This is a genomic window from Streptomyces sp. NPDC003284 (genome assembly GCF_053589675.1).
This window is the reverse complement of sequence record NZ_JBSFSI010000002.1, coordinates 288,110-399,737: the sequence shown is the minus strand read 5'-3', so window position 1 is coordinate 399,737 and position 111,628 is coordinate 288,110. Positions and strand designations below refer to the sequence as shown.

The following is a 111,628-nucleotide window of genomic DNA, read 5'->3' as shown; positions in this document are numbered from 1 at the left end:
TGGCCTCCGGAGCGGTGCGCGCTTCGGGGACGAGTCCCTGGGGCGTACTCGGCAGGTCCTGCGGATCCGTCGGCCCTCGAACATCGGGGGCATTGTGCATCTGGACCAGTCCTTCCCGTAGCGCGGCCGACCGAGCGGCCGGCGACCGGCGGTTGGGGGCTTCTCACTCACTTGTGCCGTGCGGGGGAGGCCGGTGGGGTGCGTTTCGGTCTCCGCGACTTTCCGTGACTTCGAGCGACGGCCAGGGACGGAGTCCCCGGCCCCGCCCCTCAGTTCAGGAGCTGATGCACGAACAGGGCGACCCCGACGCCCACGAGCAGCGCGGTGCCGAGCAGTGGATCGAGGAACGCCACATAGGTGACGAGCCCCGCGACGATCAGGATCAGCAGGATGCGGTGGAGCTTCTGAAGAGGGTCCATTCGGCGTGCTCCCGGGGGCGGCGACCGACGACACGTCGGCGGGAAGGGCACCGGTACGACTTACCGGTTCACTCCAGACGCCGCCCCGGACACCTCCCCCGGGCGCACCTCCGGACGGTGTCCGTCATCACGCCACCGGACGCACCCGGCGCACCATCGGGGGTACGGACGGCCTCCCTGCGCCGGGAACACCGGATCGCCCGACCCACTACGCTCCGGACATGGACGACGAACCGCTCTCCCGGTGGGCCGAGCGCCGTGACGCGAGGATCGGGCAGCTCCGCGCCGTGCCCCTCGTGACCGGCGACGGCCCGAGGGCATCGCATCTGAACCCCGAAGCGCCCCGGGCGATCCAGCGGTGGAACGGCCATCTGTGGGAGCCGCACGGCTTCGCGGCGAACCTCGCGGAAGCACGGCGCGTCCTGTTCCCCCGCACCGAGGCCGACCCCGCACCCTCACCCGCCCCCACGGCCACACCGAGGCTCGGCCCCGGGACCGGCAGGCACCGGAAGCCGCCTACGCCGCCACCGCCGCGAGCCAGGCCGCGGCCACCGCCGGTTCCGCCGCCGCAACGCTATGAGCTGCGCAAACGTTCGGGTTTGGTGCTTTCGTGGCTACTTTGACGGCTACTCAACAAGGCGCCCCCGTCCGGATCGGCCCCGGACAGAGACGTCGTCGCTCCTGAGGTCAGACGGTCTGCTCGATACGTTCGAAGATGTCCGTGTCCGTCTCCTGCTGCCAGGTCGGCAGGTCGGCCCAGTCGGCGACGTATCCGGGCTTGGGGTCCTCGAAGTGCTTGAACATCTGGGCGGTCCAGCAGATCGCGACGAATCGCCCCTTCTGCTCGCGGGTGAGCCGGGCCGCATTCCCGTTGCTGACCTCGATGAAGTCGCGCACCTGCCCGTACACAGCGGCGGCGGCTTCGCGCTCCCACTCGGGCGTCTCGTCCCACGGCGTGATGTAGCCGGGCTTCGGCTCGCCGGGATAGTGCTTGTTCACACCGTCGATCCACGCCTCGCGGAAGATCCGGCCGTCGTTCATGCGCGTGTCCCTCTCGTCATGCGGTGCGCGGAAGCGCCGCGATTCGGTGATCAAGAGTCGAGACTCGGTCATCGGACATGAGCGGGGCAAGACGCCCCCGAAGCCCGTCCAGCTTCTTGCCGATGAATCCCGAATTCGACCGGTCGGCCAGTCCGAGTGCTTGCTCCGCGTAGTGCACGACCTGGTCGATGTCCCGCCTGTGCGCACCGAGCACGGCGAGGTCGCTCAGAACAGCAGCGCGGCGACGCAGGGACAGAGGCTGGGCAAGGGCTGTAGTGAGCGCTGCCTCGGCGAGATCGGGGCGGCCCAGTTGGAGGTAGCAGGCCCCTCTCTCCTCGGCCAGGCGGGAGCCGTCGAAGCGGAGCCAGCCGCCGTTGTGGGAGTGAGCACCGTCGAGGGCGTGCACTTTCTCGGCTTCGTCCAGAGCCCGGTTGCACGCGTCGAGATCGCCCACGCCCGCGTACGCCTGCGCCTGGACGGCCGCGACCCAGTGACGGGTGGCGAGAGTGCCGTCGCCCCTTCGGGCGATGCGGAAAGCTGCCGCGAGCAGGGGTTGGGCCGCGTGCGCGCGGCGCGCGTACAACTCGACGTACGCGTGGCGGGTCATGGCACAGGCCCACAGGTCGTGGTCGCCACCGGCATGGGCCGCGTTGGCGGCCAGTGTGTAGCACTGCGCGGCGTCGGTGTACCGGTTGGCGTCGAAGAACAGCTCACCGACGAGCTGGTAGAGGTCGGCCGTCATCCGACACAATCGGGACCGATCCGCAGCAGTACGGGGCCCGGCCAGTCCCTTCGCCATCACATCGAGCTGTGCGCGCACCGCGGGGAAGACGACCTGCTTGGTGTCCGACAGCGCGTAGACCTGCCAGAGGCTGCGATGGAGGGCGCCCCCCGTCTCCAAGAGCGTCGACGCTGCCCGCCCTCGGGTGGCCTCACCGGAATCGGGAAGAGCGACCAGAGCACCCGTAACGGCGAGCAGACCCAGGACTTCGCGGCGCTTCATGTCGTCATCATCACCATGGAGGAGGGGTGGAGCAGAGGAGAGCCCGGCTGTCTCGGCCGGCTGTTCGTCTGAGAGAAGGGCTTCCAGCTCGGGGAGGGTCACTCCCAACAGCCCTGCGATCTTCGGCCGTTGGTGGGGACGCGGCGTGGCGCGACCGCTTTCCCAACGGACCACGGTGGACGCGGCCACCGAGAGCGCTTCTGCGAATTCCTCCTGAGAGTAACCCCGGGCCGCGCGCCGTTCCGCAAAGTGCCTACGTCTCGACGTCATAGGTCTCCCCTCACGAGAACCCTTTCACGCACTCATGCCCGCCACGCGCCAACGCCTGGAAAACGCCCGGGTATTGCGCGAGCTTCGCTCTGGGAGAAGGTAACGGATCGTCGTTCACTGGTCACACACCGCTCGGAGGCCGAAGAGCCTTCCGGGCGACTCCCCCACAGAGAGGAGCGATCGCGTGACGACCTCCGGACTGCCCCGCAGGAACCCAGCCGCCGGTGGCCGTACGTACACGCCGCCGGAGCCCCGGCCGTGTGCGCCGAGCCGGGCTCTGCGGGTCCGGGCGGCTGGCGGTCGGGAGAGGTTCATGCGCCGCGTCGAGGCCCGGCAGGAGCCGGAGGAGTGAACCCGGTCGGTTCCGACGGCTACGAGCACCACCCGCTGCTGGACACGCTTGTCCGTGACATCGCCTCACGTGGGGAGGGTGTGCTCATCGCCGTCACACACGAGCTCCACAGCCACGGCACGGTCCGCATCGCGCACATCCGGCCCGCGTCCGGAGTCGAGTGGACGACCGCGGCCGGCAACATCCAGGCCGCTCGCCCCTGAGCCGCGGCCCGCAGATCGCCGTCCGCGCCCCTGGCGCAGGCGGATTCCCGCACCACACCCTTCACCCCAAGGAGTCTCATGACCACCTCTGTCGCACTCCCCTACCCCACGCGGCCGTGGGGTGCGGGTCGGCTCGCGCCCTACCCGACGGTCATCCGCCGACCCCACTCCACTGTCACCATCGACCCCACGACACAGCTCGGGGTGTTCCGCGACCGCGCCGGGCAGATGGTCGAGATGGGCAAGCACGGCACCAGCTCCGGTACCGAGACCTCCACGACGACGAACTCGGACTCCCGGAACGACCAGGGTCACGATCAGGACAGCAATCAGGATTGATGGCCATGACCGAGGAGAGGCCGGTTCTGGTGGCCACCGAGGCGGACGACATCACCGCCGACATGGTGATCACCGAACTCAACCGGCGCGATGTGCCGGTGGTCCGGTTCAACCCCGCTGACATCGGCGAGAACCTCACGGTCTCGGTTCGGTTCGGCACCTGCCCGGCCCCGGTGGTCGGGCAGGTGCGCACCCCGTCGAGAACCGCTGATGTGACCCAGGTCCGGTCGGTGTACTGGCGCCGCCCGGAATGGCCCACGTTTCCCCGCCTGTCCGCTGATGACTCCCGGTTCGCGGCAGCGCAGGTCCGCTACGGACTCGGTGGCACCCTCTACGCCCTGGGCGGCCCGCTCTGGGTCAACCACCCCCTGCGCGTTGCCGCGGCCGACTACAAACCCGCGCAGCTCGTTCTCGCCCAGCAACTCGGCTTCACCATCCCTCCCACCCTTGTCACCAACGACCCGGACGAGGCTCGCCAGTTCGTCCAGGCTCAGAGACAGGCGATCTTCAAGACGCTGCGATGGACGCCCTACACGCGTGATGGCGTGCCGGTGACGGGATGGGCTGCCCCTGTCGCCCCCGAGGAGATCGACGACAGCATCCGGGTCGCGCCCCACCTGTTCCAGGCACGCGTGGACAAGGTCGCCGACGTTCGCGTACTGCTCGTAGGTCGGCATACGTTCGCCGTCCGTATCGACTCCGACCTCCTGGACTGGCGCAAGGACTACGGCGCCCTGACCTACACCGTGGAGCACCTGCCCGACCGGGTGGACCAGGCACTGCATGCCTACCTGGACCGACTGAATCTGGTGTCGGGAAGCTTCGACCTCGCGGTCGACCGGGCGGGTGCCTACTGGTGGCTGGAACTGAATCCCAACGGACAGTGGGGGTGGCTGGAGACCGAGACCGGCCTCCCGATGTCCGCTGCCTTCGCCGACCTACTCGTACAAGGAGATCGCCGATGACCGACCCGGCATCCGAGCGGCGCCGCATGGCGACCGTTCTCATGAAGGAAGGGGTCCTGAAATCCCCCTGGCTGCGTGAGGCCGTCGAGTCCGTCCCCCGAGAGCGGTTCCTCCGCCCGGGAGTCTTCCTGGACGAGGGGCGGACCTGGCGGCCCGTCACCGCCACCGATACACATCCGGACGAGTGGCTGAAGATCGCGTACAGCATCGATACCCTCACCACACAGCTCGACGGCCACCTCACCGCCGACCAGGCCGACGAACCTGTCCTGGGCGTGCCCACGTCCTCATCGACCGACCCGGCCACCGTCGTCGGCATGATCGAGACCCTGGACCTCGTGACAGGCCACCGAGTCCTGGAGATCGGCACAGGCACCGGCTACTCCACAGCCCTGATGTGCCACTACCTCGGCGCGGACAACGTCGCCACGGTCGAGGTGGACGCACAGGTGGCCGCACGCGCCGATGCCGCTCTCGAAGCCGCCGGCTTCTCGACATGGACGGCGACGGGCGACGGGCTCCTCGGTCACCCGTATCGAGCACCGTACGACCGGGTCATCGCCACCTGCGCGGTCCGCCGCATCCCGTACGCGTGGATCAGGCAGACGAGGCCCGGAGGCGTTGTCCTCGGCACGGTCGGCTCGTGGTCGTGGGGAACCGGCCTCGCGAAACTGGCCGTCGGCGATGACGGCACCGCCGAGGGCTCGATCGTCGGGCGCTCCTCCTTCATGCAGGCGCGGGCGCAGGCAGTGACCCCCGTGGCCGGTGATCTGTCCGCCCGGACCGCGTACGCGGATGGTGTGCGGCGTACTCAGGTGTCTCCTCTTGTGCTGGAGGAGTGGATGCCCGCCTTCCTTGCGCAGTTGGCCGCGCCTGGCGCTCAGTTCGTCCGCGCAACGGGCAGTGACGGGGCGCCCTTGCGGTACCTGTTCGATCTGGAGAGGGAGTCGTTCGCCGAGTTTCTCGTCGACGGCGAGAACTGGGCCGTCCGCCAAGGAGGTCCTGTGGCCCTGTGGGATGACGTGGAACGTTCCCTCATCGCCTGGCAGGACGCCGGGGCGCCGGAGATCGACTCCGTACGGCTCCGCGTGACGCCCGCGTCCCACCTGTACTGGATCGACCACGCCCCTTCCCTGCGATGGGAGCACCGGATCACCTGACCTACTACGCTCCGGTCATGGACGACGAGCCGCTCAACGAGTGCGGCAGAGCACCGGCGCACGGCTTCGGGGCGAACCTCGCGGAAGCAAGACCCCTCTCTTTCCCCACACCGAGGCTGCCCCTGCCTCTATCCCTGAGGCAACACCGAAGCTCGGCCTCGGAACCGGCAGACATCGGAAACCTCCGACGCCCCGATAGCTCGGCGGGGGAGCAGCGGCCCATGCCATACCTCTGAAATCTGCTCCCACCCGATAGACCACCGACGGCACAATGACGCCCGTGAGCAACGACATATCCGATGACCCATGGGCCCAGCGGGTGTATCTGATGTGGTTGGCCCGCGACACTCGCTATGCCCTGGCCGCCCTGACCGCCCTGACCGCCTACGCGCGGAACTCTCCGGTCCCGCCAGCCGCCTGGGTCTGCTTCGAGGACTTCCTCTCCTTCCTCGGAAAGGTTTCCCGAACTCTGTGGCCCGCCCCTGGGAAGGGTCCGAACGGGACCGACAGGGGCTTGGAGTGGCGGACGAAGCGAGGTCCGTTTCTACGAAAGGTCCTTGAGGTGGAGGATTCGTCCCCGCTGAAGGCCCGCGAAGTCCGTAACGGAAGCGAGCACTTCGACGAGCGCCTTGACGAGTGGATCGTCAGCCTGCCTCGCCCCGCCGTCGAGGAGTGGCAGGCGGGCACCAAGCCCACATTCCCAGCTCCCCCCATGCGCCTCATCGGCGTAGAGGCGGGAACGATCCAAGTCGCTGGCGCGGACCTGGATCTGCGTTTCATGGCTGAGGAACTTCAGCGACTCCTGGCCAAGATCGAGGAGCTTGAGCCCTCGGTGGCCGCACTCCCCGCTGTCCACCGCGCCCCCGTTTCCGATCATCCCGTTCGACGCACCCGCGCAGAACCCTGGCGGCATTCAAGCCTGGTTTGATGAGCAGAATTCCACCGGCCTCGGGACCGCAACAGAGGACACCGAGGCGTAGACGCATCACGCGGAGGGCCGCGACTCAGCCAACACCCACACCAAGCCGCCCAGCGTGGCTGCCTTCATGGCTACCTTCGCAGCCGCGAGGTCCGGTCAGAGCCGGTACGGAACGGGGTGAGGCGACACCCGCGGCGGCACGCGAAAAGGCCGCTGACCCGCGATGACGCGGTTCAGCGGCCTGAGGGGCAGACGAGTCGGGCTGTACGCCGGATTTTGTCGCCCGGTCGCCTCGCGGCGGCCGGGGAGACGGCCATCCATCTAGGGCCGGCGTTGCCGCCGGCCTCGTGCGGTCCACCCGCGGACTCGGGCGGGCAGCCCTCGAACGTCCGCGCAGAGACACCGGGGTGTCTCCTTTTGACCTTGCTCCGGGTGGGGTTTACCTAGCTGCCCAGGTCACCCTGGGCACTGGTGGTCTCTTACACCGCCGTTTCACCCTTACCGAGGACCGAGGTCCCCGGCGGTCTGTTTTCTGTGGCACTGTCCCGCGGGTCACCCCGGGTGGCCGTTAGCCACCACCCTGCCCTGTGGAGTCCGGACGTTCCTCGGGAAGTCCCTCGCGGGAACTTCACGCGGCCGTCCGCCCGGCTCGTCTGCCGTACGGACCATGATACCGGGCGGCCGGGGGCCCGGTGCGCGCGCCCGGGTCAGGGGGCGGGCGGGGCGAAGGCGCGGTCCAGGGCGTCGAAGGCGGCGGTCAGGCGCAGCCGGTGGTCCTCGGCGAGGGCGTCCTCGGCGGCGGTGTCCTCGCTGGTGGCGTCCGTGTCCGCCAGCAGACGGGCGACCGTGCCGGTGCCGACCGCGCGGTACGCGGCGATCGCGAGGGCGGCCAGGAGCCGGGGGTCGGGGACGTCCGGCGCGGTCTCGGCCAGGGCCTCGGCCAGGGCGTGCTCCACCTCGTCCACCGCCTCGCGGGCGCGGGCGCGCAGCGCCGGGGAGGCGGCGACGACGTACAGGAAGGGGCGGAAGCGGGCGCGGGCGCCGGACAGCGGGTGCCCGGTGCCGAGGAGGCCGAGGGCGAGGCGGCGCAGCGCGATGAGCGGGTGCTCGCCCGGGGCGCGTCCGCGTACGGCCTCCGCGACGAGGTCCACCGCCTCGGGGATGCGGTCGAGGAACAGGTCCTCCTTGCGCGGGAAGTAGTTGAAGACCGTCATCGGGGACACCTCCGCCGCGCGGGCGATCTCCGCGACGGTCACCTCGTCGAAGCCGCGCTCCACGAAGAGCCCGGTCGCCACGTCCGAGATCCGCTGCCGGGTCTCGCGCTTCTTCCGTTCCCTCAGACCCGGTTCGCCGGTGGACCGCTGTGTGTTCATGAAGAAAAATATAGCCGATAGAAACTTTTAGTCGCTACAGTGAACCCATGACTGACTACGACGTGGTGGTGGCCGGCGCCGGTCCGGTGGGGCTGTTCCTCGCCTGTGAGCTGCGGCTCGGCGGAGCGCGGGTGCTGGTGGCGGAGCGGCTGGCCGAGGTGGACGAGACGATCAAGGCGGGGGCGATCAACACGCCCAGCGCGGTGGCGCTGTACCGGCGGGGGCTGCTGCCCGAGGTGACGCGGGTGTGGGAGCAGTCGGCGGCCCGCATCCTCGCCTTCATGCGCGCGAACGCGCCCCAGGGCCAGGAACAGGAAGGCCAGGAAGGCCAGGAAGGCCAGGGCGGGGAGGCGGGACCCCAGGACCGTATGCCGCCCAAGTTCGCCGGGCACTTCGCCGGGATCATGCTGGACGCGGCTCTGTTCGACGAGTCCGACCCGGCCTATGCCGACCTGGGTCCCGCCGCGGACGCCGGGCTCGGTGTCCCGCAGGCGGAACTGGAGCGGATCCTCGCCGCGCGGGCGGCGGAGAGCGGCGTCGAGGTGCGCCGCGGTGTCGCCCTGACCGGGTTCCGGGACCACGGCGACGACGGCGTCACCGTGGAGCTCGCCCCGGTCGACGGCTCCGCGCCCCGGCGCGTCTCCGCCGGGTGGCTGGTGGGCTGCGACGGCGGGCGCAGCACCGTCCGCAAGCTCGCCGGGTTCGACTTCCCGGGCACCGACCCGGAGATCACCGGCTACCAGGCGATCGCCGACCTGACCGGTGCCGAGAAGCTCGGCAAGGGCTGGAACACCACCGAGGTCGGCACCTACGTCCACGGCCCCTTCCCCGGCCGGGTCCTCACCGTCGAGTTCGACGGGCCGCCCGCCGACCGCTCCGCGCCCGTCACCCCCGAGGAGTTGCAGGCCAGCCTGCGCCGGGTCTCCGGTGTCCCCGACGTGTCGGTGACGGGGATCCGCTCGGTGACCCGCTTCACCGACAACGCCCGCCAGGCGAGCACGTACCGCAGGGGCCGCGTACTGCTCGCCGGGGATGCCGCCCATGTGCACTCGCCGTTCGGCGGGCAGGGACTGAACCTCGGCCTCGGCGACGCGATGAACCTCGGCTGGAAGCTGGCGGCCGTGGCGCGCGGCCTGGCGCCCGAGGCGCTGCTGGACACCTACACCGCCGAGCGGCATCCGATCGGCGCCTGGGTGCTGGACTGGACGCGCGCGCAGATCGCCCTCATGCGACCGGACCGGCACGCCCGCGCGCTGCGCCGCGTGGTGACCGACCTGGCGCTGACGACGACCGGGACGACGCACCTGGTCAAGCAGATATCCGGCATCTGGCAGCGCTACGACCTGCCCGGCGGCCACCCGCTCGTCGGCGCCAGCGCCCCCGACCTCGACCTCGCCGGCGGCAGCCGCCTCGGCGACCGGCTGCACGAGGGCCGCGGTCTCCTCCTCGACCTCACCGGCGACCCGTCCCTGCGCGCCCTCGCCGACGCCTACGCCGACCGGGTCACCGTCGTCACCGCCCCCCGCGCCGCCCGCCCCGAACTCGCCGCCCTGCTGGTCCGCCCCGACGGCTTCGTGGCCTGGGCCGCGGACACGGACACGGGCACGGGCACGGCCATCGCCTCGGGTCCGGAGGCACCGAACGGCGGCGAACCGCTGCTCCCGGCCCTGGAACGCTGGTTCGGGAAACCGGCGGCAGCCGCCCGCTCCTGACCTCCGGCCGGGAGCGAGGGCCCGCCCCGCAGCGTGTCGGTGTCCCCGTACGCTGGCCGGGAGCCCTACCCGAAGGAGAATTCCGTGCTCGTCCTGCTGCCGCCCTCCGAAGGCAAGGCCGGTTCCGGTCGTGGTGCCCCGCTGGAGCTGGAGTCGCTGTCGCTGCCGGGGCTCGCCGGGGCGCGGCGGGCCGTGCTCGACGAGCTGGTGGCGCTGTGCTCGGGGGACGGTGACGCGCAGGACAAGGCGCGGGACGTGCTCGGGCTGAGCGAGGGGCTGCGGGGCGAGGTCGCCAAGAACGCGGAGCTGCGCACGGCGGGGGCGCGGCCCGCCGGGGAGATCTACACCGGGGTGCTCTACGACGCCCTCGGCCTGGCCACGCTCGACGCCGCGGCCAAGCGGCGCGCGGCCCGTTCGCTGCTGGTCTTCTCGGGGCTGTGGGGTGCGGTCCGGGTGACCGACAGGATCCCCTCCTACCGCTGCTCGATGGGGGTGAAGCTGCCCGGACTCGGCGCGCTGGGCGCGCACTGGCGCGCCCCGATGGCCGAGGTGCTGCCCGAGGCGGCCGGGAGCGGTCTGGTGCTGGACCTGCGGTCCGCCGCGTACGCCACCGCCTGGAAGCCGAAGGGCGAGGTCGCGGAGCGGACGGCGACCGTACGGGTGCTGCACGCGCCCACCCGGAAGGTGGTCAGCCACTTCAACAAGGCCACCAAGGGGCGGATCGTACGGAGCCTGCTGAGCGCGGGCGCCGCCCCGGCCGGTCCCGCCGAGCTGGTGGAGGCGCTGCGCGACCTCGGTCATGAGGTGGAGGCGCGGGAGCCGGCCGGGGCGGGCCGGGCCTGGTCGCTGGATGTGCTGGTGACCGAGGTGCACTGAGTCCGGACCAGCACGCTATTGCAGCATGCGCAACGTGCTTTGCGCATGCTGGTGCTGACCGGCAGGATGGCGCCATGTCCCCATCGCTGCCATCGCTGCCGTCTCTGCCGTCGCAGCCCTCGCCGTCGTCGTCGCCCTTCCCGCCCGCCGCGCCGTCCGGGGCCGCCTCCGTGCTGGATCTCGCCCCCGTCCTTCCGGTCGTCGTCCTGGAGGACCCGGCCGCCGCGGTGCCCCTCGCCCGCGCGCTGGTCGCCGGGGGGCTGCCCGCGATCGAGGTGACGCTGCGGACCCCGGCCGCGCCGGAGGCGATCGCCGCCATCGGCGCCGAGGTGCCGGGCGCGGTGGTGGGCGCGGGTACGGTCGTCACGCCCGCGCAGGTCGAGCAGTGCGTGGCGGCGGGCGCCCGGTTCCTGGTCAGCCCCGGCTGGACCGACACCCTGCTGTCCGCCATGGCCGCGTCCGGACTGCCGTATCTGCCCGGGGTGTCGACGACCTCCGAGGTCGTGGCGCTGCTGGAGCGCGGGGTGCGCGAGATGAAGTTCTTCCCGGCCGAGGCGGCGGGCGGCACGGCCTACCTCAGGTCGCTGGCCGGTCCGCTCCCCCAGGCGCGTTTCTGCCCGACCGGCGGCATCGGGCCCGGCACCGCGCCCGACTATCTGGCGCTGCCCAACGTCGGCTGTGTGGGCGGCAGTTGGATGGTCCCGGCGGACGCGGTCACGGCCGGGGACTGGGCCCGTATCGAGCGGCTGGCGCGCGAGGCGGCGGGGCTCAGCGCAGGTGGGACGTGTCGTTGAGGAGCCGGACGCTCGCGTTGCCGTCCGCGTAGTACGCCACCGCCGACAGGGAGGCCGCCGACAGCTCCATGCGGAACAGCGACTCCGCCGGGGCGCCCAGGGCCAGCCTGACGAACGTCTTGATCGGCGTCACATGGGTGACCACCAGGACGGTGCGGCCCGCGTGGGCCGCGACCAGCCGGTCCCGGGCCGCGGCGATCCGTACGGCGGTGGCCGCGAAGCTCTCGCCCCCGCCGGTGGGTTCGGCCTCCGGCGAGGCCAGCCAGGCGTTCAGATCGTCCTGGTGGCGTTCGCGCACCTCGCCGAAGGTGAGCCCCTCCCAGGCGCCGAAGTCGGTCTCGCGCAGGCCCTCGTCGACCGTCACGGCGAGACCGAGGCGGTCGGCGACGATCGCGGCGGTCTCCCGGGTGCGGGCCAGCGGGGAGGACACCACGGCCTGGATCGTGCCGCGCCGGGCGAGCGCCGCCGCGGCCCTCTCCGCCTGCTCCCGGCCGACGGCGGAGAGCGAGGGATCGCTGCCGCCGCTGCCGGAGAACCGCTTCTGCGGGGTCAGCGGTGTCTCACCGTGCCGCAGCAGCACCAGCGTGGCCGGCGCCCCGAGATCCGCGGGCGCCCAGCCGGGCGCGGCGACGGTCCGGGCGGCACGCTGATCGGCCGTGCGCTTCGGATCGGGGGTGCCTCCCGCCACGGGGGCTTCTTCCGTCACCGTGGCTTCTTCCGTCGCGGGAGCCTCTTCCGCCGCGACGGCGCTCACGACGGTGCCCTTCGCCGGGGCGGCGGCTGCGGCAGCGGCCGCCGTCGACGCCGACGCGGACCACGTCTCGCCGCGCGCGCCCGCGTCCATCGCCTCGTTGGCCAGACGGTCGGCGTGCTTGTTGCGTGCGCGCGGGATCCACTCGTAGGTGACCCGGCCGGGCGGGAAGACGCGGGCGGCCTCGGCCGCCAGGGGCTGGAGGTCGGGGTGCTTGATCCGCCAGCGCCCCGACATCTGCTCGACGACGAGCTTGGAGTCCATCCGGACATGCACCGCCGCCCCCGGGTCCAGGGCGTGCGCGGCGCGCAGCCCGGCCAGCAGGCCCCGGTACTCGGCGACGTTGTTCGTGACGGTGCCCAGGTACTCGGCGGCCTCCGCGAGGGACTGCCCGTCGGCCGCGTCGAACACGACCGCGCCGTAGCCCGCGGGCCCCGGGTTGCCCCGTGACCCGCCGTCCGCCTCGACGATGAACTCCCGCACGCGCGAAGCCCTTTCCTCAGCCCCTCCGGGATCCCGCCGCTCCGCTACAGACCGGACTCGGCGGTGCGCACCAGGATGCGGCGGCAGTTCTCGCAGCGTACGACCGTGTCGGCGGCGGCGCCGCGGATCTCGTTCAGCTCGGTGATGGCGAGTTCCTGGCGGCAGCCCTGGCAGGTGCGCTGGTACAGCTTGGCCGCGCCGATGCCGCCCTGCTGCTCGCGCAGCTTGTCGTACAGCTTGAGCAGGTCGGCAGGTACGGAGGCGGCGACGACCTCGCGCTCCTTGGTCACCGAGGCGGCCTCGCCGTCCAGTTCCTCGTAGGCGGCGTCGCGGCGGGCGGTGGCGTCGTCGGCCTTGGCCTGGACGGAGGAGACCCGCTCGGTCAGTTCGGCGACCCGCTCCTGCGCGGACTCGCGGCGCTCCATGACCTCCAGGACGACGTCCTCCAGATCGCCCTGGCGCTTGGCGAGCGAGGCGATCTCGCGCTGGAGGCTCTCCAGGTCCTTCGGGGAGGTGACCGCGCCGGAGTCCAGGCGCTGCTGGTCGCGGGTGGCGCGGGTGCGCACCTGGTCGACGTCCTGCTCGGCCTTGGTCTGCTCGCGGGCGCAGTCGCTCTCCTCGGTCTGCGCGGCCACGAGCAGGTCGCGCAGCTGGGTGAGGTCCTTGCCGAGCGCGTCGATCTCGGCGTGCTCGGGCAGCGACCGGCGCCGGTGCGCGAGCTGCTGGAGGCGGACGTCGAGGGCCTGGACGTCGAGGAGTCGGATCTGGTCGGCGGGCGCGGCGTTCAGTTGGGGGCTCCCATGGGGTGTCTTAGTCGTCGGTGGTGGTGGACGCCGCGTGGGCGGTCCAGGGGTCGGTGACCGTCGTGGAGACATGGACCCGCAGGTCCCATCCGTGCCGGTCGGAGATCTCGTCGAGCTGGGCGGCGGCCAGCTCGCACCAGGGCCACTCGGTGGCCCAGTGCGCCGCGTCGAGCAGCGCGAGGGGGCTGTGCGCGCGGGCCTCGGAGGCCGGGTGGTGGCGCAGGTCCGCGGTGAGGAACGCGTCCACGCCCGCGGCGCGCACGGCGTCGAAGAGGCTGTCGCCGCTGCCGCCGCTCACGGCGACCGTGCGCACCTGCTGCTCCGGGTCGCCGGCGACCCGGATGCCCTGCGCGGTCGCGGGCAGCCGCGCGGCGGCGCGCGCGGCCAGTTCGCGCAGGGTCAGCGGGTGGTCGAGCGCGCAGACGCGGCCCAGGCCGCGGCGGCCCGCCGGGTCGTCCGGGTCCGGGACGAGAGGCCGTACGACCCGGAGGTCCAGCGCTCCGGCGAGCGCGTCGCTGACGCCCGGGTCGGCGGTGTCGGCGTTGGTGTGGGCGACGTGCAGGGCGATGTCGTTCTTGATGAGGGTGTGCACGACGCGGCCCTTGGGGGTGGAGGCCGCCACCGTCGTCGTACCGCGCAGATAGAGCGGGTGGTGGGTGACGAGCAGGTCGGCGCCGAGCCGCACCGCCTCGTCGACGGTCTCGCGGACCGGGTCGACGGCGAACAGGACCCGGCCGACCTGCTGGTCCGGGTCACCGGCGACGGTGCCGACCGCGTCCCAGGACTCGGCCCGCTCGGGCGGCCACAGGGCTTCCAGCGCGGCGATGACTTCAGACAGACGGGGCACGGGTGCAAGGCTACCTGGGTGTTCGGCGCGGCTGAACCGGTGCCGTCGCCCCGGGGACGGCCGGCCCGGCGCCGGACTCGTCCGGTGGTGCCTTCGCACAGAGGTTTCGTTTTCCGCCAGCACAAACGTTCCGCTTTTCTCCGGCGAATCGTTCCTGGGCCACCCGTATGTGTGAAGCGTCCGCCCGCCGGGCCACCGCCTGTGCGTACGAAAACTAGCGTCCTCGCAGGAGGTGACCGAATAATGACAGTCTGTGCCTCTCCGGGGCCCTCGGCCGCACGTGAACAGGAGGGCGCCCCAGCCCCGCCGCGGGCGGCCGCCGAGGACGGCGCGACGCCCGCGGCGCCCTGCGCGATCACGGTGGACGGCGCCTACGCGGCCCGGCTCGCCCGCGGCGGGGGCTCCTGGTACCCGGAGCGCTGGACGCTGGACGGCCCCGAGCCGTACGCCGTGCCGCTGCCCGCCGAACGGCCCGAGGAGCCCGGCACCGAGGTGCAGCCGATGGGCGACGGCCGGGTCCTCGTCCGGCGGCTGGTGGCCGGCCGGCACACCTTCTCGCTGCTCTACCCGGCGGGCGCCGGCACCGGAGAGCTGTCCCTGGGTGCGGTCGAGTGCCCCGACCGCACCCGGCTGCGGCTGCTGCCCTGCGCGCCCGGCGGCGAGCGGGCGTACGCCCTCGCCGTGGGCCCGCTCACCTCGGCGGTGTGGCTGGTGGCGGGCGCCGGTATCGGCCCCGAGCTGCTGGCCGAGGTGCCCGGCCGCTGCTCGGGCGGGGTCTGGCTGGACCGCTCCGGGCGGCTGCTGGCCCTGGACCGGTGGGACGGCGGGCGCACCAAGACGGTCGTGGTGGACCTCGTCGGCGGCGAGGTGACCCCGCTGCTCCAGATCGCCCCGCACAGCGACGACCGGCTGCTGCTCGCCGATCCCGGCAGCGGGCTGCTGCTGATCCGCTCGGACGCCCCCTCCCCCGGGCGGGACCGGCTGGGCTGGGGCGTGCTCGGCAGCACCCTGCCGGTGCGCTTCCCGAGCGGCCTGGAGGTGCCGGACTGCGCGGTGACGCCGTTCGCGGTCCAGCCGGGCCAGGTGCTGACCCCGGAGCAGTGCGCGGTGGCGCTGCGCTACGAGGGCGCGTACGGCAGCTGGATCGGCGTGTGGCGGCCCGCCGAGCGGCGCGTGCGGCATCTGCCCGCGCCCGAGGGGTGGCTGCCCGGCGCCGGGGTCTGGACCGGCGACGGCGCCCTGCGGCTGCCCTTCAGCACGGGCGCGGTGCCGTGCGGGGTGGCCCGGTGGACGGCGCCGGGCCGGGACCCGGGGCGCGAGGCGGGCAGTTCCCGGGCGGCGCTCCCGGCGGTCCGCGCGCCCCGCTGGGTACCGGTCCGCCGGGCTCTCGCGCTGCCGTCCCCGGCCGGTGCGCCGGACAGCGGCCCGGTCGCGGGGCCGGGCGCGGGGCCGGGCGCGGGGCCGGGCGCGGGGCCGGGCGCGGAGCCGGGCGCGGAGCGCGTCGCGGTACCGGAGGGCGGGCCGGGCGCGGAACCGGGCGGCGGGCCCGGTGCGGGGAGACCGCGCGTCAGGCCGTACGGACCCTACGGGGGGCCGCCCGGCGCGGGGCTCCAGGAGCGGCCGGTCGCGCGGCCGTACCCCCAGGTGCCGTACCCCCAGCCCGGTCCGGGCCCGGTGCCGTACGCCCCGCCGGGCCCGATGCCGTACGGGCAGCGGGCACCGCGGCCGCAGGGACCGCCCGGCGAGGGGCCGCTCACGGGACCCCGCCAGGGCGGGGAGCCGTACGGAGGGCCCGGCGCCGGACCCCACCGGAGTCCCGCCCGGCCGGACGCCCCGGCCGCCCCCGCCGGTCCCCAGCCCACCCACTCCTCCCCCGGTTTCCTCGTCCCCGCCGCCTTCCGGCTTCTCGCACCCGGCCGCTCGCCGCACCCCGCGGCGCACTCCGCGCCGGACCTCGCCCCGGTCCCCGCACGGGGACCGGGACCGCAGCCCGCACCGGCCGAAGCAGCCGAAGCAGCCGAACCGACGGAAGAACCGGCGGAAGAACCCGCGGCGGCGGAAACGGCGGCCGGTCCGGCGGCGGAACCGGCGGAATCCGACCCTCCGTCACCCGCCGTTCCCCGCCCCGTCACCCTCCAACAAGCCGCGCGTACCGGCCGGATGACAGGGCCGGTCACGGGACGCATGGCGAGCAGGTAACGGAATCGTGCCGGTTGGCGTGGCCGCCTGGATTTCGCCCGAGGTGTGCCGGTTAAACTCGCCCGGCTGTACGAAAGATGATGTTGACGGGGTGAGTTTTTCCGATGACCGACGCCAGCACGACCCAGCCGCGTCCGACCGACGTCCTGGAGGACGAGGGCCACGGCAGGCACCGCGGCCAGACCTCCTCCCACGACGGTGAGACGGCTCCCGCCGGACGGCACCGCAAGCCGGCCGGGGAGCAGACCGAAGTGGCGGCCTGACAGCGGCCCGAACAGCACGGGGAGCACAGCGCGGCCCCGCCCTCCGAGCGGAAGCACCGGGGGGCGGGGCCGTTCCGCGTCCCGGCGGGCTCAGCGGCGGGCCAGGCCCACGGTCGTCTCCGCCAGCACCGGCGCGTCACCGCGCTCGACGGCGCCCACCGCCACCCGGACCGTGTCCGGCCCCGGCCGCCACATGCGGATCCGCAGGGTCTCGCCCGGGTGCACCACCCCGGCGAACCGTGCGGCGCAGGAGCGCACGCGTGCCGCGTCGCCGTCGAGGAGCGTGTCGACGACCGCCTTGAGGGTCATGCCGTAGGTGCACAGCCCGTGCAGGATCGGCCGGTCGAAACCGGCGGCCCGCGCGAAGTCCGGGTCGGCGTGCAGCGGGTTGGCGTCGCCGGTCAGGCGGTAGAGGAGCGCCTGGTCCTCGCGCACCGGCCGCTCCACGGTGCGCTCCGGCTCGCCGACCGGTGCCTCGGCGCGCGCGGAGGGGCCGCGGTCGCCGCCCCAGCCGCCCGCGCCGCGCACGAAGATCCGCGCCTCCTCGGTCCACAGCGGCCCGTCCGCGTCGGCGGCGTCGGTGCGCAGGACGAGGACGGCCGCCGTCCCCTTGTCGTGCACGGCGGTGATCCGGCTGGTGGCGGTGGCGGTGCCCGCGACGGGGAGCGGGCGGTGCACGGTCAGCGCCTGTCCGCCGTGCAGGACGCGGGCGAGGTCGACGTCGACGCCGGGCACGGACAGCGCGTCGATCACACCGGGCGGCCGGCCGCCCGCCACGGTGGCGAAGCCGGGCAGGACCTGTAGCCGGGTCTCCAGGGTGTAGCGCAGCTCGCGCGGGTCGGTCGCGGGGACGCCCGCGCCGAGGGCGAGGTGGTAGAGGCGTACGTCCCGGTCGGTCCAGGAGATCTCACGGGTGCGGGGTCCGGCCGCGAGGGCGCGGGCTGCGTCGAGGGGCATGGGCTCCTCTGTACACCCCGGGCGCCCGGCGGGCACATTTCCTGACGGTACGCCGGTACGCCGGTGCGGTGGGGCCGCCGGTGCGGTGGGGCGGGACATTTGTCCTGCCCAGGGCAGGGCGGACGTCGTGGCGGAGTACGTACAAGCGCCTCTGCCGGGGGCCGCACCCGGATCCGTAGCGTCACTGTCATGACACAGACACGAAGTGCCGTGTCCTTCACGGGGGCGGTCAAGACGTACGGCGCGGTGCGCGCAGCGGACGGTATCGACCTGGAGATCGGGCGCGGCGAGACGGTGGCGCTGCTGGGCCGCAACGGTGCCGGCAAGTCGACGGCGATCTCGCTGCTGCTGGGTCTTGTCGCGCCCGACGCGGGCACGGTGGAGCTGTTCGGCGGGGTGCCGGAGCAGGCGGTGCGCGCCGGTCTCGTGGGGGCGATGCTCCAGGAGGCGCGGGCGGTGCCCCGGGTGACGGTGGGCGAGCTGGTGGGCTTCGTGGCCCGCCGCTATCCGGAGCCGCTGCCCCTGGCCCGGGTGCTGGAGCTGGCCGGGATCGCCGAGCTGGCGGGGCGGCGCGTGGACCGGCTGTCCGGCGGCCAGACACAGCGGGTGCGGTTCGCGATGGCGCTCGCCGGGAATCCGGCGCTGCTGGTCCTGGACGAGCCGACGGCCGCGCTGGACGTGGAGGCGCGGCACGCGTTCTGGGAGGCGATGCGGGCGTATGCGCGCGGCGGGCGCACGGTGCTGTTCTCCACGCACTACCTGGAGGAGGCCGACGCGTACGCCGACCGGATCCTGGTCCTGGACCGGGGGCGGATCGTCGCGGACGGCACCGGCGAGGAGCTGCGGCAGGCGGCGGGCGGCGGCCTGGTCGCGTTCGACCTGGCCGGACGCGGCACGGCCGGTCTTGAGCTGCTGCCGGGGGTGCGGTCCCTGGAGGTGCGCGGGGACCGGGCGCGGCTGCGCACCGACGACGCGGACGCGACGGTGGTCGCGCTGGCCGGTCTGGGCGCGATACGCGGCCTCGAGGTGGCCCCGGCCTCGCTGGACGAGGCGTTCCTGGCCCTGACCGGCGCCGCCGGGCGGGCCTTCGAGAAGGAGACGGTCTGATGTGGGACTACCTGCGCCTGGAGACGCGGCGCATGCTGCGCGACACCGGGTTCGTGATCGGCTCGGTCGCCGTGCCGGTGATGATGTACCTGCTGTTCACCAACATCGGCACGGGCGGCACGGACGGCACCGGCGGCTGGCGGACGGCCGCGATGGTGGGCATGGCCGCCTACGGCGCGGTCGGCGCGGCGCTGAACACGGGCGGCGCGGTCGCCGAGGACCGGTCGCTGGGCTGGCTGCGGCAGCTGCGGGTGACGCCGATGACCCCGCGCCAGGTGGTGACGGGGCGGGCGCTGACCGGCGCGGTGACGGTGCTGCCCGCGATCTGCTCGGTGCTGCTGGCGGGCGGCCTGGTCAACGGCGTACGGCTGGCGGTGTGGCAGTGGGCGCTGACGGCGCTGCTGCTGTGGCTGGGCTCGGTGCCGTTCACGCTGCTGGGGCTGGGCAACGGCTACCGGCTGAACACCCCGCAGACCTCGGCCGTGGCGAACCTGGTGTGCAACCTGGGGCTCGCGGTGGTCGGCGGGCTGTGGTTCCCGGTCGACCTGTTCCCGCACTGGCTGCGGTCGGTGTCCGCGTACACGCCCACGAACCGCTTCTCCCAGGTCGGGCTGGCGGTCACCGAGGGGCATGCTCCGGCCATGGGTGCCATCCTCGTGCTGGCGGGCTGGCTCGCGGCGTTCGGTTCGTACGCTGTGCTGGCGTACCGCCGCAACGCGGCAACCGTCTGATCGGGGGAACGGAACATGAGCCGGACGCGCAGCATCGCCTGCCACTGGTCGCGGGGCATCGCCCACCACAAGCGGTCCTGGCAGGAGGCGGTCCGCGAGGCGCGGGAGGCGCGGCGGTACTGGAAGGACAACAAGGCGCAGCTCAAGGCCGAGTGGAAGGCGGCGCGCAAGGCCGGAGAGGTGCCGGAGAACTCGGGGCCGCCGCCGAGCGGGTTCGCGCTGCTGCCGTGGCTGCTGATGGGTCTCGGCTCGCTCTCCAACATCTTCCAGGGCCGCACGCCCCACGCCTGGGGCGGCGTGCTCGGTCTGCTCGCGTTCAACTCGCTGTACGTCTACGTCGTCTTCAACGCGTTCGACAAGGAGCGGCGGGCGGCGCGGGCCACCCGGACCGCGCTGGGGCTGATGGGGCTGGTCACCACCGCGCTGGGCCTGGGCTACGGCGGGAACTGGCTGCTGTTCTTCCCGCTGCTCGGGCTGGCCGCGGGCTCGATCCTGCGCGGTCCCTGGCTGGGGAGGGCGGGGCTGTCGCTGGCGGTGTTCTCGGGGCTCGTCGCGGGCTTCCGGGAGGGCTGGGACGGGGTCAACATCGCGTACGCGACGTTCCTGTCCACCATGGTGACGGCGGCGATCCTGAGTCTGAGCGAGGCGGTGCGGGAGCTGCGGGCCGCCCGGGAGGAGCTGGCCCGGCGCGCGGTGGAGGAGGAGCGGATGCGCTTCTCCCGCGATCTGCACGATCTGCTGGGGCACACCCTGTCGGTGATCGTGGTGAAGTCGGAGGCGGCGCGGCGGCTGGCGCCGCGGGACCTGGACGCGGCGCTGGCGCAGATCGGCGACATCGAGTCGGTCGGCCGGCAGGCGCTCACCGAGATCCGCGAGGCGGTCACGGGCTACCGCGAGGGCAGCCTGAGCACGGAGCTGGACCGGGCCCGCTCGGCGCTGACCGCCGCCGGCATCGAGCCCGTCGTACGCCGCACGGGGCCGCCGCTGACGCCGCAGACGGAGGCGCTGCTGGGCTGGGTGGTGCGCGAGGCGGTGACCAACGCGGTGCGCCACAGCGGCGCCGGACGCTGCGAGATCGCGGTGACGAGCGGGGCCGAGCGGGTCCGCCTCACGGTCGCCGACAACGGCACCGGCGCCCCGGACCCCGCGGCCCCGCCCCGGACCCCCGGCATCGGCGGCACCGGACTCAAGGGCCTCACCGAACGCCTCGCCGCGGCCGGCGGCTCCCTGCACACCGGCCCGTCCCCGCGCGGCGGCTTCACGGTCACCGCCGAACTCCCCTCCAGCACCGAGGAACTGACCGCCGCGGCCCTGGCCACGGCACTCCCGGGCGGCACGGACCTGGGCACGCGCCCGGCCGGACACCGATGATCACGGCGGCCGGACTCGGGCGTCTTCGGTCCGGGCCCGGGGCGCAGGCCGGTGCTGATCGCAGTCGGTGGTGGTGGGACGCGGGGACCGATGAGCCGGGTGGCGGCTGGGCCCAAGTGGTCGCTGAGGGACGGCCGTTCGGCAGCGGCTCGCTGTCCTGGCCGACCGGGGCGAGCGGCGGCGCGGATCTCGTCCACGGGGCATGAGCGGCACGTCCTGTGCGCCGGGGCCGTGATCCGGCGAGGCGAGCGGACCTAGGCTGTGCCCCGTGAACGAGACGCCGCAGGAGCACCGTCCGGCCGAACGCACCCGGGTCCTTCTCGCCGAGGACCAGGGGATGATGCGGGGCGCGCTCGCGCTGCTGCTCGGGCTGGAGGAGGACATGGAGGTCGTCGCGCAGGTGGCGGCCGGGGACGCCATCGTGGACGCCGCGCTGGCCAACCGTCCCGACGTGGCGCTCCTGGACATCGAACTGCCCGGCCGCAGCGGTCTCGACGCCGCCGCCGAACTGCGCGAGCGGGCCCCCGGCTGCAAGGTGCTGATCCTCACCACCTTCGGCCGCCCCGGCTATCTGCGCCGGGCCATGGAGGCGGGCGCGGCCGGATTCCTCGTCAAGGACGGCCCGGTGGAGGAGCTGGCGGCGGCGATCCGGCGGGTGCTGGCGGGCGAGACGGTGGTCGACCCGGCCCTCGCCGCGGCGGCCCTCAGCGCGGGCCCCAGCCCCCTCACCGCCCGCGAGTGCGACGTCCTCAAGGCGTCCGCCGACGGCGCGACGGTCGCCGACATCGCCGCCAGACTCCACCTCTCCGAGTCCACCGTCCGCAACTACCTCTCCTCCGCCATCGGCAAGACAGGCACCCGCAACCGCATGGAAGCCATGCGCGAGGCCCGCCAGCAGGGGTGGCTGTAGAGGCCGTCCGGTCTCAGGCCGAGGTCCGGTCCCGGGCCGAGGGTCCGGGACCGGACGGCTGCCTGCGGAACAGCGCCGTCCACAGGAAGTCCTCCCCGAAGCGCGGCGACCCGCCGGGTTCGGCGCGCATCCGGCGCAGTTCCACCTCCGTCAGCCCGGAGAAGATCCGGCGCAGCGCCTCGGGCGTGTAGGCGAGCCCGCCGTGCAGCCCGGCGGTGCGGTACAGCTCGGCGTCGGGCAGTTCGCAGCCCATGGCACCGGCGGCGAAGCAGGTGAGGGCGAACCGGCCGCCGGGGGCGAGGACCCGGTCCAGCAGGGCGAGGTAGCTGATCCGGCGGTGCGGCGGCAGGTGGTGGAAGCACCCGGAGTCGTAGACGAGGTCGTACGGACCGGTGAGGCCGGTCCCGGTCGCGGCGAAGGCGTCCCCGCACAGGAAGCGCACCTCGGCGCCGACGGCGCGGGCCCGTTCCCGCGCCCAGTCCACGGCGGCCGGTGAGAGGTCCACGGCGTCCACCGCGTAGCCGCGCGCCGCCAGGTGCAGGGCGTTGCGGCCCGGACCGCAGCCGAGGTCCAGGGCCCGGCGCCCGCGGATCAGCCCCCGGTCCAGCCACTCCACCAGGTTCTCGTCGGGGGCGGCGGCGAAGAACGGCACCGGCCGGTCCCGGTCGGCGTAGAAGCCGTCCCACCAGTCGGCGGCGCCGTCCGTCCAGCGGTCGGCGCCGGGGGCGAACAGCCCGTCCAGCAGCCGGAGCACGTCGTCCACGGTACGGATGTCCCGGTCCATGCGGATCCCCTCCCAGGGCCTTCGGACAGGCCCTGGGCCGGGCCCGTTCCCGGTGCCCCGACGGTAGTGCCGTGGTCACCGAAAGCCCAGGTCAGGCGCGGTTGTCCGGGGTCCTCCGGGAGCCCTGTGCGGGGCGCCGCCGGGCTGGTACGGGCGAGGCAAAGGGATCACCCCGGCACCCGGCGGAAACCGTGCGCCGGGTGGCGCCGCGGCCCCCGAAGGCACCGCCGCCCGCCGGGCCGGGGGGAGTTTTCACGGCCCGGCGCACCCCTGGGGAGTCAGGCCCGCCGCTCCCCGCCCCCCGCCCCCCGGGGCAGCCACGCCGCCATCAGCAGGGCGCCCGCCAGGACGACGGCGGTGCCGGTGCGGAAGACGAGGGCGTAGCCGTCGGTGAGGGCGGCGGGGGTGGTGCGGCCGCCGGTGCGGGCGGCGGCGAGGGTGGACATGACGGCGAGGCCGAGGGAACCGCCCATCGTGCGGGAGGTGTTGATGAGGCCGGAGACGAGTCCGGCGTCGCCGGGGGCGGCACCGGAGGTGGCCAGGGCGGCGAGCGGGGTGCCGGCCAGGCCCGCGCCCAGCATCATCAGGATGCCGGGGAACATGATCGACGTCAGATAGCCGCTGTCCGCCTTCATCAGGGACTGCCAGCCGAACCCGGCGGCCGACACCAGGGTGCCGAGCACGGCGACGTTGCGCGCGCCCGCCGCCCGCATCAGGCGCGGTGCGATCTTGGAGCCGAGGACGACGGCGAGGGAGCTGGGGACCAGGGCGAGTCCGGCGTCCAGCGGGGAGTAGCCGAGCACGTTCTGCGCGTACAGCGTCATGAAGAACCACATGCAGAACATCGCCGAGCCGCAGATCAGCATTGCCGCGTTCGCGGACGCCACCGAGCGCACCCGCAGCAGGCCGAGCGGCATCAGCGGGGCGGCGGTGCGCGCCTCCACGGCGAGGAAGGCGGCGATGAGGACGAGCCCGGCGAGCAGCGGGACCAGGGTGGCCGCCGCGGTCCAGCCCTCGGCCTCGGTCTGCGAGATGCCGTACGCGAGGACGGCGAGCCCGGCGGTGACCAGCAGCGCGCCCGGCAGGTCCAGGCGCCTGCGCTCACCGGCCCGGCTCTCCGTCAGCCGCCGCACGGAGGCGGCCAGCACCACCGCGCCGACCGGCACGTTGATCAGCAGCACCCAGCGCCAGGACAGGCCCTGCACCAGGGCCCCGCCGACCAGGCCGCCCGCCGCGCCGCCGCCCGCGCCGACCGCCGTCCAGGTGGCTATCGCCCGCGCGCGAGCGGCGCCCTCGGGGACGGCGGCGGTGAGCAGGGTCAGGGTGGAGGGGGCGAGCACGGCGGCGCCGAGCCCCTGCACGGCGCGGGCCAGCAGCAGTTGCCAGCCCTCCTGAGCGAGGCCGCCGCCGAGCGAGGCCAGCGTGAACAGGCCGAGGCCGACCAGGAACATGCGCTTGCGGCCGTAGAGGTCGCCGGCCCGGCCGCCGAGCAGCATGAACCCGGCGAAGGCGATGGCGTAGGCGTTCACCACCCATTGCAGTCCCGGGCCGCTGAGCCCGAGGTCGGCACGCATCGAGGGGAGGGCGACGTTGACGACGGACACGTCCAGGACGACCAGGAACTGTCCGGCACAGGCGAGGGCGACGACGAGCCAGGTGGGTGAGGCCGGGACACGGCTGCGGGTGGTCGGGGTGCGACCGGCGGCTTTGAGCATGACTGTCATGGTCTCAAGCGGCCGGTGCCCCTTGCATCGGGATTTCGGGCCGCCTTCACCTGGTCCTCTCGGCCTAGTCCCCCTAGCCCCTCCGGTCCGCGCGCCCCGTCACGCTCTGCCTCGTTGCGACCGGATCATGCCTGACTCCTAGTCAGATTCTTTCGGAACGGTCAAGAATTCGTTAGTACGCCGAAGCATCGGAATAGGTGCCCCGGCGAACGAGGTTTACCCGGCACTTATCCCGCACGGATGATCACCGAACCTTCGTTCTCAAGGCCTGGAGGCCGCCCTCAATGACGCTCACGACGACCAACCGGCCCGCCCGGAGCGCGAGCGGGGCCGTCGTCCCGGTGCTCGCCTTCGCGGGCATCGTTGTCGCGGTGATGCAGACCCTGCTCGTCCCGGTCATCAAGGACCTGCCGCTGCTGCTGGACACCTCCCCCAGCAACGCCACCTGGGTCCTGACCTCCACCCTCCTCTCCGGCGCCGTGGCCACCCCGATCATGGGCCGCCTCGGCGACCTCTACGGCAAGCGCCGGATGCTGACAGCCAGCCTCACCGTGATGGTCGCGGGCGCGCTGGTCAGCGCCTTCACAAGTGCGTTGCTCGCCATGATCGTCGGCCGTACGCTCCAGGGCTTCGCCATGGGCGCGATCCCGCTCGGCATCGGCCTGATGCGCGACATGCTGCCGCGCGAGAAGCTCGGCTCCTCGATGGCGCTGATGAGTTCCTCCATCGGCGTCGGCGGCGGCCTCGCGCTGCCCGCCGCGGCCCTCGTCGCCCAGCACACCGACTGGCACGCCCTCTTCTACGGCGCCGCCGGGCTCGGCGTCCTCGCCATCGTCCTCACCCTGCTGACCGTCCCCGAGTCGCCGATGCGCGCCGCGGGCTCCTTCGACCTGCCGGGCGCGCTCGGCCTGTCCGCCGGACTGGTGCTGTTCCTGCTGCCGATCACCAAGGGCAGCGACTGGGGCTGGTCCTCGCCCACCACGCTCGGCCTGTTCGCCGCCGCCGTCGTCGTCCTGCTGCTGTGGGGCCTGATGGAGCTGCGCAGCAAGGCCCCGCTGGTCGACCTGCGCACCACCGCCCGCCGCGAGGTGCTGCTCACCAACCTCGCCTCGATCATGGTCGGCGTCGCCTTCTACGTCGTCTCCCTGGTCCTGCCGCAACTGCTCCAGCTCCCCACCGCCACCGGCTACGGCCTCGGCCGGTCGATGGTCGTCGCGGGCCTGTGCGTGGCCCCGCTCGGCCTGACGATGATGTTCACCGCGCCCGTCTACGCCCGGCTGTCCGCCCGCTACGGCCCCCGCACCACCCTGGTCATCGGCCTGGTGGTCATCGCGATCGGCTACGGCGGCGGCCTCGGCCTGATGGACGCGGCCTGGCAGACGGTGCTCACCTCGGTGATGCTCGGCGCCGGCATCGGTCTCGCCTACTCCTCGCTGCCCGCGCTGATCGTCGGCGCGGTCCCGGCCGCCGAGACCGGCGCGGCCAACGGCCTGAACACGCTGATGCGCTCCATCGGCACCTCGGTCTCCAGTGCCGTGATCGGCATGGTGCTGGCCAACACCGCCCACCAGGTGAACGGCGTGGCCGTGCCCACCATGCACGGCTTCCGCGTCTCCTTCCTGATCGCCACCGCCGCCGTCGCCGTCGGCCTGGTGCTCGCGCTGTGCCTGCCCCGGCCCGCCCGCTCCACCGCCCCGCAACTGCGCGCCAGCAGCGAGGAGGACGCGAACCTGGCCCGCGCGCAGGAGGCGCTGGGCGGCTTCCGCGGCCGGGTCCTGGACGCCGCCGGTGCCCCGGTCGCCCGCGCCAAGGTCACGCTGATCGACCGGCACGGCCGCCAGGCCGGTGCCACCCTCTCCTCGGCCGACGGCAGCTACGCCCTCGCGGTCCCGGCCCGGGGACCGTACGTCCTGGCCGCCCGCGCCAGCGGCCACGGCCCGCACGCCGCCTCGGCCACCCACACCGGCGACGACCGCCCGGTCGACCTCGACCTGGCCCTGCCGGGCGAGACGGTCAGCGCCTGACGTACCGGCCGGACCGTCCGACCGGGACCGTCCACCGGGACCGTCCGGCGGGTACTGCCCCGGCCGGGACCGCCCGGACCGGACCGCCCGAGCGGCCCGCCGCACGCCCACCGCCGCACCCGCTGTCGCCCGCCCGGCAGCGGGTGCGGCAGCATGGGCGCCCGGCACGCCGTACGTACGACCGGAAGGACCCGCCGCATGACCGCGGTACCGAAGCCCGACATCCTGGCCGCGTTCGAGGCCGCGAAGGGGTTCATGCCCACGGACGAGGGGCTGGCGCTGTACGCGGCGGCGGCGGACGCGGGGCGGCTCGGGCTGCCGCTGCTGGAGGTCGGCACGTACTGCGGGCGCTCCACGGTGCTGCTCGCCGACGCGGCGCGGCAGGCGGGAGTCACCGCGCTCACCGTCGACCACCACCGGGGCAGCGAGGAGCAGCAGCCCGGCTGGGACTACCACGACCCGGAGACGGTCGACCCGGAGATCGGCCTGATGGACACGCTGCCCGCGTTCCGGCGCACGCTGCACCGGGCCGGTCTGGAGGAGCACGTGGTGGCGCTCGTCGGCCGCTCGCCGCAGATCGCCGCGCTGTGGAACACCCCGCTCGGGCTGGTCTTCGTCGACGGCGGGCACACCGACGAGCACGCCGGTGCCGACTACGCGGGCTGGGCCCCGCACGTGGCCGCGGGCGGGCTGCTCGTCCTCCACGACGTGTTCCCGGAACCCGAGGACGAGTTCACCGGGCAGGCGCCGTACCGCGTGTATCTGCGGGCGCTGGAGTCCGGGGAGTTCACCGAGGTCTCGGCGACGGGCTCGCTGCGCGTCCTGCGGCGGACCGGCGCGAGCGCCCCGGCGCGCGGTTAGAGTCGCAGCCGTGTCGTACGCAGACCCAGGCCCCCGGAGCCCGCACCCGGACCGGCCCGAGCCCCCCGGACGCCCCGGCCGTTCGCGCCGTACGCCCATCGTGCTGCTCACCGCGCTGGTGTGCGGCGGGCTGCTGGGCTGGCTCGGGTACGAGGCGGTGGGCGCGCCGGACGACGGCTCCGCCGCCCCTCCCCCGGCCTCCGCCTCCCCCGCCGCCCCGGGTGCGCCGTCCGGCTCCCCCGGTCCGTCGTCCGAGGACGGCAAGGGGTCCGGCGCGGGCACCCTCGCGGGCAAGGTCGTCGTCATCGACCCGGGCCACAATCCCGGCAACTTCCGCCACACGTCGCAGATCAACCGCCCGGTGGACATCGGCACCGACCGCAAGGAGTGCGACACCACGGGCACGTCCACGGACGACGGCTACGCCGAGGCGCGGTTCACGCTGGACGTGGCGCACCGGCTGCGCACGCTGCTCCAGCGGCAGGGCGTCACGGTGAAGCTGACCCACGACGACGGCTCCCCGGACTGGGGGCCGTGCGTGGACGAGCGCGCCCGGATCGGCAACAGCGCGCACGCGGACGCGGCGCTCTCGATCCACGCCGACGGCGCCGCCCCCGGCGACCGCGGCTTCCACGTGATCCTCCCGGCGGCCGTGCACGGCGGCGCCGCCGACACCCGCCCGATCGCGGCCGCCTCCGAGGTCCTGGGGGAACACGTCGCGGACGGCTTCCGGCGGAGCACCGGCGAACCGCCGTCCACCTACCTCGGCGGCGGCACCGGACTCGTCACGCGGAAGGACCTCGGGGGTCTCAATCTGTCAACGGTTCCCAAGGTGTTCATCGAGTGCGGCAACATGCGCAACCGCACCGACGCGGCCCTGCTGACCAGCGGAAGCTGGCGGCAGCGGGCGGCGGAGGGGTTGTCTGAGGGAATCGTGAGTTTCCTGCGCGGGTCGTGATCCGCACCCCGTTCCCGGCGGACAGGCGCGCCGGACGGACGATAGTGTCACCCGTACGATGAGGGGCCACCCCCGCGCTTCACCCCAGGACCCGGTACCGGCGGCCTGCCGAAGCGACGCCTCTGACCCGCGACAAGACGACTGAAGGACCTGAAGTGAATATCCGCTCCCTCACTCGGGGCGACGGCGTGGTGATCGGAGCAGCGGTGTTGCTGTTCATCGCGTCGTTCCTCCACACGTACGACAACTACCTCGCCACCAACGCCTGGGACGGGCTCGGTCTGGGGCTCGGCATCTACATGGGCGGGGTGATCGGTGCGGTCCTGGTCGTCGTGCAGCGCTGCCTGCCCCAGCCCCGCAAGGTGGCCGGTCTGGAACTGGGCACGGTCGGCGCGGGGTTCACGGTGCTCGTGGCGTGGATCCTGTTCTGGGACCTGGTGGACACCCCCAGCACGGTCGGCGCGGGCGCGGGCCTGATCCTCGGCTTCATCGCCTCCCTGGTCATGGCGGGCGCGGTGATCGCCACCCCGCTGGTCCCGGCGCTCCAGGCCCCGCTGGTCTCGGCGCCCAAGCCGGTCGCCCCGGGCCCGTACGGCGGCCAGCCGCAGGCCGGTTACGGCTACCCGGGCGCCCAGCCCCAGCCGTACGGCGGGCAGCCGCAGGGCGGCGGTCCGTCCTTCGGCGGGCAGCCGCAGCCGGGCCAGCCCGCCCCCGCCCCGGCGGCCGCCGGTCAGCAGACTCCGGCCTTCTCGCCGTTCTGGTTCGCGGTGCCCGCGCCGCGTCCGCTGTTCGGCGAGGACGGTTCGTCCGCGCCGATCGCCGAACTGGCGCCGGGCGTCTGGTACCTGGCCGTCGAGCAGCGCGGCCAGGGCCTGCTGACCGAGATGCAGGACGGCCGCCGCGGTGTCCTCCAGGACGCCTCGAACATCCAGCGCGGCTGATCCCGCGCCGCAGCTCTCCACGGCGCCACAGCTCCACGGCCTGTACGGCCCTCCGCCCGGACTCCGGGCGGAGGGCCGTCGCCGTTCGCGCGAGCGTACGGGCGGCTCAGGAGCCGGACTTGGCGCCCTGCCGCAGCTCGGACGGCGTGGGCACCTTGTCCTTGACGGGCGCGCCCGCGCCCTTGCCCGCGTCCTTCACCTTGTTGATGGTGTCGTTGAAGCTGCTCGCGGCCGAGCCGTCGCCCTTGCGGAGCTTGGCCGGGAGGTCCTTGAGCCCGGCGATGGCCGACTCCAGCGGGGCCAGCGCCTTGGAAAGGGTCGGGTCGCCCTTGGCGTTGCGCTCGGCCGCCTTCAGCCGGTTGTAGGTGAACGCACCGGCCAGGGCCGCCTTGACGAGCGTCGTTTTGCGGTGCTTGGCGCCCTTCTTGAACTTGCCTTCCTTGTACGGTTTCACGATCCACTGGTAGGTCGCGCCGGCCGCGAGGCCCGCGTTCGCCACGAACCGGGTCTTGGCGAACTTCTGCCGCTCGGCGGGGGTGCTCGGGCTGGGCGTGGGGGCGGCGACCGCGACGCTGGGGACGGTCTGCCGTCCGTCGCCCTGGCCCGCCGCCCACACGGGGGTGGAACCGGCGAGCAGGGCGCAGCAGAGGGTGAGCGCCACGGTGAGGCGCCGTATCGGTACGGGCACGGTGTCCTCCGAAAGGTGTTGCTCCGGGTCTCGGATACTCCAGAGGTCCGTGTGAACCACGGCATACCCGATGAAACACGCCATACCTGTCGAAACACGGCACGGAGGGTGCGTACGCCGTGACGACGTGTGCGCGCGGGAGGTTTCAAGCGGCCGCGCGCGGCCAGACGCTTGGCATGTCCCCTCGATATCGCACGGGTTCCGGCTCCGCCGGGACGGTCATCGCGGTGGTCGCCGATGTCATGGCCGTCATCCTCGGACTGTGGATCCTGATGTACCTGCTGGACGCGAACCGGGCCAACGACCTGGTGCGGTTCATCCATGGAGCGGCCGACTGGCTCGCCGGCTGGTCGCGTGACCTGTTCACCTTCGACGAGGCGTGGGCCCGGGTGGTCGCGGGCTACGGCCTGGCCGCGGTCGTGTACCTGTTCATCGGGCACGCCGTGGCCAACCGGCTGCACCGCGGCTGACGCGGCCTCGGCGGCCTCGACGGTCCGCCGGGGCGCGTCAGCCGCAGCAGTCGGGTTCCAGTCCCCTGGGCGGGCCGTCCTGCGCGAAGACCGTGCAGGTCGGTTCGTGGCCGCCGAGCGCGGCGACCGCGAGGAGCAGCGAACCGGCCGTCCACGTGGTCAGTTCGCGCGGCCATATGGCGTCGTCCTCGAAGACGTAGCCGGTCCAGTACAGGCCGCTGTCCGCATCGCGCAGATGCTGGATGGACTGGAGGACGTCGAGCGCGCGGTCGGACTCGCCCACCGCCCACAGGGTGAGGGCGAGTTCGGCCGACTCGCCGCCGGTCACCCACGGGTTGGGCACCACGCAGCGCACCCCGAGGCCGGGCACCACGAAACGCTCCCAGCCGGCCTCGATGCGCGCCTTGGCCTCGGCGCCGGTGACCGCGCCGCCGAGCACCGGGTAGTACCAGTCCATCGAGTAGCGGTCCTTGTCCAGGAACCGCTCCGGGTGCCTGCGGATCGCGTGCCGCAGCGCACCGGCCGCCAACTCCCAGTCGGGCTGCGGCTCTTCGCGCTGCTCGGCGATGGCCAGCGCGCAGCACAGCGCGTGGTGGACGGAGGCGGAGCCGGTCAGCAGCGCGTCCGCGGTGGCCGTTCCGTCGTCGTCGCGCTTCCAGCCGATCTGGCCGCCCGGCTGCTGGAGGCGCAGCACGAACTCGACGGCCGCGTACACCACGGGCCACATGCGGTCCAGGAAGGTGTCGTCGCCGGTGGACAGGTAGTGGTGCCAGACGCCGACGGCCACATAGGCGACGAAGTTGGTCTCCCGGTGGCGGCCGGTGACGTCGTCGTGGGCGCCGTCCGCGTAGGCGGCGTACCAGGAGCCGTCGGGGAGCTGGTGGCGGGCCAGCCAGTCGTAGGCCCGCGCGGCGGCCTCGTGCTCGCCCGCCGCGTCCAGCGCCATGGCGGCCTCGGTGTGGTCCCACGGGTCGAGGTGGTGGCCGCGGAACCACGGGATGGCCCCGTCCTCCCGCTGTACGGCGAGGAGCCCGGCCACGGTGGCGGCGGCCTGCCCGGCGGTGAGGACCCCGGGCAGGACGAGGTGTTCTGTCCGGGGCGTGGTCACTTGGCGTCCGCCCGGGGCAGATGGGGCTTGGTCGCGTACGCCACGAAGCTCTTGCCGATCAGCGGGTTCAGCGCCTGCTCGGCGACCCGGGTGGCCAGCGGCTTCTTCATGATGTCCCAGACCAGCAGCTTGTGGTACGCCTTCACCGGGAGCACCTGGTCGTTGTCGACGCCGAAGGCGCACTTGAGCCACCAGTACGGCGAGTGCAGGGCGTGCGCGTGGTGCGTGCCGTACGGCTTGAGCCCGGCCTCGCGGATCTTGCCGAGCAGTTCGTCCGCCTTGTAGATGCGGATGTGGCCGCCCTCGACCTCGTGGTAGGCGTCGGACAGGGTCCAGCAGACCTTCTCGGGGCCGTAGCGCGGCACGGTGACCGCGATCCGGCCGCCCGGCCGCAGGACGCGCACCATCTCGGCGAGGACGCCCTTGTCGTCGTGGATGTGCTCCATCACCTCGGAGATGATGACGACGTCGAAGGACTCGTCGGGGAAGGGCAGCGCGAGGGCGTCGCCCCGCAGGGCGGTGGCGGTGGCCCCGGCGGGTGCCTCGCCGGCCTCCTTCATCGCCGCGAACCACTTGGCGACCTCGCTGATCTCCTCGGCGTTCTGGTCGAGGGCCACCACCCGGGCGCCGCGCCGGTAGCACTCGAACGCGTGCCGTCCGGCGCCGCAGCCGAGGTCGAGGACGCGGTCGCCCGGCGCGAGCGGGAACCGGGAGAAGTCGACGGTCAGCACGTTGCCCTGCTTTCGTATGCGTCTGCTGCTTCTGCGGCTGGTGCGGCTGCGGTCGCGGCGGGTGCGCCCGGCGCGGATGCGTCCGCCGCGGGCACGGCGGCCGCCGGTGCGGGGCGGCGGCGCGCGGCCGTTCCCGCGGGGCGGGCGGCGTCCGCGATGGCCTCGCGGTAGCGGGCGACGGTGCCCTCGGCGGCGCGGGCCCAGGTGAAGTGCCGCAGCACGCGCTCGCGTCCGGCGGCGCCGAGCCGCGCCCGCAGGCCGGGGTCGCCCAGCAGCCGGACCAGCCCGGCGGCCAGGGCCTCCGCGTCGCCCGGCGGCACGGCGAGGCAGGTCTCGCCGTCCCGGCCCGCCACCTCGGGGATCGCGCCGCCGGTCGTGGCCAGCAGCGGGGTCCCGGTGGCCATGGCCTCGGCGGCGGGCAGCGAGAAGCCCTCGTAGAGCGAGGGCACGCAGGCGACCTCGGCCGAGCGGACCAGGTCGACCAGTTCGGCGTCGGAGATGCCCTTGACGAACTCGACGGCGTCCTGGAGGCCGTAGCGCTCCACGGCCCGCGCGACCGGGCCCTCGGACGGCCGCTTGCCGACCACGACCAGATGGGCGCCGGGGTGCTCGGCGCGGACCTTGGCCAGCGCCTCCACCAGGAAGACCAGGCCCTTGAGCGGCACGTCGGCGCTGGAGGTGGTGACGATCCGGCCGCTCACCCGGGCCACGGACGGGTCGGGCGAGAACAGGCCGGTGTCGGCGCCGATGTGCACCACGTGGATGCGGTCGGGGCGGACACCGAGGTGGTCGACGATCTCCTGCCGGGAGGTGCCGGAGACGGTGAGCACGGACGGCAGGCGGCGCGCCACCCGCTTCTGCATCCGGGTGAAGGCGTACCAGCGGCGCACCGACCACTGCCGCTGCCGGGTGGCCGCCGCGTCCAGCTCCAGCCGCCGGTCCACGGTGATGGGGTGGTGGACGGTGGTGACCAGCGGGGCGCCGACGTCGCCGAGGAGTCCGTAGCCGAGGGTCTGGTTGTCGTGGACGACGTCGAACTCGCCGCGCCGGGCGCGCAGATGGCGGCGGGCGCGCAGCGAGAACGTCAGCGGCTCGGGGAAGCCGCCGGTCCACATGGTGGCGACCTCCAGCGCGTCGATCCAGTCGCGGTACTCGCCGCGGCCGGGGGTGCGGAAGGGGTCGGGCTGGCGGTAGAGGTCGAGGCTGGGCAGCTCGGTCAGGCGCAGCGCGCCCGCGTAGTCCTCGTTCTCGTCCAGGACGGGGTAGGGCTGGGAGCCGATCACCTCGACGCGGTGGCCGAGGCGGGCCAGTTCGCGCGAGAGATGGCGGACGTAGACGCCCTGGCCGCCGCAGAACGGGTTCCCCTTGTAGGTGAGGAGCGCGATCCTGAGCGGTCGCCCGCCGTCCGCGGCGAGATCCGCCGGGGAGCCTGCCTGACTGGCCTCAGCGGTCACTCTGGGCCCCCTTCTGACTGCACCGCCGCGAGATTACGCCGGGACGCTAATCTAGAACAAGTTTCAGACTTGATCGTTCCGGAGGCTCCGAATCTACCGGCAGGTAGCCGCGCTGTGAGCGGGGGACCGGGTGATTCGCGCCACGGCTCGCGAACGCCCGCCTCTCGCACACCGGCCGGACGCCCTGCCACGCTGTCCGACCACCGGGCCCGCCGGCTCCACCGGCCCACGGCCCCACCGACTGCCACGGAGTGCGACCCATGCCCGCGCAAGCCCGTACCTCCCGGCCGGCCGCGCCGCCGCTCACCGAGCGGCAGGAGGCGCGCCGCCGCCGCATCCTGCGCGCCAGCGCGCGTCTGGCCTGCCGGGGCGGGTTCGACGCGGTGCAGATGCGGGAGGTCGCGGAGTCCTCCGAGGTGGCGCTCGGCACGCTCTACCGCTACTTCCCGTCCAAGGTGCATCTGCTGGTCGCCACCATGCAGGACCAGTTGGAGCGGCTGCACGGCACGCTGCGCAAGCGGCCACCGGCGGGCGAGCGGGCCGCCGAGCGGGTGGCGGAGACGCTGATGCGGGCGTTCTTCGCGCTCCAGAGCGAGCCCGACCTCGCGGACGCGATGGTGCGCGCGCTGACCTTCGCCGACCGCAGCGTGAGCCCCGAGGTCGACCAGGTCTCCCGGCAGACCACGGCGATCATCCTGGACGCCATGGGCCAGGACGACCCGACGCCCGAGCAGCTCTCCGCCGTGCGCGTCATCGAGCACACCTGGCTCTCGGCGCTGATCACCTGGCTCTCGGGCCGGGCCTCCATCGCGCAGGTGAAGGCGGACATCGACACGGTGTGCCGCCTGATCGACCTGACGGAGGGCACCCCCGGGAGCGGCGGCGGGCGGTAGAAAAGGGGGGATTTTTTCCTTCTGCCCCTTGTGTCGCGCAGCAGCCGTTCTATGCTGAGAAGTGCCTGCGAGACGAGTGAGGGAGTCCCACCGGCGTAGCCGACTCGGGCGAGATGCTGCGGTATCCGCCAAGGCCGACGTCGACGGTAGGGCTGAGAGGCCGAAGGTCCAGTGAGCAGGACGGACCGGACGGCGACCCCCATCACCTGATCCGGACCATACCGGCGAAGGGAACCCGTCTCGTAGGTCTTTTGTCTCTCCGGGGCCCCCGCCGGTGCGGCTCCGTCCCATGGCCGCCCCGCAGCCGCCCCGCAGCCGCTCCGGACGGGGCCGGTAGAGTGGCCCGGTCGTTTCACGCCTGTCCTGGGGGAAGCCGGTGCAATTCCGGCGCTGACCCGCAACCGTGACCCCTCCCCTCCCGGGAGCGGGGAGCCGGACCGCCCCGGACCCGTGCGTGACCGGCTCGCGTGCACCGGCGGTCCGCCGGTGCACGGCACCGTCGAGGGATACGGAGCCGAGCCGCCGGGGTCGCCCGCGCTGTCCGGCTCCCCGCAGGGAGAGGCTTCCGCCGATCATGAACATCCGCCGCAGCGCAGCGGCCCTGGCCGCCGTCGCCGTCGCCGTGATCGGTGCCCCGGTGCAGTCCGCCGCCGCCGACACCGCCCCGCCCGCCTCCGCCGCGCCCAAGCTCCCGTCGGCGCTGTACGGCAAGGCCGATCCGCAGTACGACGGCGTCTGGCGGCAGTCCCTGGCGCTGCTCGCCCAGCACACCGCGGGCGTACGGCCCGCCGCCGAGGCCGTGGACTGGCTGGCCGGGCAGCAGTGCGCCAGCGGCGGCTTCGCGCCCTTCCGCGCCGACACCTCCCGCGCCTGCGACGCCAAGACCGCCGTGGACACCAACGGCACGGCCGCCGCCGTCCAGGCCCTCACCACGCTCGGCGGCCACGAGGCCGTCACCGGCAAGGCGGTGGCCTGGCTGAAGTCCGTGCAGAACAAGGACGGCGGCTGGGGCTACATGCCCGGCGGGGCCAGTGATACCAACTCGACCTCGGTCGTCGTCGGCGCCCTCACCGCCGCCGGTGACCAGCCCGCGTCCGTCCTCAAGGACGGCAACTCCCCCTACGACGCCCTGCTGAAGCTGGTCCTGCCGTGCTCCGGCACGGGCGACGGCGCGGGCGCGTTCGCCTTCCAGCCGGACAAGCAGGGCAAGCTCGCCGCCAACGCGGACGCGACCGCCGCCGGTGTCGTCGGCATCCTCGGCAAGGGCCTGGTCGCGTCCGCCGCCAAGGACGGCGGCGCGGCCCGCTGCTCCGAGGCCGGACCCGCCCCCGAGCGGGCCGCCGCCAACGGCGCCGCCTACCTCACCCGCGCCGTCGCCAAGGACGGCCACCTCACCTCCGCGCTGCCCGGCGCCGACCCGCAGCCCGACTACGGCAACACCGCCGACACGGTCGTGGCGCTGGCCGCGCAGGGCGGCGCCGCGCAGGCCAGCAAGCCGCTGGAGTGGCTGGAGAAGAACGCCGGGACCTGGGCGGCGCAGAGCGGTCCGGCCGCCTACGCCCAGCTGATCTTCGCCGCGCACGCCACCGGCACCGACCCGCGCGCCTTCGGCGGCACCGACCTGGTCAAGGCGCTGAACGCCACCGGCCCGGCGCCGCAGCAGGCCGCCGACGGCAAGGGCCAGGGCACGACGGCACCGGCGGACAAGGGAGATAAGGGAGACAAGGCAGGCAAGGCGGATCAGGACGGCGGCTCTTCGCACACCGTCTGGTGGATCGTCGGCGGTATCGTCGTGGTCCTCGTGATCGCCGCCGTCGCCTGGTCGGTCCTGCGCGGGCGCGGCGGCGCGGGGCAGCGGTCGTGACGTACCGCCTCCCGCGCGTCCTGCCCGTGCTGCTGGCCGCCGTGTTCCTGCTGGCGGCGGGTGTCGCCCCGGCGCAGGCGGCCGGGTACCGCTACTGGTCCTTCTGGGACCGCGAGGGCGGGAAGTGGACGTACGCCACCCAGGGGCCGTCCACGGCGCGCCCCGCCGACGGGGACGTGCAGGGCTTCCGGTTCGCGGTGAGCCAGGACTCCCAGGACGCGGCCCAGCCGCGCGGGACGGCCGGCTTCGCCGCCATCTGCTCGGGCACCGAGGCCCGCGGCGGTGACAAGCGGGTCGCGCTGGTCCTGGACTTCGGTGTCGCGGCGGACGCGCCCTCCGGCGAGCATCCGCCCGCGCCGCGCACGGCCTGCGCCCGGGTGCCGTCCGACGCCACCACGGCCGAGGCCCTGGCGGCCGTCGCCAAGCCGCTGCGCTACAACACCGATGCGCTGCTCTGCGCGATCTCCGGCTATCCGCACCGGGGCTGCGGCGAGCAGGTCGCCGCGGACGGCGGCGGCCGGGCCGGCCAGGGGCAGGGCAAGAGCGAGAACAACGAGAACAACGAGAACAACGACAAGGGCGCGGACAGCTCGGCCGCCGCCAAGGACAGCGACGGCGGCGGCCCCTCGGTGGGTCTGCTCGCGGGCGGCGCCGTGGTCGTGGTCCTCGCCGGGGCGGCCGTGTGGCAGGCCCGGCGGCGCAGGAATGCCTAGCGGCAGCAGCCGTACGGCCGGTGCGCCCGCGCGCCGGTCCGGCCCGCGGGTGCACGCGGGCGCCTGGTGGCTGTGGGCGCTGGCGCTGGGCACCGGCGCCACCCGCACCACCAACCCGCTGCTGCTCGCGCTGCTCCTCACGGTCTCCGGCTACGTCGTCGTGACCTGCCGCCCGCGCACCCCCTCGGCCCGCTCCTACACCGCCTTCCTGCGGCTGGCGCTGGCCGTCCTCGTCATCCGGCTGTTCTTCGCGGTCGTCCTCGGCTCGCCCATCCCCGGCACCCATGTGCTGGTCACCCTGCCCGAGGTGCCGCTGCCGCACTGGGCGCAGGGCATCCGGCTGGGCGGCCGGGTCACGGCCGAGGGGCTGCTGTTCGCGCTGTACGACGGGCTGAAGCTGGCCGCGCTGCTGATCTGCGTGGGCGCGGCCAACGCGCTGGCCGCCCCCGCCCGGCTGCTCAAGTCGCTGCCGGGCGCCCTGTACGAGACGGGTGTGGCCGTCGTCGTGGCGCTCACCTTCGCCCCGCACCTGGTGGCCGACGGGCGCAGGCTGCGGGCCGCGCGGCGGCTGCGCGGGCGTCCCGACCGGGGGGTGCGCGGGCTGCTGCACGTCGGACTGCCGGTGCTGGAGGGGGCGTTGGAGCGTTCGGTGGCGCTGGCCGCCGCGATGGACGCCCGGGGCTACGGCCGTACCGCCGAGGTGGCGCCCACCGTGCGCCGTACCACCGCCGCGCTCACCCTGGGCGGGCTGCTCGGGGTCTGCGCGGGCACGTACGGGCTGCTCACCGCGGCGGGCGGCAGCTACGGCCTCCCGGTGCTGCTGGCCGGGCTCGGCGCCGCGCTCGGCGGGCTCTGGCTGGGCGGGCGGCGCTCGGTGCGCACCCGCTACCGGCCCGACACCTGGAACGCCCGGTCCTGTCTGGTGGCCGCCTCGGGCGTGGCCGTGGCCGCGCTGCTGACGCTGGCCGCCGCCCGCGACCCGGAGGCCCTGCACCCCGGGGTGGTCCCGCTGGTCGCCCCCGGTCTGCCGCTGTGGCCCGCGGCGGCCGTCCTGCTCGGTCTGGTCCCCGCGTTCGTCGCGCCCACCGGCACCGCCGCCCGCGAGGAGCCGGGCCCCCGCGCCCGCGAGGAGTCGCCGTGATCCGTTTCGAGGATGTCTCCGTACGGTACGAGGGGACCGCCGAACCCACCGTCAGCGGTGTGGACTTCGAGGTGCCCGAGGGCGAACTCGTGCTGCTGGCCGGCCCGTCGGGCGTCGGCAAGTCCACCGTGCTGGGCGCGGTGAGCGGTCTGGTGCCGCACTTCACCGGCGGCACCCTGCGCGGCCGGGTCACCGTGGCGGGCCGCGACACCCGCGTCCACAAGCCGCGTGAGCTGGCCGACGTCGTCGGCACGGTCGGCCAGGACCCGCTGTCCCACTTCGTCACCGACACGGTGGAGGACGAACTCGCCTACGGCATGGAGTCGCTGGGCCTCGCCCCGGCCGTGATGCGCCGCCGGGTGGAGGAGACCCTCGACCTGCTGGGCCTGGCCGCGCTGCGGGACCGGCCCATCGCCACGCTCTCCGGCGGCCAGCAGCAGCGGGTCGCGATCGGCTCGGTGCTCACCCCGCACCCGGAGGTCCTGGTCCTGGACGAGCCGACCTCGGCGCTCGACCCGGCCGCCGCCGAGGAGGTGCTGGCCGTCCTCCAGCGGCTCGTGCACGACCTCGGCACCACGGTCCTGATGGCCGAGCACCGCCTCGAACGCGTCGTGCAGTACGCCGACCGGGTCGTCCTGCTGCCCGCGCCGGGCGCCGCCCCGCTGCTGGGCGCCCCGGCCGAGGTGATGGCCGTCTCGCCGGTGGTCCCGCCGGTGGTGGACCTGGGGCGGCTGGCCGGCTGGTCGCCGCTGCCGCTGACCGTGCGCGACGCCCGGCGCCGCGCGGCGGACCTGCGCACCCGGCTGACCGGCCGCGCGCCCGCGCCCGCGCCGCTCCCGGCCACGGCACCGCCCGGCGCGCCCCCGCCCGTACCGCACGCCCCCGCCGGACGGCCGGGGCTGCGCACGCTCCTGCGCGGCCGCGCGGCGGGCAGTGCCACGGCCGCCGCCGCCCCGGGGGCGCCCGGCGGCGCCCCCCTGGTCGCCGAGGTCCGCGCCCTGGGCGTCCGCCGCGACGGCGTGCAGGCGCTGCACCACGTCGACCTGGCCGTCGCCCCCGGCGAGACCGTCGCGCTCATGGGCCGCAACGGCGCCGGGAAGTCCACGCTGCTCGGCTCGCTGGTCGGCCTGGTGGAGCCGCGCACCGGGCAGGTCCGGGTGGGCGGCGCCGTCCCGCACCGCACCGCGCCCCGCGAGCTGGTGCGCCGGGTCGGCCTGGTCCCGCAGGAGCCGCGCGACCTGCTGTACGCGGACACGGTCGCCGCCGAGTGCGCGGCCGCCGACCGGGACGCGCAGGCGGCGCCCGGCACCTGCCGGGCCCTGGTCGAGGAGCTGCTGCCCGGTGTCGGCGACGGCACCCACCCGCGCGATCTGTCCGAGGGCCAGCGCCTCGCGCTCGCCCTCGCGGTGGTGCTGGCCGCGCGCCCGCCGCTGCTGCTCCTGGACGAGCCGACCCGGGGCCTGGACTACGGCGCGAAGGCCCGGCTGGTCGCCGTGCTGCGCGCGCTGGCCGCCGAGGGCCACGCGATCGTGCTGGCCACGCACGACGTGGAGCTGGCCGCGGACCTGGCGCACCGGGTGGTGCTGCTCGCCGAGGGCGAGGTGATCGCGGACGGCCCGATGGCCGAGGTGGTCGTCTCCTCCCCTTCCTACGCCCCGCAGGTCGCCAAGATCCTCGCCCCGCAGCGGTGGCTCACCGTCTCCCAGGTCCGCGAGGCGCTGGCATGACCGCGCCCGCCTCCGCGCCCACGCCCACCGCGCCCGCGCCGGACCCCGCCGCCCGGCCCGCCCGCCGGGTGCGCGCCGTCCGCTTCGGGCCGCGCTCGGTGGCCGCGCTCGTCCTGGTCAGCGCGGTCGGGGTGGCCGCGTTCAGCTGGCCGTTCCTGGCGCCGCCGACCGCCCAGGTGAACGCGCACGCGCAGGACGCGCCCTGGCTGTTCGCGGGACTGCTCGTCCTGCTGGTGGCGGTCGTCGCGGCGACGATCTCCGAGTCGGGCCTCGGCCCCAAGGCGGTCGCGATGCTCGGCGTGCTGGCCGCGACCGGGGCCGCGCTGCGCCCGATCGGCGCCGGGACGGCGGGCCTGGAGCCGATGTTCTTCCTGATGGTGCTGAGCGGGCGCGTGCTCGGGCCGGGCTTCGGGTACGTGCTGGGCTCGGTGACGATGTTCGCGTCCGCGCTGCTCACCGGCGGGGTGGGGCCGTGGATGCCGTTCCAGATGCTGGCGATGGGCTGGTTCACCATGGGCGCGGGCCTGCTGCCGGGCCCGGACCGGCTGCGCGGCCGGGCGGAGCTGCTGGTGCTGGGCCTGTACGGCTTCGTCGCCGCGTTCGCCTACGGCACGGTCATGAACCTCGCGGGCTGGCCCTTCATGGGCACCCTCGCCTCCTCCATCTCCTTCGATCCGCACGCCGCGATCGGCGCGAACCTGGCCCGCTTCATCGCGTACTGCCTGGCCACCTCGCTGGGCTGGGACCTGGGGCGGGCCGTGGTGACCGTGGTGCTGACGCTGGCGGTCGGCCCGGCGGTGCTGCGGGCGCTGCGCCGGGCCACCCGGCGGGCCGCCTTCGAGACGCCGGTCACCTTCGAGGGCCCCGGCCGGTGAACCGTCGGTGAGGCCCGCCGAGCCCACCGTGACCGGACCGGTGAGGCGCCCCACATGACCCAGGTCACCTACGAAGCGGGGCCGTAGCCCGATTCGGCTGTCATGTACCCGGCTTTACGCGCGTCCACCTGGGCTTTGAGACGCCGCTCACACGAGTCCGGATCATCCCTGATGCGACGACCACTAGTAAAAGGGGTGTTTGCGCCCGGTTTTCCGGCCTGCTTCTCTGGACGACGTCGCCAGGAGCCGACGGTCCCCCCGGGGGTCGCGGCACCGGGCAGCCCCTCCCCCGCTTCCGCGGGCTCCGGCCGCCGGCGATTCCTGTCCCCGACGTAAGAGGTTCTCCGTGTCCGTCTCCTTCATCCGCCGCATCGCCACTCCGAAGAAGGCCCTCTCCACCGCCGCCGTGGCCGCCGCCACCGTCGGTATGGCCCTCACCTCGGCCCCCGCGCACGCGGCCACCACCGCTTCGGGTGCCGACGCCAGGTCGATCGCGCGCCAGATGATCCCGGACGCCGCCCAGTTCAACGCTTTCAGCAACATCGTCAACCACGAGAGCAGCTGGAACGTCCACGCCACCAACTCCTCCTCCGGTGCCTACGGCCTGGTCCAGGCGCTCCCGGCCTCGAAGATGTCCTCGGCCGGCGCGGACTGGAAGACCAACCCCAAGACCCAGATCAAGTGGGGTCTGGACTACATGAACTCCCGCTACGGCAGCCCGGCCGCCGCCTGGAACTTCTGGCAGGCCAACGGCTGGTACTGAGCCACAGCCCCCTGATGCGGCGACCGGCCCGGCAGGTGCGATCCACCTGACCCGCGCCCCCGCACGGCAGTCGTGAAGGCGGCGGCCCCGATCCCCGGGCCGCCGCCTTCGCCGTGCCCAGGGGCCGGAGCCAGAGCCGCTCAGCCGGTGGCGGCGGTGGTGGCGGTGGCGGTGGTGAAGGCGAGCAGGGCGTACTGCGCGACGGTCACCTCCGCCGTGACCGCGTCCCCCGTGGCCTGCCAGGGCACCGGGCGCGGGTCGGGCGACGGACCGTCCGGGGAGCTGACCGTGACGGCGGTCACCCGGCGTCCCGCGGGCACGGTGAGCCGGACCGTGCAGGTGGCGGGCCTGGTGGTGAACGCGGCCGGGGCGTCGCCGAAGCAGGTGAAGTTCACCAGCTGCACCAGCGTCTCGTCCCCGAGCCGGCTCAGCTCCAGGTGGATGCGCGGGTCCCCAGTGAGGCCCACCACGGGCGGCGCAGCGGCCCGCACCGGCCCGAGCAGCCGGTCGGCGGTGGCCTGGTCGGTCTTGCCCAGATACCGCAGTCCGGCGAGGTCCTTCACGTAGTGGCAGGTGCCCGCCCCGACGGCGTGCTCGCGGGTCTCGGGCTGCGGGTCGGCGGCGCCGAAGCCGAGCACGTCGGCGAGCGCGTACTCGGTGCGCGCGGTGCCGTACTCGGTCAGCGAGGTGGGCGTGGGCCCGGTGACGACGAGGGTCCCGCCGCCCGTCACATAGTCGCGCAGCACCGCCGCCTCCGCGTCGGAGACGGCCTGGAGGTACGGCAGCAGCAGCACCCGGTAGCGGGCGAGACCGGCGGCGGTGAGGCCGGGGCTGGGCACGGTGTCGAACGGGATCTGGGCGCGCACCAGCGCCTTGACCGTGCCGCGGAACTCCCCGAGCCAGGGGTGGTTCAGACAGCTCTCCTCGGCGTAGTTCTCGCTCCACCACTCCTCGACACCGGCCGGCGGCTTCGTGTTGACGTACATGCCGCTGCCGTCGCGCGGGGCGGTGAAGTCGCGGCCGGCGGAGGAGTGGTAGAGGCCGACCTCGGCGCCGCGCTCCGCGTCGAACAGCCGCTCCCGGTGGGCGGCGGCGAAGCCGTACACGCGGGTGCGGGTGGGCAGGTCGGCGCTGTCCGACTTGAAGGGCGTCTTCACCTCGTACGGGTTGCACCCGGCGGCCAGCACCTCGGCGAGCACCAGGGACGCGTCGTCGGCCTGCCAGCCGTAGGAGAACGCCCAGGCGGGCTTGGTGCCGCTGGCCGCCCGCGCGTACTTGTACATGGAGATCAGGCAGATCCAGTCGTCGGCGGTGGCGTGGCGCATGCCGTCGTAGTTGCCGAGGATGTCCACCTCCCAGACGTGGCTGGCGTTCTCGGCGGTGCGCAGCAGGGCGCCGTCCAGGCCGATGGTGGTGGCGTAGTCGTAGTCCATGGTGACGGTCTCGACGAAGGTGACCAGGTCCGGGTTGGCGGAGCGGCCGGCCGCGGCGATGTCGAGCTGCCACTGGTTGAGGTTGTGGTGGCGCCAGTCGACGTAGCGCCGGAAGACGGGATCCTTGAAGTCGGGCTTGGCCGGCATCGGCAGTCCGGTGTCCCCGGTGAACGCGGCGGTCGCCCAGGAGGAGGTGTCGCACCAGCTCAGCGCCCCGTCGAAGTAGATCGGCACATCCGGCCAGATCGCGTCCACGCCGGTCGCGGCGATCTTCTTGACGCGGCCCAGGTAGTAGTCGCGCCAGGGCGAGTTGGGGCTGAGCCAGCAGCTCTCGTCGCCGGGGTCCACCCAGACGACGAGGCTGCCGTAGAACACGTTGGGCTGACCGGTGAGGTCGCGCTGCACCCAGGAGGCGCCCTCGGCGGTCTTGTAGAACGAGGGGCCCTTCTCGCCGCCCACGCTGATCAGTTCGAGGGACGGGTAGTACATGACGACCCGCATCCCGGCGGTGTGGGCGAGTTCCGCGAAGCTGTGGATCTTGCCCAGGTGCTGGGTGAACTCGGCGTCGGTCAGCCAGTTGGACAGGATCGTGTCGACCTCGATCACGCTGACGTTCTGCTTCTTGAGCGCGTCGATGACCGGCCGCATGTCGCGGGCGGGGTCGGCGTCGTCGTCGAAGGTGGCGTCGGCGATCCGGGCGTGCCGGGCCCACTCGGGGAAGGCCGCGGGCGTGAGCCGGGTGGCGGCCCCGGCGGGCCGCAGCGGTACGCCGGGGCCGCCGGTGCCGCCGGTCGGGTCCGGCTGCCACCCCGCCCGGCCGGGCAGCAGCCGGACCGCGGCCGCCGCCCCGCCCGCCGCGAGCGAGCCGCGCAGCAGCGCTCTTCGTGTCAGTCCCCGTCGTTCGCGCATGGCTGTCCCCTTCCGCCGCACCCGGGTTCGAGGCCGTGGTGGATGGCCGCGCTTCCGCCTCCGGGGCGGCCGAGGCAGCACACTGCCCGAGCGCGGCACGGCGGCGGGAGGGCGTTCACGGACAACGGCGATACGGCGCGAACGCGCGCCCAAAGGGGCGGCTGCCGGCGGCGGTGAGCTGTGTGACGCCCCACCGGCCCCCGGTGCCCCACGAGCACCGCGGCCGGTGTTCCGCTCCGGCGCCCCCGTCCGGTTCCGCACCACGCCGGGGCCCCGGCCGGTGGCCCGAACACCCACCGTCGCACCGCACCCCCCGGTCAGCCGTTATGGCGGGTGCGGGCCGCCTCCAGCGCGCCGAACCACCGGGCGACCTTGGGCAGCGCCGCGAACACCGACCCGTTGTGGTCGACGTCCCCCTGGTCCATGACCGGGGCCGTCACCCCGTGCCCGGCCAGGGCGCGGGCGCAGCTGCGGGCGTTGCCGATGGGGACGTCGGTGTCGGCGTTCCCGGCGTACAGCCGCACCGGCGCGGCCGGTTTCCAGTCGCAGGAGCCGTCGTTGGCGTCGAGCGCCGCGCGCAGGCCGCCGCCGGGGTGGGCGAGCCGGGCCCAGAAGTCGTCGGTGACCAGCTCGCGCACGGTGGGCGCGAGCTGCGGGATGACCTCCTCCTCGGTGTGCCGCCCGTCGAAGAGGGCTTCGACGCGGTTCGCGTAGGGCGCCCGGAAGACCTCGGCGGGGTCCCGGTAGATCGGGTGCAGGCGGTTCTGCGCGACGAGGAAGTAGGCGAGGTAGAACACCCCGCTGACGTCGTTGACCCGGCCGTCGGTGAGGGCGGGGATCTCCTGGCCCGTCAGATCGTACGGGCCGCTGACCGGGGCCAGCGCGCGTACCCTGAAGTGCCGGTCGGCGCCGTTCTGGAGCGCCCGGCCGAGCGCCATCGCGACCTGGCCGCCCTGCGAGAACCCGGTCAGGTACACGTCCCCGGTCAGGGTCCGCCCCAGCCCGGCCGCCGCCGTGCGGGCCGCCCGCAGCATGTCCACCGAGGCGGTGACCGCCGAGCGCGTGTCCATGTACGGGTGGACGCCCGGCCCCTTGCCGAGGCCGAGGTAGTCGGGCGCGGCGACCGCGTGCCCGGCCGAGCCGAACAGATAGGACTGCGCCCGGTTGTCCTCCGCCACGGACGGCGCGTACTCCCTGTCGACCATGGTCCCGTGGGTGTCCGACACCAGACTCAGCCGCCGCCCGCCGCCCTCGGGCAGGGTGAGCAGTCCGGTGGCGGTGGTGGGGCGGCCGTACGGGTCGACGGTGCGGTACGTCAGCCGGTACGCGCGCACACCGTGGCGCACGGTGCCGGTGTCCATCGGCAGCGCGGCCAGATACCGCACGACCCCGGCCCGGCTGTGCGCGGCGACCGGGACGACGGAGAGGAGCGCGCCGCGGGCGTGGGCGTGGTCGGCCGAAGCCGCCGGGGCGCTGCCCGTGGTGGAGGAGGCGGCCGTCGCGGCGGGGGCGGCGGCGAGGGCGGCGAGGAGGAGGGCGGCGGAGGCGGCGAGGGTGCGGCGGGTGCGGTGGGTGCGCGGGGCGCGCCAACGGGACTGCGGGGATCGGCTGTTGCCGGTGTACGTCGTCATGCCCTGGACGCTACGGACACGCGGGGCACCCGGGACATCCGAGACTCCCCCGCCTGCGTGGTGGACTTGGCGACACCCCTGACCGTGCAGGTGACCGGAGGTTTCGATGACAGCGGAGGGCGCGCGGGACGCGGAGCCGGACAACGGCGACGACGGCAGTGGCGGTGGCGGTGGCGGCGAGGACCGTGAGGCGCGGGGGCTGCGGCTCGTACCGGTCCTGCTGGGGGCTGCGGTTCCCCCGTCGTGCGGGAGGTGCTGATCAGCTGGTCAGGTTCGTTCGCCGTTGCCTGGTTGGCGTAGTGCTTCTCCTCGAACTCGACGGGGCCGAGGTAGCCGAGTCGTTTCTGGATGCGACGGGAGTTGTAGAAGTCGTCGATGTACTCGAAGAGCGCGAGGTTCGCCTCGGCCCAGGTGGTGAAGGTGCGGCCGCGGATGCATTCGGTTTTGATGAGCATCCAGAGGTTCTCGGCGAGGGCGTTGTCGTACGAGTCGCCGACTGAGCCCATGGATGCCTGAACCCCAGTTGTCAGCTTCACGGACGTGTACTGGCAGCCGTGATCGGCATAATGGATCAGCTGTCCCGGCTCGACCTCGCGGGAGGCGAGCGCGTGCGCGAGCGCGGTGAGGACCAAGTCGGCGTCCGCGCGGGCAGAGATCTCCTACGCGACCCCCCTGTGGGAGAACGCGTCGCGGATCGCGGAGAGCCACAGAGGGCCCTCACTGGTGGAGACCATGGTGAGGTCGGTGACCCACAGCCGGTTCGGCGCGGGTGCGGTGAAGTCGCGTTCGACCCGGTCCGGAGCCAGGGCGGCCTTGGGGTCGCGGCGCGTGAAGCCGCCCCTGCGCGGGCTGATCCCGGCGATGTCGGCCTGGCGCATCAGGCGTTCGACCCGCTTGCGGCCCACGTGGACGCCCTCCCGCTTGAGGACGGCATGCACGCGTGGGGAGCCGTAGACGCCGCCGGAGTCGGCGTGGATCTCCTTGATCTGCTCGGTGAGCTCGGCGTCGCGGCGGATGCGTGTGCACGGCTCCTTCTGCGCGCGGCGCCACCGGTAGTACGTGGAGGAGGCGATGTGCAGTTCCCGGAGTACGGGCTCGACCCCCAGATGCGGGTGCTCGTCGAGGATCCCTGTCACCTGGGCCGGGTCGGGTCGAGCTAGGCCGCGAAAAAAGCCGAGGCCGTCCGCAGTACCTCGTTGGCCCGCTTGAGCTGGGCGTTCTCCTTGCGCAGTGCGGCGAGCTCGGCCCGCTTGTCGCTGGTCAGCCTGTCATCACACTCGCCGGCATGGGCCTCGGCCTGGCGGATCCAGCCGCGCAGGGCCTCCGGATGCACGCCGAGATCGACAGCCAGCCTCTTGATCTGCGGCTTCAGATCGGCGGTCCGGTACATCCGCACTGCACGCTCACGCAACTCCAGCGAGTACTTCCTGGGGGCAGCCAAGGTCGATGTTCCTCTCATGAGTCCCATCTGCCCCTCTGTCACCACACTCCGCATCTCGGGGGGAGCCTCACTCGCCGACGAAGCCAGGAAGCTGATTCGCCGCTTCGAACGCTACGAGGACATGATCCTTCGCTTCACCACGAACCTCGCGGTCTCTTTCAGCAACAACCTCGCCGAGCGCGGCCAACGGCCCGTCAAGGTCCGGCAGCGGACCTCCGGCGGCTGCTGGCACACCCTCCAGGGCCTGGCCGACTTCGCTGTCGTCCAGTCCTACCTGTCCACCGCCAGCAAGTGGGGCCGCGACAGACTCGACGCGCTCGCGGAGCTCTTCACCACCGGCGCGTGGCTCCCGCCCGCATTGGAACCCACAGCAGCAGCTTGACTCGCCGGCTGCCACCCGTTCAATCCCCGACGACGAGTTCATCGATATCGAGGAACGAAGGCCGGGTCAGTCCCAGAGCGGTTCCCACCTCGCGGATCAGCGCCGCCTCGTCGGCAGTCAGCGGTTCCTCCTCGTCCGACAGGGTGTCGCACAGCTGCTCAAGGCCTACTTCGGCCTCTCCTGCCCGGACATAGACGAGCAGTTCGTCTACCATCCCGGGCGGGACGTGCCGGACGAGCATCGCGGCCAGAGCGAGTAGCTTCTTGTTGATCATCAGCAGCCTCCAGCGTCGGGGAAGCCGGTGATGATTCCTTCGCCGGCGGGCTCGACAACGACTCTGATGCACACACCATCACGCTTTCCGAAGACTCGGAAGCGCGCGGGAGCTCCCTTGCGCGTCAGCATCCCACCACCGGGACCACCGCCTTCCCGTCGCGCTCCGGGATCGGTCGCCACGTCGGAGATGCGCTCCATTATGTCGTCCGCCGACCAGGACTCAGGGAACACAGTCTTCCCTGGGTTGCCGGGCCACTGATGTCCACCGCTCCACGAACCGTCAGCTCGTTGCTCGCCGCGCAGGATGTGATCCGTCCGATCCGCACTGGCAAGGTTGATCCGCCCGCCACCAGCCGACTCAGGCTGAACAGCTGCCTCGGAAGAAGCCTCCGAGAACGCCTTCCCCAGGAGGTCCGCGCCGTTCTGGGCGGTTCCGTAGCCTGCGGCAGCGATGCCGAGTCCGCCGACGATCGAGGGGACTCCGGCGATGCAGAGGACACCGGTTCCGCATTCGATCACGCCGGAGAAGGAAAGGGCCAGGCCGCCCCCTCCGCCGGCTATTCCGCCGCCGAACTGGATCAGCCCGCTCCAGAAGTTGGGGTCATGGGCCAGGGTGTTTCCGTAGTGGAGGACAGGCTCTATCTTCTCCTTGCCCCAGTCGAGGACATCGCTGCCCCAGTCGCTGAGGTCGTCCCACCAGCTACCTCCGCCGCCCCCGCCTCCGTTGTTGCTGCCGCTGTTGTCGTCATCCCAGTGGCAGCTGTAGTAGCAGCCGTCGTCGCCGACCTGCCCCGAGGGCTTGCCAGCGCCGTTGGGGTTGGCGGGGCCGGCCGGGCCTCCGTCGTTGCGGGGTTCGCTGTGGCCGGTGCCGTCGTCGAGCCAGGTTCCGGTGGGGTCGCTGTAGGTGGTGGGGTTGTGGGCGCTGTAGGCGTAGCCGCCGATGGTCTGGGGCTTGTCGAGTTCGAGGAGCGGGTCGACGCTGATGAAACGGCCGGTGGCGGGGTCGTAGTCACGGGCGCCGATGTGGGTGAAGCCGGTGGTGGGATCGGTGTCGCCGCCGATGAAGCCCTTCTGACCGGGCCAGAAGGTGGGCGCGGTGCCGCGGGAAGCTCCGTACGGGAGGGTCTTGCGGCGGTTGGTCGCGAGAGTGGTGGCGGAGATGGAGAGCGTGTTGGTGCCATGGGGGTCCGCGACGAGGATGCGGACCCTTCCGTCGCTGCTGGTGCGCACCGCTGAGCCGCCGGGCACCGTGTAGTAGCGCGTGCCCGCCAGCGCGTTGGTGGCCTTGGTGAGGACGAGTTCCTGACCGCCAGGGAGGTAGAGGGTGGTGGCGGTGGGCTCCCGCTGGAGGATGCGGGTGCCGTCGGCGTCGTAGAGGAATCTGGTGGTGGCGCCGGAGACGCTGGAGGTGGCGAGCCTGCCTTCCTCGTTCCAGGTGAGGTCCTGGGCGGGACCACCGGCAGGCGTCTTCTTGGTCAGGTTCCCGGTCGCGTCGTACTGGTAGGCGTCGGCGCCGGTTGCTCCGCCGGTGGCGGTGACGGTCCGTACGGCGTGCGGCTGGGCCGCACCGGTGGAGGCGGGGTAGCCGTAGGTGCGCGTGGTGTCGGCCGTGACGGGGCCCGCCTTGTGCTGGGTCTCGGTGGCGCGGTCACCGCTGTCGGTGAAGGTCCAGCTGGTCCAGTACGGGTCGGTGCTGCCCAGGCTGGGCGTACCGGAGCCGTTGACGGGCTTGGTGGTGCAGCCGTCCCCCGTGGTCCAGGCTTCGCTGAGGCGGCGGGCCCAGTCGTAGGTGTAGCACTGGTCGTCGACGACGGTGCCGTCGTTCTGGTCGTCGCGGACCCGGGTCAGGTTTCCGACGGTGTCGTAGGAGTACTTGATGTTGGACAGGGTCTTGGGGCCGGCGGCCTGGCGGTCGGTGATCGAGGTGGTCAGCCGCTGGGTGACCTTGTCGTAGCTCAGGGTCTGGGTGACGAGGGTGCCGAGGTTGCCGAGCTGAGCCTGGGCGAGCTGGCCGTAGGGGGTGTAGGTGGCGCCGCGCAGGTATGCCTGGGACAGGGTGCCGTCGACGATGGAGAGCTGGTCCTGGACGTAGTGGTCGGTGACCGTCTCCGCGGGCAGGGCCGTGGTGGCGTTGGTGTTGGTGGTGCTGTACGCGGTGGTGGCGGGCAGGCCGTTGACCGGAGTGGCGGTGGTCGCGACGGTGTAGGTACCGGCGAGCTTCTCCTCCCCGGCCACCGAGGGCACCGTGACCTTGCTGCCGGTCGGGCCGCCGGCGGTGTCGTAGCCGGTGACTTCCGTCTTGTAGGCGGCGGCCGGTGTGACGGATGTGTCGTAGCGGACGGAGGTGGCGGGCAGTCCCTTGCCTCCGGTGACCGTGTCGTAGGTCCACTCGGCGAGCTTGGTGCCCGTGGCGGAGCCGACGCGCAGACTCGTCTCGCGGCCGAGCTCGTCGTACGTGGTGGCCAGAGTGGTGTTGCGGGCGTCCGTGGTCGTGGCGACGCGGCCGTCGTTGCCGTAGACGGTGGTCCCGGCCCCCTTGTCGGGGTCGGTGGAGGCGATCTGACGCCCACGCAGGTCGTAGGTGTACGTCCAGGTGTTGCGGCCGGACGCGTCGGTGACCTTGGTGAGGTTGCCGACCGGGTCGTAGGTGTAGCGCGTCGCTTCGTAGCGGTCGGCGGACGCACCGATGACCGGGGTGCGGTCCTTGTACTCGCGTCGTTCGATCGTGCGGCCGCGGATGTCGCTGACGGCCAGTTCAGCGGTGCCGCCCGCCGGGGGCAGCACAGCGGTCCAGGTGTCGCCGTAGGTGGTGGCGGTGCGCCACTTCTCCACGTTCAGGGAGAGGGTCACCGCTGCGGTGGGGCGGCCCCTGCCGTCGTACTCGGTCACCGTCGACGCGGGTATCTGATTGGGCGTGACGCTGAGCAGCGTCGCCGACACGGGCTGGTCGTTGTAGAACGGCGCGTCCGTCTGGAAGGCGCGGCCGTGGGTGTCGTAGAAGGTGTCGGTGACGGTGCGGCCGGTCACGCCCACGGCGTCGGCCTGGGTCTGGCGCTCGCGCAGCAAGGAGTCGTACAGGGTGACGGAGGTGGCCCAGGTCCCGTCTTCACGGCGCTGCTTGGTCGTCACGGCCGAGGGCACGGTGGCGGAGACGCTGTAGGTGAAGGTGGCGTTGGGGTCCTCGGTGGTGGCCCGGCCCGTGCTCCACGCCTTGGTCAGACGGCCCAGGCTGTCGTACTGGCTGGTCGCCGTTCGTCCGTTCGCGTCGGTTGTGGTGAGGGTGAGGCCGCGCAGTCCGTCGAAGGTGCTGGTGGCCGCCTGGTTCTTGACGTTGGAGACGGTGACGGTGGTGGGCTGCGCGCCGGTGGCCGGTGTGTAGGCGGTGGTGACCGGCTGGTTGTCCTGGCCCCTGCTCGTGGTCACGCGGCCGTACTGGTCGTACGAGGCCTGGCTGGTGGTCTCCCAGACAAGGGCGCCGTCGGCGCCGAGCTTCGGCGCCTGTTCGGTCTTGGTGACGTTCACCTGGCCGGGCTTGGGTGCCGTGCCGGGCGCCTGGCCGTCGTAGGACGTGCGGGAAGAGCTGGTGATTCCGGTGTTGAGGATCCCGCCGTCGCAGCGCGGGGAAGTGACGCTCACCGTTTCGCTGGGGTAGGCGATCAGCCAGTTGGCCGTGTCGGGGGTGACGTAGGTGGTACGGGTGCAGACGGGCTGGACGCCGTGCTCGCTGTCGCCGCTGTCGCCCTGGGAGGTGACCAGGCCGTAGACCGGGTCGTAGGTGCGCGTGGTGGTCAGAGTGCGCCACGTCGTGCCGTCGTCGAGCAGCGTGGAGGCTTTCTCGGTGACCGTTCCGGAGAGACGGGCGACGGCGTCGGGCAGGGCGGGGCCGTCGGTCCCCGGCTTGTCGGGGTCGGTGATCCCGGTGATGTGCTGGGTGGCGGTGGCGTCGGATTCCCAGGGGAGGTAGGTCGTTTTGGCGACGACCTTGCCGTCGGTGCCGTCCTTGTCGTAGGTGCGGGTCTCGGCCGCCCGGCCGGCGAAGTCTTCGCGGTCGGTGATGCCGTTGACCTTGGAGGCGTTTCTGGGGCTGCCGTCGGCGAGGGTGTCGCCCGCCATGCCGAGGAAGTAGCTGGTCTCGGTCTTGGTGCGGTTCGCCGTGCCGGTCAGGGTGCGGACGGTGCCGTATCCGCGGAAGGTGCTCCAACTGCGGTGCTTGTCGAGCGTGAACTCGCTGTCGTCCCGCCGCCAGTTCGGTCCGTCGGCGTACTCGTAGGTCGTGGTCTTCGAGGGTGATCCGGAGCCCGCGGTGGTGTCGTCCTCGGTCACCTGGGTCACGACGTACTTGTGGAACCAGTCCTTGACCGGGTCGACGGCGCCGTCCAGTGTCCACCAGGACGGGTAGCAGCGCTTGGTGTTCTTGTCCGGTGCGGGCAGCTTGCCCGTGGTGCACTCGGTGGGGCTGTACGTGACCAGCGTGTCGGCGCCGGTCTCATTGGTGATGCGGGTGATGCGGTACTTGTTCAGCGGCGGCCGGCCCTCGGAGGAGTCCACCCGGTTGGGCATCAGAGCGGAGCCGAAGGTGATGGCCGGTGTGGACAGGTCGGCGAGAGCACCCGCCTTGGCGGTGTGCTGGACCGAGGCCAGCCACAGGCCCGGGGTGGAGACATCACCGGTGCCCGGGTAGGACTGGGTGAGGCTCCAGGTGTCGACGGGCTGCATCGTGCCGCCCTGCAGCGCGAAGGTGTCGACCGACTTCAGGCGCTTGGTGGACCAGAACGTCGGAGCGGCCTCCAGGCACTGCTTGCCGTCCTTGCAGTCCAGATCGACAGGTACGTCCGGCCAGTTGGTGGCGTGGTCCTTGTCGAAGGTGCAGCCGGACAGGCACCGGTCCGCGACGTCGAACTTCACCTGACCGGCCGGGTTGGCGGTGGTGAGGGCCTCGCCCGCGCGCAGTCCGTAGTCGATCCGGGTCAGGTAGCCGCCGCGGGTGTAGGAGACCGGCTTGTCGATCTTGTTGTTCTGGGCGTAGTAGCCCAATTCCTTGGCGTAGTACAGGGCCATGGCGTCGTTGTGCGGGTCCACGACGTAGTCGAGGTTCCAGCGCCAGCCCTGGGTCTGTGCCGAGGAGGCGAAGTCCGAACCGTGTCCGGGCTCACCGCTGTGGTTGCCGTAGACCGGGACGGTGAACACGGAGTTCGTCTCGCTCTTGCCGCTGCTCCAGCCGGGCAGCCGGTTCTTCCCGAACCAGTACTGGGTGCCGTCGGCGGTGGTGAGCTTCCAGTACTCGTAGTCCTGGTCGCCGTTCACGTCGTCCGGGGAACTGCCCTTGATCAGTTCGACGCGGGAGCCGTCGTCGTCAGCCTGCTTCCACACGTTGTTGCCCGCGTCCCACACCAGCGGTGTGGACCTGCCGTTCAGGGACAGGGTCGCGTTCTGGGACTTCCAGCACAGGTCACCGACCTTCTCGGTGTTGTTGCCGCCCTTCTTGTCGTTCTCGCACGGGGCGTAGGTCCGCTCGACGTATCCGGGCGAGTACTCCCAGCCCTCACCGATCCAGGAAGTCTGGTTATTGGTGGAGGAGGTCCGGCCGTCCACGGCCGAGGAGTTGTAGGAGAGTCCGACCTTGGGCTCAAGGCCGCCCGGTACGGGCGGTACCCCGAAGGGGATGTTCCAGCCGAACCCGCCGGAGTTCCCGCCCGCCGACCACGATCCGGACGCGGTCAGCGAGGTGGCCTTGAAAGAGCCCGCGTCGCCGGAGGCGCCGGCCTCGGCGGCGAGTACCACCGTGCCCTGCGCGGAGGACCTGCCTGCGGCGGGGGAACCCGGTGCCTCGGCAGGGGGAAGCGCGACCGTCGCGGTCAGGGTGTGCGACTTCGTGTCGTTGTCCGTCGCCAGCGGTACGCCCTGGCGGCATCCGACCGCCTCGGGGGTCGTCAGCGCGCAGGCGGGCAGTTGCACGAGACGCAGACGTGAGGCCCAGTCCGCACCGTAGGCCGCGGTGATGCCTGTGTAGTCCACCTGGACATCGGCCGCTCCGGCCGTGCCCGAGGTGTCGGTGGGCCGGAGCGACAGCAGCAGGCCCTCGATCCCCGCCCGTTGGGCGGCGGTGCGGTCGGCCACCTTCACGTGCAGCCGGTCAGGTGCCGTGCTGCCGGTGTCCCGGACCATCTTGCCGCTCCCCCGGACCGGGTGGGAGGCCCTGCCGACGCTGACCGGAAGCGAGCCGGCCCGCACGCGGCGCTCACCGTCGTGCGCCTTCGGCTTCGATCCCGCCGTGACCGCGGGCAGCACGACGTCTGCTTCCCCCGCACCCGGCCAGGCCGCCTTCCCCGGTGGGTGCCAGATGTTCAGATCGGACTGCGAACGCACCGCCGTGTGATGGGTGACCAGGTCCGTGCCCGGCACCGATACGGGCTTGGGCACGGCACGCGGGGAGAAGGGACCAGCGGGCGCGGCCCAGCTCGGCGCCTCCAGCAACGTCATGCACAGGACCACGGCGAGCAGACCGGCCAGGGCGGTCACCAGGCCGCGCACCCGCAACAACCGAGGTGCCGAAAACGGCATGGCAAAGCTGCGGCGGAACGCCATGGAAATCCCCACCCTCAGACCTGCTCGCTACAAAGATCAGACACAGGAAACCCGATTAAGTGCCCCATACACAAGAGGAAAAGTGGCGAATTTAAGACGTCGGCAGAAGCCTCTTGAGTCAAATCGATCTTCACACCACCAACACATCCCAATACGTTTTCACTGGTAGGAATGGGGGGCAAAAATAGACAAATATTTACAATAAGTACACATGTGGAGGTGATGTGAATACTCGCGCGAGTTGCCGGAACGCAAACGCAGCCCACGTGCTCGGAGATCGAATGCTCCACAATTCAGCGACAGGATTCGCGTACTCTCCGGGGCGTACTCCCTGAAAGGAATCTGATGAAATATCCTCGCCTCATACGTCGTGGAAGGAGGCGTCTGGCAACGGCACTCCTCGCCCTCTCTTTCTCGGCGGTGGCAGGTGTCAGCGCGCAGACGCTCCCGGCCGCAGCCGCAGCCACCGCCCCGGAGGAGGACAGTCCGCCCGCCGCGCCGCCGGCCAGTTCCGAGAACAAGGCGGCCGGCCTCGCCGCGAAGAGCGGGCAGCCCGTCGAGATCCTGGACCGGCGCGAGGAGGACGCCGAGACGTTCGCCAACCCTGACGGGACCACCACCCGCCGCCAGTACTCCACCCCCGTGTGGTCGCGCTACGAGGGCGTGTGGAAGAAGGCCGACGCCACCGTGGTCCGTCGGCCGGACGGCACGGTGGGCCCCGCCTCAGCGACCTTCGGGATCACCTTCTCCGGCGGCGGCACCACTCCCTTGGCATCCATGACCAAGGACGACAAGCAACTGTCACTGTCATGGCCCACAGCTCTGCCGCAACCGGTTCTGGAGGGCAACACCGCCCTGTACAAGTCGGTCCTGCCAGGCGTCGACCTGAAGGTCATCGCCGAGGTCGACGGGTTCGCGGAAGACCTGATCATCAACACCCCGCAGGCCGCCGCCGATCCGGCCGTCCGAAGCATCAGACTCGGCGTCGGCACCGTCGGTGTCACCCTCGCCGACGACGGGAGCGGCAACCTGACCGCCGTGGACGCGGACGGCAACGCCGTCTTCAGCGCCCTGCGGCCCAAGATGTGGGAGCAGCCGTCCCTCCCCGGCGCTGCCGCGAAGAGAACGCACATCAGCGCGGCCGACACGGACGGTCAGCCGAGATCCGCTCCGGTGGGCGTCGAGGTCTCCGGCGACACCCTCACCCTGACACCGGATCCCACCCTGCTGGCCACCGCCGATCAGTTCCCGCTGGTGGTGGATCCGCCCTTCTCCGGCGGCAAGCGCAAGAAGTGGGCTGTCGTGTACTCCGCGACCCCGGGCGCCGACTATCCCAACGGCTCGGGATGGAACTCCGACAACCCCAGCGACGAACCCCGGGTCGGCTTCAACGGCACCGGCAGGACCCGCTCGTTCTTCGCGATGGACACCAAAGGGCTGGCGGGCGCGGACATCCTCAAGGCCACCTTCGCCGTCGTCGAGACCCACTCCTGGGGCTGTGACGCCTCGGCCGCCGGGCCGACCGAACTGTGGTCCACCGGCAGCATCGACACCACCCCCACCTGGAACAGCCAGCCGAGCTGGTCGCAGAAACTCGACTCCGCCTCCTACGCCCACGGCAACCCCACGTACTGCCCGGGGAATCTCGGACACGACTACCACTCCGACGCGCTGACCGACTACATCCAGAAGGCCGCCGACAACGGCTGGAGCACGCTCGCCTTCGGTCTGCGGGCCGAGAGCAGCCACGAAGGTGACCACGACAGCTACAAGCGGTTCACCAACAACCCGGCTCTGGAGATCACCTACAACTTCAAGCCCACCGTCGACGAGTACCACGCCTACGAAGGCACCTGGAGCCCCGGCGGAGACGGCAACAAGCAGGTCCCCTGCAAGGGTCTGGTCGGCAACAGCGGGATAGCACTCACGGCGAAGCTCATCGACAAGGACGGAGGGAAGGTCACCGGCGAGTTCTCCGTGGTCAACTCCGTCGGCAAGACGGTCGCTTCCGCCACCGACACGGTTGCCACCGGACAGACCGCCTCGGTCACTGTGGCAGCCGGCAAGATCCCCAACGGGTCGTACACGTGGACGGTCCGCGCCAAGGACGACGAGAGCACCACCAGCAGCACCACCGCACCCTGCGGCTTCACCGTCGACCGCATCGGGCCCGCCGACGCAGTCGTCGTGACCAACACCGACGGCACGGCCGCGGACGAGGCCACCGACATCTACACCGCCCGCAAGGCTCTCCCATTGCAGCTCAGCAACACCGCCGACGACCTGGCGGGCTTCTGCTGGAACACCGACCAGTACATCTCCGTCTCCAGCACCCGCTGCTCCAACGGCAACTGGGTCGACGTCGGCACCGACCACCACAGCGCGCGCATCACCATCACCCCCAGCGGCACCCCGAACAGCACCCTGCACGTGCTCGCCTTCGACAAGGCCGGCAACCACTCCCCCTACGACCGGGCCAGCGACGCCGTCATCCTCAGTACCACTCCCTCCGACTTCGTATACGCCCCCGCCAAGAACCCCGGCACCGGTCTGGCACACACGGATCTCCCGGGCGACCTCACCGGCGACGGCCACACCGACATGGTCGCCATCGACGCGACCAGCAAGCTGCGCCTCTACGCGGGCGACGGCACCGGCAGGGTCTCTCCCGCCGACATCGTCGGCACGGGCGGCTGGAGCAACGCCCTCATCGCCCACCGCGGCGACCTGCGCGGCTTCACCGGCCAGGGCGCCGCACCCGACGGATACGAGGACTTCGTCGTCCGGCTGAGCAACGACAAGCTCTATGTCTACGGAGGCGACGGACTCGGCCGGCCCGCCTACGACACCCGAACCGAACTCGTCCATCCCAATGTCGACACCGCCCCCGACTGGCGCCGCATCCGGCAGATCGTCACCCCCGGTGACATCGACCGGAACAACACGCCGGGCCATGAAGCAGGCAACGACCTCATCACCATCGAGTGCACGACCGACGCCTGCACGGACGCCCAGCTGTACCTCTACACCGGCAACACGATCGGCGGCGGGGGCCAGGACCAGACCGAACCGTTCGACCTCAACAACCGCACCGTCATCGGCACCCGCGGCTGGAAGGACTACACCAACCTCGCCCTCGGTGACCAGAACGGGGACGGCGTCCAGGACCTGGTCGCCCGCAACCCCAGCACCGGCGAGCTCTTCCTCTACCCCGGCCGCATCACCGACGGAACGTACTCTCTCGGCACGCGCGTGCTGTACGGGACGTCGGGCTGGGACCGCCGCCCGCACCTCGCCTCACCGGGCAACGTCCAGGGAACCGTCACCACCGGCACCTACAGCGACCCCGACGCCGGAACCGACATCACCTACCACCAGTTCCAGCCCACCGCCGGTGAGACCTACGGCGACGTCTGGGCCACCACACCCGCAGACGCGAACTACACCGTCAGTTACACCGACGACTCCGGTGCGGAACAGACCACCAAGTGCCCCACGGGGTGCCTGCTCTTCTATCCCGGCACCCCCACCACCCTTCGCAAACCGAAGCTCGTGGGAACGAGCAGCTGGGACACCACCATCACCGACATCTCCTGAGCCGGCCGCTCACGGCTGAGCAGGACCGGCCGGGCCTCGGCGGCGGGGGCGTCCGTGTGTGGGACGCCCCCGCCGCGGCCTGTGCGAGGTGTGCAGCAGCCGCCCTGTCGAGGTCGGCGCAATCCCGCGCGGGTGGCGTTCGAGCAGGCTGGGTCCCAGTTCCCGCTTGAGTCGCTTCACGTGCCGGCTGACGGCCGACTGCATACAGCCCAGGTCACGGGCGGCACCGCTGAGCGAACCGGTTCGGCAGGCGGCGGCAAAGACACGGAGATCGTCAATTAGTGCGGGACCCAAGCTATTGCTTGGGTGTTTCCTAGCAAACCCGTGGATTGACTTAGGTCCCGGCAGGTTTGATCATCGTTCCGGGCCCAGGACGGCAACCCGCCCGCTGTCTCTTCGGCGGTCCGGACGCGGTCCTGAATGCGGGCGCGTGCCGACCCACCACGGGCCCGACCGGCTTCCCGGCCCCGGCCCCGGCCGCCCCACCTCTCGACTCATTGATTTCCCGGACAGGAGCACACATGAGCACAAGCAGGACGACCGTGGCGGTTCTCGGCCCAGGCGGCGTCGGCGGCCTGGTCGGCGCGCTGCTCGCCCGTGCCGGACACCGCGTCGTCTGCCTGGCGGGGGAACAGACCGTTGCCGTGCTGCGCCAGGACGGGTTGCGCGTCGACAGCAACCGGTACGGGGAGTTCACCGTGGCGGTGGAGTCCGACACCGAGTTGCGCGAGCCGGTAGATGCCGTCTTCGTGACGGTCAAGCAGACCGCGCTCGCCGAGGCGCTCGACCGCATCCCGGCCGAGGTGCTCGGCACGGCGGTCGTGGTACCGCTGCTCAACGGCCTCGACCATCTCGCCGTACTCCGCGAGTGCTTCCCCTCTGCCCAGGTCGTCGCGGGCACCATCCGGGTCGAGGCCACCCGCACGGCGCCTGGCCGCATCGCCCACACCAGCCCTTTCGCCGACCTTGAACTCGCCGCCCCCCTGGATGACTTCGTGGAGCTGCTGCGACAGGCCGGTCTGGGCGTGACCGTACGCGAGGACGAGAGCGCGATGCTCTGGGACAAACTGGCCTTCCTCGCTCCGTTCGCCCTGCTGACCACCCGCCACCAGTCCGACGTCGGTGCCGTCCGTGATCGGCACCGGCTCGAGCTGCTCACCGTCCTCGACGAGATCGCGGCCGTAGCCCTCGCCGCCGGCACGCCGGTGAGCGCCGAGGGGCTACTCTCCTTCTTCGACCGCGTCCCTGGGACGATGAGGTCCTCGATGCAGCGCGACGCCGAGGCCGGCCGCCCGCTCGAACTCGACGCCATCGGCGGAGCCGTCCTGCGCGCCGGAGCCGCCCACGGCATCGCCGTCCCGGCCACCGCCCGACTGGTCGCCGAGGTGGCGCAGTCCGCGAAACGGGTGGCCTGATGGGGCGGCCCGCCCCGGCGCGATGGTCCCGGGCCGAGGAGTTCCTGTCCGCCCGCGGCGCCGCCCGGACGGCCCATCCGGGCGGAACGCTCCTGGACCACCTGCACCGCGTCGCGCGCTTGCTCTCCGCCTGGGACGCCGACCCTGACGTCCAGCTCGCGGGGCTGTGCCACGCCGCCTACGGAACAGACGGATTCGACGGGTCACTCCTGGGCATCACCGAGCGCGGGGTGCTCGCCGAACTGATCGGCGATCGCGCGGAGGCCCTGGTGTACCTGTACGCAAGCTGCGACCGGGCGGCCGTCTATCCGCGCCTGGGCAACGTACTTCCGGTGGTCTTCCATGACCGCTTCACGGGCCGGGAACACACTCCGGCCGAGGCGGACGTACGCGCCATCGTGGAGATCACGGCCGCCAACGAGCTCGACGTACTGGCCCACCACGCCGGGCTGGCCGAACGCCACGGCCCGGCCCTGTACCGCCTGTTCGCCCGCTCACGCGATCTGCTGTCCGCACCCGCGTGGAACGCCTGCGCCGAGCATCTGGCCCGGTACGCCCCCGAGCCGGGGATCGTGATCAGCGGCCTGGACCACCTGGTGCTGACCGTCACCGACGTCGAGCGGACCACCGCCTTCTACCAGCGGGTCCTCGGCTTACGGCCCGTCACCTTCGGGGAGGGGCGCCGCGCGCTGGGCTTCGGCAGCAGCAAGATCAACCTCCACCGGGCAGGCCGCGAACGCCTGCCCCACGCCGCCCGACCCACCCCCGGCAGCGCCGACCTCTGCCTGGTCACCGAGACCCCGCAGGAACAAGTGCTGGCCCATCTGGCCGCCTGCGGGGTACCCGTGGAGGAAGGCCCGGTACCGCGCACCGGCGCCCTCGGCCCGATCCTCAGCACCTACCTGCGCGACCCGGACGGCAACCTGATCGAAATCTCCACCTACACCTGACCAAGCCCCTGGGCGGGTGAAGCTGTTGCCCCAAGCCTCCAGCCGAGAGCCGCGCAACGCCGAGCGTCCCACCTTGACCTGGTGACAGAACGATTGCTGATGGAGCGGCCGTGACAAGTAGCCCGCCTCCCAGGTGACATCCAGGCTGCTTCGGCCCGGCTCTTCTGCCGGCCTCTTCGGCTCTGCCGGTGACAACTGTCGAGCCTCGGCACAGTACGGTCGGTCGATCGGGTCACGCAGTGTTCGCCCGGCGCATCTCCATATACCCGGTTCTTCACCACCAGCCCCTGGCCACCGTCGGCTCCCCTGTGTGCTCGTCAAGCCGGCCCTGGCCGCAGTCCGGACACGAGACCAGGCCCACCTCACCCTGCCGGTCGGCCACCTGGCCCAGTACCCGCAGCCATGAACCGCACTCGCCCACGTGGGCAATTCTCGAACATCCAGCTCGCCCGAAATGCACCTACGAAGAACACGCGTCACAGTCGGGCGATCAAGAATCACCGCAAGCCCTTCACTGAGGTCACACCGGCTGGCAGTTTCCATCACTCCGTCCAGTGGATCAGCCCAGCTGATCAGCCTGGTCAGTGCCCCATAAGATTCAGATTCCAACATCACACAACAGCACCTCATTTGAACTTAATGTGAGCGATAGTTCCGTCAGGGAGCCAAGTCGTCTTGTAGGCCAACTCCGTGACATCCTTTACATCGACCCGCTTTCGATAGATGGCAAAGGATCCTGGAACCCTCCCAGGCACCTTGTAGCTGAACTCGGCGCCGCCTTCGGGAAGGCGAATTATGTAGCTGTTCGCATCTAACCGGCGCAGTGTTCGGGGTGTCCAAGCGGCAGGTGTTCGAGGTGGCCCCGCCTCCGCCGCCGACGACCTGCCCGGGTTGCGGGCAGGTCACCGTGGGCACGGCACCGTCGGGGGCAGGTGGTCGAGTGCAGTGGGGCCGGGTGTCAAGGCCGCGCGATGCTCGCGGTGATGGCCCATCACCTGCCCTTCGGCCGCGCGAGGCGGCTTCTGCGTGACCTGGCAGGCGTTGACTGCTCGACCGGACGACGAGTGCACCGCACTGCACACCGGCGGCCGCACCACCGCCGACATCGACGCCGGTCAGATCCTGGACGGCTCCAGCGGGATCCTGGTCCGCGACGGCTACGGCGGCTACGCGCACCTGCTGGACGCCGTCCACGTGTGGTACGGCGCGCACACCCTGCGCGACCTCAAGGCCGTCCACGACGCCGACCCCGACCAGCAGACCGGCGCCGAGGCCATGGCCAGCGGGCGGGCCGGTTCGACAAGTACCGCGACATGATCCTGACCTTCGTCCACGACCTGACGATCCCCTTCACGAACAACCCGGCCGAGTCGGAGGTGAGGAGGCGCGAAGGTCCGCCAGCGGGTCTCCGGCTGTCGGCGGACGCTGGACGGACCCGCCGACCTCGCCGTCTCGACGCGCTCACCCAGCTCTTCACCACCGGCCCCTGGCTGCCACCAGAGCCGTCAGTTCCCCCCGGTCTGAGCCCATCGGCACCGCATCACCACGCGCTCAGGACGGCCTGAGCCGCCGTGAGGGGATCCCGATGGTGCAGCAGAGTGTCAACCACGCTCCGCAGCAGGTCGCCTGCGAGCTTGAACGCCATCTCGGAGGACCCTGCTTCGTCGAAGCCCGCGCGGTCGACCCGCAGCAGCCCGGCCGGCAAAGCTCTGACTGCAGGGTCCCCGGCCAGCCCGTCGAGTACTGCACCGGCGAAGTCGCGCGGCAATCCAGCCACCAGTGGACTGCCGAGCTCGCTGGCACACGTGGCGACCGCGCCAAGCCCCATCGCCTCGCAGAATGGGACCTCGAACACGGTCGACGAACCCTGCGGGTCCGGCGAGAACTCGGCTCCGAGCAACGCCCGCATGGTCATCCCACCAAACGCCCGGCTCAGTTCCACGACCGCCCGTACCGCGCGCTCAGGGCCCGGCGAAGCGGAACGTTCGCAGTGTGCCACGTGCATCGCGACGTACGCAGCAGACGACTCGTCTGTCCGAACCGCGGCACGACGGCCGCCTTCTGCAAGGATGATCACCGTGGCTCCAATCCCCATGCGCGACGCCAGTTGTCGTTGAACATCTCCGGGAACTGGTCGATCACTTCGGGCGTGTAGTTCTTCATCAGAGGGTGCGTCTGTAGCGCCAGCTCGTGGGCATCCTCATACGACATACCGCCATCCATCATCCCGGCCTCGGTGAGCTCGTGTCGCATGAGGTTCTGCTCGCCCTCGGAGAGCAGAGGCCCATCTGCCATGCCCTGACGGATCCCGTCGATCATGGCATCGTCCGCCGGAGAATGATCGGGCTCGGGACGTCCCAGATGATTCGAGACCCGCGTCAGATCCTCGGGTGAATAGCTACGGACGGAGCCTTCGGCTCCTGTACTTGAGCCCGCTGCCTCGGAAGAAGCCTCCGAGAACGCCTTGCCCAGGAGGTCCGCGCCGTTCTGGGCGGTTCCGTAGCCTGCGGCAGCGATGCCGAGTCCGCCGACGATCGAGGGGACTCCGGCGAGGCAGAGGACACCGGTTCCGCATTCGATCACGCCGGAGAAGGCAAGGGCCAGGCCGCCCCCTCCGCCGGCTATTCCGCCGCCGAACTGGATCAGCCCGCTCCAGAAGTTGGGGTCATGGGCCAGGGTGTTTCCGTAGTGGAGGACGGCCTCTATCTTCTCCTTGCCCCAGTCGAGGACATCGCTGCCCCAGTCGCTGAGGTCGTCCCACCAGCTACCTCCGCCGCCCCCGCCTCCGTCGTTGCGGGGTTCGCTGTGGCCGGTGCCGTCGTCGAGCCAGGTTCCGGTGGGGTCGCTGTAGGTGGTGGGGTTGTGGGCGCTGTAGGCGTAGCCGCCGATGGTCTGGGGCTTGTCGAGTTCGAGGAGCGGGTCGACGCTGATGAAACGGCCGGTGGCGGGGTCGTAGTCACGGGCGCCGGGAGGGCCTTGCGGCGGTTGGTCGCGAGAGTGGTGGCGGAGAGGGAGAGCGTGTGGGTGCCATGGGGGTCCGCGACGAGGATGCGGACCCTTCCGTCGCTGCTGGTGCGCACCACTGAACCCCACCACCCTTCGCAAACCGAAGCTCGTGGGAACCAGTAACTGGGACACGACCATCACCAACATGTTCTGACCCGCTCGCTCACAGCCGAACGGGGCTGGGCGGGATCTCGTCGGCGGTGGCGTTCACGCCCCGGACGCCGCCGCCGCGGCCTACGCGCTGATCGCGCTCACGGCCTTGACGATGGGCCTGCGCAACGCCACCGTCCCCCGTCCGCAAACCGGGGGTCGTCCACCACGACCTGGCCGCCCCCCCTGCTGCTCGCCGAGCTGGCGGCGGGGGTGCTGGCGGTCGTTGCTTCGGGACGGGAGTGAGGGCCTGGCCAGACCAATCACGTTGCAGGCAAAAACAGTCTTCGGTCAGCGAACGCCAAGAGGATCCCCGTGACAAGGGTCGCTCCCCAAACATATCTGGGAATAATCCCCGATGGAAAGAAACACAAGAAATCACACGCCGCGATTCTTCACCCTCATGCATCGACGCGGCACCAATAGGCCACAGCCAGCACAGCAAATTTCACATCCAGCGCACTCAAACACAATGCGCCGGAACCGAAGAGTCCAGAAACCGAGACGGATCTATCGCAAACCCAAAATCTTTAGGTATGTCGGATTGGATTCGAACTCTGGATGCTTATCCAGGATGCATGCCAGCCCCCTGTCAACGAAGGCTGACACCTGACTCATGAAGTCACCCAATCGACAACGTCCGACGACAGGGTCCCATGAGCGCACAATATCCAACCCTCCCTCCACCGAAACAACGTCTATCGTCATATCATTCTCCGTAAAGCTAATCTTACCTACACCACCCTCCTGCACCGCCCGAGCGGAAAGGAGAAGGCAAAACATGAAGTCCACGATCGGAACACCGAAGAATGACTCACCCCATTGACCGTCAACGGAGAACGAGATATCCGTCTCGAAATAGCCGTACCTGATGTCCATCTCGCTCGCCGTTACGACCCCCTCAACCTCCCCAGCCGAAAGCTCTCGCATTGTTTCGCAATCAAAGTCGATGCTTATCATTTTCTCCCCCATATGCCGGAAAATGGAAGATATGCCGCAATCAATCGATTCCCGGGATCCCGTCCACATGCGCAAGTCCCGAAGAGACGGTGGATCCCGCCTGAACCTCACTGAACCCAGATGAGTCATCCAGGGTCGCGCCATTGTGAATTGCAGGCCCTACTTCCACCAGGATGCCTTCACCCATGAAGATTCGATGACCGGCATCTGGCCAACTCCACGACCCGATGGCGACTTCTACCAGAGGGGCGACAACGTCCGCGACTCTCGTGTTCTCCACGGAGCCGCCATACCGAACAAATGGGGCATTATAAACAGCCTCCCCCAGTGCGTTATGAACAAGGAACTCGGGCAGAGTCTCCGGGAGTTTCACCCACTCACCGTGCAGGCTGCCTTCGTAAACATCCATGGGGAAGTCCGGATCGTATCCCCAGATCCGAAAGAAAGACTGCCTTGCCCTTTCGCATGCCGATATTTCCCGGCAGGGCGAATCGTTTGACTCCAAGGAGTGGGGTGGAATATTGGGCCGCCAAATCGTACCAGGCATGCAGTGATTCAGGCAGGCCCGTGCAACCGGCTGCTTCTTCGGCAGGCAGGTCCGGCTGTCCATACCAGTCAGCGATGAACCGAGGAAGACTGATAGACGCAAGATCGATCACCGAGTCATTATCACACAGTCAAGAAGTCGCTGCCAATATCCGAGTCAGCCCACTTCTCGCCACTGGTAAGCTTGATCTCTTCGCCGATCAGATACTTGACGATATCTCTCGGGTTTCATTCAAGGCCATCACGGAGAGACCGCAAGAATTCCAAGAATCCACGCGCCACAACTTGTAGTTCTGATTTTCCCACCTCTTAAGCGGCATCCAGAATGGGGCCGCCTGCGAGTCGGATCACCTCTCCCGTTGGCCGATCGATGGCAAACAATGCGCAGCCGCCGTCGGATCCGAATACGACGATCGACTCCGAACTCATATCCTGCGCTTCCTCAAGGCCGTCCACGACACCGACCCCGGCCCCCGGCGGCTCCCCCGCGGCTTGACCAGCCGCACCCACAGATCACTCGTGGTGGGCGAAGTCCGGCACGCTCTCGACCGACGCCGGATCGTCGATCGACCGCGCCGGTCCGGCTACTGGGGCGCGGCTGCGGTCGCGCGTACGGCGGTGAGCGCCCGGCGGGTCAGGGGGCCGAAGTCCTCGCCGGTGCCGGTGTCCGTGTCGGTGCCGGTGTCCGTGTCGGTGTCGGGGGCGATCCACTCGTCGTAGGCGATCTCCCAGACGAGTGTGCCCAGTTTCGCGGCCATGCGGGCGGTCGGGGGCGGGGTGCCGCGGCGGGTGAGGGCGTCGGTCATCGCGGTGGTCAGCTCGGTCCGTTTCAGGGCTTCGCGTTCCAGCAGTTCGATGTTGGCGTTCAGTACGGCCTGGCGCCGGGCGCTGAACTCGCGGCGGTCGGCGGTGAAGAAGGTCCGGCCGAGGGTGTCGAGCGCGTGCGCCACCGCGTCGAGCGGTCCGGCCTCCGAGGGCGCCGAGGCGATCGCTTCGACGAGCAGACCGGTCAACGCGCCCCGGCCGAAGAGCACCTCGCGCTTGTCCGGGAAGTACCGGAAGAACGTGCTCTTGGTGAGTCCCGCGCGCTCCGCGATCTCGATGACGGTCGTGTTCTCGTAGCCGTGCTCCTCGAAGAGGTCGAGGGCGGCGGCGGCGAGTCGTCCTGGTGCGTCGGGTTGCCAGCGGGCCATGGGAACAGTGTACGGGACTTGGTCCCATCACCGGTGTAGGGTCGATAAGACCAAGTCCCATCACCGGTCGAGGAGATCACCGATGAGCAGAGCCGTCCGTTACCAGCGCTTCGGCGGTCCCGAAGTGCTCGAACTGCGGGAGATACCCGAGCCGCACGCCGCCCCGGACGAGGTCCGCGTCCGGGTCACCGCCGCCGGGCTGAATCCGATGGACTGGCAGATCGCCGCACAGCCCGACATGGCGGCGCGGTTCGGGATCGCCCTGCCGGCCGGGTTCGGCAGCGACTTCGCCGGGGTGGTGGACGAGGTGGGCGCCGAAGCCGCGGGGTTCGCGGTCGGCGACCGGGTCTACGGGGCCGCGATCGGGCGGTCCGTCGCCGATTTCGTGCTGGTCGAGACGCCCGCGGCACATCTGTGGCCCACCCCGGAGGGCGTACGTGACGAGGTGGCGGCCACGCTTCCGGTGTCCGGTCTGACGGCCGCGGCCGCGCTCGCCGCGGTCGGGCTGCGCTCCGGGGACACCGTCCTGATCGGCGGGGCGGCCGGTGGAGTGGGCGTCTTCGCCGTGCAGTTGGCGCGGCTCGCGGGTGCCCGGGTGCTCGGCACCGCCTCCGAGGGCACGTTCGGGTTCCTGCGCGGGCTCGGCGCGGAACCCGTGGCGTACGGCCCCGGCCTGGCGGACCGGGTGCGGGCCCTGGCGCCCGAGGGGATCACCGCCGCGACGGACCTGTTCGGCAGGGAGGCGGCCGAGACCGCGGTCGGACTCGGCGTGGCGCCCGAGCGGATCTCCGTCGTGGCCGACGGGCCCGCCCCGCCGCCCGGTGTGCGCAGGGCGGGCGCCTACGACGCGGGTCCGGACGACCTGGCACGGATCGCCGAGGCCGTCCGGTCCGGCGGGATCACGGTGCCGGTCGCGGCCACCTTCCCGGTCGAGCGGATCCGCGAAGCCGTCACGACGCAGGCCGGGCGGCACGTCCACGGCAAGATCGTGATCACGCTGTGAACAGGCGATGTTCCGCATGACATGAACTGCCGTGTCCGCTCCATGCCCGGCGGCGCGTTCCTCAGCGGGCCGGGTGGTTCCCGGCCCATACCGCGGGGGTCCGGCCCGACCACGGACTCGCCTGTTCGAGCTGGCCGGCGAGGCGGAAGAGCAGGCTCTCGCGGCCGTATCCGGCGGCGAACTGCATTCCTACCGGAAGCCCCGTCCCGGCATCGGACGTCACCGGTACGGACATGGCGGGCGTGCCCGCCACGTTGAACGGCAGGGTGAACGGCGACAGATCGGTGATGCGCTCGATCCAGCCGAGGCCGTCCAGTGCCTCCGCGCCCTCGGTGTGCGTGCCCAGCGGCAAGGGGAGCTCCGGCAGGGTCGGCGTGAGGAGGACGTCGTACGCGTCGAAGTACCGCGCCAGGCTCCGGGACACCCGGTTCCGCATCGCGAGAGCGGTGAGGAACTGCGCGCCGCCGACCCGCTGCCCGTAGCGGTAGCCGGCGAGGGTGGCCGGTTCGAGGGTCGAGGAGTCGACGGGACGGCCGAAGGCGGCGGCCAACTCGTCGACCAGGGCGGTGACGTTCACCGTCATGAGCCGGGCGTTGGCGACGACGAACTCCTCCCAGTCGGCCCCGAGGCCGACCTCGGTCTCCGCCACCCGGTGACCGAGGGATTCGAGGAGCCGCACGGTGCGGGAGAGGGCGTCGGCCACCGGTGCGGTGGTGCGGCGCCCGCCCCACGCCTGGGCGAGCACGCCGATGCGCAACGAGCCCGGAGGACGGGTGACTTCCTCCGCGTACGGCCGTGACGGCTGCGCGGCGAAGTAGGGGTCGCCCGGTTCCGGGCCGCGTATCTGGTCGAGCAGTACCGCACTGTCGCGTACGGTGCGGCTGACGCCGCCGTGCACGGCCAGGCCGCTGAAGACCTCGTCGACGCCGGGCCCCATGGACACCCGGCCACGGGTGGGTTTGATCCCGAAGAGGCCGTTGTGGGCGGCGGGGACACGGAGCGATCCGGCGGCGTCGGTGGCATGGGCGACCGGGACCACCCCCGCGGCGACGGCGGCGGCCGCGCCTCCGCTGGAGCCGCCCGCGCTCCGCTCCGGGTCCCACGGGTTGCGGGTCGCGCCGTACAACACCGATTCCGTCGAGATGCCGTAGGCCAGCTCCGGGGTCGCGGTGCGCCCGAACGTCACGAGACCGGCGCGGCGGAAGCGTCGCATCAGGGCGGAGTCGGAGGCGGCGACGTTACCGGCCGCCAGACGGCTTCCCAGCTCCGTCCGCCGGCCCGCCATGGCCACCGCGATGTCCTTGATCAGGAAGGGGACACCGGCCAGGGGTGCGCTGCCGGGGGCCGGTTCGTCGTCGGACGGCCAGGTCTCCACGACGGCGTTGATCCGCGGATCGACCGCCTGTACCGCCTCGCGTGCGGCCGCCTCCAGTTCGGCGGGGAGCACCTCGCCCTCGGCCACCAGCTCTGCCAGCCCGACCGCGTCGAAGCCCACGTATTCAGAAGCTTTCACTGCCACTCCTCGGCAAGAACAGACAGGAACGAACAGGAACGATACCGATTAGTCTCGGACGATACCCTACGGTATCGAAGGGGGCTGACTGGTACCGTGGCGAGGTGCGGACCCCACGATCGGAGTGACGGAGCAGTCATGGCATCGAGCCTCAGCAGGCCGGGCAGAGTGGCGAAGCTGCCGCCGCGTGAGCGCATCCTCGACGCGGCCGAGGAGCTCTTCCAGCGAGAAGGGATCCGGCAGGTGGGGGTCCAGGCGATCGCCGACAGGGCCGAGACCACCAAAATGGCGATCTACCGGCATTTCGAGACCAAGGACGCGCTGGTCGCGGAGTGGCTGCGGATCGTCGCCGCCGATTATCAGGCGGCCTTCGACCGTGTGGAAGCCGCGTACCCGGACCGGCCCGAGGAGCAGATCCTGGGCCTGGCCCGCTTCATCGCCGAGGGGCTGCCGACGATCTCGTACCGGGGCTGCCCGTTCATCAACTCCCTCGCCGAGCTGCCCGACCGGCTGCACCCGGCCCGGCAGGTGATCGAGGAGCACAAGGCCCACCAGACCCGCAGGCTGATCGCCATGTGCGCCGGTGCCCGGATGCCCGACCCCGAACAGGCCGCGGCCGAGATCACCTTCGTGCTCGAAGGGGCGCAGGTCAGCACGCAGAACGGCAGCATCGACCGGGCGGGAGACCGCCTGATGAAGATCGTCGAGGGAATCGTGGCCCGGCACCGCTCCGACGCCGACGCCGACGCGTCCAGGGCGGCCGACTGACCGCCCGTGCGGGCCGCGCGGGCACGGTCAATTCCCTAGGTACCCATCTCCGTCAGTCGACCGAGGAGCCGGGAAACGCTGCCTTCCCTGACGTCGCCCCCGTAGAACACGTACGACGTCCAGTTGAACGGCTGAACCGGGAATCCCCAGCCGCCGGAACAGTGGTCATCGGTATCACTCGCGATGATTTCCTTCACCGCCGTGAGCTGGGAGTGATCGCACTCCAGCCATTCGGTCGTCGAGTCGGGGACGTCTCTCCTCGGCCAGCCGTCCGAGGACGCTCGGCAAGGAATCTGTCATCCCAGGCCCTGGGTCATCGGCGGAGAAGCCCCCCCCCCGGCTCTCGGCATGGGTGCCTACGTGAGGGTCACGAGCCGGCCGCTGTCACCGTATTCGCTCCACAGCACGGTGCGTCCGTCCACGGCACCGGCCCAGAGACTTGTGGTGCATCCGTCGTCGAAGCGAAGGAGAACCTCACTTCGCCGACGTCCTCTGTCGTTGCTCCATGTCCCGGCGCCGTCTTTTTCCCGGACGCCGTCCCGCGAGCAGCCGAAATACTCCAGCTTCAGTCGGCTCGCCGTGAACTTTGCGTCTCGCCGCAGCTCAAGGGCGCCAGCCCCGGCCTTCCACGTACGCACGAGCGAAGCGGCCGACACGAAGCGTCCCGCTGGGTACTTTTCGTAGTCCGTCGCTACGTAGCATCCAGACGCGAGCAGGATGACCAAGGGCATGAGCGCCACAAGAAGTGGGGGGTGCATCCGGGCAGCGGCGGACCTGTCCGCCACCGGTGTTCCGGGCACCCCCGGACTCACGGTCACTTCCCGGCCGGGGTGCTCTCGAAGTCGACCGAGTCCGTCTGGGTCGTGCCCGCTGTGCGGCCCGGGGCCCGCTGGTAGGTCCAGTAGAGGTTGGTGTGGGCGATGACCTGGGGGACCGGTGGGGCACCCCAGGCGGTCTTGTCACCGGCCGTGTGGGCGTCGGCGACCAGGATCGTGTCGTAGCCGCGCACCAGGGCGCCGTGCAGCGTCGAGCGGATGCACGCGTCCGTCTCCGCGCCCGTCACCAGGAGCCGTCCCACCCCCAGGTCCGACAGGACGCTCTCCAGCGTGGTGTCCTCGAAGGAGTCCCCGTAGTTCTTGTGGACGAGCGACTCGCCCTCCGCCGGGGCCAGTTCCGGGACGATCCGCCAGCCGTCACTGCCCTTCGCCAGCCCGTCGTCCGCGTGCTGCACCCACACCACCGGTACGTCCGCCCGCCGGGCGCGCTCCACCAGCGTCGCGATGTTCCCCACCACCGCGTCCCGCTCGTGCGCCCCGTCCACCACGTCCACCTGGACGTCCACGACCAGCAGCGCGGTCCCCGGCCGGTTCTCCAGGGTCGTCACCGCCCCGCCGCCTCCGCCGCCCAGCCCACGAAGCCCGCGAACGCCCCCGGGCGGAACGTCAGCATCGGTCCGCCGGACACCTTGGAGTCCCGTACGGCCACGGAGGCGCAGGGGGTGTCCGCCACCTCGACGCAGTCGCCGCCCTGGTCGCCGCTGTACGTCGACTTGCGCCAGGCCAGGGCCCCGAGCGGCGCGCACTCCACGCAATCGCCGCCCTGGTCGCTGCTGTAGCTGGACTTACGCCAGTTGCTCTCCATAGCGGTCCTCCATCACGCGCCGGATCAACTCCGCCGAGTCCTTGAGGGAGAGAGCGGCGGCTTGGAGATGATCGTAACGGAGCGAGCAGTCCTCGACGGTCTCCGGGTTCGCGGTCGGATGCCCGCTGCCGTACCCCTCGGTGTAGACGATGGTCGGGTCGCTGCTGAAGCGATAGACGTTGAACGAGCCTGTCATTCCGGCGTGCGCGCCCGCCGAGTACGGCAGGATCTGGACGTTGATCCGGGGATTGCTCTCCAGCGACCACAGGTGCTCCAGTTGGCCGCGCATGGTCTCCCTGCCGCCGATCTCCTGGTGGAGGGCTCCCTCGCTGAGGATCATCCAGAAGATCGGCGGCTTCTCCTTCTCCAGGATGCGCTGTCGGGCCAGTCGTACCGCGCTGCGGTCGTCGAGGTTGGTGTCGTCCAGCACGCCGAGCACCGCGCGGACGTACGGCCCGGTCTGCAACAGCCCATGGACCATGTGGGTCTGGAAGGTGCAGATCTCGACCGCCCGCGCCTCCAGCTCCGCCGTCTGCCGGAACCACGCCGGAAGCTGGCTCCGCATCACCAACTCGACCAGCCGCGACAGCAGTCCGCCCGTGCCGAGCGCGGCGTCCACGCGTTCGCTGAACTCCGCTGTCGGCAGCTTCCGGGCCGTCTCCACCTGGCCCACCAGCGAACCCGTGTAGTTGACGACCTCCCCCAGTTGACGTTGTGTCAGGTTCGCGGCCTCGCGGAGGCGGCGCAGCTCGAAGCCGTAGTAGTCGAGCGGCGAGGCCCCGGGGTCGAGGACGTTGATGTTGGTCACGCGAGGTCCCCTTTCCTCGGACTGCCCACGGGCAGACCCGTTGTATCCAGGCAATAGCCCAGAGTAGTGACCACAGGTCAGTCTCGTACCGTGAACGACTACTTCCCCTCCGTTCTGGCAGGCCCCCGCCCTGCCCAGTACCGCCTGATCCTCACCGCCGGTGAGCACTCGGCGGGTCATATCCGTCGTATCGTCCGCTCGCACCTGGCCGAATGGGGCCTTGCCGAGCTGACCGACGCCGTGGAACTGGGCGTGACCGAGCTGGTCGCGAACGTCGTACGGCATGTCCCGGACCGCCACTGCACGCTGGTGCTGCTGCAACGGGAGGCCGGGGTCCGGGTGGAGGTCACGGACGGTTCGTCCGAACTGCCCGTGGCCCCAGCCGAGGTGCCCTGGGAGGCGGAGAGCGGGCGCGGGCTGCTGCTGCTCGACGCCGTGGCCGACAAGTGGGGTGTGGACCGCTGGAGGCAGGGCGGCAAGACCGTGTGGTTCGAGTGCGGTCCCGCGCCCTGCCCGCCGGATCAGGTGCGCGGCTGAACCACCGGATCCGCCAGCGGATGGCCGCGCCCCGGCTGCCGTCCCCGACCGTCGGTCCGGCTGCCGGACCCGGCAGCCGGACCCGGCAGCCGGTCAGCGGCGGCGCAGGGCCGCGTCCAGCAGGGCGGGCGGGGTGTCGAACTTCTCCTGCGGGGCGAGGTCGGTGCCGGGCGCGACGATCCCGTCGACCGCGTCGAGGACGTCGGCGGGAAGCACCGTGTCGGCGGCGGCGAGCTGGGCGCGCAGGTGGTCCAGGGTGCGCGGGCCGATGAGGGCGCAGGTCACGGCCGGGTGGGCGGTGACGAAGCCGAGGGCGAGCTGGATCATGGTGAGCCCGGCGTCGTCGGCGACCTTCGCGAGCCGTTCGACGGCGTCCATCCGGGCGCGGTTGGCGGGGACGGTCAGGTCGAAGCGCTCGGGCAGGATGCGGGCGCGGTGGTTGGTGAGGCCGCGGTCCGCGCGGACGGCGCCCGAGAGCCAGCCCGAGGCCAGCGGTGACCAGACCAGTACGCCCATGCCGTACTCCTGGGTGACGGGCAGGACATGGGCCTCGATGCCGCGCTGGAGCAGGGAGTAGCTGGGCTGCTCGGTGGCGTAGCCGCTCAGGCGGTGCTCGCGGGCCGCCCACCGGGCCTGCACGATGCGGTGGGCCGGGAAGGTGGAGGAGCCGAACGCGCGGATCTTCCCGGCGCGTTGCAGGTCGGTCAGGGCCGACAGGGTCTCCTCGTCGCCGGTGGCCGGGTCCCAGCGGTGGATCTGGTAGAGGTCGACGTGGTCGACGCCGAGGCGGCGCAGGCTGGCGTCGAGCGCGGTGACCAGCCAACGGCGGGAGGCGCCGCGGTGGTTGCGCTCCTCGCTCATCGGCAGGCCCGCCTTGGTGGCGAGCACGATGTCGTCGCGGCGGCCGGCGATCGCCCTGCCGACCATCTCCTCGGACTCGCCGGTGCCGTACATGTCGGCGGTGTCGATGAGGTTGATCCCGGCGTCGAGCGCGGCGTCGACCAGGGCGGTGGCCTCCTCCTGCGTGGTGCGGCCGATACGGCCGAAGTTCATGGCGCCGAGCGCGAGGGTGCTGACCTGTACGCCGGTGCGGCCCAGGGTGCGGTACTGCATGCGGATGCCCTCCAGGGAACGGGGCAGGGGTGGCCGCCGGGCCGCCGCTCTGCCATGATGAACAAGCGGAACGTTGCTCCGTTAACGACAGAGACGATACGGAACAGCGCTCCGGTTTGGCAACGGCGACCGCGGTGGAGTCATGGCGGGAAGGGACACATGGCGGGAAGGGACATACACACGGTGAGTGAGAGCGACGGGGGCGCGCGGAGCGCGTCCCGGGCCAGGCGGGCGGACGCCCGGCGCAACCAGCAGACCCTGCTCGACGCCGCCGCCGCGGTCTTCGTCACCTCGGGCGTGGAGGCGCCGGTCCGGGACATCGCGGCCAGGGCCGGGGTCGGCATGGGCACCATCTACCGGCACTTCCCGACCCGCGCCGACCTCGTCGTCGCCGTCTACCGGCACCAGGTCGAAGCCTGCGCCGAGGCCGGTCCCGCGCTGCTGGCCGAGAGCGCGAGCCCGCACGCCGCGCTGGGCCGCTGGATCGACCTCTTCGTCGACTTCCTGGTCACCAAGCACGGCCTCGCCGCCGCGCTCCAGTCCGACGACGCGGGCTTCCGCACCCTGCACGCGTACTTCCTCGACCGGCTGCTGCCCGTCTGCGCCGAACTGCTCGGCGCCGCGGCCGAGGCGGGCGAGACCGGCCCGGACGTGACCGCCTACGCGCTGATGCGCGGGGTCGGCAACCTCTGCATCGGCGCGGAGAACGACCCGGAGTACGACGCGCGCCGCCTCGCGCAGCTCCTCGTGGCGGGACTGCGCCGGGAGCGGTGAGCGGCGGGCCCGGCGGCGCGCCGCTCACCGGTGCGGTCAGCGCGCGCAGCGGCCGGGGCGGGCGTAGCGCAGGATCTGCGCGCCGTGCACGTGGACGCGCGCGCAGACCTCGAACTGCCGGTGCAGCACGTCCCGTTTGACGGCCTCCTGGGGGTACGGGTCCAGGGGCTGGCCCGGCGGGTCGGCGAGGGCGACGATCCGGTCGGCCGCGAGGATGCGCCGCCGGATCTCCGCGGCGGGCAGCTCGGTGCCCTGGAGGGTGGCCGAGGCCGCCGGCGAGCCGGACAGGGCCAGGTCGTCCAGGCGGGCGTAGAGCGCGGGGCGGGACAGCAGCCACTCGCGGCGCCGGGCGGGCAGGAACAGCACACCGTCCCCGGGCCGGGCCAGGCGCCGCACCTCCCGGGAGACGGCGACCGCGTCGTCCTTGCGGCTCTGCGGTGAGCGCACCGCCAGCGACCAGGGCAGCAGCACGGCCACCGCGGCGACGGCCGCCAGGCACGCCACCGGCACCCGGACCGCACGGCGCCACCGGGCGCGCCCGGCGACCGCGCGGTCCAGGGCGGCGCCCGCGAGCAGCGCGGCGCCCGTCATCCCGTAGATCACGTACCGGTCCACGTACCAGGGCTTCACCAGCGACACCGTCATCAGCAGCCCGGCGGGCAGGACGGCGAGCCCCAGCCCGAGCCGGACGAGCGTCACCCGGCCGCGCGCCGCACCACCCCTCCCGGGCTCGCCGGTCCCGTCCCGCAGCAGCCACCGCGCCAGCAGCGCGCACACCGCCGCGACGGCCGCGTACTGGAACCACATGGCGGCGCTCGGGCGGCCCAGCCAGCCCAGTTGGTCCTCGGCCTGACGGGCGCTCAGCACGGCCAGCGGCAGCAGGGCGGCGAGGACGGCGGCCGAGGCGAGCGCCCAGCGGCGCCGGGTACGGCGCGGCGCGCCGAGCCGCCACAGGGTCAGGGCGTACGCGGTGAGCGCCAGGGCGGCGAACTCGTGCAGCCAGCAGGCCACGGCCAGGAGCACCGCGTACCCGGCCCACCAGCGGCGGCCCGGCGCGTCCAGGCCGCGCAGGAAGGCGTACGTGGCCCAGGTGACCGCCGCCGTGACCAGCGCGTACGAGCGGCCCTCCTGCGCGTACTGCTGGGTCACCGGCAGCACGGCGAAGACCGTACCGGCGAGCACGCCCGCGCGGCGGCCCGCGAGCCGGGCGCCCGTCACCCCGACGCCCGCCGCCGCCAGCGCCGTCGCCAGGACCGAGGGCAGGCGCAGCGCGAGCAGGCCGCCGTCCCACAGCGCGAACACGGCGTGCATGAGCAGGTAGTAGAGGCCGTGCACGGCGTCGATGTGACCCAGCAGCCGCCCGAGGTCCCCCAGGGACCGGTGGGCCACCTGATGGGTGACGGACTCGTCCCGCCACATGCTGTCCCGCCGCCCGATCCCCCACAGGCCGAGGGCGAGCGCCAGGGCGGCGGGCAGGGCGGCGGGCGCGACTGCGGGCAGAGCGGCCCGCACCGTCGTGCGTGGCGAGGCCGTACGCGTCATCTCAGCGCGCCGCCGATGCGGGTCTGGGGCCACCCGGGTCGGTGTCGGTGCCCGTGCCCGTGCCGGTGCCGGTGCCGGTGCCTGTGGCCTGGGACGGGATGGTGACCGAGCCCGCACCGGCGGACGGGGGCGCCCCCGTGGTCGAGGCCGCGCCGGAGTCCGGGGCCGGGGTGGCCTTCCGAAGGTCCGGCGGGCGGGTTCCGGCCGTCCGCGCGCGGGGGCCCGACAGCAGATAGGTCACCGCGAAGCCCGTGGCGACCACGGTGGCGCCGCCGACCGCGTCCAGCACCCAGTGGTTGGCGGTGCCGATGATCGCGGAGACGGTGAACAGGGGGTGCAGCAGGCCGAGGGCCTTCATCCACCAGCGCGGTGCCACCACGGCGATCACCACACCGCACCACAGGGCCCAGCCGAAGTGCAGGGACGGCATCGCCGCGTAGGGGTTGGTGAGCGCGGTCAGGGCGCCGTACTCCGGTTTGGAGAAGTCCTGCACGCCGTGCACGGTGTCGATGAAGCCGAAGCCCGGCATGAGCCGGGGCGGGGCCAGCGGGTAGAGCCAGAAGCCGACCAGGGCCAGCAGCGTGGCCACGCCCAGGGCGGTGCGCGCCCACCGGTAGTCGGCCGGGCGCCGCAGGTAGAGCACGCCGAGGACGGTCAGCGGCAGGACGAAGTGGAACGTCTCGTAGTAGTAGCTGAGGAAGTGGTCGAGCCGGGGCAGCCGGACCATGGTGTGGTTGGCCCAGTGCTCTATGTCGAGGTGCAGGAAGTGCTCCAGGGAGTGCACCTGGCGGCCGTGGTGCTCGGCGGTGGCGCGGTCGCCGCGCGCGACCACCCGGACCTGGGAGTAGGCGGCGTAGGTGACGCGGATCAGGAGCAGTTCGAGCAGGAGGTTCGGGCGGGTCAGCACCCGGCGCAGGAACGGGACGAGCGGGACGTGCCGGAGGCGGGCGGGCACCGGGTCCGCGTAGCGGGTGGCGACCGGGGTGCGGTAGTGCTCGTCGGCCCGGGACAGGAACGGCACGGCGGTGGCCGCCGCCAGGGCCGCCAGCAGGACGAGGTTGTCGCGCAGCGGGTTCAGGACCGCCATCTGGGGCAGCATCGCCCGCGCGGGCAGCGTCAGCACCAGCACCACGGCGATGGGCCACACGTACCGGTCGGAGGCACGCCGCCCGGCCCGGCCCGCGACCGCGAGCAGCACCCACAGCAGCTGGTGCTGCCAGGCGGTGGGCGAGACGGCGATCACGGCGCAGCCGGTGACGGCGACCGCCAGCAGGAGCTGTCCGTCACGGGCGTAGCGGACCGCCCGGCGCAGGGCGAGGGCGGTGACGGCGGCGGCCAGGGCCAGGAACAGCGCGATCTCCAGCGGGCCGGTCAGCCCGAAGCGCAGCAGGGCGCCGTGCAGGGACTGGTTGGCGCGGGCGTCGGCCGGTCCGCCGAGGCCGGTGCCCGCGCAGTGGCGGATCCAGTAGACGGCGGAGTCGTGCGGCATGGCCGCCCAGGCGAGGGCGGTGCCCGTGGCGAAGGTGGCGCCGGTCGCGGCGGCGGCCCGTCTGCGTCCGGTGCACCACAGCAGCGGCGCGAACAGCAGCGTGGTCGGCTGGAGCGCGGCGGCGAGGCCCACGAGGAGGCCGCCGGTGCGTTCGCCGCGCACGGCGAACAGGCCGAGCAGCACCAGCAGCACCGGCAGGACACCGGTCTGGCCGAGCCAGAACGCGTTGCGCACCGGCAGGGACAGCATGAGCAGGCTGATCGCGACGGGCGCGGCCAGCAGCGCGGTGCGGCGCCCGGCCGGCTGGGGCAGCGCGCGGGCGGCGACCAGGCCGAGGGCGACGACCAGCAGCAGCGTGCCGAAGATCCAGCTCCAGCCGAGAGCCCGCTCGGCGGCGTTGGTGAGCGGTTTGAGGACGAGGCCGCTGAAGGGGGTGCCGGTGAAGCTGGCCGTCTCGTAGAGGGAGCCCTTGACGTGCAGGACGCCGTGCGGTCCCACCCAGGTCTCCAGGTCCGTCAGCCGGTCCCCGCGCGGGGTGGCGAGGACGACGGCCACCTGCCGTATCGCGAGGAACCCGGCGATCAGCCACAGGCCCAGCCGGGCCGCTCTCAGGCGTCCTCCGGCGGGCGGTGCGGCCGCCGCCGCACCGCCCCCGAAGGCCGCCACCGGTCCGCCGCTGTGCTTCGCATCCGCCACGCCTCGTCGGCCTCCCGCCCCACTCGTCCCGCGCGCTCGCGAATCCGCGTGCCGCGTCCCGTGCGCCGGGACGTCTGCCTGTCCCGGTACGAACCCTTACGAACCCTATGAGGCGCGCGGCCCCGCCCGGCGAGCCCCCCGTGCGGTGCGCGACCCTCCCCGCCCTCCCCACAAGACGCCCGGGAGCCGGGTTCCACCTGTCTCCGGACCCCCGCGTACCCCGTCGTACGGCGCGACAAGGATCACAACGCGGAACCGTTCCGGGTGTCCGGAAGCGGGCATACGTGCCTGCGTATCGCCCATTTGAGTGCTCTGCGCATCGACCTGCTTACACCACGCAAGGGGAGCAAGCGGTCGTATGGTCGATTTCTGGCCCTCCGCGACCGTCGCTTTCCAGCCACGTCATGCGGGGGCCGCTTTCGGTCCGCACCCCGTGCGGACCGGCCCCGGACCGCCGCGCGCGGACCGGCCGGACCCGGCGACAGCGCCGCCGCGCGGGTCGTGTCCCTGCCCCCGTCGAAAGGTAGGCGAGCGAAGCCTTGTCGGCTGCCACCGTCACCGCACCCCGTCCTGTCACTCTCACCAAGAACCGCTCCGACGCCACGGTCACCGACCCGGCGCTCGTGCGGCGGGCCGTGAAGGCCGCCGCACTGGGCAACGCGATGGAATGGTTCGACTTCGGTGTCTACAGCTACATCGCGGTGACCCTGGGCAAGGTCTTCTTCCCCTCCGGCAACCCCACGGCCCAGCTGCTCTCCACCTTCGGCGCCTTCGCCGCGGCCTTCCTGGTGCGCCCGCTGGGCGGCATGGTCTTCGGCCCGCTCGGCGACCGTGTCGGACGGCAGAAGGTGCTGGCCGTCACCATGATCATGATGGCCGCGGGCACCTTCGCCATCGGCCTGATCCCGTCGTACGCCACGATCGGCGTCGGCGCCCCGATCCTGCTGCTGGCCGCCCGTCTGGTGCAGGGCTTCTCCACCGGCGGCGAGTACGCGGGCGCCTCCACCTTCATCGCCGAGTACGCCCCCGACCGGCGCCGCGGCTTCCTCGGGAGCTGGCTGGAGTTCGGCACGCTCGCCGGGTACATCGGCGGCGCGGGCCTGGTCACGCTGATGACGGCGCTGCTGTCCTCGGAGGACCTGGTCTCCTGGGGCTGGCGGATCCCGTTCCTGATCGCGGGCCCGATGGGCATCATCGGCCTGTATCTGCGGATGCGCCTGGAGGAGACCCCGGCGTTCGCCGCCGAGGTCGAGAAGTCCGAATCCAGCCGCCCGAAGGTGCCGCTGCGCGAGATGGTCGCGGGCCAGTGGAAGGCGCTGCTGCTCTGCATGGGCCTGGTGCTGGTCTTCAACGTCACCGACTACATGCTGCTGTCGTACATGCCCAGCTATCTGACCAGTGAGCTGAAGTACGACGAGACGCACGGCCTGCTGGTCGTGCTGGCCGTGATGGCGCTGATGATGATCGTCCAGCCGTTCGCCGGGGCGCTCACCGACCGGATCGGCCGCCGCCCGGTGATCGCGGCGGGCTGCGCGGGCTTCCTGCTGCTGTCCGTCCCCGCGCTGCTGCTGATCCGCCAGGGCAGCCTGCTCGCCATCGGTCTGGGCATGGGCGCGCTCGGTCTGCTCCTGGTCTGCTTCACCTCGGCGATGCCGTCCGCGCTGCCCGCCCTCTTCCCGACCCGGGTGCGCTACGGCTCCCTGTCGATCGGCTTCAACATCTCCGTGTCGCTGTTCGGCGGCACCACCCCGCTGGTGGTCACGGCCCTGATCGGCGCGACCGGCAACATGATGATGCCCGCCTACTACATGATGGCGGCGTCGCTGATCGGCGGTGTGGCGGTGTGGTTCATGACGGAGTCCGCCGGGCGCCCGCTGCCGGGTTCGCCGCCTTCCGTGGAGTCGTGAGCGCCGGGGCCGCAATTCGCTGACACTGTTCGTGTCGCCGGGCTATATTCGTTAGCGCAGCTAGTTAGCGGATCTAACTAGGCACACGAAAGGCATGGTGCATGAGCGACTCGCAGCTCTGGGACGACGTGGACGCCTACTTCTCCGGCCTGCTCTCCCCGGAGGACGAATCCCTCCGGGCCGCGCAGCGGGACAGCGACACCGAGGGCCTGCCGCAGATCAACGTCACTCCGAACCAGGGCAAGCTGCTGCACCTCCTGGCCCGTCTCCAGGGCGCCCGGAACGTCCTGGAGATCGGCACGCTGGGCGGCTACAGCACCATCTGGCTGGCCCGCGCGCTGCCGGAGGACGGCCGCCTGGTCACGCTGGAGTACGACGCCCATCACGCCGACGTGGCCCGCCGCAATCTCGCGCACGCCGGGCTCGACCGGATCACCGAGGTGCGGGTGGGGCCCGCCCTGGAGTCGCTGCCCAAGCTCGCCGACGAGAACCCGGCCCCCTTCGACCTGGTCTTCATCGACGCCGACAAGGTCAACAACCCGCGCTATGTGGAGTGGGCGCTGCGGCTGACCCGCACCGGCAGCCTGATCGTCCTGGACAACGTGGTGCGCGGCGGCGCCGTGACCGACCCGGACAGCACCGACCCGAGCGTGCGCGGCACCCGCGGCGCGCTGGAACTCGTCGCCGAGCACCCCCGTCTGGACGGCACCGCCATCCAGACGGTGGGCAGCAAGGGCTACGACGGCTTCGCGCTGGCCCTCGTGCTCGACTGAGGTTCCGGCGCCCGCCCGCACGCCCGCTCGTCCGGGCCGTGCCCGGCCCGCTCACCCCTCGTGCCCGCTCATACCCCGTGCCCGTTCACACCTCGTGGTAGAAGCCGACACTGAGGCTGCGCGGGCTGGTGCGGTCCCGGACGAGTATCTCGCCCGAGCCGCCCCGGGGCAGCTCGGCGGTGGCACCGTAGCCGAGCGGGCCGCCCGGCGCGCCGGGCTGTGCCCTGCCCGGCGCGCCGACCGTCAGCCGGACCTCGGCGGACGGTTCCGGCTGCGAGCCGCGCAGCCAGGTGACCCGCCAGGCGCCCTCGGGTCCGCAGCGGAACTCCAGGTGGACGCGGGAGACGAACAGCCAGTCCTCGGGCGTCGCCAGCCGGCACACGGCCCGGTCCCGGCCCACCCGCAGCACGGCACCCGGCTCGCTGGGCGCTTCGGCCATCAGCATGCCGGCGGTGCTGCCCGCTTCCGTCCCGGCGACCGCGGCCATGGTGAGTTCGAGCACGTGCGCTCCTCGTGGTTCGGGGCGCCCCGGGCCGCAGCCTGTGCGTGCCCGGCCGTGCGCGCCAACACCGTTCGCGGAGCGCCCGGTTGACGCACCGCGGCGGAATGATAAATCGCCTGGGCGGGGCGTGTCCGGCACAATGGGCCCATGACCGAGCGAAAGCCACCGGGTGTGCCGTTCGAGTCCTGGGTCGAGAAGGAGATCCGCGACGCGCAGGCGCGCGGCGCCTTCGACCGGCTCCCCGGCGCGGGCAAGCCCCTCCCGGACGACACCACGTACGACGAACTGTGGTGGGTCAAGCGCAAGCTCGCCCGCGAGGGCCTCTCCGTCCTCCCGCCAACCCTCGCCCTGCGCAAGGAGGCCGAGGACGCCCTGGCGGCGGCCCGCGCGGCCCCCTCGGAGAGCGCCGTCCGCCGGATCGTCGCGGACATCAACACCAAGATCCTCGACATGATGGTCACACCCCCGCCCGGTCCGCCGCTGGGCCTGAAGCGGTTCGACGCGGAGGAGGTCGTGGCCGAGTGGCGCGCACGGCGCGGCGGGCGGGGGGCGGCCGAGCCGACGGGCTGACGCCGGGTGACGGGGCCGGAGACGGAGGGCGGGGTGCCCCGGGTGGTGCGCGGCGGGGTCCGGGGGCGGCCCGTCGCAGTGGTGGGGCCGAGCAGCGGCCTGTCCGACGCGGGAGTCGAATGGCGGCTGGTCCACGGGCGGGCTGGGGGCGGGCCTCGTCCGGTGTGCAGGCACCAGGCAGCGGGCCACCCGGCGCCGGCAGGCACGGCGCGGATCGTCCGCACGGGCCGGCCGGGCAACGGGCCGCCCTGCGGGAGCAGGCACGGCGACGGACCGTCCGGTGGACGGCCCGCCCGGGGTGCACGAGCCCGGGAGGCAGATCACCCGGTGGCGTACGGGACCGGTCGGCGGCCGGTCCGGCGGGAGTGGACGGTATTCGGTTGCGGCGGGCCGTGGCCCGCCGGTGAGAATGTGCGCATGCCGCTGCCGCCGTCGACCACCGCCGTGTCCTGGAGCGTGAGCCCGGAGCCGTACGACTCGCCGGTCTCCGCCGCTCTGTGGCGGGCGTACTACACCGAGGTCAGCGACCGCTGGTATCTGCTGCACGAGGGGCGCCGCACCGCTCCCGAGGAGCTGGAGCGGGAGATCGCCGCCGTCACCGGGGCGGAACTGGCGCCGCCCACGGGGCAGTTGCTGCTCGGCCGCTGCGAGGGGCGGCCGGCGGGGACGGCGGGGGTCCGGCTGCTGGATCCCGGCACCGCCGAGCTGACCCGGGTGTTCCTGGACGCGGAGGCGCGCGGCCGGGGCGGCGCCGCGCTCCTGGTCAGCGCCGCCGAGGAGGCCGCCCGCGCCCTCGGCGCCCGGCGCATGGTCCTGGACACCCGCCATGACCTCGTCGAGGCCCGCGCCCTGTACGCCCGCCTCGGCTACACCGAGACCGGACCCCACAACGACTCCCTCTACGCCGAGCACTGGTTCGCCAAGGCCCTGCGCTGAGGCGCCCGCGTCCCCGCCACCGCGTCCCCGCCACCGCGGCGCGGCGCGGCGGTCAGAAGCTCGGCGGTCAGAGCTGCCGGGTGACCGGGCGTCCGTCGTGGGGGCGTTCGCCGTCGGAGCCGCAGAGTTCGCCGGTCAGTTCCTTCACGAGCTGGGTCAGGTCGGTGGAGCGGCCGGGCTTCCACCAGTCGCCCAGGAGTTCGGCGAGGGATTCCTCGCGGGCGTGGGCCAGCCGCTCGGCGACCTCGCGCCCCCGGCCGGTCAGGACGAGGTCCAGTCCCTGCCGCTCGGCCAGCCGGCGCTCCTCGACCTGGCGGGCCGCCTCCAGGATGACGGTCAGCGGCACCGGGACGCGCTCGGCGAGCAGGGCCGGTTCCACCCACCCGAACTTGTTGATCCGCAGCACCAGCCAGCTCGCCGCGGGCAGCAGGTCGTAGCCCGCCCGCGCGGTGATCGTCCGGTAGATCTCGCGCCGCCCCTCGCGGGTGCCCAGCACCGACAGCGCCCGGCACACCTCGTCGTACGAGGACCGCTCCACCGGGTTGGTGGCGAGCGTCTGCGTGCCGTCCGGCGCCGTGACCGAGCCGCGCAGCTTGTCCTCCTTCAGGAACCAGGCCAGTACGAAGGCGAGGAGGGCCACCGGGGCGGCGTAGAGGAAGACGTCGGTGATGGCGGAGGCGTACGCGTGCAGCGCGGCCGGGCGCAGGCCGGGCGGCAGGGCGCCGATGCCGCGCGGGTCGGACTTGAGGGCGTCCGCCGTCACGCCCGGCGGCAGCCGGGTGCCCCGGAAGGCGGCGGCGAGCTGGTCGCCGAGCCGGCTCGCGAAGACCGTGCCGAAGATGGCCACGCCGAAGGAGGCGCCGATGGAGCGGAAGAAGGTGGCGCCGGAGGTGGCGACGCCCAGGTCCTCGTAGCTGACGGCGTTCTGCACGATGAGCACGAGGACCTGCATCACCAGGCCGAGACCGAGACCGAAGACGAAGAAGTACGCGCTCATCTCGGCGGTGGAGCTGTGCTCGTCGAGCCGGTGCAGCAGGAGCAGGCCGACGGTGGTGACGGCGGTCCCGGTGACGGGGAACACCTTCCAGCGCCCGGTCCGGCTGACGATCTGCCCGGAACCGGTGGACGCCAGCAGCATGCCGACCACCATCGGCAGCATGTGGACACCGGACAGCGTCGGCGAGATGCCCCGCACGACCTGGAGGAAGGTCGGCAGGTACGTCATCGCGCCGAACATCGCGAAACCGACGATGAAGCTGATCACCGCGGAGAGCGTGAAGGTGCGGACGCGGAACAGCTTGAGCGGCAGCACCGGTTCGGCCGCCCGGTGCTCGACGGCGACGAAGGCCGCCGCGAGGAGGACGCCCGCCGCCGCGAGGCCGATGATCTGCGGCGAGCCCCAGCCCCAGGTGGTGCCGCCGAGCGAGGCGACCAGCACCAGGCAGGTGGCGACCGCGGCGATCAGCAGCGTGCCGAGGTAGTCGATGACATGGCGCTGCGTCTTGCGCGGGATGTGCAGCGCGGTGGCGATCACGGCGAGCGCGACCACACCGACGGGCAGGTTGACGTAGAAGACCCAGCGCCAGCTCAGATGCTGGGTGAACAGACCGCCGAGCAGCGGCCCGAGCACACTGGTCGCGCCGAACACCGCGCCGAAGAGCCCCTGGTAGCGGCCGCGGTCGCGGGGTGGCACGACATCGCCCACGATCGCCATGGACAGCACCATCAGCCCGCCGCCGCCCAGCCCCTGCACGGCCCGGAACGCGATCAGCTCGGGCATGTTCCGCGCCATCCCGCACAGCGCGGAGCCGATCAGGAAGATCACGATGGCGGTCTGGAACAGCTTCTTGCGGCCGTACTGGTCACCGAGCTTGCCCCACAGCGGGGTCGCGGCGGTCGACGCCAGCAGATAGGCGGTGACCACCCAGGACAGATGCTCCAGGCCGCCGAGGTCGCTGACGATGGTGGGCAGCGCGGTGGAGACGATCGTCTGGTCGAGCGCGGCCAGCAGCATGCCCAGGAGCAGCGCGCCGATCGAGACGAGGACGTTGCCCGGGACGTGCTCGGAGTCGTCGGGCGCGGCGCCGCGCGGCGCCGTCTCCGGCACCTCCGGGGTCTCCGGGGTCTCCGGCACCTCCGGGGTCTCCGGGGTACCGGTCGTGCCGTGTCCATCCCCGGCCATGGCGACCTCCCGACGCTCGCGTGACACCCTCCATCGTCACCAATGTGTCCGGTTATGGCCTGTCGAGTCCCCTTCGGCCGCCGCCATTCCGGGGGCTTCGGGGAGAAGGTGTGGAGGGGATCTGCATAATCCTTGGAGTTCGGACTGGGAGGGGACCGGGGCGTGGAAGAGCCGAAACGGCATGTCTGCCCGGAGTGCGGGGCGCCCCGCAGCGCGGACAACTCCCCGTCGTGCGCCTGCGGCCGCCGGGCGGCCGACGCCCTGCGCGACGCGCGGACGGCGGAAGCGGCGCGGGCCGAGGACTTCGACCCGCTGCGGATACGGCCATACGTGAATCCCGGGGACCCGGGTGACCCCGGGGGCCCAGGGGATCTGGGAGACCCGGGAGGTCCCGGGGGCGTCGGTTCGGGCTCGGGTGCGGGTACGGGGTCGAGTGCGGGGTCGGGTACGGCTCCCGTTGCCGCCGGGAGCGAGCGCGCCGGGGGCGATCCCCGGGCCGAGGCGGAGACACGGCCGGTGCCTGTCGTGGATGGTGCGGAGGGCGCGGAGGGCGCGGGGGGCGCGTCCCGTACGGACGCGGCCGAGGGCGCGGGGGCCGCGCACGGCTCGGACGCCACCATGTCGTTGCGCGCCATCACCCCGCCCGCCCTGCCCACCCCGCTGGCGCGGCGGGCGGGTGCGCCCAGCGCGTCCGACCTGAGCCTGTTCGACGCCCGCTCCACGCAGACCTTCGAGGCGGTGGACCCGTCCGCCGGGGCGGACGGCACGGGCGACGGGCCGGGCGGGTCCCGTCGGCGCCGTCGCCGACGCCGCCCCGCCGCCGTGATCGCCGTGTCGACGGCGGTGGTGGCGGTCGTCGCGGCGACCGCGTACGCCGGAGGTCTGTTCTCGTACGAGTCCCCCGCGCGCGACGGCGCGGCCCAGGACGTACGGGAGGGCATCCCGGACGGCCCGGCGCCCACGGTCCCGTCGGCCGCGCCGACGAGCGCCGCGCCGGTGCGCTCGCCCTCGCCGTCCATGTCGGCGACCACCTCGCCGTCGCCCACCGCGAGCACCTCGGTGTCGGCGTCGCCCTCGGCCACCGGCCACTCGCCGACGCCCTCAGGGTCCCCGACCGGCGCCGCCGTACCGGGGCCGGGCACCGCCTCGCCCACGCAGAGCCCGCCGAGCACCCTGGCCACCGCCTCCACGCAGCCCGCCGGGTCCCTGCGCCGGGGCGACCACGGCCCCGCGGTGCGCGACCTCCAGGAGCGCCTGACGCGGCTGTACCTCTACACCGACGCGATCGACGGCTACTACAGCCGCAGCGTCGAGGACTCGGTGCGCAACTACCAGTGGGCCCGCGGCATCACCTCGGACGGCTTCGGCGTGTACGGCCCGGCGACCCGAGCGAGCCTGGAGGCAGAGCCGACGCAATGGTGAGACGGGGCCCGCGCGCCAGCAGCCCACCGGTCCGGTCGGGCGCTCAGCCCAGATGCAACCGCACGGTCCCGTCCCCCACCGGCTCGACCCGGATCCCGGTGAGGTCCCGCACGACCGCGTCGGGTTCGTGGACGGCGGCGCGCGGACCGATGCCGATGACGCGCATCCCGGCGGCCCGCCCGGCGGCGATGCCCGCGCCGGAGTCCTCGAAGACCACGCAGTCGGCGGGCTCGACGCCGAGTTCGGCGGCGCCCTTGAGGAAGCCCTCGGGGTCGGGCTTGCTGGCGCCCACGGACTCGGCGGTGACCCGCACGTCCGGCAGCGGCAGCCCGGCGGCGGCCATCCGCGCGGTGGACAGGCCCACGTCGGCCGAGGTCACCAGGGCGTGCGGCAGTCCGCGCAGCGCGGCCATGAACTCCGGCGCGCCGGGCACGGGCACCACGCCGTCCATGTCCGAGGTCTCCTCGGCGAGCATGCGGGCGTTCTCGGCGATGTTCTGCTCCTGGGGGCGGTCCGGCAGCAGGAGCGCCATGGAGGCGTGGCCCTGACGGCCGTGCACCACCTTCATCACCTCGTCGCCGTCCAGTCCGTGCCGGTCGGCCCAGCGCCGCCAGATGCGGTCGACGACGGCGTCGGAGTTGACGAGGGTGCCGTCCATGTCGAGCAGGAGGGCGCGGGCGGTGAGCACGGCGGTGGCCGTCATCGGCAGCTCCAAGGTGCGGAGGGGCGTGCGGTGGGGCCCCGGCTGTCCGGCCGGGCCTCCCCGGAGGGGACAAGGCGGCCCCGCCCGCCGGTCAGGGAGAACGGGCGGGAGCCACTTTGTTTCTCTACGGTACAAAACGAGACGGGCTTCCCGCCACCACCCCGTGCACCCTTCACCGGACTTCATCGGAAGTTCAGCTCCGGGTCGGGCGCCGAGAGTCCGGGGTCACCCCTCCGGCGCGCCCCCGACGCACACGACGCCCGCGCGCACGCCCCGCGCACCCGCCCGGCGGCTCAGCTCACCGCCTCCCACAGGCTCCACACACCGAGCGCGATCATCAGCACGGCCGCGATCTTGGTGATCAGCCCCAGCGGCACGCGCCGCATCAGCGCCTTTCCGCCGACGATGCCGAGACCGGCGACCGCCCACAGCGCCAGGACCGCGCCCACGCCCACGGAGATCGGGTCGTCGTAACGGGCGGCGAGGTTCGCCGTCATGATCTGGGTGAGGTCACCGAACTCGGCGACCAGGATGAGCATGAAACCGGTCCCGGCGACCTTCCAGAAGGACTGGTCGGCGGGCTTGCGGATCTCCTCCTCGTCGTCGCCCTTCTTGAAGAGCAGCACGGCCGCGCCGCCCAGGAACAGCACGCCGGTGAGCGCGTGCACGATCTGCTGCGGCAGGAGTGTGAGCACGCTGCCCGCCGCCACGGCCAGCACCACGTGCAGCAGGAAGGCGGCGGCGACGCCCGCGAAGACGTAGGAGGCGCGGTAGCGGGTGCCGAGGACGAGTCCCGCCAGGGCCGTCTTGTCCGGCAGTTCGGCGAGGAAGACGACGCCGAAGACGAGCGCCATGACGCTGAGACTGATCACTGTCCCTCAATCGGTCGGGCCGCCCCGCCGAGAGTGCTGTGAGCTGTGCGACAGACGCCTCGGCAGGGCAGCGCACTGATGCGCCCGTGCCGTGGGCACGGGCGTGCACTGCTTGCCGAAGGTCTCGCTGGCCGGCCGGGACGGTGTCCGCGGCCTGCCTCCGGGCGCCGGCTCAGCATGGCTGAGCAGTATGTCGACGGTCCGGCGAAGAGCTACTCCCCTTCTGCGCCGTCCATGGTACGCGACGACGAGTTCGGCCCCGGACCTTGTCATGTCATGGACGCGTCACTAACTTCTCACCGGACGCACACCCTCCCGCAACGCGGCGCCGCGAGCATTCCCACACTCGCGCCCAAAACCCCCACAAAGCAAGGGAGTTCACATGGCCCGCATATTCCGCCGCCGGTCCTCCGCGCCCTCGTTCTACGCGCGTCGACGCGTGGGCATCCTCACAGCGCTGACCGGCCTCCTCGCCTCCGCCGCGCTGATCAACCCCCCGGCCGCGTCCGCCGCCCTGCCCACCCCGGTCAGCGCCGCCACCGCCCGCGGCTACCTCGCCTCCCTCACCGTCGCGGCCGAGAACCGCACCGGCTACGACCGCTCCCTGTTCCCGCACTGGATCACCATCAGCGGCAGCTGCAACACCCGCGAGACCGTGCTGAAGCGGGACGGCTCCGACGTCACCACTGACTCCGCCTGCGCCGCCAAGAGCGGCAGCTGGTACTCCCCCTACGACGGGGCGACCTGGACCGCCGCCTCCGACCTGGACATCGACCACGTGGTCCCGCTGGCCGAGGCGTGGGACTCGGGCGCGAGCAAGTGGACCACCGCGCAGCGCCAGGCGTTCGCCAACGACCTGACCCGCCCGCAGCTCATCGCGGTCACCGACAACGTCAACCAGGCCAAGGGCGACCAGGACCCCGCCACCTGGGTGCCGTCCCGGTCGGCGTACGTCTGCACCTACGTCCGCGCCTGGGTCCAGGTGAAGTACTACTACGGCCTGTCGGTCGACTCGGCGGAGAAGAGCGCCCTCCAGGGCTACCTCGCGAGCTGCTGAGCCACCCCGCCCTTCGGCGCGCCCCCTCTCCCCCCCCCCACCGCGCCATCCGCCCGCCCTTCTCCGTCACGCACGCCCTTCCGGGCCGACGGAGGAGGGCGGGCTTCGTCGTGGACGGGGGCCCGCGCGCCGAGCGCATGGCCGATCCGCACCGCCCCCGCATGGCGCGATCCGAGCCATCGGGCCGTCGGCGCCGCACCCGGCCGTGGTGGTTCGGCCATTTGTTCGTTAACTCGACGCTCGTCGACGTTCGCCCCGGAGGCGTCCGGCGCGCCTCCGCGCGCAGGCCGAGCGCGCCCGGGGAGCCCGGCCGCGAGCCGTAGCGGAGTCCGCCGCACCCCCCGGCCCGCCCAGTGGTCCAGCAGGTGGCACACCCCGTTATTCACCAGGTTGTCCACCCCTTGGCTGGTTCGCGCACTTCACTTAATCCGCTGCGTACCGGAGCAAACGGAATCGGAAGCGCACCCCCAGCATGGCCAGATGTTGAACTTGCAAGTACAGATTAGGTCGACCTAACCTAGGTCACTCGTTCGGATGCGTCCCCCAGCCGGTCCCCTCCCCGGGCCGGCCTTGACCGAAGGAGAACCCCCACATGACCGGCCTGACCGGACGTCTCAACTCCGCGCAGCCCTATGTCCTCGGCCTGTTCCGCGTCGTCGTGGGACTGGTGTTCTTCTGCCACGGCGCCGCGTCCCTGTTCGGTGTGCTCGGCGGTGCCGCGGGCACCCATGGCGGCACGCTCTCGGCGGGCACCTGGCCGAACTGGTACGCCGCGGTGATCCAGCTGGTCGCCGGTGCCCTGGTCGTGCTGGGCCTGGGCACCCGCGCCGCCGCGTTCATCGCCTCCGGCTCGATGGCCTTCGCCTACTTCGACGTGCACCAGAAGGCGGCGCTGTGGCCCATCGAGAACGGCGGCGAGATGCCGGTGCTGTTCTGCTGGTCCTTCCTGCTGCTGGTCTTCACCGGCTCCGGCGCCTTCGCCCTGGACGGGCTGCTCGCCCGGCGCTCGACGCAGCGTCAGCCCGCCGCCGAGCAGACCCCGGTGGCGGCCTGACGGCGGGCGCGGGGCTGCCGGTCCCACCCGGCAGCCCCGGCCCCGGGCCGGTCCTCCCGCGCACCGGCCCCGGCCTCCCCGCACACCCCACAGGGGCCTCTGCGAACACATGAGCCCCCGGTGAATCCCCTGTCACACCCCGGGCGTACGCTGTATGGCTGTTCACAGACCGCCCCTGCCGCTCCCCCGCGACATCGCGGCACACGGTCGGTCCCCGGGGGAGTCGAGGGAGTTCGCGGTGCTGGAGAGTGTGGCGAGGGTGGGGGCGCTCACCGGCACTCCGTGGATCTATGTCGCGGTGACCCTCTCGGTGCTGCTGGACGTGTTCCTGCCGGTGCTGCCCAGCGGGGTGCTGATCGTGACGGCGGCGACGGCCGCCGCGGCGGGCACGGGCGCCGCCGCCGGACATGTCCCGCACGATGTGCCCGACATCCTCGCGCTGATCCTGTGCGCGGCCACCGCCTCGGTGCTGGGCGACCTCTTCGCCTACCGCCTCGCCCGGCGCGGCGGCGAGCGGCTGGACCGGGCGCTCGCCCGCTCGCGCCGCCTCAGCACCGCCCAGGAGCGGCTGGGCGCCGCCCTCGCCCGGGGCGGCGGAGGCGCGCTGGTGGTCATCGCCCGCTTCGCCCCGGCCGGCCGCTCGGTCGTCTCCTTCAGCGCGGGCGCGGCACAGCGCCGGGTGCGGGAGTTCCTGCCCTGGTCGGCGCTGGCCGGGCTGTCCTGGGCGGGCTACAGCGTGGCCCTCGGCTACTTCGGCACCCGCTGGCTGGGCGCCGCCTGGCTCGCCACCTGTGTCTCGGTGGCCGCCCTGTTCGCGGCCGGGGCCGCGGCGGCGTATCTGATGCGCCGCGCCCCGAAGGCGCGCGAGGCGTCCTGAGCCACCGCCCCCCCCCGGCCGTCTCAGGTGAGGCTCACCTCACCCCGGAGCCCGGAGCGCGAGGACCGGCAGCCCGGCAGCCCGAGGCGCGCCACACCCGGCAGCCCGGGGCGCGTCTCACCCCGCGGCGGCCCGGCGCGCCGCACCTCCCCGCACCTGGAGTCCCGCCAGCAGCTCCGCCGTCGCCGCCGTGACCGCCTCGACCGCGCGGTCGAAGACTTCCTGGTTGTGCGCGGCGGGCGCCCGGAACCCCGAGACCTTCCGGACGTACTGGAGGGCGGCGGCGCGGATCTCCTCCTCGGTCGCCTCCTCGGGCAAGGCGGGCGGGCGCAGCGTCTTGATGCTCCGGCACATGCTTCCAGTCTCCTCCCGGTCCCGCGGGACCGCCGATGCCCTCATTCGCCGCCCGGGGACTCGGTGCCCAGGTCGGCGTACCAGTCGTTCGACGTGATCGGGTTGCCCTTCGGGTACTCGAAGGCGACCGTGCCGCGCAGGGTGAAACCGGCCCGGCGGCAGACCGCGTTCGAGGCGGTGTGCTCCACGCGCGGATACGCGTGCAGGAACCGGTGCCGTCCGGCGGCCCGCGCGCGGCCCATGACCGCCCGCGCGGCCGCCGCCGCGAGCCCGCGCCCCTGGAACCCGGGCGATATCGCCCACCCCGTCTCCCAGACGGTCCCCTCCGGCCAGGGCCGCTCCCAGAAGCCGATCGCCCCCGCCGTGCGCCCGTCGTCCGCCGTCACCACCCGGCACATCCCCCCGGCGGGCAGCTCCAGATAGCGCCGGTGGCGCTCGGCGAGCTTCTCCTCGCTCTCCGGGCCGCCCAGGTGCTCGGTCATCTCCGGGCTGTTGTGCAGCCGCAGCAGCCAGAAGTCGTCCTCGCCCCACGGCTCCAGCCGCACCTTCGCCTCGTCCGCCTCGCCCATGACGCCCGTCCCCTTCCGTCCTTCTTCCGTCCTTCGTCACCCATCCCCGTCACCGTAGGGCAGGGGTCTGACAACGGGCCGCGACCGGCGGATTCGTCGAACGCATGAACCCCCTCGCGCGAGTCGCCACCGAAAATCGAACAGGCGTAGCATTGCGGCGTGGCTACGCCCTATGACTTCCCGAGTGACCTCCTCGCCGGCCAGGAGGAGCTGCATCAGGTCCGGGCCGAGCTGTCGGCCCTGCTCAAACGGCTGCCCTGGTCGGTCCAGCCGCTGGACGGATTCAGCGACGACGGCGGCTGGCGCAAGGTGGAGCGCCCGGCCTCCCCGGGCTGGTCCGCCGACGACCAGGCCGAGGTGGAGAAGCTCCGCCGCCGCGAGCACGAACTGGCGGTGTTCGTCACCACGCACCGCTACTGGTCCGCCTTCACCGGCCCGGACGCCGTCGCCGCCCGCACCCGGCTCAAGCACGCGCGCGAGGACCACGAGCGCTCCGCGCGCGGGGACGGACCGGACGAGGGGTGATCCCCGCTGGTCGCCGGGGCGTCGCGCCGCCGGGGCCCGGCGGAAGGGGTTTGCGGGACCGTCCCCTCGTCAGGGTAGGCTGTCCACTCGTCCCGGGTGCGTAGCTCAGGGGTAGAGCGCCTGCCTTACAAGCAGGATGTCGGCGGTTCGAAACCGTCCGCGCCCACCGGCCGCGTCACGTCACGTCGTGTCACGCGAGCGAAGGCCCAGCACCACGGGGTGTCCCGAGGAGCTGGGCCTTCGGTGCACCCGGGGCCCGGCGTACGGGGGTTACCCCCACCCCCGATCCGGCAGCGAGCCGCATTCCCCGCCCGCTCCCCTTCTCCTACGGTCGTCGGTGACCGCAGCACCACGCGCCGAGAGCGCTGTTCCGCATCTGGGGGAGACCGTCATGTCCCGTTCCGTTCCCGTCCGCGCCGCCGCCGTGACCGGTGTCGTCGCGGCCCTGCTCGCCACGGCCACCGCCTGCGGCGGCTCCGCGGCGGACGACAAGGACCCCGAGCAGCACTCCTTCTCCCTGCACGGCCGCACCCTGACCGTGGACTCCGACGACTCGGCGCTGGAGATCGTCTCCGCCGACGGCGTCAAGGCCGGAACCGTCCAGGTCACGCGGTGGTTCAAGGGCTCCGTGCTGATCGGCGACGACCCCCATGTGACCTGGTCCATGAAGAACGACCGGCTGGTGCTGCGCCTGAAGTGCTCCGGGATCGTCACCGACTGCGACGCCCGGCACCGCATCGAGGTGCCGCGCGGCATCGCCGTGACGGTGCGGGACGGCAACGGCAGCGTACGGGCGCAGGGCTTCAAGGACCCGCTGACCGTGCGCACCTCGAACGGGCCCGTGCACATCACCGACTCCACCGGGCCGCTGGACCTGCGCACGTCCAACGGCTCCGTGCGGGCCGAGGTCGCCGCGCGCCGGGTGCGCACCACCACCAGCAACGGTTCCGTGCACCTGGAGCTCGGCGCCGTGCCCGACCTGGTCGACACCCACTCCTCGAACGGTCCGGTGACCGTGGCGCTGCCCGGCGGCCGGTACCGGGTGACGACCGAGACCAGCCACGGTTCCACCCATGTGTCGGTGCCCCGGGACGACTCCAGCCCGCACGTGGTGTCCGCGCGGACCTCCAACGGAAGCATCACGGTGCGCACGGCGAACTAGGACCGGCCCGTGTGTTCGTCCTGTACAGGTGGGAGAATGTACCCACGCTGATTCAGGCGGGGCGGACGACGGCACGGGGAGAGGAATGTGACGGCCACACCGGCGGGACGGGCCACGGCGGCGGCACCGGCACCAGCGCGTCGGCCGCGCACGCCCGCCGGGCGCGCCGGGCGCGCCGGGCGCGCCGCCGACGTGCTCGCCCTGGCGGTCCTGCCGCTGCTGGCCGCGCTCGCGCTGCCCGCCGCCTTCGCGGGCGGCGGCACCCGGCGCTGGTTCGGCGGCCGGGCCGAGAGCCAGCGGGCCGAGGCGCAGGCGGCCAAGGACGCGGCGGCGAGCGCCTTCTACGAACTGGACACCGCCCAGCGCGACCTGCGGATCTCGATGGAGACCATCACCGCCGTCGACGACTCCCCGGCCGCCCGCCGCGCGGTCGCCGACTTCGAGGCGCTCGGGCAGCGCATCGACCAGGCCAGCGGCCGCTACATCCAGGCGGTCGACGCCACCGACCTGGACCGCGACGACCTGGAGGCGTCCGCCGCCTCCCGGGCGCGCGCCGATCTGACCGCCGCCAAGGACGAACTGCTGAACGTCAAGCGCGAGCTGGACCGTTTCAGCAGTGGTCTGGGGCCGCTGCTCGGCAAGGCCGAGACCCAGCTCGCGCGGCTCGCGCCCGCCGTGGAGCGCGCCCGGCAGGCGCTGCTGGCCGCCAGCAACGCGCTGGACGCGGTGCGCGGCGCGGGCCTGCGGGCCGATGACCTGGCCGCCCGGCTGGCCGCGCTCGCCCCGGAGTTGACGAAGCTGAACCAGGGCGCGGGGCAGCACGGCGTGCAGCCGACGCTGGAGCGGGCCGAGCGGGTGTCGCGGGAGGCGGCGGCCATCGGCGCCGAGGCCGGGCGGCTGCCGGAGAAGGCCGCCGAGATCGACCACCGGCTGGTGTCGCTGCGTACCCGCGCTCAGGCGCTGACCACCCGCAGCGGCCAGGTGGACCCGGTCCTGTCCGAGCTGCGGCGGCGGTTCACGATCGCCTGCTGGCAGGACCTCCAGCAGGTCCCCGAGCAGGCCGCTCAGAACGTCCGGCAGGCCGAGGCGAAGCTGACGGAGGCGCAGGCCGCGCGGGACGCGCAGCGCTGGCCGGACGCGACGGCGCTGCTGTCGACGGTGCGGGCGCTGCTGAACACCACCGACGAGGCGGTCTCGGCGGCCGGGGACCGGCTGAACCGGCTGAACGCGGTGCAGAAGGATCCGCAGGGCGAGATCGAGAGGACCCGGTTCGCGATCCGGGACGCGCAGCGGCTGGCGATGACGGGGCGTACGACGCCCGATCCGCGGCATGCGCGCCCGCTGGACGACGCGGTGGCCCGGCTGGAGCGGGCGATCACGGGCCTGGAGGGGCGGCACCCGGACTACTGGCACTTCCTGACGGAGACCGACGCGGTCCGGCGGACGGCGGCCCGGGTGGTGGCGCAGATCCGCGAGGAGCGGGGAGCCGGCCACTGAGGCGAGGCCCCGGCCGGCTCCCGCTCCCGCGCGGCTCAGGTGCGATAGGCGAAGTAGTTGGCGTTCGGGTAGGAGGCGATGAGGCTCGCCACCGACCTGTTGTAGGTGTTGGTGGAGTGGTACGACACGTACGGCACGCCCTGCGGGCTGCGGTAGGTGACGATCATGGAGTGGTCCTTGGACCCGTCCCGGTTGAAGTCCACCTGGAGCACGTCGCCGACGTCCATCTGGTAGACGTACGGCAGGCCGGTGACCCGCTTGGAGGACAGGGCGAACCAGGAGAACTCGTTGACCCCGACGAACGAGTCCGACTGGATCTCGTTGTTGCCGAACCAGTTGTGGAAGTCGTTCGTGTAACCGGGGACGTGCTTCCAGCCGCCGGCCTTCAGGGACTGGCTGACGAAGTTGGTGCAGTCGCCGCCGGCGCCCTGGCCGTCGAAGCTCGGGTAGTCGGGGTTGTACTTGCTCCAGTACTTCTGCGCGTACGCGGCCATGGCCTGGTAGTCGTACGTGCCCGACGTCAGGTTCTTCTTGTTGGCCGGCGCGTTCTTCGCCGTGGACGAGCGGGTCGCCTCCGGCGGGTTGCCGTCGTCGGCGGGCGTCTCCGGCTTGGCGGCCGGCGGCGGCGCGGGCTGGTTCACGGCCACGCCGTCGTCGGTGTCGTGGATGCTGGTGAGCTGCCAGTTGCCGTGCTTGTCGGCCTGGAAGGACAGCTCGTGGTGGGCCTGGAAGCCGGTGTTCTTCGGCTCGTTGCCCCGGACCCTGGCATAGGTCAGCGTCGTGTTCTCGGTGACGGCGACCTTGGCGTTGCGGCCCTTGACCTGGGTGGCGTCCAGCGTGACGGTGGTGCTGCCCGCGCTGTACTTCTCGCCCAGCTTCTCCAGCCGGTCCTTGCGGCCGCGCAGCTGGCTCAGCGCGGAGTCCTCGTACTTGGACTGCGTGCCGGACAGGCGGACCTTGCCGGAGAAGCGCGAGGACAGCCGCTGGTGGTGCCCCTGCTTCCCCTGCTTGCCGCCCTTGCCGCCGTCGACCAGGGCCTCGGTGCGGTCGGTGAAGACCGCGTCCGCCAGCTTCTGGAAGGTGGCCTTGGTGGCCGCGTCGACCGTCGGGTCGTCGGTGACCGCCGCGCCCGCGCTCCAGTTGGGCACCAGCACGACGCCGGCGACCACCGAGGCGGCAGCGGCGGTGACTATGGTGGCGCGACGCCGCTTACGGCTCAGTTTTCTTGATTTCAATGATGATCCCCTCTACGCCGGTACACCTACCGGGCGGACGCATCTTCGCATGGGGCGAGCGCCGGTTGTGAAGAGGGTGTGCGCAAGTGGAACCAAGGGGTTACACGGGTCACTTGACCACCGTGGACCAGTCCGGCGACTGCGCCGGATCCAGTCCGCGCAAGGCTTGCAGGGTCTCCGGTTTCTGCACGTCCATCCAGTCCGCCAGCTCCTTGAACGACACGCACTTGACGCCCGGTTTGACGCAGACCTTCTTGATGACCTGGTCGATGGACTTCATGTAGATGCCGCCGTTCCAGTCCTCGAAGTGGTTGCCGATGAACAGCGGTGCCCGGCTGCCGTAGTAGGCGCGGTTGAAGCCCGCCATGTAGGAGTCGACGGTCTGCTTCTCCCACTGCGGGTACTTGGCGGGGTCGCCCTTGGTCTCGCCCGCCGACTGGTTGTAGAGGAAGTTGAAGTCCATGGACAGGCCCTGGTACTTGCCGTCCTCGTAGGGAAGCATCTGGAGCGGGAAGTCCCAGATGCCGTTCTTCTTGGCGGGCCAGATCTGGAAGTCGCCCGGCGAGGAGGCGTCGTAGCGCCAGCCGTAGTCCTTCATCGCCTTCAGCAGGTTGGGCTGGCCCTCCAGGCAGGGCGCCCGGCCGCCGGTGACCTCCTTGCGGAAGTCGAAGGGCAGCGGCGGGATGTCGGTGAAGCCGGTGTTGGTCTTCCACTTCTCCACGAAGTCGTAGAACTGGTCGATCTCGCTCTTCCACTCCTCCACGCTCCAGTCGCCGCCGCCCTTGGCGCCGCAGAAGTGGCCGTTGAAGTGGGTGCCGATCTCGTTGCCCTCCTGGTAGGCCGTGCGCAACTGGCCGAGGGTGTCGCGGATGTGCTCGTCGGTGGCGTAGTCGATGGCCGCGTCGCCGGGTTCGTGCATCGGCGGGTGGTAGAGCGTCTTCTTGTCCTTGGGCAGCAGGTAGATGCCGGTGAGGAAGAAGGTCATGTGGGCCTTGTACTGCTTGGCCAGCTCCCGGTAGTGCGAGAACAGGTGGTCGCTGCCCTCCAGGGCGCCGTCCCAGGAGAACACCACGAACTGCGGCGGCTTCTCACCCGGTTTGAGCGGGACCGGCTTGAACTCTCCCTGCTGCGGACCCGTGTAAGAAGTGGAGCCGTCGCCGAGCACCTTGACCTTGCCGTCCCAGGCGGGCTCCTTGCTCGCCGCGGCCGAGGGGGCGGGGCCCTTGGCGGCACTCCCCCCGGCCCCGTCGGACGCGGTGGGCGCGGTGGAGTCGGGGCGGGTCAGGGCGAGGAAGCCGGCCACCACGGAGGCGACGACCAGGAAGGCGGCCAGAGTGATGAACTGCGGTCGGGTGGGTCGGCGGCGTGCGGGCGCCTTGCGGCGCCGGCCGGGGGGCGGCTTCATGGGCGGCTCGAATCTGCGTGGTGGGCTGCGGGAGACTGCTGCGGGGAGCGGGCGGCTCGCGGATCAGCCGGGCGGCACCGGGGCGCCGCGCGGGTCAGCCGAGTGGCGCCATGGCACCCTCCCAGATGGAGTACGGCACACCGCCGGGCATCGTCTCGTCGATCCCCTTCAGCGGCAGCGGTTCGAGGCTCTTGGCCAGGTCCATGCGGTAGACGACGACAGCCGTGGTCACCTTGCGCGCGCTGCCCACGTACCAGGCGGCCGTGTCGTCCTCGGTGGTGCCCCGCTTGCCGGTGACCCGTGCCTGGGCGGGGGCCGCGTCCGGATGGGCGGTGCGGAAGGCGTCGGCGAGCGCGTCGTCGACCTGCTGGGCGGTCCGGGTGCTGACCGCCTGCCCGCTGAGCGGGCGGTCCACGGGCACGGTGGCGCCGTTGCGGGTGATGCGCTGCACCGAGTACGGCTCGGTGTGCACGCCCGCGGCGGCGAAGGTGGCGTAGCCGCTGGCCATGCGGATGGCGCTCGGCCGGGAGTTCCCCTGGGTCAGCGCGGGCACCTGCGGGCCCAGGCTGGAGGAGAGCAGTCCGGAGGCGACGGCGGTCTGTTTCACCTTGTCCAGGCCGGTGTCCATGCCGAGCTGCATGAACGGCGTGTTCACCGACTGGGCGAGCGCCTTGCGCAGGGTGATCTTGCCGTAGGACTTCTTGTCGTCGTTGTGGGCGGCGACCTTGCGGCCGCTGCGGTCCCAGTAGGGGCCCTCGGGGGTGCTGACGGGCACGGCGTCGTCCCCGTCGTAGACGGTGTCCGGGGAGATCTGCTGGCGCGGGACGTCGCGCTGGGTGACGACGCCGTGTTCGAGGCCGGCCGCGTAGACGAACGGCTGGAAGGCCGAACCGGCCGGTACGGTCGCCGCGTTGGACTCGTTGTAGCCCTGGGTGCGGTGGTCGGGGCCGCCGTAGACGGCGAGGATGCGGCCGTCGGTGTCCACCGAGGCGGCGCCGTAGTGGGCGGTCTTCGCGGCGCCCGCGTCGCTCTTCTTCGCCTTGTTGCGGGCCTTGGTGACGATGTCGGTGAGCGCGCTCTCGCGCTTGCGGTCGAAGGTCGTGTAGATCTGGTAGCCGCCCAGGTCGAAGTCCTTGTCCGACAGGTGCGCGGTGTTCTTGACGCTCTGCGAGGCGAGTTCGACCAGGTAGTCGCTCTGCTGGCCGGTGTCGGAGAGCGGGTTGCGCTGGAGCGGCTCGGGGAAGGTGGTGTAACCGGCGCGCTCCTTCTCCGACAGCTTGCCGATCTTGACCATGCGGTCCAGGGTCCACTTCCAGCGTTTGACGGCGCGGGCGTGGTTCTTCGGGCCGAGCGTGGGGTCGTAGAGACCGGCGCCCTTGAGCAGGGAGGCGAGGAAGGCGGCCTCGCTGGCGTTGAGCTGGCTGACGTCCTTGCCGTAGTAGGCCTGGGAGGCGCGCTGGATGCCGTAGGTACCGCGGCCGAACCAGCTGGTGTTGAGGTAGCCCTCCAGGATCTTGTCCTTGCTCATCCTGTTGTCGAGCTTGAGGGCGATCATCGCCTCGGTGAACTTGCGGCTGACGGTCTGGTTCTGGGTCAGGTAGACGTTCTTGACGTACTGCTGGGTGATGGTCGAGCCGCCCTCGGTGTCGCCCTGGCCGACCGTGCGCCACAGGGCGCGGGTGATGCCCTTGAAGGAGATGCCCGGGTCGCTGTAGAAGCTCTCGTTCTCGGCGGCCAGCACCGCCCAGCGCACGTCCTCGGGGATGTCCTTCAGCGGCATCGCCTGCCGCTGCACCCAGCCGGTGCGGGCCATGGGGGTGCCGTCGGACCAGAAGTAGACGTTGTCCTGCTGGGTGGCGTACGAGTTGAGATTGTCCGGGATGTCCGTGGCGGCGTAGGCGACGACCAGGAACAGGGTGGTCAGGCCGATCCCGGAGAAGGCCACGCCGATCCACTGCCGCCAGGAGGGCAGCCAGCGGCGCCAGCCGGTGCGGCCGCGGCGCGGGTAGACCGGCTTCAGCTTCCGGGCGTACGGCGCGATCACCGCGAACAGCGGGGCCAGGCGCCGGGCGAGGGGGGCGACGGCCCTGGCGGCGGCCGGGGGCAGGAGCCGGGAGCGGCGCGGCTTGCGGCGGCTGCGGCGCTCGGCCCGGCCGCCGGTGGCGTCGTCCTTCGCGGACGCCGACCGCAGCTCCGCGACGCGCAGTTGCATGGTCTCGTGGGGCTGCGGCGGCGGCTCGCCGGACTCCCCCGGCTCCGGTGCCTCGCCGCCCGGGTCCGCCCGCGGGGGTCCGGCGGCCGGTCCCGCGGTCCTGCGGTCCGCGGGCCGCAGCCGGGCGGGCAGCCTTCTGCGCAGCGCGCCCACGTTCAACTGCATGGTCTCGTCAGCCCGTACGGGCGGGCGGGACTCGTCCGTCCCGGGGTCCGGCGCACGGTCCTGCGCGCGGTCCGGCACGGCGCGGCGTATTCGGGGTGGGCGGCCTTCCTCCGGAAGGTCTCCCCCCTGCCCTGCCTCGGTCACGACTGCGTCTCCCTCCGCACCCCGTGTTGCTCGCGCGGGTCGACACAGCCGCCGCAACCGCGGCCGCCGGCCCCCTCACTCCCAGCCGCTTCGCGGCTCGCACGGCCATACAAAATTATCAGCCGTCTTTTCAATTTCTCCGCAGGAGAACGGGACAGAACAGAACACACAAGGAACACCCAGCATTGTGTCCCCCGTCACGCCCGCCGGAGCCTGGCCTAACCTGGTCGCATGCCTCGTTACGAGTACCGCTGCCGCAGCTGCGGCGACACCTTCGAACTGAACCGTCCCATGGCGCAGTCGGCCGACCCGGCCACCTGCCCGGCCGGACACGGCGACACGGTCAAGCTGCTGTCCACGGTCGCGGTGGGCGGCTCGGCGAGCGCGCCCCGCTCCCAGGGCGCGGGCGGCGGGGGCGGCTGCTGCGGCGGTGGCTGCTGCGGCTGACCCGTCCTACGCGGGCCTGCGGGCCGCCGCGAGGAACTCGCGCAGGATGCGCTCCCCGGCCAGCACCCCGCGCTCGGGCAGCGCGCTGATGCCGGGGGCCGTCCAGCCGCTCTCCGCCAGTTCGCCGTGGCCCGGCCGCCAGCCGCGGTCCACGGCCGCCAGCAGATCGGCGTCCAGCAGCGAGTCGCCCGCCCCGAGCACCCGCTCCGCGCCGGTGCGGCGGGCGACCTCGCGCACCGCCGCGCCCTTCGTCAGCGGCCTGGGCACGGCGTAGATCTTGCGGCCCTGGAGCGAGACCGTCCAGCCTCGGCCCTGCGCCCACCCGGCCAGCTCCTTCACCCACTGCTCCGGGAGCAGTTCGCGCTCCACCACGAGATAGGCGAACAGGTCCTCGGCGACCCGGTGCTTGCGCGCCCACACCGGGTCGGCGCTGCGCAGCAGATGCTCGCGGACCTCGGCGAGCGGCGCGCACTCCGCGGCCAGCCGCGCGGTCACCCGCCGGTGCCAGTCGGCGTCGGACACGCCGTCCACCAGCAGATGGCCGCCGTTGGCGCAGATCGCGTACTCCGGCTGCGGGCCCGGCAGGTTGATGCGCAGGTACTGCTTGCGGGTGCGGGTGGTGGTGGGCACGAACACGGCCGCGTCGCCGAGTTCGGTCAGCAGGGCGGCCGCCGTCTCCGTCAGATAGGACAGCGGCCTGCTCTCGTGCACCTCCACGCACAGCAGCCGCGGGGCGCGCGCGTCCGGCATGGTCAGGGCCAGTGCCCCGGCCGAGTAGATGAGCGTACGGTCCAGGTCGCTCGCCACCATGACCGTCATCAGCGGGTCACCGCCTTGCCGTCGGCGCCGGTCGCCCCGCGCGTGTAGCGGGGGTGGATCAGCCCCACGCAGGTGTACGGCAGGCCGTCCACCTCCTCGACCGGCACCCCGCGCTGCCCGGCCAGCAGGCGTACGTGGTCCAGGTCCGCGCCCGCGCCGGTCCGGGCGAGGATCTTCCACGGCACCCGGCGCAGCAGCACCCGGGTGGTCTCGCCGACGCCCGGCTTGACCAGGTTCACGTCGTGGATGCCGTACTCCTCGCTGATCCGCTCGACGGCCGCCCAGCCCGCCCAGGTCGGGGCGCGGTCACCGGCCAGCAGGTCCTTGACGGCCATCTGCACGGTCTCGGCGGCCTCGGGGAAGCGGGCCGAGACGGCGTCGAGGAAGGCGTTCGAGAGGTCGGCGCCGGCCAGTTCGCGGTAGAACTTCGCGCCGTGGAAGTCGTCCGGGCCGACCAGGTCGGCGCGCAGCACGGTGCGCGATATCAGCCCGGAGACGGTGGAGTTGAGGCAGGCGGAGGGGATGAGGAAGTCGTCCCGGGTGCCGTAGGTGCGCACGCACGCGCCCGGGTCGGCGAGCACCGCGATCTCCGGGTCGAAGCCCGGGGCGCCGCCCTGCTCCTCGAACCGGGCGATGGCGTCGGCGAGTTCGCGGGTGATGGCGCCCTTGCCGGTCCAGCCGTCCACGAAGACGACGTCGGCCGGGTCGTGGTGGGCGGCCAGCCAGCGCAGCGCGTTGGCGTCGATGCCCCGGCCGCGCACGATCGACACCGCGTAGTGCGGCAGGTCGAGGCCGTGCCGGAAGGCGGCCCAGCGGCGCATCAGCACCCCGACAGGGGTGCCCGCGCGGGCCAGCGAGACCAGGACGGGGCGCGGGGAGCGCTCGGCGAGGACCAGTTCGGTGACCGCGCCGACGCCGCGCGCGAGCCGGTCGGCGGAGGCGGTGAGCGCGGAGTGGAACAGCTCCTGGTACTCCGCGCTGGGCTGGTACTCCACCGGCAGCGACTCGGCGTAGTGCGCTCCGCCGCGCTGGATGGCCTCCTCGCGCTCCTCGGTGGGCGCCTCCAGCGTCACCTCCGAGAGGTCCTGGAGCAGCCAGCCGACCTCCTCGGGCGCGTACGAGGAGAAGTCGGGGCCGCGCAGGGGCTCGGGCAGCATGGGGGAACCTTCCGGGCGGGAGGCGGGAACAGCCGGGTGGGCGGCGGGAACAGACCGCCGGGCGGCGGGGACGTACGCGGGGACGACGGCGAGCAGCACGTGCGGGGTGTGCTCGGCGAGGCGGGCGAGCAGGCCGTCGGGGGCGTGCAGCGCGGGCGTGTCGGCGGCCGAGTCGACGACGGCGAGGACGGCGTCGAAGCCGCCGCCCGCCACGTTGTAGGCGTAGCGCTCGCCGGGTCCGTCGGCCGGGTCGTCGTGCGCGGGGAAGACCAGGCGGCTGCGGATGGCGTAGCCGGGGTCGTCCACGGCGAGGACGGGCGAGCGGGTGGTGGTGGAGGAGCGCACCTCGGCGCCGGTGGTCCGCTCCAGTTCGTGGGCGAGCCGCAGCGGCGCGTACATCAGTTCCTCGCAGCCGAGGACCAGGATCCGGCGGGCCCCGGCGGGCAGCGCGGCGGCGAGCCGGGCCGCCATGCCGGGCAGGGCGCGCTCCAGGCGGGCGCGGTGGGCCGGGGTGAAGCCGTGCCGTCCGCCGTCGGGGAGACCGGCGGGCCAGTCGAGTCCGACGCGGGTGATCCGGCCGCGGGCGCGCCCGGCGGGCGGCGCGGCGGGGCCGGGCGCCGCCGTCTCGTGGCGGGCGACCAGGTCCCGGCCCTTGTCCAGCACGCCGTCGGGGAGCCGGACGGTGCCGGAGGCGGCGGCGACCAGGTCGACGCGGGCGCCGATGCTCCGGGCGAAGTCGTCCAGGCGGGCGGTGTCGGCCGGTGAGCGCATGTCCACCAGGGCGACCACGACGTAGCGCTCGCGCGGATGGCGGGCGTGCAGGTCGCGGATGGTGTTCAGGACGGTGCTGCCGGTGGAGAACTCGTCGTCCACCAGCACCAGCGGGCCGCCGCCGGACAGCAGCTCCGGGTCCTCGGGGAGCAGCAGGTGCGAGGTGGCGTGGGAGTGGGACTCCTCGAAGCCGCCGGCCGGGGCGACGCCGGGCACGGGCCTGCGGGTGGAGTGCAGGTACGGCACCGGGCCCAGGCCGTCGGCGACCGAGTGGCCGAGTCCGGTGGCGGTCTCCGCGTAGCCGAGGACGACCGCGTCGGCGGTGTCGCGCTCGCCGAGCAGAGCGCGGACCCGGCGGCCCAGGGCGAGGCCGTGCTCGTGGACCACCGCGGGCGACTGCGGTACGTGCTTGCCGAGGACGTACGAGACGAGCAGGTGGGCCCGCTTGGGGTTGCGGCGCAGCGCGAGGCCCAGCAGGTCCTTGAGCTCGCCGCCGCCCACGAGGTCCACACCGAGCCGCTCGGCGACCCAGTCGCCGGACCAGATGCCGTCGTGCACTGCCTTGTTCATGCGTTCCTAGGGGAGGGGGGTGGGGGGCCGGTCAGCGGTCGGCGGGGATGCCCGCGGCGAGCAGTTCCACGAAGCCGATGTCCTCCCGGGCGACGCCGAAGACCTCGGCGCGCAGCAGGGTCCGCTCGGCCCAGGCGCGGTGCGGCTTCACCTCGTTCATCTTGTTCGTGTACGCCGACCTGAGCACGCCCCCGCCGCCGCGCTCGGGGCGCAGGATGTCGGCCGCGTCGCTGTACTCCTCGTGGCTGACGACGGACAGCGCGTGCACGGGCAGGACGTGCGAGGGGTGGATGCAGGTCTTGCCGAGCAGCCCGTTGGCCTGGTCCAGGGTGATCTCCCGCAGCAGCCCGTCCATCGCGTGTTCGATCAGTGTCGCGCGCAGGCCCGCGGCCTGCACCTCCAGGAAGGGGCTCTGGCGCAACTGCGGCTTGAACATGCGCTCCTGTGCCCGGAAGTACTCCCACACCGGGCCGGTCACGGTGAATCCGGTGCCGTCGGCCCGGCCCAGCATGTTGACCACGTCGGCGATGACGGAGGCGACGACCTGGACGTCGTAGGCCGTCATGTCGGGGGCCCGGCGCAGTCCGTAGGAGGAGCAGAAGTCGGTCACGCCCAGGCGCAGCGCCAGCACCCGGTCGCGGTACTTGTCGACCGCGCGGAAGATGCCCTCCAGGGTCTCCACGCGGGTCTCCCGGTAGAGCAGTTCGGGCGATTCCAGGACGGGCATGGCGAACAGCCGCCGGCCGCAGTCGGCCTCGGCCGCCTGGACGGCCTCCAGGAAGCCGAGGCCGCGTTCGCCGGTGAACTTCGGCAGCACGAAACCGGACAGCAGCCGGACCGAGGGGCCCAGGCGGCGCACCAGGTCGGGTATCTGGCGGGCGGTACGGACCCGGATGAACAGCAGCGGGAGCCCGGTGTCGGCCGGGAGCGCGGCCAGCGCGGCGAACTGCCGGACGAGGTTCGCCTCGCCCTCCTCCACGTCGGCGTCGCCGATCGAGTCCTCCAGGCACAGCACCATGGAGACGACCCCGCGGGCGGCCTGCTTGGTGATGTCCTCGGCCAGGCTCGGGCGGGTGGCCGGGCTGTAGAGGGTGGCGCCCAGGGCGGTGGAGAGCAGCCGGGCCGGGGAATCGGCGGTGAACTCGGCCGGTTCCCGGTGGAAGAGCCGCTGCCGTGCCTCAGGGGCGAGGTGCCCGAAATGACGCATGTAGCTCCCCTGTGGTGACGCCCGGCAGAAAATAGGTGGCCGGTAATAGTACGTACATACCGGTGTCGGCGGTTCCCGCCGGGCGTGAACTCCTGATGACGGGCGCCCGCCACCGTAGCGGGGTGCCGGGCCGCGTTGTCGTGAGCAGGACCGAGCAGGCAGGATGACCGCATGACGCGCGCGATGCTGAAGGGGTCGAACGTCCCGGTGGAAGCCGCCACGGTACGGGCCGTGGTGCGCTGGACGCCGGGCCAGGGGGTGCCGGACGTCGACGCGTCGGCGCTGCTCCTCGGCCCCGGGGGGCGGGTCCGCTCCGACGAGGACTTCGTCTTCTACAACCAGCCCCGGCACCCCTCCGGGACGGTCTGGCGGCTGGGCAAGCGGCGGGTCGCGGAGGGCCTGACCGACACCGTCCAGACCGAGCTGACCGGGGTGGAGCCGGAGATCGGCCGGATCCTGCTGGTCGCCTCGGCGGACGGCGTCGCCTTCGACCGCGTCCCGGCGCTGAGCATCCTGCTGTACGACGCGGCGGGCGGCGACGGTGAGCCGCTCGCGTCCTTCGACATCAAGCCCGAGACTGGCCAGGAGACCGCGCTGATCTGCGGCGAGCTGTACCGCCGCGGCGAGGGCTGGAAGTTCCGGGCGCTGGGCGAGGGCTACTCGAACGGGCTGAAGGGCCTGGCCACCGACTTCGGGATCTCGGTGGACGAGGCGGCGGAGGCGGCCGACGGCAGCGCGGCGGACGCGGCCACCGCCCCGGCGGCCCAGCCGCTGCCCCCGGAGCAGCCCACGTACGCCCATCCCCCGCAGCCGCCGCAGACCACGGCGCCGCAGCAGCCGCCGCGCACGACGGCGGCCCAGCCCTCCTACGGCTATCCGCAGCCCGGCTACGGCTATCCGCAGCAGCCCGCGCCGGTGTCCGCGGGCGCCGCGCCGGGCGGCTACGGCTATCCGCAGCCGGCCGGTTCCGCCCCGGACCCGGACTTCCGGCTGCCCCCGCAGGGGCCGCAGTTCATCGGCCGCTGAGACGCCGATGACCCGCGGCCCCCGCGCTCACACCGGCCGGGCGAGCAGCGCGAGCAGGCGGACCATCCGCTCCAGCGCGCCGATGTACGCGCGGTAGTCGTCCACCGACTCCGCGTCGTCGCCCTCCTGCGGGCCGAGCGCGTCGAGATCCCGCCGCAGCGTCTCGGCCTCCAGGAGCAGCGCGTCGGTCCCCGGCACCTCGGCGGCGCCGATCCGGCCGTCCCGCACCCGTGCCGCGTACCCCGCGACATACCCGTCGAGGTCGAGCAGGCGGGAGTTCCAGTCGCGCAGCTCCTCCCCTCGGGGTAGAGCGGGGTACGGCAGGGCCCGGAAGGCGTCGAAGGCGGCGCGGAAACCGGCGGCGGTGTCGGTCATGCCCACGCCTACCGGTCCGCCTTCGACTTGTAGCCCCGGCCCCACTGGAGCCCCCAGCCGTAGAGCCGGTCCAGCTCGGACTGGAAGCCGTAGACGAACTTGACCTCGCGGCGCACCAGCAGTTCGCCCTTCACGTTCTCGATGAGGACGACCGCGCAGGAGCGGGCCTCGGGGTGGCGTTCGTCGAGGCCGATCTCGATGCGCGGGCCGTTGCTCGGGTAGAGCGTGACGACGGCGTGGGTGCGGTCGAAGGCCGGTGTCTGGTCGTAGATGTAGACGAAGACCAGCATCCGCTTGATGTCGTCGCGATGATCGAGGTTGACGTAGATCGTCTCGCCGGACGCGGAGCCGAACCGGTCGTCGCCGCTGAGCTTGATGTACGGCGGGCCGTTCACATCGCCCAGCAGGTTGCCGAGGGGCTGGACGACGCCCTTGGTGCCGTCCGCCAGCTCGTACAGGCAGCCGAGGTCCAGGTCGACGTTGACCATGGACTGGCTGTGGCCCTGCACCTCCGGCGGCTTCAGCGCCTTGAACGGGTGGCGCAGCAGGCTCTCCCGGGCGGCGCCGCCGAAGTCCGAGGTGCGCATCCGCCAGTTCAGGTTGATGCGCAGATTGCCGGTGGCCGCGCCCTGTTTGGTCAGCGACACCTGGGCGTGCCGCTTGGTCAGCTCGATCGCGTTGGACGCGGCGCTGCCCGAGTCGAACTCGGCCAGGCGTCCGCCGCGCAGACCGTCGAAGAATCCCATCTTCCCCCCACCTTCACCGCGCTCGTCCACCCCCGTCCACATGCTCGCGGGGCGGCCGGTCGGACGCACCCGGCTCGGCTGCCGCGCGGTCCCGTCGGCCGCCCCGCTCAGAGCGTTCCCGTACCGGGTGGGGCGTCACACCCCGGACTGCACCTCAGTCTTCTCCCCCGAGCCCGCCGCTTTTCCCTCCGCGGCCTCCAGCGCGCGGTTGCGCCGGACCGAGGACCAGAAGGACCAGGCGATCAGGACCACGCCGACCAGGCCGGTGATGACCTCGTTGATCTCGTACCGGATGGTGACCATGAGGATCACGGCCAGCGCGCCGATCGCGTAGTGGGCGCCGTGCTCCAGGTAGACGTAGTCGTCGAGGGTGCCCTGGCGGACCAGGTAGACGGTGAGGGACCGGACGTACATGGCGCCGATGCCGAGGCCGAGGGCCATCAGGACGATGTCGTTGGTGATGGCGAAGGCGCCGATGACACCGTCGAAGGAGAAGGACGCGTCCAGGACCTCCAGGTAGAGGAACATGAAGAACGCGGCCTGGCCGGCCAGCTTCACGGCCGAGCGCTGCTTTCCGCTGCGGGCGGCCTCTTCCTCCTCCTCGTGCTCGCGTTCCTCGTCCTCCTCCAGGCGGTCCTCGAAGAACCCGGAGAGACCGCCGACGATCATGTACGTGATCAGACCGGCGATACCGGCGATCAGTACGGTCTGCGCCTTGTCCGCGTGCGCGCCGCCGTGCTGGTGGGCGTGGGTGGCGAAGGTGAAGGAGGTGATCAGCAGGACGATCAGGGAGATGCAGACCGACAGCATGTCGACCTTGCCGAGCTTGGCCAGGGGCCGCTCGATCCAGCGCAGCCACTGGATGTCCCGGTCCTCGAAGATGAAGTCGAGGAAGATCATCAGCAGGAACATGCCACCGAAGGCGGCGATCGCCGGGTGCGCGTCGGTGACCAGCTGCTGGTACTGGTCCTTGTCGTCGAACGCCAGCCGGACGGCCTCGATGGGGCCCATCTTGGCGGTGACGGCGACGATGACGACGGGGAACACCAGCCGCATACCGAAGACCGCGATCAGCACGCCCACCGTGAGGAAGATCTTCTGCCAGAAGGCATTCATCTTCTTCAGGATTCCGGCGTTGACCACCGCGTTGTCGAAGGAGAGCGAGATCTCCAGGACGGCGAGGATCGCCACGACCCCGAAGGCGGTCCACCCCCCGTAGAACGCGGCCGCGATCAGGCCGAGCACGGTGATCGCGAACGACCAGCCAAAGGTTTTCAGAAGCACTGGCTACCCAATCCCTTAAGTACGGGTCTCCCCCGTCGCCTGTACGGGTCTCCCCCGTCGCCGCACTCGGCTTTACGAAACGTTGACTCCGAAGTCTAGAGCGATACCGCGCAGTCCGGACGCGTACCCCTGTCCCACGGCCCGGAACTTCCATTCGCCCTGGTAGCGGTAGAGCTCGCCGAAGATCATCGCTGTCTCGGTGGAGGCGTCCTCGCTCAGGTCGTAGCGCGCGAGCTCCTGGCCGTCGGCCTGGTTGACCACGCGGATGAAGGCGTTGCTCACCTGTCCGAAGGTCTGGCCGCGCTCGTCGGCCATGTGGATCGAGACCGGGAAGACGATCTTCTCGCAGCGGTCCGGGACCCGGGCGAGGTCGACCAGGATCGACTCGTCGTCGCCCTCGCCCTCACCGGTGAGGTTGTCGCCGGTGTGCTCCACGGAGCCGTCGGGGCTGGTGAGCTGGTTGTAGAAGACGAACCACTCGTCGCCCAGCACTCGGTTCCCGGCGCCGCACAGCAGGGCGCTGGCGTCCAGGTCGAAGGGGGCTCCGGTGGTGGAGCGCGCGTCCCAGCCGAGCCCGACCAGGACGTTGGTCAGGTTGGGTGCGGCCTTGGACAGGGAGACGTTGCCTCCCTTGGCGAGCGTGACGCCCATGCTGCTGGTCCTCCCCGTGGGTGGTGCCTGTGTCGGTGTCCTGCGCGTCCGGCGCCGCGCTGAGACGCGCGGCGCCGGACGGTCGGGCGTGGTGCGGAACTCAGACGTTGACGCCGAAGTCCTGGGCGATACCACGCAGGCCGGAGGCGTACCCCTGGCCGATGGCGCGGAACTTCCACTCCGCGCCGTTCCGGTACAGCTCGCCGAAGACCATGGCGGTCTCCGTGGAGGCGTCCTCGCTCAGGTCGTAGCGGGCGATCTCCGCGCCGCCGGCCTGGTTCACCACGCGGATGTAGGCGTTGCGGACCTGGCCGAAGGACTGCTGGCGGGTCTCGGCGTCGTAGATGGAGACCGGGAAGACGATCTTCTCGACGTCGGCCGGGACGCCCGCGAGGTTGACCTTGATCACCTCGTCGTCGCCCTCGCCCTCACCGGTGAGGTTGTCACCGGTGTGCTCCACGGAGCCGTCGGGGCTCTTGAGGTTGTTGAAGAAGACGAAGTTCTGGTCGCTGCCGACCTTGCCGGCGCTGTTCAGCAGCAGCGCGCTGGCATCGAGGTCGAAGCCGGTGCCGGTCGTCGTCCGGGCGTCCCAGCCCAGGCCGACGAGGACCGCGGTCAGGCCCGGCGCCTCCTTCGAAAGCGATACGTTGCCGCCCTTGCTGAGGCTGACTCCCACGAGTCCTCCATTGGTGTCCGGGGGCGGGGAGCCCCGTCGTGCATCGGATATGGGATCAACGTGTCGATCCTAGTGACGGGTTCCCGCCCCCCGCAGGCCGTGTGACCGAAGATTCCCAGGTGTCGGGTCCTCCCGGGTCCGCGGCAGGGGGCGGGGGCGGCTCACAGGGCGCCGAGCGCCGTCACGTACTCGTTCAGGTCGCGGGCGTCCGGCAGGCCGTTGACGACGGTCCAGCGCACCACGCCCTCCTTGTCGACGATGAAGGTGCCGCGCACGGCGCAGCCCTTGCCCTCGTCGAAGACGCCGTAGGCGCGCGAGGTCTCGCCGTGCGGCCAGAAGTCGCTGAGCAGCGGGTACTCCAGGCCCTCCTGCTCGGCGAACACGCGCAGGGTGTGGATGGAGTCGTTGGAGACGGCGAGCAGCTGGGTGTCGTCGTTGACGAACTTCGGCAGGTTGTCGCGCAGCGCGCACAGCTCGCCGGTGCACACACCGGTGAAGGCGAACGGGTAGAAGAGCACCACCACGTTCTTCTCGCCGCGGAAGTCGGACAGCCGTACGGTGCGGCCGTGGTTGTCCTTCAGCTCGAAGTCGGGTGCCTTGTCGCCGACCTGGATCGCCATCGCGCTGCTTCCCTTCGGTGGGGCTGTTCGGGTGAGACCACCCTACGCAGCGCACACCGCGCACCCGCGGACGGGCCGACACGCGCCGGCCCGTCCGGGGCTCCGCCGGGCGCCCGCGGGCACGGCCCGCGGGACGGAGGCTACTTCTTGGGCTTGGCCGCCTTCGGCGTGAGCAGCCTGGTGCCGTTCCAGTCCTTGCCCACGCTGACGCTCTTGGTCTGCGACAGACCCGCCGTCGTCGCGGCCTCGCCGATGTCGCTGGGTTCGACGTATCCGTCCCGGCCGGTCTTCGGCGTCAGAAGCAGGATCTCGCCGCCCTCGTCGAGGAACCCCAGGGCGTCGACCAGCGCGTCCGTCAGGTCGCCGTCCTCGTCGCGGAACCACAGCACCGCGGCGTCGGCCACGTCGTCGTAGTCCTCGTCGACGAGGTCCTGTCCGATGACTTCCTCGATGGACTCGCGGAGCTCCTGGTCGACGTCGTCGTCGTAGCCGATCTCCTGGACCACCTGTCCGGGCTGGAATCCCAGCCTGGCGGCCGGGTTAGTCCGCTCCTCCGCGTGGTCCGCGGTCGCGCTCACGGGTTGCCTCCTGATGGTGTTGCGATTGGGTCTTCAGCCACGCGCGTGCGCGAAGCATTGGCCGTAGTCCACACGGGCGGGCCGGATCGCGCAAGTACCCGGCGCTCCGGACCGCCGAAACGGTGACGTTCCCGGCTGTGTCGCCGCAACTCCTGACACGGTATCGCGCTCCGCGGTGACACACACCACACCCTTCTGCCCGCTTTTGCGTGTTTGGGAACCCCTGCTCGGCACGAGATCCGAAGGGGAACCCTTTCACCCCCCGGAGAGGCGGCCGCACCACCCCTGTTACCGGTGAGTAAAGATGACGTTTGCCTCACCCGAGGTACACGATGGGGAACGGTGCAGGCACACACAGACAGACGACCCGGAACGGAACAGAGCGAACAGAACGGCCAGAACCGCACAGCCCCGGGGAAACCCCAGCAAGAGCCCAGAGACGTCACAGATATGTCAGCCCTCTGACAGGTAAGGAACAGCGTGGCTTCCGGATCCGATCGAAACCCGATCATCATTGGCGGCCTTCCGAGTCAGGTTCCTGACTTCGATCCCGAGGAGACCCAGGAGTGGCTCGACTCGCTCGACGCAGCCGTCGACGAGCGAGGCCGGGAGCGGGCCCGCTACCTCATGCTCCGGCTGATCGAGCGCGCGCG

At 72.2% G+C, this 111,628-nt stretch carries 102 protein-coding genes, 1 tRNA gene, 1 other RNA gene, 4 pseudogenes and 1 riboswitch (2 of these 109 cut by a window edge); of the genes and pseudogenes, 52 read left to right on the top strand and 56 right to left on the bottom strand.

The annotated features are described in order from the left end of the window. Window positions 1-100, bottom strand: partial view of a sigma-70 family RNA polymerase sigma factor gene (locus tag ACWDYF_RS05295; RefSeq protein WP_389472370.1) — the beginning only. Its footprint begins 548 nt before the window's first position; 100 of the gene's 648 nt are visible here — the first part of the coding sequence; it begins with the start codon at window positions 98-100; its stop codon lies beyond the left edge, outside the window. A 169-nt stretch (window positions 101-269) separates the two neighbouring features. Then, a complete protein-coding gene (locus tag ACWDYF_RS05290; RefSeq protein ID WP_389472368.1) occupies window positions 270-419 on the bottom strand; it encodes a hypothetical protein in 150 nt (49 codons plus the stop codon). Between the two features lie 221 nt (window positions 420-640). On the opposite strand from ACWDYF_RS05290, the gene ACWDYF_RS05285 reads away from it, so the two are divergent. Further along, window positions 641-1,042: a DUF6087 family protein gene (locus ACWDYF_RS05285; protein ID WP_389472365.1), complete on the top strand. Its 402-nt coding sequence runs from the start codon at window positions 641-643 to the stop codon at window positions 1,040-1,042. A gap of 64 nt (window positions 1,043-1,106) precedes the next feature. Here the strand turns inward: ACWDYF_RS05285 and ACWDYF_RS05280 are convergent, their stop codons facing one another. From ACWDYF_RS05280 to ACWDYF_RS05270, 3 genes and pseudogenes are all read right to left on the bottom strand, one after another. Next, window positions 1,107-1,460: a hypothetical protein gene (locus ACWDYF_RS05280; protein ID WP_389472362.1), complete on the bottom strand. Its 354-nt coding sequence runs from the start codon at window positions 1,458-1,460 to the stop codon at window positions 1,107-1,109. A gap of 16 nt (window positions 1,461-1,476) precedes the next feature. Next, a complete protein-coding gene (locus ACWDYF_RS05275) occupies window positions 1,477-2,463 on the bottom strand; it encodes a transcriptional regulator (protein ID WP_389472418.1) in 987 nt (328 codons plus the stop codon). Between the two features lie 87 nt (window positions 2,464-2,550). Beyond that, window positions 2,551-2,733, bottom strand: a pseudogene (locus ACWDYF_RS05270) (helix-turn-helix domain-containing protein); the annotation flags it as partial. Window positions 2,734-3,081: 348 nt separating this feature from the next. Here ACWDYF_RS05270 and ACWDYF_RS05265 point away from each other — a divergent pair. The 5 genes from ACWDYF_RS05265 (at window position 3,082) to ACWDYF_RS05245 (ending at window position 6,680) form a co-directional block, all read left to right on the top strand. Further along, window positions 3,082-3,288: a hypothetical protein gene (locus ACWDYF_RS05265; protein ID WP_389472360.1), complete on the top strand. Its 207-nt coding sequence runs from the start codon at window positions 3,082-3,084 to the stop codon at window positions 3,286-3,288. 78 nt (window positions 3,289-3,366) lie between these two features. Beyond that, complete coding sequence (tgmA, locus tag ACWDYF_RS05260) at window positions 3,367-3,627, top strand: putative ATP-grasp-modified RiPP (protein WP_389472357.1); 261 nt, start codon at window positions 3,367-3,369, stop codon at window positions 3,625-3,627. A 5-nt stretch (window positions 3,628-3,632) separates the two neighbouring features. Beyond that, entirely contained in the window at window positions 3,633-4,592 is a 960-nt protein-coding gene (tgmB, locus tag ACWDYF_RS05255; protein WP_389472354.1) for an ATP-grasp ribosomal peptide maturase, read from the top strand. Then, complete coding sequence (gene tgmC, locus ACWDYF_RS05250) at window positions 4,589-5,752, top strand: ATP-grasp peptide maturase system methyltransferase (protein WP_389472351.1); 1,164 nt, start codon at window positions 4,589-4,591, stop codon at window positions 5,750-5,752. Before tgmB ends, tgmC begins: the two co-directional genes overlap by 4 nt. A 280-nt stretch (window positions 5,753-6,032) precedes the next feature. Next, complete coding sequence (locus tag ACWDYF_RS05245) at window positions 6,033-6,680, top strand: hypothetical protein (protein ID WP_389472349.1); 648 nt, start codon at window positions 6,033-6,035, stop codon at window positions 6,678-6,680. A gap of 240 nt (window positions 6,681-6,920) precedes the next feature. Here the strand turns inward: ACWDYF_RS05245 and rnpB are convergent. Then, window positions 6,921-7,323, bottom strand: an RNA gene (gene rnpB, locus ACWDYF_RS05240) — RNase P RNA component class A. Window positions 7,324-7,378: 55 nt separating this feature from the next. Continuing rightward, window positions 7,379-8,044 (bottom strand): TetR/AcrR family transcriptional regulator, encoded by a 666-nt coding sequence (locus ACWDYF_RS05235; RefSeq protein ID WP_389472346.1) that lies wholly within the window; start codon window positions 8,042-8,044, stop codon window positions 7,379-7,381. A 47-nt stretch (window positions 8,045-8,091) separates the two neighbouring features. On the opposite strand from ACWDYF_RS05235, the gene ACWDYF_RS05230 reads away from it, so the two are divergent. From ACWDYF_RS05230 to eda, 3 genes are all read left to right on the top strand, one after another. Then, window positions 8,092-9,756 (top strand): FAD-dependent monooxygenase, encoded by a 1,665-nt coding sequence (locus ACWDYF_RS05230; RefSeq protein WP_389472343.1) that lies wholly within the window; start codon window positions 8,092-8,094, stop codon window positions 9,754-9,756. A gap of 84 nt (window positions 9,757-9,840) precedes the next feature. Beyond that, window positions 9,841-10,632: a peroxide stress protein YaaA gene (yaaA, locus tag ACWDYF_RS05225; RefSeq protein WP_381743519.1), complete on the top strand. Its 792-nt coding sequence runs from the start codon at window positions 9,841-9,843 to the stop codon at window positions 10,630-10,632. A gap of 74 nt (window positions 10,633-10,706) precedes the next feature. Further along, entirely contained in the window at window positions 10,707-11,426 is a 720-nt protein-coding gene (gene eda, locus ACWDYF_RS05220; protein WP_389472339.1) for a bifunctional 4-hydroxy-2-oxoglutarate aldolase/2-dehydro-3-deoxy-phosphogluconate aldolase, read from the top strand. Here eda and ACWDYF_RS05215 read toward each other — a convergent pair. The 3 genes from ACWDYF_RS05215 to ACWDYF_RS05205 are packed head-to-tail and all read right to left on the bottom strand — an operon-like array spanning window position 11,401 to window position 14,310. Then, window positions 11,401-12,660 carry a bifunctional RNase H/acid phosphatase gene (locus tag ACWDYF_RS05215; RefSeq protein ID WP_389472336.1) on the bottom strand — a complete coding sequence of 420 codons (1,260 nt, stop codon included), beginning with the start codon at window positions 12,658-12,660 and terminating at the stop codon, window positions 11,401-11,403. The two genes, eda and ACWDYF_RS05215, sit on opposite strands and share 26 nt — an antisense overlap. Before the next feature lie 44 nt (window positions 12,661-12,704). Beyond that, window positions 12,705-13,448 (bottom strand): zinc ribbon domain-containing protein, encoded by a 744-nt coding sequence (locus tag ACWDYF_RS05210; RefSeq protein ID WP_079158887.1) that lies wholly within the window; start codon window positions 13,446-13,448, stop codon window positions 12,705-12,707. Between the two features lie 22 nt (window positions 13,449-13,470). Then, window positions 13,471-14,310: a Nif3-like dinuclear metal center hexameric protein gene (locus ACWDYF_RS05205; protein WP_389472334.1), complete on the bottom strand. Its 840-nt coding sequence runs from the start codon at window positions 14,308-14,310 to the stop codon at window positions 13,471-13,473. 243 nt (window positions 14,311-14,553) lie between these two features. Between ACWDYF_RS05205 and ACWDYF_RS05200 the strand changes: the two genes are divergently transcribed. Beyond that, a complete protein-coding gene (locus tag ACWDYF_RS05200) occupies window positions 14,554-16,509 on the top strand; it encodes a hypothetical protein (protein ID WP_389472331.1) in 1,956 nt (651 codons plus the stop codon). A gap of 104 nt (window positions 16,510-16,613) precedes the next feature. Then, window positions 16,614-16,772: a hypothetical protein gene (locus ACWDYF_RS05195; RefSeq protein WP_199785625.1), complete on the top strand. Its 159-nt coding sequence runs from the start codon at window positions 16,614-16,616 to the stop codon at window positions 16,770-16,772. A gap of 90 nt (window positions 16,773-16,862) precedes the next feature. On the opposite strand, the gene ACWDYF_RS05190 is transcribed toward ACWDYF_RS05195, so the two are convergent. Then, complete coding sequence (locus tag ACWDYF_RS05190) at window positions 16,863-17,729, bottom strand: MaoC/PaaZ C-terminal domain-containing protein (protein ID WP_389472328.1); 867 nt, start codon at window positions 17,727-17,729, stop codon at window positions 16,863-16,865. A 189-nt stretch (window positions 17,730-17,918) separates the two neighbouring features. On the opposite strand from ACWDYF_RS05190, the pseudogene ACWDYF_RS05185 reads away from it, so the two are divergent. The 5 genes and pseudogenes from ACWDYF_RS05185 to ACWDYF_RS05165 form a co-directional block, all read left to right on the top strand. Continuing rightward, window positions 17,919-18,425 (top strand): annotated as a pseudogene (locus tag ACWDYF_RS05185) (ATP-binding cassette domain-containing protein); the annotation flags it as partial. 63 nt (window positions 18,426-18,488) lie between these two features. Next, window positions 18,489-18,587, top strand: a pseudogene (locus ACWDYF_RS05180) (ABC transporter ATP-binding protein); the annotation flags it as partial. Window positions 18,588-18,835: 248 nt separating this feature from the next. Further along, window positions 18,836-19,567, top strand: coding sequence for an ABC transporter permease (locus ACWDYF_RS05175; protein WP_381743507.1), 732 nt, complete (start codon window positions 18,836-18,838; stop codon window positions 19,565-19,567). Between the two features lie 15 nt (window positions 19,568-19,582). Further along, window positions 19,583-20,938 (top strand): sensor histidine kinase, encoded by a 1,356-nt coding sequence (locus ACWDYF_RS05170; protein WP_381743505.1) that lies wholly within the window; start codon window positions 19,583-19,585, stop codon window positions 20,936-20,938. 268 nt (window positions 20,939-21,206) lie between these two features. Then, window positions 21,207-21,848 carry a response regulator gene (locus ACWDYF_RS05165; RefSeq protein WP_389472324.1) on the top strand — a complete coding sequence of 214 codons (642 nt, stop codon included), beginning with the start codon at window positions 21,207-21,209 and terminating at the stop codon, window positions 21,846-21,848. A gap of 13 nt (window positions 21,849-21,861) precedes the next feature. Here ACWDYF_RS05165 and ACWDYF_RS05160 read toward each other — a convergent pair whose 3' ends face one another. Together ACWDYF_RS05160 and ACWDYF_RS05155 are read right to left on the bottom strand one after the other, a co-directional pair. Further along, entirely contained in the window at window positions 21,862-22,632 is a 771-nt protein-coding gene (locus tag ACWDYF_RS05160) for a class I SAM-dependent methyltransferase (RefSeq protein WP_389472319.1), read from the bottom strand. 278 nt (window positions 22,633-22,910) lie between these two features. Beyond that, window positions 22,911-24,347, bottom strand: a complete 1,437-nt coding sequence (locus ACWDYF_RS05155; protein ID WP_389472316.1) for an MFS transporter — start codon at window positions 24,345-24,347, stop codon at window positions 22,911-22,913. Between the two features lie 293 nt (window positions 24,348-24,640). Between ACWDYF_RS05155 and ACWDYF_RS05150 the strand changes: the two genes are divergently transcribed. The 4 genes from ACWDYF_RS05150 (at window position 24,641) to ACWDYF_RS05135 (ending at window position 29,140) form a co-directional block, all read left to right on the top strand. Further along, window positions 24,641-26,380 (top strand): MFS transporter, encoded by a 1,740-nt coding sequence (locus ACWDYF_RS05150; RefSeq protein WP_389472311.1) that lies wholly within the window; start codon window positions 24,641-24,643, stop codon window positions 26,378-26,380. A gap of 198 nt (window positions 26,381-26,578) precedes the next feature. Beyond that, complete coding sequence (locus ACWDYF_RS05145; RefSeq protein WP_381743498.1) at window positions 26,579-27,241, top strand: class I SAM-dependent methyltransferase; 663 nt, start codon at window positions 26,579-26,581, stop codon at window positions 27,239-27,241. Between the two features lie 10 nt (window positions 27,242-27,251). Then, complete coding sequence (locus tag ACWDYF_RS05140; RefSeq protein ID WP_389472305.1) at window positions 27,252-28,199, top strand: N-acetylmuramoyl-L-alanine amidase; 948 nt, start codon at window positions 27,252-27,254, stop codon at window positions 28,197-28,199. 155 nt (window positions 28,200-28,354) lie between these two features. After that, entirely contained in the window at window positions 28,355-29,140 is a 786-nt protein-coding gene (locus ACWDYF_RS05135) for a hypothetical protein (protein WP_199785624.1), read from the top strand. Between the two features lie 106 nt (window positions 29,141-29,246). Here the strand turns inward: ACWDYF_RS05135 and ACWDYF_RS05130 are convergent, their stop codons facing one another. After that, window positions 29,247-29,828 carry a hypothetical protein gene (locus ACWDYF_RS05130; RefSeq protein WP_381743495.1) on the bottom strand — a complete coding sequence of 194 codons (582 nt, stop codon included), beginning with the start codon at window positions 29,826-29,828 and terminating at the stop codon, window positions 29,247-29,249. A gap of 176 nt (window positions 29,829-30,004) precedes the next feature. Here ACWDYF_RS05130 and ACWDYF_RS05125 point away from each other — a divergent pair, with 176 nt between their 5' ends. Further along, window positions 30,005-30,298: a hypothetical protein gene (locus tag ACWDYF_RS05125; RefSeq protein ID WP_026252980.1), complete on the top strand. Its 294-nt coding sequence runs from the start codon at window positions 30,005-30,007 to the stop codon at window positions 30,296-30,298. Window positions 30,299-30,335: 37 nt separating this feature from the next. On the opposite strand, the gene ACWDYF_RS05120 is transcribed toward ACWDYF_RS05125, so the two are convergent. The 3 genes from ACWDYF_RS05120 to ACWDYF_RS05110 are packed head-to-tail and all read right to left on the bottom strand — an operon-like array spanning window position 30,336 to window position 33,591. Beyond that, window positions 30,336-31,406: a prenyltransferase/squalene oxidase repeat-containing protein gene (locus ACWDYF_RS05120; RefSeq protein WP_037893345.1), complete on the bottom strand. Its 1,071-nt coding sequence runs from the start codon at window positions 31,404-31,406 to the stop codon at window positions 30,336-30,338. Continuing rightward, the gene (locus tag ACWDYF_RS05115) at window positions 31,403-32,137 is read right to left on the bottom strand and encodes a class I SAM-dependent methyltransferase (RefSeq protein WP_037893343.1); all 735 of its coding nucleotides are present in this window, start codon (window positions 32,135-32,137) and stop codon (window positions 31,403-31,405) included. The genes ACWDYF_RS05120 and ACWDYF_RS05115 overlap by 4 nt, the downstream gene beginning before the upstream one ends. Beyond that, window positions 32,131-33,591: a glycosyltransferase family 4 protein gene (locus ACWDYF_RS05110; RefSeq protein WP_389472300.1), complete on the bottom strand. Its 1,461-nt coding sequence runs from the start codon at window positions 33,589-33,591 to the stop codon at window positions 32,131-32,133. The genes ACWDYF_RS05115 and ACWDYF_RS05110 overlap by 7 nt, the downstream gene beginning before the upstream one ends. Before the next feature lie 260 nt (window positions 33,592-33,851). Here ACWDYF_RS05110 and ACWDYF_RS05105 point away from each other — a divergent pair, with 260 nt between their 5' ends. The 7 genes from ACWDYF_RS05105 to ACWDYF_RS05075 all read left to right on the top strand — a co-directional run bounded on the left by ACWDYF_RS05105 (window position 33,852) and on the right by ACWDYF_RS05075 (window position 41,567). Further along, the gene (locus tag ACWDYF_RS05105) at window positions 33,852-34,484 is read left to right on the top strand and encodes a TetR family transcriptional regulator (RefSeq protein WP_389472297.1); all 633 of its coding nucleotides are present in this window, start codon (window positions 33,852-33,854) and stop codon (window positions 34,482-34,484) included. A 368-nt stretch (window positions 34,485-34,852) separates the two neighbouring features. After that, a riboswitch (cobalamin riboswitch) is annotated at window positions 34,853-34,918 on the top strand. 140 nt (window positions 34,919-35,058) lie between these two features. Then, entirely contained in the window at window positions 35,059-36,348 is a 1,290-nt protein-coding gene (locus tag ACWDYF_RS05100; protein WP_389472294.1) for a prenyltransferase/squalene oxidase repeat-containing protein, read from the top strand. Further along, entirely contained in the window at window positions 36,345-37,061 is a 717-nt protein-coding gene (locus tag ACWDYF_RS05095; RefSeq protein WP_389472290.1) for an SCO2322 family protein, read from the top strand. Before ACWDYF_RS05100 ends, ACWDYF_RS05095 begins: the two co-directional genes overlap by 4 nt. Beyond that, window positions 37,054-38,202, top strand: coding sequence for a CbiQ family ECF transporter T component (locus tag ACWDYF_RS05090; protein ID WP_389472288.1), 1,149 nt, complete (start codon window positions 37,054-37,056; stop codon window positions 38,200-38,202). Before ACWDYF_RS05095 ends, ACWDYF_RS05090 begins: the two co-directional genes overlap by 8 nt. Continuing rightward, window positions 38,199-39,929 (top strand): ABC transporter ATP-binding protein, encoded by a 1,731-nt coding sequence (locus ACWDYF_RS05085; protein ID WP_389472285.1) that lies wholly within the window; start codon window positions 38,199-38,201, stop codon window positions 39,927-39,929. The genes ACWDYF_RS05090 and ACWDYF_RS05085 overlap by 4 nt, the downstream gene beginning before the upstream one ends. Beyond that, window positions 39,926-40,804, top strand: a complete 879-nt coding sequence (locus ACWDYF_RS05080; protein ID WP_389472282.1) for an ECF transporter S component — start codon at window positions 39,926-39,928, stop codon at window positions 40,802-40,804. Before ACWDYF_RS05085 ends, ACWDYF_RS05080 begins: the two co-directional genes overlap by 4 nt. A gap of 346 nt (window positions 40,805-41,150) precedes the next feature. Next, entirely contained in the window at window positions 41,151-41,567 is a 417-nt protein-coding gene (locus ACWDYF_RS05075; protein ID WP_064532929.1) for an aggregation-promoting factor C-terminal-like domain-containing protein, read from the top strand. A gap of 140 nt (window positions 41,568-41,707) precedes the next feature. On the opposite strand, the gene ACWDYF_RS05070 is transcribed toward ACWDYF_RS05075, so the two are convergent. The 5 genes from ACWDYF_RS05070 to ACWDYF_RS05050 form a co-directional block, all read right to left on the bottom strand. Further along, window positions 41,708-43,909 carry a beta-galactosidase trimerization domain-containing protein gene (locus tag ACWDYF_RS05070; RefSeq protein ID WP_389472279.1) on the bottom strand — a complete coding sequence of 734 codons (2,202 nt, stop codon included), beginning with the start codon at window positions 43,907-43,909 and terminating at the stop codon, window positions 41,708-41,710. A 317-nt stretch (window positions 43,910-44,226) separates the two neighbouring features. Beyond that, the gene (locus tag ACWDYF_RS05065; protein WP_389472277.1) at window positions 44,227-45,540 is read right to left on the bottom strand and encodes an alpha/beta hydrolase family protein; all 1,314 of its coding nucleotides are present in this window, start codon (window positions 45,538-45,540) and stop codon (window positions 44,227-44,229) included. Then, entirely contained in the window at window positions 45,537-46,172 is a 636-nt protein-coding gene (locus tag ACWDYF_RS05060; RefSeq protein ID WP_389472275.1) for a transposase, read from the bottom strand. Before ACWDYF_RS05060 ends, ACWDYF_RS05065 begins: the two co-directional genes overlap by 4 nt. 27 nt (window positions 46,173-46,199) lie before the next feature. After that, the gene (locus tag ACWDYF_RS05055) at window positions 46,200-46,676 is read right to left on the bottom strand and encodes an IS3 family transposase (protein WP_389472273.1); all 477 of its coding nucleotides are present in this window, start codon (window positions 46,674-46,676) and stop codon (window positions 46,200-46,202) included. Between the two features lie 20 nt (window positions 46,677-46,696). After that, the gene (locus ACWDYF_RS05050) at window positions 46,697-46,981 is read right to left on the bottom strand and encodes a transposase (RefSeq protein WP_389472271.1); all 285 of its coding nucleotides are present in this window, start codon (window positions 46,979-46,981) and stop codon (window positions 46,697-46,699) included. A gap of 64 nt (window positions 46,982-47,045) precedes the next feature. Here ACWDYF_RS05050 and ACWDYF_RS05045 point away from each other — a divergent pair. Beyond that, window positions 47,046-47,363: pseudogene (locus ACWDYF_RS05045) on the top strand (IS66 family transposase); the annotation flags it as partial. A 19-nt stretch (window positions 47,364-47,382) separates the two neighbouring features. Here ACWDYF_RS05045 and ACWDYF_RS05040 read toward each other — a convergent pair. Together ACWDYF_RS05040 and ACWDYF_RS05035 are read right to left on the bottom strand one after the other, a co-directional pair. After that, on the bottom strand, window positions 47,383-47,637 hold the full coding sequence (locus tag ACWDYF_RS05040) for a hypothetical protein (protein WP_389472268.1): 255 nt from the start codon (window positions 47,635-47,637) through the stop codon (window positions 47,383-47,385). Next, complete coding sequence (locus ACWDYF_RS05035; RefSeq protein ID WP_389472265.1) at window positions 47,637-54,170, bottom strand: RHS repeat-associated core domain-containing protein; 6,534 nt, start codon at window positions 54,168-54,170, stop codon at window positions 47,637-47,639. Before ACWDYF_RS05035 ends, ACWDYF_RS05040 begins: the two co-directional genes overlap by 1 nt. A 474-nt stretch (window positions 54,171-54,644) precedes the next feature. Between ACWDYF_RS05035 and ACWDYF_RS05030 the strand changes: the two genes are divergently transcribed. Next, the gene (locus ACWDYF_RS05030; RefSeq protein WP_389472263.1) at window positions 54,645-57,821 is read left to right on the top strand and encodes a hypothetical protein; all 3,177 of its coding nucleotides are present in this window, start codon (window positions 54,645-54,647) and stop codon (window positions 57,819-57,821) included. A 9-nt stretch (window positions 57,822-57,830) separates the two neighbouring features. Here ACWDYF_RS05030 and ACWDYF_RS05025 read toward each other — a convergent pair whose 3' ends face one another. Further along, window positions 57,831-58,115: a helix-turn-helix domain-containing protein gene (locus ACWDYF_RS05025; protein WP_451584261.1), complete on the bottom strand. Its 285-nt coding sequence runs from the start codon at window positions 58,113-58,115 to the stop codon at window positions 57,831-57,833. A 227-nt stretch (window positions 58,116-58,342) separates the two neighbouring features. Here ACWDYF_RS05025 and ACWDYF_RS05020 point away from each other — a divergent pair, with 227 nt between their 5' ends. The 3 genes from ACWDYF_RS05020 (at window position 58,343) to ACWDYF_RS05010 (ending at window position 61,503) form a co-directional block, all read left to right on the top strand. Beyond that, window positions 58,343-59,236: a ketopantoate reductase family protein gene (locus ACWDYF_RS05020; protein ID WP_026252983.1), complete on the top strand. Its 894-nt coding sequence runs from the start codon at window positions 58,343-58,345 to the stop codon at window positions 59,234-59,236. Next, entirely contained in the window at window positions 59,236-60,186 is a 951-nt protein-coding gene (locus ACWDYF_RS05015; protein WP_389472257.1) for a VOC family protein, read from the top strand. Before ACWDYF_RS05020 ends, ACWDYF_RS05015 begins: the two co-directional genes overlap by 1 nt. Window positions 60,187-61,212: 1,026 nt before the next feature. Further along, window positions 61,213-61,503, top strand: coding sequence for an IS66 family transposase (locus ACWDYF_RS05010; RefSeq protein ID WP_389472255.1), 291 nt, complete (start codon window positions 61,213-61,215; stop codon window positions 61,501-61,503). A 223-nt stretch (window positions 61,504-61,726) separates the two neighbouring features. On the opposite strand, the gene ACWDYF_RS05005 is transcribed toward ACWDYF_RS05010, so the two are convergent. The 5 genes from ACWDYF_RS05005 to ACWDYF_RS04985 form a co-directional block, all read right to left on the bottom strand. Beyond that, window positions 61,727-62,263: a hypothetical protein gene (locus tag ACWDYF_RS05005; protein WP_389472252.1), complete on the bottom strand. Its 537-nt coding sequence runs from the start codon at window positions 62,261-62,263 to the stop codon at window positions 61,727-61,729. Continuing rightward, on the bottom strand, window positions 62,260-63,330 hold the full coding sequence (locus ACWDYF_RS05000; protein ID WP_389472249.1) for an RHS repeat-associated core domain-containing protein: 1,071 nt from the start codon (window positions 63,328-63,330) through the stop codon (window positions 62,260-62,262). Before ACWDYF_RS05000 ends, ACWDYF_RS05005 begins: the two co-directional genes overlap by 4 nt. A 522-nt stretch (window positions 63,331-63,852) precedes the next feature. Beyond that, the gene (locus ACWDYF_RS04995; protein ID WP_389472246.1) at window positions 63,853-64,302 is read right to left on the bottom strand and encodes a hypothetical protein; all 450 of its coding nucleotides are present in this window, start codon (window positions 64,300-64,302) and stop codon (window positions 63,853-63,855) included. A gap of 40 nt (window positions 64,303-64,342) precedes the next feature. Further along, window positions 64,343-64,711, bottom strand: a complete 369-nt coding sequence (locus ACWDYF_RS04990; protein WP_451584260.1) for a hypothetical protein — start codon at window positions 64,709-64,711, stop codon at window positions 64,343-64,345. Between the two features lie 721 nt (window positions 64,712-65,432). Then, entirely contained in the window at window positions 65,433-66,041 is a 609-nt protein-coding gene (locus tag ACWDYF_RS04985; RefSeq protein ID WP_389472244.1) for a TetR/AcrR family transcriptional regulator, read from the bottom strand. Between the two features lie 82 nt (window positions 66,042-66,123). Between ACWDYF_RS04985 and ACWDYF_RS04980 the strand changes: the two genes are divergently transcribed. Beyond that, window positions 66,124-67,044: an NADP-dependent oxidoreductase gene (locus ACWDYF_RS04980; RefSeq protein ID WP_389472241.1), complete on the top strand. Its 921-nt coding sequence runs from the start codon at window positions 66,124-66,126 to the stop codon at window positions 67,042-67,044. 61 nt (window positions 67,045-67,105) lie between these two features. On the opposite strand, the gene ACWDYF_RS04975 is transcribed toward ACWDYF_RS04980, so the two are convergent. Continuing rightward, window positions 67,106-68,557, bottom strand: coding sequence for an amidase (locus ACWDYF_RS04975; protein ID WP_389472238.1), 1,452 nt, complete (start codon window positions 68,555-68,557; stop codon window positions 67,106-67,108). A gap of 138 nt (window positions 68,558-68,695) precedes the next feature. On the opposite strand from ACWDYF_RS04975, the gene ACWDYF_RS04970 reads away from it, so the two are divergent. After that, window positions 68,696-69,325 carry a TetR/AcrR family transcriptional regulator gene (locus ACWDYF_RS04970; RefSeq protein ID WP_389472236.1) on the top strand — a complete coding sequence of 210 codons (630 nt, stop codon included), beginning with the start codon at window positions 68,696-68,698 and terminating at the stop codon, window positions 69,323-69,325. 814 nt (window positions 69,326-70,139) lie between these two features. Here ACWDYF_RS04970 and ACWDYF_RS04965 read toward each other — a convergent pair. The 3 genes from ACWDYF_RS04965 to ACWDYF_RS04955 are packed head-to-tail and all read right to left on the bottom strand — an operon-like array spanning window position 70,140 to window position 71,774. Then, window positions 70,140-70,709, bottom strand: a complete 570-nt coding sequence (locus ACWDYF_RS04965; protein WP_389472233.1) for a cysteine hydrolase family protein — start codon at window positions 70,707-70,709, stop codon at window positions 70,140-70,142. Continuing rightward, entirely contained in the window at window positions 70,706-70,966 is a 261-nt protein-coding gene (locus ACWDYF_RS04960; protein ID WP_389472231.1) for a DUF397 domain-containing protein, read from the bottom strand. Before ACWDYF_RS04960 ends, ACWDYF_RS04965 begins: the two co-directional genes overlap by 4 nt. Beyond that, window positions 70,947-71,774 (bottom strand): helix-turn-helix domain-containing protein, encoded by an 828-nt coding sequence (locus ACWDYF_RS04955; RefSeq protein ID WP_389472228.1) that lies wholly within the window; start codon window positions 71,772-71,774, stop codon window positions 70,947-70,949. The genes ACWDYF_RS04960 and ACWDYF_RS04955 overlap by 20 nt, the downstream gene beginning before the upstream one ends. Before the next feature lie 90 nt (window positions 71,775-71,864). Here ACWDYF_RS04955 and ACWDYF_RS04950 point away from each other — a divergent pair, with 90 nt between their 5' ends. Then, window positions 71,865-72,311, top strand: coding sequence for an ATP-binding protein (locus ACWDYF_RS04950; RefSeq protein WP_381743455.1), 447 nt, complete (start codon window positions 71,865-71,867; stop codon window positions 72,309-72,311). Window positions 72,312-72,404: 93 nt separating this feature from the next. Here the strand turns inward: ACWDYF_RS04950 and ACWDYF_RS04945 are convergent, their stop codons facing one another. Beyond that, window positions 72,405-73,424 (bottom strand): aldo/keto reductase, encoded by a 1,020-nt coding sequence (locus ACWDYF_RS04945; RefSeq protein ID WP_389472224.1) that lies wholly within the window; start codon window positions 73,422-73,424, stop codon window positions 72,405-72,407. A gap of 159 nt (window positions 73,425-73,583) precedes the next feature. On the opposite strand from ACWDYF_RS04945, the gene ACWDYF_RS04940 reads away from it, so the two are divergent. After that, the gene (locus ACWDYF_RS04940) at window positions 73,584-74,198 is read left to right on the top strand and encodes a TetR/AcrR family transcriptional regulator (RefSeq protein ID WP_389472222.1); all 615 of its coding nucleotides are present in this window, start codon (window positions 73,584-73,586) and stop codon (window positions 74,196-74,198) included. A gap of 36 nt (window positions 74,199-74,234) precedes the next feature. Here ACWDYF_RS04940 and ACWDYF_RS04935 read toward each other — a convergent pair whose 3' ends face one another. Continuing rightward, window positions 74,235-75,740, bottom strand: coding sequence for a glycosyltransferase family 39 protein (locus ACWDYF_RS04935; RefSeq protein WP_389472219.1), 1,506 nt, complete (start codon window positions 75,738-75,740; stop codon window positions 74,235-74,237). 1 nt (window position 75,741) lies between these two features. Further along, window positions 75,742-77,925, bottom strand: a complete 2,184-nt coding sequence (locus ACWDYF_RS04930; protein WP_389472217.1) for a bifunctional glycosyltransferase 87/phosphatase PAP2 family protein — start codon at window positions 77,923-77,925, stop codon at window positions 75,742-75,744. A 539-nt stretch (window positions 77,926-78,464) separates the two neighbouring features. On the opposite strand from ACWDYF_RS04930, the gene proP reads away from it, so the two are divergent. Together proP and ACWDYF_RS04920 are read left to right on the top strand one after the other, a co-directional pair. Next, window positions 78,465-79,832 carry a glycine betaine/L-proline transporter ProP gene (gene proP / locus ACWDYF_RS04925; RefSeq protein ID WP_381743447.1) on the top strand — a complete coding sequence of 456 codons (1,368 nt, stop codon included), beginning with the start codon at window positions 78,465-78,467 and terminating at the stop codon, window positions 79,830-79,832. A gap of 101 nt (window positions 79,833-79,933) precedes the next feature. Further along, window positions 79,934-80,605 carry an O-methyltransferase gene (locus tag ACWDYF_RS04920; protein WP_018570593.1) on the top strand — a complete coding sequence of 224 codons (672 nt, stop codon included), beginning with the start codon at window positions 79,934-79,936 and terminating at the stop codon, window positions 80,603-80,605. Window positions 80,606-80,690: 85 nt separating this feature from the next. Here ACWDYF_RS04920 and ACWDYF_RS04915 read toward each other — a convergent pair whose 3' ends face one another. Beyond that, the gene (locus ACWDYF_RS04915) at window positions 80,691-81,107 is read right to left on the bottom strand and encodes a hypothetical protein (RefSeq protein ID WP_381743446.1); all 417 of its coding nucleotides are present in this window, start codon (window positions 81,105-81,107) and stop codon (window positions 80,691-80,693) included. A 147-nt stretch (window positions 81,108-81,254) separates the two neighbouring features. On the opposite strand from ACWDYF_RS04915, the gene ACWDYF_RS04910 reads away from it, so the two are divergent. Continuing rightward, window positions 81,255-81,677 carry a DnaJ family domain-containing protein gene (locus ACWDYF_RS04910; RefSeq protein ID WP_381743445.1) on the top strand — a complete coding sequence of 141 codons (423 nt, stop codon included), beginning with the start codon at window positions 81,255-81,257 and terminating at the stop codon, window positions 81,675-81,677. 417 nt (window positions 81,678-82,094) lie between these two features. Beyond that, window positions 82,095-82,613 carry a GNAT family N-acetyltransferase gene (locus ACWDYF_RS04905; RefSeq protein ID WP_389472212.1) on the top strand — a complete coding sequence of 173 codons (519 nt, stop codon included), beginning with the start codon at window positions 82,095-82,097 and terminating at the stop codon, window positions 82,611-82,613. Between the two features lie 67 nt (window positions 82,614-82,680). Here ACWDYF_RS04905 and ACWDYF_RS04900 read toward each other — a convergent pair whose 3' ends face one another. Next, window positions 82,681-84,795: an MFS transporter gene (locus tag ACWDYF_RS04900; RefSeq protein ID WP_381743441.1), complete on the bottom strand. Its 2,115-nt coding sequence runs from the start codon at window positions 84,793-84,795 to the stop codon at window positions 82,681-82,683. A 516-nt stretch (window positions 84,796-85,311) separates the two neighbouring features. Between ACWDYF_RS04900 and ACWDYF_RS04895 the strand changes: the two genes are divergently transcribed. Continuing rightward, a complete protein-coding gene (locus ACWDYF_RS04895) occupies window positions 85,312-86,217 on the top strand; it encodes a peptidoglycan-binding protein (RefSeq protein ID WP_389472205.1) in 906 nt (301 codons plus the stop codon). A gap of 43 nt (window positions 86,218-86,260) precedes the next feature. On the opposite strand, the gene ACWDYF_RS04890 is transcribed toward ACWDYF_RS04895, so the two are convergent. Next, window positions 86,261-86,920, bottom strand: a complete 660-nt coding sequence (locus ACWDYF_RS04890; protein WP_037893269.1) for an HAD-IA family hydrolase — start codon at window positions 86,918-86,920, stop codon at window positions 86,261-86,263. Window positions 86,921-87,213: 293 nt separating this feature from the next. Next, window positions 87,214-87,792 carry a TMEM165/GDT1 family protein gene (locus tag ACWDYF_RS04885; RefSeq protein WP_018570600.1) on the bottom strand — a complete coding sequence of 193 codons (579 nt, stop codon included), beginning with the start codon at window positions 87,790-87,792 and terminating at the stop codon, window positions 87,214-87,216. A 382-nt stretch (window positions 87,793-88,174) separates the two neighbouring features. On the opposite strand from ACWDYF_RS04885, the gene ACWDYF_RS04880 reads away from it, so the two are divergent. The 3 genes from ACWDYF_RS04880 (at window position 88,175) to ACWDYF_RS04870 (ending at window position 90,780) form a co-directional block, all read left to right on the top strand. After that, entirely contained in the window at window positions 88,175-88,849 is a 675-nt protein-coding gene (locus tag ACWDYF_RS04880; RefSeq protein ID WP_389472201.1) for an HNH endonuclease family protein, read from the top strand. A gap of 601 nt (window positions 88,850-89,450) precedes the next feature. Continuing rightward, complete coding sequence (locus tag ACWDYF_RS04875; RefSeq protein WP_026252992.1) at window positions 89,451-89,903, top strand: DoxX family protein; 453 nt, start codon at window positions 89,451-89,453, stop codon at window positions 89,901-89,903. A gap of 238 nt (window positions 89,904-90,141) precedes the next feature. Further along, complete coding sequence (locus ACWDYF_RS04870; RefSeq protein WP_018570603.1) at window positions 90,142-90,780, top strand: DedA family protein; 639 nt, start codon at window positions 90,142-90,144, stop codon at window positions 90,778-90,780. Between the two features lie 117 nt (window positions 90,781-90,897). Here ACWDYF_RS04870 and ACWDYF_RS04865 read toward each other — a convergent pair whose 3' ends face one another. After that, complete coding sequence (locus ACWDYF_RS04865; protein ID WP_381743436.1) at window positions 90,898-91,134, bottom strand: DUF2277 domain-containing protein; 237 nt, start codon at window positions 91,132-91,134, stop codon at window positions 90,898-90,900. Window positions 91,135-91,175: 41 nt separating this feature from the next. Beyond that, window positions 91,176-91,703, bottom strand: coding sequence for a GNAT family N-acetyltransferase (locus tag ACWDYF_RS04860; protein ID WP_389467011.1), 528 nt, complete (start codon window positions 91,701-91,703; stop codon window positions 91,176-91,178). A gap of 159 nt (window positions 91,704-91,862) precedes the next feature. Between ACWDYF_RS04860 and ACWDYF_RS04855 the strand changes: the two genes are divergently transcribed. The 4 genes from ACWDYF_RS04855 (at window position 91,863) to ACWDYF_RS04840 (ending at window position 94,887) form a co-directional block, all read left to right on the top strand. Continuing rightward, window positions 91,863-92,228 carry a hypothetical protein gene (locus ACWDYF_RS04855; protein WP_389467014.1) on the top strand — a complete coding sequence of 122 codons (366 nt, stop codon included), beginning with the start codon at window positions 91,863-91,865 and terminating at the stop codon, window positions 92,226-92,228. A 94-nt stretch (window positions 92,229-92,322) separates the two neighbouring features. Further along, window positions 92,323-92,394: transfer RNA gene (locus tag ACWDYF_RS04850), tRNA-Val, on the top strand. 225 nt (window positions 92,395-92,619) lie between these two features. Continuing rightward, window positions 92,620-93,390, top strand: a complete 771-nt coding sequence (locus ACWDYF_RS04845) for a DUF4097 family beta strand repeat-containing protein (protein WP_037893265.1) — start codon at window positions 92,620-92,622, stop codon at window positions 93,388-93,390. Window positions 93,391-93,477: 87 nt separating this feature from the next. Then, the gene (locus ACWDYF_RS04840; protein ID WP_389467018.1) at window positions 93,478-94,887 is read left to right on the top strand and encodes a hypothetical protein; all 1,410 of its coding nucleotides are present in this window, start codon (window positions 93,478-93,480) and stop codon (window positions 94,885-94,887) included. A gap of 35 nt (window positions 94,888-94,922) precedes the next feature. Here the strand turns inward: ACWDYF_RS04840 and ACWDYF_RS04835 are convergent, their stop codons facing one another. The 3 genes from ACWDYF_RS04835 to ACWDYF_RS04825 form a co-directional block, all read right to left on the bottom strand. Beyond that, window positions 94,923-96,056 (bottom strand): amidase domain-containing protein, encoded by a 1,134-nt coding sequence (locus tag ACWDYF_RS04835; protein WP_389467386.1) that lies wholly within the window; start codon window positions 96,054-96,056, stop codon window positions 94,923-94,925. Window positions 96,057-96,231: 175 nt separating this feature from the next. Further along, a complete protein-coding gene (locus ACWDYF_RS04830) occupies window positions 96,232-97,527 on the bottom strand; it encodes a polysaccharide deacetylase family protein (protein ID WP_381743426.1) in 1,296 nt (431 codons plus the stop codon). Between the two features lie 94 nt (window positions 97,528-97,621). Then, window positions 97,622-99,904 carry a transglycosylase domain-containing protein gene (locus tag ACWDYF_RS04825; protein ID WP_389467022.1) on the bottom strand — a complete coding sequence of 761 codons (2,283 nt, stop codon included), beginning with the start codon at window positions 99,902-99,904 and terminating at the stop codon, window positions 97,622-97,624. Window positions 99,905-100,279: 375 nt separating this feature from the next. On the opposite strand from ACWDYF_RS04825, the gene ACWDYF_RS04820 reads away from it, so the two are divergent. Then, window positions 100,280-100,495: an FmdB family zinc ribbon protein gene (locus ACWDYF_RS04820; RefSeq protein WP_389467025.1), complete on the top strand. Its 216-nt coding sequence runs from the start codon at window positions 100,280-100,282 to the stop codon at window positions 100,493-100,495. A 6-nt stretch (window positions 100,496-100,501) separates the two neighbouring features. Here ACWDYF_RS04820 and ACWDYF_RS04815 read toward each other — a convergent pair whose 3' ends face one another. From ACWDYF_RS04815 to ACWDYF_RS04805, 3 genes are read right to left on the bottom strand one after another with little or no spacing between them, the layout of a single operon-like run. After that, window positions 100,502-101,314, bottom strand: coding sequence for an HAD family hydrolase (locus ACWDYF_RS04815; protein ID WP_381743422.1), 813 nt, complete (start codon window positions 101,312-101,314; stop codon window positions 100,502-100,504). Next, window positions 101,314-103,812 carry a phosphoribosyltransferase gene (locus ACWDYF_RS04810; RefSeq protein WP_389467028.1) on the bottom strand — a complete coding sequence of 833 codons (2,499 nt, stop codon included), beginning with the start codon at window positions 103,810-103,812 and terminating at the stop codon, window positions 101,314-101,316. The genes ACWDYF_RS04815 and ACWDYF_RS04810 overlap by 1 nt, the downstream gene beginning before the upstream one ends. A gap of 31 nt (window positions 103,813-103,843) precedes the next feature. Beyond that, window positions 103,844-105,019, bottom strand: a complete 1,176-nt coding sequence (locus ACWDYF_RS04805; protein ID WP_381743420.1) for an HpcH/HpaI aldolase/citrate lyase family protein — start codon at window positions 105,017-105,019, stop codon at window positions 103,844-103,846. A 171-nt stretch (window positions 105,020-105,190) separates the two neighbouring features. Here ACWDYF_RS04805 and ACWDYF_RS04800 point away from each other — a divergent pair, with 171 nt between their 5' ends. Next, on the top strand, window positions 105,191-106,045 hold the full coding sequence (locus ACWDYF_RS04800) for a TerD family protein (RefSeq protein ID WP_381743419.1): 855 nt from the start codon (window positions 105,191-105,193) through the stop codon (window positions 106,043-106,045). Between the two features lie 27 nt (window positions 106,046-106,072). Here ACWDYF_RS04800 and ACWDYF_RS04795 read toward each other — a convergent pair whose 3' ends face one another. The 7 genes from ACWDYF_RS04795 to ACWDYF_RS04765 form a co-directional block, all read right to left on the bottom strand. Continuing rightward, a complete protein-coding gene (locus tag ACWDYF_RS04795; RefSeq protein WP_389467031.1) occupies window positions 106,073-106,420 on the bottom strand; it encodes a hypothetical protein in 348 nt (115 codons plus the stop codon). 8 nt (window positions 106,421-106,428) lie between these two features. Continuing rightward, complete coding sequence (locus ACWDYF_RS04790) at window positions 106,429-107,166, bottom strand: TerD family protein (protein ID WP_389467034.1); 738 nt, start codon at window positions 107,164-107,166, stop codon at window positions 106,429-106,431. A gap of 135 nt (window positions 107,167-107,301) precedes the next feature. Further along, a complete protein-coding gene (locus tag ACWDYF_RS04785; protein ID WP_018570620.1) occupies window positions 107,302-108,450 on the bottom strand; it encodes a DUF475 domain-containing protein in 1,149 nt (382 codons plus the stop codon). 72 nt (window positions 108,451-108,522) lie between these two features. Further along, entirely contained in the window at window positions 108,523-109,101 is a 579-nt protein-coding gene (locus ACWDYF_RS04780; protein ID WP_018570621.1) for a TerD family protein, read from the bottom strand. A 100-nt stretch (window positions 109,102-109,201) separates the two neighbouring features. Continuing rightward, the gene (locus tag ACWDYF_RS04775) at window positions 109,202-109,777 is read right to left on the bottom strand and encodes a TerD family protein (RefSeq protein ID WP_018570622.1); all 576 of its coding nucleotides are present in this window, start codon (window positions 109,775-109,777) and stop codon (window positions 109,202-109,204) included. Between the two features lie 161 nt (window positions 109,778-109,938). Further along, complete coding sequence (locus ACWDYF_RS04770) at window positions 109,939-110,397, bottom strand: peroxiredoxin (protein WP_381743412.1); 459 nt, start codon at window positions 110,395-110,397, stop codon at window positions 109,939-109,941. Window positions 110,398-110,537: 140 nt separating this feature from the next. Then, complete coding sequence (locus tag ACWDYF_RS04765) at window positions 110,538-110,975, bottom strand: DUF3052 domain-containing protein (RefSeq protein ID WP_018570624.1); 438 nt, start codon at window positions 110,973-110,975, stop codon at window positions 110,538-110,540. Window positions 110,976-111,455: 480 nt separating this feature from the next. Here ACWDYF_RS04765 and aceE point away from each other — a divergent pair, with 480 nt between their 5' ends. Continuing rightward, on the top strand, window positions 111,456-111,628 hold the start of the coding sequence (gene aceE, locus ACWDYF_RS04760; RefSeq protein ID WP_389467038.1) for a pyruvate dehydrogenase (acetyl-transferring), homodimeric type. It continues 2,575 nt past the right edge of the window; the window shows 173 of its 2,748 coding nt (coding positions 1-173); the start codon lies at window positions 111,456-111,458; the stop codon falls past the right edge of the window.

What these genes read in the sequence shown, in the direction of transcription:
- ACWDYF_RS05290 (WP_389472368.1), bottom strand. Translation starts at nt 419, where the DNA reads ATGGACCCTCTTCAGAAGCTCCACCGCATCCTGCTGATCCTGATCGTC.
- ACWDYF_RS05285 (WP_389472365.1), top strand. Translation starts at nt 641, where the DNA reads ATGGACGACGAACCGCTCTCCCGGTGGGCCGAGCGCCGTGACGCGAGG.
- ACWDYF_RS05280 (WP_389472362.1), bottom strand. Translation starts at nt 1,460, where the DNA reads ATGAACGACGGCCGGATCTTCCGCGAGGCGTGGATCGACGGTGTGAAC.
- ACWDYF_RS05275 (WP_389472418.1), bottom strand. Translation starts at nt 2,463, where the DNA reads ATGAAGCGCCGCGAAGTCCTGGGTCTGCTCGCCGTTACGGGTGCTCTG.
- tgmA (WP_389472357.1), top strand. Translation starts at nt 3,367, where the DNA reads ATGACCACCTCTGTCGCACTCCCCTACCCCACGCGGCCGTGGGGTGCG.
- tgmB (WP_389472354.1), top strand. Translation starts at nt 3,633, where the DNA reads ATGACCGAGGAGAGGCCGGTTCTGGTGGCCACCGAGGCGGACGACATC.
- tgmC (WP_389472351.1), top strand. Translation starts at nt 4,589, where the DNA reads ATGACCGACCCGGCATCCGAGCGGCGCCGCATGGCGACCGTTCTCATG.
- ACWDYF_RS05235 (WP_389472346.1), bottom strand. Translation starts at nt 8,044, where the DNA reads ATGAACACACAGCGGTCCACCGGCGAACCGGGTCTGAGGGAACGGAAG.
- ACWDYF_RS05230 (WP_389472343.1), top strand. Translation starts at nt 8,092, where the DNA reads ATGACTGACTACGACGTGGTGGTGGCCGGCGCCGGTCCGGTGGGGCTG.
- eda (WP_389472339.1), top strand. Translation starts at nt 10,707, where the DNA reads ATGTCCCCATCGCTGCCATCGCTGCCGTCTCTGCCGTCGCAGCCCTCG.
- ACWDYF_RS05200 (WP_389472331.1), top strand. Translation starts at nt 14,554, where the DNA reads ATGACAGTCTGTGCCTCTCCGGGGCCCTCGGCCGCACGTGAACAGGAG.
- ACWDYF_RS05195 (WP_199785625.1), top strand. Translation starts at nt 16,614, where the DNA reads ATGACCGACGCCAGCACGACCCAGCCGCGTCCGACCGACGTCCTGGAG.
- ACWDYF_RS05190 (WP_389472328.1), bottom strand. Translation starts at nt 17,729, where the DNA reads ATGCCCCTCGACGCAGCCCGCGCCCTCGCGGCCGGACCCCGCACCCGT.
- ACWDYF_RS05175 (WP_381743507.1), top strand. Translation starts at nt 18,836, where the DNA reads ATGTGGGACTACCTGCGCCTGGAGACGCGGCGCATGCTGCGCGACACC.
- ACWDYF_RS05170 (WP_381743505.1), top strand. Translation starts at nt 19,583, where the DNA reads ATGAGCCGGACGCGCAGCATCGCCTGCCACTGGTCGCGGGGCATCGCC.
- ACWDYF_RS05160 (WP_389472319.1), bottom strand. Translation starts at nt 22,632, where the DNA reads ATGGACCGGGACATCCGTACCGTGGACGACGTGCTCCGGCTGCTGGAC.
- ACWDYF_RS05155 (WP_389472316.1), bottom strand. Translation starts at nt 24,347, where the DNA reads ATGCTCAAAGCCGCCGGTCGCACCCCGACCACCCGCAGCCGTGTCCCG.
- ACWDYF_RS05150 (WP_389472311.1), top strand. Translation starts at nt 24,641, where the DNA reads ATGACGCTCACGACGACCAACCGGCCCGCCCGGAGCGCGAGCGGGGCC.
- ACWDYF_RS05145 (WP_381743498.1), top strand. Translation starts at nt 26,579, where the DNA reads ATGACCGCGGTACCGAAGCCCGACATCCTGGCCGCGTTCGAGGCCGCG.
- ACWDYF_RS05125 (WP_026252980.1), top strand. Translation starts at nt 30,005, where the DNA reads ATGTCCCCTCGATATCGCACGGGTTCCGGCTCCGCCGGGACGGTCATC.
- ACWDYF_RS05105 (WP_389472297.1), top strand. Translation starts at nt 33,852, where the DNA reads ATGCCCGCGCAAGCCCGTACCTCCCGGCCGGCCGCGCCGCCGCTCACC.
- ACWDYF_RS05100 (WP_389472294.1), top strand. Translation starts at nt 35,059, where the DNA reads ATGAACATCCGCCGCAGCGCAGCGGCCCTGGCCGCCGTCGCCGTCGCC.
- ACWDYF_RS05090 (WP_389472288.1), top strand. Translation starts at nt 37,054, where the DNA reads ATGCCTAGCGGCAGCAGCCGTACGGCCGGTGCGCCCGCGCGCCGGTCC.
- ACWDYF_RS05080 (WP_389472282.1), top strand. Translation starts at nt 39,926, where the DNA reads ATGACCGCGCCCGCCTCCGCGCCCACGCCCACCGCGCCCGCGCCGGAC.
- ACWDYF_RS05070 (WP_389472279.1), bottom strand. Translation starts at nt 43,909, where the DNA reads ATGCGCGAACGACGGGGACTGACACGAAGAGCGCTGCTGCGCGGCTCG.
- ACWDYF_RS05065 (WP_389472277.1), bottom strand. Translation starts at nt 45,540, where the DNA reads ATGACGACGTACACCGGCAACAGCCGATCCCCGCAGTCCCGTTGGCGC.
- ACWDYF_RS05040 (WP_389472268.1), bottom strand. Translation starts at nt 47,637, where the DNA reads ATGATCAACAAGAAGCTACTCGCTCTGGCCGCGATGCTCGTCCGGCAC.
- ACWDYF_RS05020 (WP_026252983.1), top strand. Translation starts at nt 58,343, where the DNA reads ATGAGCACAAGCAGGACGACCGTGGCGGTTCTCGGCCCAGGCGGCGTC.
- ACWDYF_RS05015 (WP_389472257.1), top strand. Translation starts at nt 59,236, where the DNA reads ATGGGGCGGCCCGCCCCGGCGCGATGGTCCCGGGCCGAGGAGTTCCTG.
- ACWDYF_RS05000 (WP_389472249.1), bottom strand. Translation starts at nt 63,330, where the DNA reads ATGGTCGTGTCCCAGTTACTGGTTCCCACGAGCTTCGGTTTGCGAAGG.
- ACWDYF_RS04995 (WP_389472246.1), bottom strand. Translation starts at nt 64,302, where the DNA reads ATGATAAGCATCGACTTTGATTGCGAAACAATGCGAGAGCTTTCGGCT.
- ACWDYF_RS04990 (WP_451584260.1), bottom strand. Translation starts at nt 64,711, where the DNA reads ATGGATGTTTACGAAGGCAGCCTGCACGGTGAGTGGGTGAAACTCCCG.
- ACWDYF_RS04985 (WP_389472244.1), bottom strand. Translation starts at nt 66,041, where the DNA reads ATGGCCCGCTGGCAACCCGACGCACCAGGACGACTCGCCGCCGCCGCC.
- ACWDYF_RS04980 (WP_389472241.1), top strand. Translation starts at nt 66,124, where the DNA reads ATGAGCAGAGCCGTCCGTTACCAGCGCTTCGGCGGTCCCGAAGTGCTC.
- ACWDYF_RS04970 (WP_389472236.1), top strand. Translation starts at nt 68,696, where the DNA reads ATGGCATCGAGCCTCAGCAGGCCGGGCAGAGTGGCGAAGCTGCCGCCG.
- ACWDYF_RS04960 (WP_389472231.1), bottom strand. Translation starts at nt 70,966, where the DNA reads ATGGAGAGCAACTGGCGTAAGTCCAGCTACAGCAGCGACCAGGGCGGC.
- ACWDYF_RS04945 (WP_389472224.1), bottom strand. Translation starts at nt 73,424, where the DNA reads ATGCAGTACCGCACCCTGGGCCGCACCGGCGTACAGGTCAGCACCCTC.
- ACWDYF_RS04940 (WP_389472222.1), top strand. Translation starts at nt 73,584, where the DNA reads ATGGCGGGAAGGGACATACACACGGTGAGTGAGAGCGACGGGGGCGCG.
- ACWDYF_RS04935 (WP_389472219.1), bottom strand. Translation starts at nt 75,740, where the DNA reads ATGACGCGTACGGCCTCGCCACGCACGACGGTGCGGGCCGCTCTGCCC.
- ACWDYF_RS04920 (WP_018570593.1), top strand. Translation starts at nt 79,934, where the DNA reads ATGAGCGACTCGCAGCTCTGGGACGACGTGGACGCCTACTTCTCCGGC.
- ACWDYF_RS04910 (WP_381743445.1), top strand. Translation starts at nt 81,255, where the DNA reads ATGACCGAGCGAAAGCCACCGGGTGTGCCGTTCGAGTCCTGGGTCGAG.
- ACWDYF_RS04905 (WP_389472212.1), top strand. Translation starts at nt 82,095, where the DNA reads ATGCCGCTGCCGCCGTCGACCACCGCCGTGTCCTGGAGCGTGAGCCCG.
- ACWDYF_RS04900 (WP_381743441.1), bottom strand. Translation starts at nt 84,795, where the DNA reads ATGGCCGGGGATGGACACGGCACGACCGGTACCCCGGAGACCCCGGAG.
- ACWDYF_RS04890 (WP_037893269.1), bottom strand. Translation starts at nt 86,920, where the DNA reads ATGACGGCCACCGCCGTGCTCACCGCCCGCGCCCTCCTGCTCGACATG.
- ACWDYF_RS04880 (WP_389472201.1), top strand. Translation starts at nt 88,175, where the DNA reads ATGGCCCGCATATTCCGCCGCCGGTCCTCCGCGCCCTCGTTCTACGCG.
- ACWDYF_RS04865 (WP_381743436.1), bottom strand. Translation starts at nt 91,134, where the DNA reads ATGTGCCGGAGCATCAAGACGCTGCGCCCGCCCGCCTTGCCCGAGGAG.
- ACWDYF_RS04860 (WP_389467011.1), bottom strand. Translation starts at nt 91,703, where the DNA reads ATGGGCGAGGCGGACGAGGCGAAGGTGCGGCTGGAGCCGTGGGGCGAG.
- ACWDYF_RS04845 (WP_037893265.1), top strand. Translation starts at nt 92,620, where the DNA reads ATGTCCCGTTCCGTTCCCGTCCGCGCCGCCGCCGTGACCGGTGTCGTC.
- ACWDYF_RS04830 (WP_381743426.1), bottom strand. Translation starts at nt 97,527, where the DNA reads ATGAAGCCGCCCCCCGGCCGGCGCCGCAAGGCGCCCGCACGCCGCCGA.
- ACWDYF_RS04825 (WP_389467022.1), bottom strand. Translation starts at nt 99,904, where the DNA reads ATGCAGTTGAACGTGGGCGCGCTGCGCAGAAGGCTGCCCGCCCGGCTG.
- ACWDYF_RS04820 (WP_389467025.1), top strand. Translation starts at nt 100,280, where the DNA reads ATGCCTCGTTACGAGTACCGCTGCCGCAGCTGCGGCGACACCTTCGAA.
- ACWDYF_RS04815 (WP_381743422.1), bottom strand. Translation starts at nt 101,314, where the DNA reads ATGACGGTCATGGTGGCGAGCGACCTGGACCGTACGCTCATCTACTCG.
- ACWDYF_RS04810 (WP_389467028.1), bottom strand. Translation starts at nt 103,812, where the DNA reads ATGAACAAGGCAGTGCACGACGGCATCTGGTCCGGCGACTGGGTCGCC.
- ACWDYF_RS04805 (WP_381743420.1), bottom strand. Translation starts at nt 105,019, where the DNA reads ATGCGTCATTTCGGGCACCTCGCCCCTGAGGCACGGCAGCGGCTCTTC.
- ACWDYF_RS04800 (WP_381743419.1), top strand. Translation starts at nt 105,191, where the DNA reads ATGACGCGCGCGATGCTGAAGGGGTCGAACGTCCCGGTGGAAGCCGCC.
- ACWDYF_RS04795 (WP_389467031.1), bottom strand. Translation starts at nt 106,420, where the DNA reads ATGACCGACACCGCCGCCGGTTTCCGCGCCGCCTTCGACGCCTTCCGG.
- ACWDYF_RS04790 (WP_389467034.1), bottom strand. Translation starts at nt 107,166, where the DNA reads ATGGGATTCTTCGACGGTCTGCGCGGCGGACGCCTGGCCGAGTTCGAC.
- ACWDYF_RS04780 (WP_018570621.1), bottom strand. Translation starts at nt 109,101, where the DNA reads ATGGGCGTCACGCTCGCCAAGGGAGGCAACGTCTCCCTGTCCAAGGCC.
- ACWDYF_RS04770 (WP_381743412.1), bottom strand. Translation starts at nt 110,397, where the DNA reads ATGGCGATCCAGGTCGGCGACAAGGCACCCGACTTCGAGCTGAAGGAC.